The 109,890-nt window shown below is 67.3% G+C and carries 122 protein-coding genes and 4 pseudogenes (2 of these 126 cut by a window edge); 75 read left to right on the top strand and 51 right to left on the bottom strand.

Annotated features, from left to right (window positions below; translation table 11 throughout):
- Positions 1–309: the end of an MFS transporter gene (locus tag AC5Y2L_RS01445; RefSeq protein WP_499939156.1), read on the top strand. 900 nt of this gene lie to the left of the window's left edge; the window shows 309 of its 1,209 coding nt (coding positions 901–1,209); its start codon lies off the left edge, out of view; its stop codon occupies positions 307–309.
- Here AC5Y2L_RS01445 and moeA read toward each other — a convergent pair.
- Positions 302–1,507, bottom strand: a complete 1,206-nt coding sequence (gene moeA / locus AC5Y2L_RS01440; protein WP_499939110.1) for a molybdopterin molybdotransferase MoeA — start codon at positions 1,505–1,507, stop codon at positions 302–304. The two genes, AC5Y2L_RS01445 and moeA, sit on opposite strands and share 8 nt — an antisense overlap.
- A gap of 74 nt (positions 1,508–1,581) precedes the next feature.
- A complete protein-coding gene (locus AC5Y2L_RS01435; RefSeq protein ID WP_499939112.1) occupies positions 1,582–2,076 on the bottom strand; it encodes a cupin domain-containing protein in 495 nt (164 codons plus the stop codon).
- Positions 2,077–2,266: 190 nt separating this feature from the next.
- Here AC5Y2L_RS01435 and groL point away from each other — a divergent pair, with 190 nt between their 5' ends.
- Positions 2,267–3,892: a chaperonin GroEL gene (gene groL, locus AC5Y2L_RS01430; RefSeq protein WP_499939114.1), complete on the top strand. Its 1,626-nt coding sequence runs from the start codon at positions 2,267–2,269 to the stop codon at positions 3,890–3,892.
- A gap of 366 nt (positions 3,893–4,258) precedes the next feature.
- Here the strand turns inward: groL and AC5Y2L_RS01425 are convergent, their stop codons facing one another.
- The 3 genes and pseudogenes from AC5Y2L_RS01425 to AC5Y2L_RS01415 form a co-directional block, all read right to left on the bottom strand.
- On the bottom strand, positions 4,259–4,663 hold the full coding sequence (locus AC5Y2L_RS01425; protein ID WP_499939116.1) for a pyridoxamine 5'-phosphate oxidase family protein: 405 nt from the start codon (positions 4,661–4,663) through the stop codon (positions 4,259–4,261).
- Positions 4,664–4,768: 105 nt separating this feature from the next.
- Positions 4,769–5,458: pseudogene (locus tag AC5Y2L_RS01420) on the bottom strand (PPE family protein); the annotation flags it as partial.
- Positions 5,459–5,498: 40 nt separating this feature from the next.
- A complete protein-coding gene (locus tag AC5Y2L_RS01415) occupies positions 5,499–7,226 on the bottom strand; it encodes an N-acyl-D-amino-acid deacylase family protein (RefSeq protein WP_499939118.1) in 1,728 nt (575 codons plus the stop codon).
- A gap of 47 nt (positions 7,227–7,273) precedes the next feature.
- On the opposite strand from AC5Y2L_RS01415, the gene AC5Y2L_RS01410 reads away from it, so the two are divergent.
- Genes AC5Y2L_RS01410 through AC5Y2L_RS01400 form a run of 3 tightly spaced genes read left to right on the top strand, consistent with a single transcriptional unit; the run spans position 7,274 to position 9,046 of the window.
- The gene (locus tag AC5Y2L_RS01410) at positions 7,274–7,654 is read left to right on the top strand and encodes a VOC family protein (protein ID WP_499939120.1); all 381 of its coding nucleotides are present in this window, start codon (positions 7,274–7,276) and stop codon (positions 7,652–7,654) included.
- 10 nt (positions 7,655–7,664) lie between these two features.
- Positions 7,665–8,180, top strand: coding sequence for a mycothiol transferase (locus tag AC5Y2L_RS01405; protein WP_499939122.1), 516 nt, complete (start codon positions 7,665–7,667; stop codon positions 8,178–8,180).
- Positions 8,181–8,191: 11 nt separating this feature from the next.
- Positions 8,192–9,046, top strand: coding sequence for a hypothetical protein (locus AC5Y2L_RS01400; protein ID WP_499939124.1), 855 nt, complete (start codon positions 8,192–8,194; stop codon positions 9,044–9,046).
- Here the strand turns inward: AC5Y2L_RS01400 and AC5Y2L_RS01395 are convergent.
- From AC5Y2L_RS01395 to AC5Y2L_RS01360, 8 genes are all read right to left on the bottom strand, one after another.
- Complete coding sequence (locus AC5Y2L_RS01395; protein WP_499939125.1) at positions 9,038–9,739, bottom strand: anti-sigma factor; 702 nt, start codon at positions 9,737–9,739, stop codon at positions 9,038–9,040. The genes AC5Y2L_RS01400 and AC5Y2L_RS01395 overlap by 9 nt on opposite strands.
- On the bottom strand, positions 9,736–10,299 hold the full coding sequence (locus tag AC5Y2L_RS01390; RefSeq protein ID WP_499939126.1) for a sigma-70 family RNA polymerase sigma factor: 564 nt from the start codon (positions 10,297–10,299) through the stop codon (positions 9,736–9,738). Before AC5Y2L_RS01390 ends, AC5Y2L_RS01395 begins: the two co-directional genes overlap by 4 nt.
- A gap of 45 nt (positions 10,300–10,344) precedes the next feature.
- Positions 10,345–11,118 carry a DUF1295 domain-containing protein gene (locus AC5Y2L_RS01385; RefSeq protein ID WP_499939158.1) on the bottom strand — a complete coding sequence of 258 codons (774 nt, stop codon included), beginning with the start codon at positions 11,116–11,118 and terminating at the stop codon, positions 10,345–10,347.
- Between the two features lie 8 nt (positions 11,119–11,126).
- Positions 11,127–12,401 carry a class I SAM-dependent methyltransferase gene (locus AC5Y2L_RS01380; RefSeq protein WP_499939128.1) on the bottom strand — a complete coding sequence of 425 codons (1,275 nt, stop codon included), beginning with the start codon at positions 12,399–12,401 and terminating at the stop codon, positions 11,127–11,129.
- A complete protein-coding gene (locus AC5Y2L_RS01375; protein WP_499939130.1) occupies positions 12,398–13,102 on the bottom strand; it encodes a DUF1365 domain-containing protein in 705 nt (234 codons plus the stop codon). Before AC5Y2L_RS01375 ends, AC5Y2L_RS01380 begins: the two co-directional genes overlap by 4 nt.
- A complete protein-coding gene (locus tag AC5Y2L_RS01370; protein ID WP_499939131.1) occupies positions 13,096–14,391 on the bottom strand; it encodes an NAD(P)/FAD-dependent oxidoreductase in 1,296 nt (431 codons plus the stop codon). The genes AC5Y2L_RS01375 and AC5Y2L_RS01370 overlap by 7 nt, the downstream gene beginning before the upstream one ends.
- A gap of 143 nt (positions 14,392–14,534) precedes the next feature.
- Complete coding sequence (locus AC5Y2L_RS01365; RefSeq protein WP_499939132.1) at positions 14,535–14,924, bottom strand: type II toxin-antitoxin system VapC family toxin; 390 nt, start codon at positions 14,922–14,924, stop codon at positions 14,535–14,537.
- On the bottom strand, positions 14,921–15,148 hold the full coding sequence (locus AC5Y2L_RS01360; protein WP_499939134.1) for a FitA-like ribbon-helix-helix domain-containing protein: 228 nt from the start codon (positions 15,146–15,148) through the stop codon (positions 14,921–14,923). Before AC5Y2L_RS01360 ends, AC5Y2L_RS01365 begins: the two co-directional genes overlap by 4 nt.
- A gap of 162 nt (positions 15,149–15,310) precedes the next feature.
- Between AC5Y2L_RS01360 and AC5Y2L_RS01355 the strand changes: the two are divergent.
- The 3 genes and pseudogenes from AC5Y2L_RS01355 to AC5Y2L_RS01345 all read left to right on the top strand — a co-directional run.
- Positions 15,311–15,691, top strand: a pseudogene (locus AC5Y2L_RS01355) (TNT domain-containing protein); the annotation flags it as partial.
- Between the two features lie 109 nt (positions 15,692–15,800).
- Positions 15,801–16,133: an Imm63 family immunity protein gene (locus tag AC5Y2L_RS01350; protein ID WP_499939159.1), complete on the top strand. Its 333-nt coding sequence runs from the start codon at positions 15,801–15,803 to the stop codon at positions 16,131–16,133.
- A gap of 153 nt (positions 16,134–16,286) precedes the next feature.
- Positions 16,287–16,619, top strand: a complete 333-nt coding sequence (locus AC5Y2L_RS01345) for an Imm63 family immunity protein (RefSeq protein ID WP_499939161.1) — start codon at positions 16,287–16,289, stop codon at positions 16,617–16,619.
- 253 nt (positions 16,620–16,872) lie between these two features.
- Here AC5Y2L_RS01345 and AC5Y2L_RS01340 read toward each other — a convergent pair whose 3' ends face one another.
- Positions 16,873–17,232, bottom strand: coding sequence for an Rv2640c family ArsR-like transcriptional regulator (locus AC5Y2L_RS01340; protein WP_499939135.1), 360 nt, complete (start codon positions 17,230–17,232; stop codon positions 16,873–16,875).
- Positions 17,233–17,332: 100 nt separating this feature from the next.
- On the opposite strand from AC5Y2L_RS01340, the gene AC5Y2L_RS01335 reads away from it, so the two are divergent.
- Together AC5Y2L_RS01335 and arsB are read left to right on the top strand one after the other, a co-directional pair.
- Positions 17,333–17,776, top strand: a complete 444-nt coding sequence (locus tag AC5Y2L_RS01335; protein ID WP_499939137.1) for an ArsI/CadI family heavy metal resistance metalloenzyme — start codon at positions 17,333–17,335, stop codon at positions 17,774–17,776.
- Positions 17,773–19,277 (top strand): annotated as a pseudogene (arsB, locus tag AC5Y2L_RS01330) (ACR3 family arsenite efflux transporter). The gene AC5Y2L_RS01335 and the pseudogene arsB overlap by 4 nt, the downstream one beginning before the upstream one ends.
- On the opposite strand, the gene AC5Y2L_RS01325 reads toward arsB, so the two are convergent.
- The 4 genes from AC5Y2L_RS01325 to AC5Y2L_RS01310 form a co-directional block, all read right to left on the bottom strand.
- Positions 19,274–19,522, bottom strand: coding sequence for a hypothetical protein (locus AC5Y2L_RS01325; RefSeq protein WP_499943458.1), 249 nt, complete (start codon positions 19,520–19,522; stop codon positions 19,274–19,276). The pseudogene arsB and the gene AC5Y2L_RS01325 sit on opposite strands and share 4 nt — an antisense overlap.
- 65 nt (positions 19,523–19,587) lie before the next feature.
- On the bottom strand, positions 19,588–20,046 hold the full coding sequence (locus tag AC5Y2L_RS01320; RefSeq protein WP_499939139.1) for a DUF5078 domain-containing protein: 459 nt from the start codon (positions 20,044–20,046) through the stop codon (positions 19,588–19,590).
- Positions 20,047–20,109: 63 nt separating this feature from the next.
- Positions 20,110–21,036 carry a crotonase/enoyl-CoA hydratase family protein gene (locus AC5Y2L_RS01315; protein ID WP_499939141.1) on the bottom strand — a complete coding sequence of 309 codons (927 nt, stop codon included), beginning with the start codon at positions 21,034–21,036 and terminating at the stop codon, positions 20,110–20,112.
- A 52-nt stretch (positions 21,037–21,088) separates the two neighbouring features.
- A complete protein-coding gene (locus AC5Y2L_RS01310) occupies positions 21,089–23,170 on the bottom strand; it encodes a prolyl oligopeptidase family serine peptidase (protein ID WP_499939142.1) in 2,082 nt (693 codons plus the stop codon).
- A gap of 60 nt (positions 23,171–23,230) precedes the next feature.
- Here AC5Y2L_RS01310 and exaC point away from each other — a divergent pair, with 60 nt between their 5' ends.
- The 6 genes from exaC to AC5Y2L_RS01280 are packed head-to-tail and all read left to right on the top strand — an operon-like array spanning position 23,231 to position 27,766.
- Positions 23,231–24,754 carry an acetaldehyde dehydrogenase ExaC gene (gene exaC / locus AC5Y2L_RS01305; protein ID WP_499939143.1) on the top strand — a complete coding sequence of 508 codons (1,524 nt, stop codon included), beginning with the start codon at positions 23,231–23,233 and terminating at the stop codon, positions 24,752–24,754.
- The gene (locus AC5Y2L_RS01300; RefSeq protein ID WP_499943454.1) at positions 24,754–25,227 is read left to right on the top strand and encodes a DUF779 domain-containing protein; all 474 of its coding nucleotides are present in this window, start codon (positions 24,754–24,756) and stop codon (positions 25,225–25,227) included. The genes exaC and AC5Y2L_RS01300 overlap by 1 nt, the downstream gene beginning before the upstream one ends.
- 19 nt (positions 25,228–25,246) lie before the next feature.
- Positions 25,247–25,525, top strand: a complete 279-nt coding sequence (locus tag AC5Y2L_RS01295) for a putative holin (RefSeq protein WP_499939679.1) — start codon at positions 25,247–25,249, stop codon at positions 25,523–25,525.
- Complete coding sequence (locus AC5Y2L_RS01290) at positions 25,518–26,051, top strand: hypothetical protein (protein WP_499939677.1); 534 nt, start codon at positions 25,518–25,520, stop codon at positions 26,049–26,051. Before AC5Y2L_RS01295 ends, AC5Y2L_RS01290 begins: the two co-directional genes overlap by 8 nt.
- Before the next feature lie 39 nt (positions 26,052–26,090).
- On the top strand, positions 26,091–27,485 hold the full coding sequence (lpdA, locus tag AC5Y2L_RS01285; RefSeq protein WP_499939675.1) for a dihydrolipoyl dehydrogenase: 1,395 nt from the start codon (positions 26,091–26,093) through the stop codon (positions 27,483–27,485).
- Positions 27,486–27,487: 2 nt separating this feature from the next.
- Complete coding sequence (locus tag AC5Y2L_RS01280; protein ID WP_499939673.1) at positions 27,488–27,766, top strand: hypothetical protein; 279 nt, start codon at positions 27,488–27,490, stop codon at positions 27,764–27,766.
- A gap of 5 nt (positions 27,767–27,771) precedes the next feature.
- On the opposite strand, the gene AC5Y2L_RS01275 is transcribed toward AC5Y2L_RS01280, so the two are convergent.
- Positions 27,772–28,266, bottom strand: coding sequence for a carboxymuconolactone decarboxylase family protein (locus AC5Y2L_RS01275; RefSeq protein WP_499939692.1), 495 nt, complete (start codon positions 28,264–28,266; stop codon positions 27,772–27,774).
- Between the two features lie 65 nt (positions 28,267–28,331).
- Positions 28,332–29,759, bottom strand: coding sequence for an acetate metabolism transcriptional regulator RamB (gene ramB / locus AC5Y2L_RS01270; protein ID WP_499939672.1), 1,428 nt, complete (start codon positions 29,757–29,759; stop codon positions 28,332–28,334).
- A gap of 137 nt (positions 29,760–29,896) precedes the next feature.
- Between ramB and AC5Y2L_RS01265 the strand changes: the two genes are divergently transcribed.
- The 3 genes from AC5Y2L_RS01265 to AC5Y2L_RS01255 all read left to right on the top strand — a co-directional run bounded on the left by AC5Y2L_RS01265 (position 29,897) and on the right by AC5Y2L_RS01255 (position 33,198).
- Positions 29,897–30,691 carry an acyl-ACP thioesterase domain-containing protein gene (locus AC5Y2L_RS01265; protein WP_499939670.1) on the top strand — a complete coding sequence of 265 codons (795 nt, stop codon included), beginning with the start codon at positions 29,897–29,899 and terminating at the stop codon, positions 30,689–30,691.
- A 276-nt stretch (positions 30,692–30,967) separates the two neighbouring features.
- Positions 30,968–32,254 carry an isocitrate lyase gene (gene aceA / locus AC5Y2L_RS01260; RefSeq protein WP_499939668.1) on the top strand — a complete coding sequence of 429 codons (1,287 nt, stop codon included), beginning with the start codon at positions 30,968–30,970 and terminating at the stop codon, positions 32,252–32,254.
- An 89-nt stretch (positions 32,255–32,343) separates the two neighbouring features.
- Positions 32,344–33,198 carry a 3-hydroxybutyryl-CoA dehydrogenase gene (locus AC5Y2L_RS01255; protein ID WP_499939666.1) on the top strand — a complete coding sequence of 285 codons (855 nt, stop codon included), beginning with the start codon at positions 32,344–32,346 and terminating at the stop codon, positions 33,196–33,198.
- 1 nt (position 33,199) lies between these two features.
- Here the strand turns inward: AC5Y2L_RS01255 and pcaA are convergent, their stop codons facing one another.
- The 3 genes from pcaA to AC5Y2L_RS01240 all read right to left on the bottom strand — a co-directional run bounded on the left by pcaA (position 33,200) and on the right by AC5Y2L_RS01240 (position 35,887).
- On the bottom strand, positions 33,200–34,063 hold the full coding sequence (gene pcaA, locus AC5Y2L_RS01250; protein WP_499939664.1) for a cyclopropane mycolic acid synthase PcaA: 864 nt from the start codon (positions 34,061–34,063) through the stop codon (positions 33,200–33,202).
- 113 nt (positions 34,064–34,176) lie between these two features.
- On the bottom strand, positions 34,177–35,187 hold the full coding sequence (locus AC5Y2L_RS01245) for a prenyltransferase (RefSeq protein WP_499939662.1): 1,011 nt from the start codon (positions 35,185–35,187) through the stop codon (positions 34,177–34,179).
- On the bottom strand, positions 35,180–35,887 hold the full coding sequence (locus AC5Y2L_RS01240; protein ID WP_499939661.1) for a TetR/AcrR family transcriptional regulator: 708 nt from the start codon (positions 35,885–35,887) through the stop codon (positions 35,180–35,182). Before AC5Y2L_RS01240 ends, AC5Y2L_RS01245 begins: the two co-directional genes overlap by 8 nt.
- Before the next feature lie 80 nt (positions 35,888–35,967).
- Between AC5Y2L_RS01240 and AC5Y2L_RS01235 the strand changes: the two genes are divergently transcribed.
- The 6 genes from AC5Y2L_RS01235 to deoC all read left to right on the top strand — a co-directional run bounded on the left by AC5Y2L_RS01235 (position 35,968) and on the right by deoC (position 40,089).
- The gene (locus AC5Y2L_RS01235) at positions 35,968–37,314 is read left to right on the top strand and encodes a DUF445 domain-containing protein (RefSeq protein WP_499939659.1); all 1,347 of its coding nucleotides are present in this window, start codon (positions 35,968–35,970) and stop codon (positions 37,312–37,314) included.
- Positions 37,315–37,405: 91 nt separating this feature from the next.
- Positions 37,406–37,810, top strand: coding sequence for a helix-turn-helix domain-containing protein (locus tag AC5Y2L_RS01230; protein ID WP_499939657.1), 405 nt, complete (start codon positions 37,406–37,408; stop codon positions 37,808–37,810).
- Between the two features lie 218 nt (positions 37,811–38,028).
- Entirely contained in the window at positions 38,029–38,625 is a 597-nt protein-coding gene (locus tag AC5Y2L_RS01225) for a heparin-binding hemagglutinin (protein WP_499939655.1), read from the top strand.
- A gap of 100 nt (positions 38,626–38,725) precedes the next feature.
- Positions 38,726–38,995, top strand: a complete 270-nt coding sequence (locus AC5Y2L_RS01220; protein WP_499939691.1) for a DUF2516 family protein — start codon at positions 38,726–38,728, stop codon at positions 38,993–38,995.
- A 3-nt stretch (positions 38,996–38,998) separates the two neighbouring features.
- Entirely contained in the window at positions 38,999–39,409 is a 411-nt protein-coding gene (locus AC5Y2L_RS01215; protein WP_499939654.1) for a DUF2599 domain-containing protein, read from the top strand.
- Positions 39,409–40,089, top strand: coding sequence for a deoxyribose-phosphate aldolase (gene deoC / locus AC5Y2L_RS01210; protein ID WP_499939652.1), 681 nt, complete (start codon positions 39,409–39,411; stop codon positions 40,087–40,089). The genes AC5Y2L_RS01215 and deoC overlap by 1 nt, the downstream gene beginning before the upstream one ends.
- Before the next feature lie 3 nt (positions 40,090–40,092).
- Here deoC and AC5Y2L_RS01205 read toward each other — a convergent pair whose 3' ends face one another.
- Genes AC5Y2L_RS01205 through AC5Y2L_RS01195 form a run of 3 tightly spaced genes read right to left on the bottom strand, consistent with a single transcriptional unit; the run spans position 40,093 to position 42,507 of the window.
- A complete protein-coding gene (locus AC5Y2L_RS01205) occupies positions 40,093–41,133 on the bottom strand; it encodes an LmeA family phospholipid-binding protein (RefSeq protein WP_499939651.1) in 1,041 nt (346 codons plus the stop codon).
- Positions 41,130–41,957: a carbon-nitrogen hydrolase family protein gene (locus AC5Y2L_RS01200; protein WP_499939650.1), complete on the bottom strand. Its 828-nt coding sequence runs from the start codon at positions 41,955–41,957 to the stop codon at positions 41,130–41,132. Before AC5Y2L_RS01200 ends, AC5Y2L_RS01205 begins: the two co-directional genes overlap by 4 nt.
- Positions 41,958–41,982: 25 nt before the next feature.
- The gene (locus AC5Y2L_RS01195) at positions 41,983–42,507 is read right to left on the bottom strand and encodes a DUF2505 domain-containing protein (protein WP_499939648.1); all 525 of its coding nucleotides are present in this window, start codon (positions 42,505–42,507) and stop codon (positions 41,983–41,985) included.
- Positions 42,508–42,547: 40 nt separating this feature from the next.
- Here AC5Y2L_RS01195 and AC5Y2L_RS01190 point away from each other — a divergent pair, with 40 nt between their 5' ends.
- Both AC5Y2L_RS01190 and AC5Y2L_RS01185 read left to right on the top strand, forming a co-directional pair.
- A complete protein-coding gene (locus AC5Y2L_RS01190) occupies positions 42,548–43,618 on the top strand; it encodes a UDP-N-acetylmuramate dehydrogenase (RefSeq protein WP_499939647.1) in 1,071 nt (356 codons plus the stop codon).
- A 65-nt stretch (positions 43,619–43,683) separates the two neighbouring features.
- Positions 43,684–45,015 (top strand): L,D-transpeptidase, encoded by a 1,332-nt coding sequence (locus AC5Y2L_RS01185; protein ID WP_499939646.1) that lies wholly within the window; start codon positions 43,684–43,686, stop codon positions 45,013–45,015.
- Here AC5Y2L_RS01185 and AC5Y2L_RS01180 read toward each other — a convergent pair.
- On the bottom strand, positions 44,999–45,751 hold the full coding sequence (locus AC5Y2L_RS01180; protein ID WP_499939645.1) for an SDR family NAD(P)-dependent oxidoreductase: 753 nt from the start codon (positions 45,749–45,751) through the stop codon (positions 44,999–45,001). The two genes, AC5Y2L_RS01185 and AC5Y2L_RS01180, sit on opposite strands and share 17 nt — an antisense overlap.
- Positions 45,752–45,927: 176 nt before the next feature.
- Between AC5Y2L_RS01180 and AC5Y2L_RS01175 the strand changes: the two genes are divergently transcribed.
- The 6 genes from AC5Y2L_RS01175 to regX all read left to right on the top strand — a co-directional run bounded on the left by AC5Y2L_RS01175 (position 45,928) and on the right by regX (position 51,928).
- Positions 45,928–47,229 (top strand): ROK family protein, encoded by a 1,302-nt coding sequence (locus AC5Y2L_RS01175; RefSeq protein ID WP_499939643.1) that lies wholly within the window; start codon positions 45,928–45,930, stop codon positions 47,227–47,229.
- Positions 47,230–47,233: 4 nt separating this feature from the next.
- The gene (gene mshA, locus AC5Y2L_RS01170; protein ID WP_499939689.1) at positions 47,234–48,583 is read left to right on the top strand and encodes a D-inositol-3-phosphate glycosyltransferase; all 1,350 of its coding nucleotides are present in this window, start codon (positions 47,234–47,236) and stop codon (positions 48,581–48,583) included.
- Complete coding sequence (locus AC5Y2L_RS01165; protein WP_499939642.1) at positions 48,580–49,113, top strand: type III secretion system chaperone family protein; 534 nt, start codon at positions 48,580–48,582, stop codon at positions 49,111–49,113. Before mshA ends, AC5Y2L_RS01165 begins: the two co-directional genes overlap by 4 nt.
- 13 nt (positions 49,114–49,126) lie before the next feature.
- A complete protein-coding gene (locus tag AC5Y2L_RS01160) occupies positions 49,127–49,882 on the top strand; it encodes a phosphoglyceromutase (RefSeq protein ID WP_499939640.1) in 756 nt (251 codons plus the stop codon).
- Between the two features lie 145 nt (positions 49,883–50,027).
- Positions 50,028–51,248 (top strand): sensor histidine kinase, encoded by a 1,221-nt coding sequence (locus AC5Y2L_RS01155; RefSeq protein ID WP_499939639.1) that lies wholly within the window; start codon positions 50,028–50,030, stop codon positions 51,246–51,248.
- Positions 51,245–51,928 (top strand): two-component sensory transduction protein RegX, encoded by a 684-nt coding sequence (regX, locus tag AC5Y2L_RS01150; RefSeq protein ID WP_499939638.1) that lies wholly within the window; start codon positions 51,245–51,247, stop codon positions 51,926–51,928. The genes AC5Y2L_RS01155 and regX overlap by 4 nt, the downstream gene beginning before the upstream one ends.
- Before the next feature lie 28 nt (positions 51,929–51,956).
- Here regX and AC5Y2L_RS01145 read toward each other — a convergent pair whose 3' ends face one another.
- Positions 51,957–52,106 (bottom strand): hypothetical protein, encoded by a 150-nt coding sequence (locus AC5Y2L_RS01145; protein ID WP_499939636.1) that lies wholly within the window; start codon positions 52,104–52,106, stop codon positions 51,957–51,959.
- Between the two features lie 109 nt (positions 52,107–52,215).
- On the opposite strand from AC5Y2L_RS01145, the pseudogene AC5Y2L_RS01140 reads away from it, so the two are divergent.
- The 3 genes and pseudogenes from AC5Y2L_RS01140 to AC5Y2L_RS01130 form a co-directional block, all read left to right on the top strand.
- Positions 52,216–52,536, top strand: a pseudogene (locus tag AC5Y2L_RS01140) (hypothetical protein); the annotation flags it as partial.
- 8 nt (positions 52,537–52,544) lie between these two features.
- On the top strand, positions 52,545–53,261 hold the full coding sequence (locus tag AC5Y2L_RS01135) for a HEAT repeat domain-containing protein (RefSeq protein ID WP_499939635.1): 717 nt from the start codon (positions 52,545–52,547) through the stop codon (positions 53,259–53,261).
- Entirely contained in the window at positions 53,254–53,715 is a 462-nt protein-coding gene (locus AC5Y2L_RS01130; RefSeq protein WP_499939633.1) for a YbaB/EbfC family nucleoid-associated protein, read from the top strand. Before AC5Y2L_RS01135 ends, AC5Y2L_RS01130 begins: the two co-directional genes overlap by 8 nt.
- Before the next feature lie 9 nt (positions 53,716–53,724).
- On the opposite strand, the gene AC5Y2L_RS01125 is transcribed toward AC5Y2L_RS01130, so the two are convergent.
- Together AC5Y2L_RS01125 and AC5Y2L_RS01120 are read right to left on the bottom strand one after the other, a co-directional pair.
- Positions 53,725–54,021 (bottom strand): WXG100 family type VII secretion target, encoded by a 297-nt coding sequence (locus AC5Y2L_RS01125; protein WP_499939631.1) that lies wholly within the window; start codon positions 54,019–54,021, stop codon positions 53,725–53,727.
- Positions 54,021–54,320: a WXG100 family type VII secretion target gene (locus AC5Y2L_RS01120; protein ID WP_499939630.1), complete on the bottom strand. Its 300-nt coding sequence runs from the start codon at positions 54,318–54,320 to the stop codon at positions 54,021–54,023. Before AC5Y2L_RS01120 ends, AC5Y2L_RS01125 begins: the two co-directional genes overlap by 1 nt.
- Positions 54,321–54,355: 35 nt before the next feature.
- On the opposite strand from AC5Y2L_RS01120, the gene AC5Y2L_RS01115 reads away from it, so the two are divergent.
- Positions 54,356–54,832 (top strand): hypothetical protein, encoded by a 477-nt coding sequence (locus AC5Y2L_RS01115; RefSeq protein ID WP_499939628.1) that lies wholly within the window; start codon positions 54,356–54,358, stop codon positions 54,830–54,832.
- Positions 54,833–55,072: 240 nt separating this feature from the next.
- Positions 55,073–55,402 carry a DUF732 domain-containing protein gene (locus tag AC5Y2L_RS01110; RefSeq protein ID WP_499939627.1) on the top strand — a complete coding sequence of 110 codons (330 nt, stop codon included), beginning with the start codon at positions 55,073–55,075 and terminating at the stop codon, positions 55,400–55,402.
- 2 nt (positions 55,403–55,404) lie between these two features.
- Here AC5Y2L_RS01110 and AC5Y2L_RS01105 read toward each other — a convergent pair whose 3' ends face one another.
- The 3 genes from AC5Y2L_RS01105 to AC5Y2L_RS01095 are packed head-to-tail and all read right to left on the bottom strand — an operon-like array spanning position 55,405 to position 58,546.
- Positions 55,405–57,273, bottom strand: coding sequence for a GMC family oxidoreductase N-terminal domain-containing protein (locus tag AC5Y2L_RS01105; RefSeq protein ID WP_499939625.1), 1,869 nt, complete (start codon positions 57,271–57,273; stop codon positions 55,405–55,407).
- A complete protein-coding gene (locus tag AC5Y2L_RS01100) occupies positions 57,270–57,599 on the bottom strand; it encodes a hypothetical protein (protein ID WP_499939623.1) in 330 nt (109 codons plus the stop codon). The genes AC5Y2L_RS01105 and AC5Y2L_RS01100 overlap by 4 nt, the downstream gene beginning before the upstream one ends.
- Positions 57,596–58,546 (bottom strand): tocopherol cyclase family protein, encoded by a 951-nt coding sequence (locus AC5Y2L_RS01095; protein ID WP_499939621.1) that lies wholly within the window; start codon positions 58,544–58,546, stop codon positions 57,596–57,598. Before AC5Y2L_RS01095 ends, AC5Y2L_RS01100 begins: the two co-directional genes overlap by 4 nt.
- Positions 58,547–58,686: 140 nt before the next feature.
- Between AC5Y2L_RS01095 and AC5Y2L_RS01090 the strand changes: the two genes are divergently transcribed.
- The gene (locus AC5Y2L_RS01090; protein ID WP_499939619.1) at positions 58,687–59,412 is read left to right on the top strand and encodes a FadR/GntR family transcriptional regulator; all 726 of its coding nucleotides are present in this window, start codon (positions 58,687–58,689) and stop codon (positions 59,410–59,412) included.
- Positions 59,413–59,418: 6 nt separating this feature from the next.
- Here AC5Y2L_RS01090 and AC5Y2L_RS01085 read toward each other — a convergent pair whose 3' ends face one another.
- Positions 59,419–60,195 carry a DUF3109 family protein gene (locus tag AC5Y2L_RS01085; protein WP_499939617.1) on the bottom strand — a complete coding sequence of 259 codons (777 nt, stop codon included), beginning with the start codon at positions 60,193–60,195 and terminating at the stop codon, positions 59,419–59,421.
- A 163-nt stretch (positions 60,196–60,358) separates the two neighbouring features.
- Here AC5Y2L_RS01085 and AC5Y2L_RS01080 point away from each other — a divergent pair, with 163 nt between their 5' ends.
- The 9 genes from AC5Y2L_RS01080 to AC5Y2L_RS01040 all read left to right on the top strand — a co-directional run bounded on the left by AC5Y2L_RS01080 (position 60,359) and on the right by AC5Y2L_RS01040 (position 68,021).
- Positions 60,359–61,378, top strand: coding sequence for a Ppx/GppA family phosphatase (locus AC5Y2L_RS01080; protein WP_499939615.1), 1,020 nt, complete (start codon positions 60,359–60,361; stop codon positions 61,376–61,378).
- Positions 61,375–62,286 carry an Rv0497 family membrane protein gene (locus tag AC5Y2L_RS01075; RefSeq protein WP_499939613.1) on the top strand — a complete coding sequence of 304 codons (912 nt, stop codon included), beginning with the start codon at positions 61,375–61,377 and terminating at the stop codon, positions 62,284–62,286. The genes AC5Y2L_RS01080 and AC5Y2L_RS01075 overlap by 4 nt, the downstream gene beginning before the upstream one ends.
- A 16-nt stretch (positions 62,287–62,302) precedes the next feature.
- Positions 62,303–63,145: a sugar phosphate isomerase/epimerase family protein gene (locus AC5Y2L_RS01070; protein ID WP_499939612.1), complete on the top strand. Its 843-nt coding sequence runs from the start codon at positions 62,303–62,305 to the stop codon at positions 63,143–63,145.
- Between the two features lies 1 nt (position 63,146).
- Positions 63,147–63,962 (top strand): thioesterase family protein, encoded by an 816-nt coding sequence (locus AC5Y2L_RS01065; protein WP_499939610.1) that lies wholly within the window; start codon positions 63,147–63,149, stop codon positions 63,960–63,962.
- A 22-nt stretch (positions 63,963–63,984) separates the two neighbouring features.
- Positions 63,985–64,854 (top strand): pyrroline-5-carboxylate reductase, encoded by an 870-nt coding sequence (gene proC, locus AC5Y2L_RS01060; protein ID WP_499939609.1) that lies wholly within the window; start codon positions 63,985–63,987, stop codon positions 64,852–64,854.
- 138 nt (positions 64,855–64,992) lie between these two features.
- Positions 64,993–65,244: a cell division/environmental response transcriptional regulator gene (locus AC5Y2L_RS01055; RefSeq protein WP_499939607.1), complete on the top strand. Its 252-nt coding sequence runs from the start codon at positions 64,993–64,995 to the stop codon at positions 65,242–65,244.
- 407 nt (positions 65,245–65,651) lie between these two features.
- Positions 65,652–65,753: a 30S ribosomal protein bS22 gene (locus tag AC5Y2L_RS01050; protein ID WP_003402602.1), complete on the top strand. Its 102-nt coding sequence runs from the start codon at positions 65,652–65,654 to the stop codon at positions 65,751–65,753.
- A gap of 79 nt (positions 65,754–65,832) precedes the next feature.
- Positions 65,833–66,948 (top strand): SDR family oxidoreductase, encoded by a 1,116-nt coding sequence (locus AC5Y2L_RS01045; RefSeq protein WP_499939605.1) that lies wholly within the window; start codon positions 65,833–65,835, stop codon positions 66,946–66,948.
- Between the two features lie 5 nt (positions 66,949–66,953).
- Positions 66,954–68,021, top strand: coding sequence for a lysophospholipid acyltransferase family protein (locus AC5Y2L_RS01040; protein WP_499939603.1), 1,068 nt, complete (start codon positions 66,954–66,956; stop codon positions 68,019–68,021).
- Between the two features lie 69 nt (positions 68,022–68,090).
- Here the strand turns inward: AC5Y2L_RS01040 and AC5Y2L_RS01035 are convergent, their stop codons facing one another.
- From AC5Y2L_RS01035 to AC5Y2L_RS01025, 3 genes are read right to left on the bottom strand one after another with little or no spacing between them, the layout of a single operon-like run.
- Positions 68,091–68,996 carry a cyclopropane mycolic acid synthase family methyltransferase gene (locus tag AC5Y2L_RS01035; RefSeq protein WP_499939601.1) on the bottom strand — a complete coding sequence of 302 codons (906 nt, stop codon included), beginning with the start codon at positions 68,994–68,996 and terminating at the stop codon, positions 68,091–68,093.
- Entirely contained in the window at positions 68,993–69,520 is a 528-nt protein-coding gene (locus tag AC5Y2L_RS01030) for an FAS1-like dehydratase domain-containing protein (RefSeq protein ID WP_499939599.1), read from the bottom strand. Before AC5Y2L_RS01030 ends, AC5Y2L_RS01035 begins: the two co-directional genes overlap by 4 nt.
- A gap of 49 nt (positions 69,521–69,569) precedes the next feature.
- The gene (locus tag AC5Y2L_RS01025; protein ID WP_499939597.1) at positions 69,570–70,487 is read right to left on the bottom strand and encodes an HAD family hydrolase; all 918 of its coding nucleotides are present in this window, start codon (positions 70,485–70,487) and stop codon (positions 69,570–69,572) included.
- Positions 70,488–70,579: 92 nt separating this feature from the next.
- Here AC5Y2L_RS01025 and AC5Y2L_RS01020 point away from each other — a divergent pair, with 92 nt between their 5' ends.
- The 9 genes from AC5Y2L_RS01020 (at position 70,580) to AC5Y2L_RS00980 (ending at position 77,500) form a co-directional block, all read left to right on the top strand.
- A complete protein-coding gene (locus tag AC5Y2L_RS01020; RefSeq protein ID WP_499939596.1) occupies positions 70,580–70,837 on the top strand; it encodes a glutaredoxin family protein in 258 nt (85 codons plus the stop codon).
- A 100-nt stretch (positions 70,838–70,937) separates the two neighbouring features.
- Positions 70,938–72,344, top strand: a complete 1,407-nt coding sequence (locus AC5Y2L_RS01015; protein WP_499939594.1) for a glutamyl-tRNA reductase — start codon at positions 70,938–70,940, stop codon at positions 72,342–72,344.
- Positions 72,345–72,357: 13 nt separating this feature from the next.
- Positions 72,358–73,305, top strand: coding sequence for a hydroxymethylbilane synthase (hemC, locus tag AC5Y2L_RS01010; RefSeq protein WP_499939687.1), 948 nt, complete (start codon positions 72,358–72,360; stop codon positions 73,303–73,305).
- Positions 73,306–73,360: 55 nt separating this feature from the next.
- Positions 73,361–75,052 carry a bifunctional uroporphyrinogen-III C-methyltransferase/uroporphyrinogen-III synthase gene (locus AC5Y2L_RS01005; RefSeq protein ID WP_499939685.1) on the top strand — a complete coding sequence of 564 codons (1,692 nt, stop codon included), beginning with the start codon at positions 73,361–73,363 and terminating at the stop codon, positions 75,050–75,052.
- Between the two features lie 91 nt (positions 75,053–75,143).
- Positions 75,144–76,112 carry a porphobilinogen synthase gene (gene hemB / locus AC5Y2L_RS01000; RefSeq protein WP_499939592.1) on the top strand — a complete coding sequence of 323 codons (969 nt, stop codon included), beginning with the start codon at positions 75,144–75,146 and terminating at the stop codon, positions 76,110–76,112.
- Between the two features lie 43 nt (positions 76,113–76,155).
- Entirely contained in the window at positions 76,156–76,713 is a 558-nt protein-coding gene (gene mce1N, locus AC5Y2L_RS00995) for a transport-regulating membrane protein Mce1N (protein WP_499939590.1), read from the top strand.
- Positions 76,698–76,955, top strand: coding sequence for a hypothetical protein (locus AC5Y2L_RS00990; protein ID WP_499939588.1), 258 nt, complete (start codon positions 76,698–76,700; stop codon positions 76,953–76,955). Before mce1N ends, AC5Y2L_RS00990 begins: the two co-directional genes overlap by 16 nt.
- A 51-nt stretch (positions 76,956–77,006) precedes the next feature.
- Positions 77,007–77,240 (top strand): hypothetical protein, encoded by a 234-nt coding sequence (locus tag AC5Y2L_RS00985; RefSeq protein ID WP_499939586.1) that lies wholly within the window; start codon positions 77,007–77,009, stop codon positions 77,238–77,240.
- Complete coding sequence (locus AC5Y2L_RS00980; protein ID WP_499939584.1) at positions 77,237–77,500, top strand: hypothetical protein; 264 nt, start codon at positions 77,237–77,239, stop codon at positions 77,498–77,500. The genes AC5Y2L_RS00985 and AC5Y2L_RS00980 overlap by 4 nt, the downstream gene beginning before the upstream one ends.
- Positions 77,501–77,534: 34 nt before the next feature.
- On the opposite strand, the gene AC5Y2L_RS00975 is transcribed toward AC5Y2L_RS00980, so the two are convergent.
- A complete protein-coding gene (locus AC5Y2L_RS00975) occupies positions 77,535–77,966 on the bottom strand; it encodes an STAS domain-containing protein (RefSeq protein WP_499939583.1) in 432 nt (143 codons plus the stop codon).
- Between the two features lie 319 nt (positions 77,967–78,285).
- Here AC5Y2L_RS00975 and AC5Y2L_RS00970 point away from each other — a divergent pair, with 319 nt between their 5' ends.
- Both AC5Y2L_RS00970 and AC5Y2L_RS00965 read left to right on the top strand, forming a co-directional pair.
- Positions 78,286–79,560 carry an acyltransferase family protein gene (locus AC5Y2L_RS00970; RefSeq protein WP_499939581.1) on the top strand — a complete coding sequence of 425 codons (1,275 nt, stop codon included), beginning with the start codon at positions 78,286–78,288 and terminating at the stop codon, positions 79,558–79,560.
- 27 nt (positions 79,561–79,587) lie between these two features.
- Positions 79,588–80,277 carry an Rv0518 family GDSL lipase gene (locus AC5Y2L_RS00965; RefSeq protein WP_499939579.1) on the top strand — a complete coding sequence of 230 codons (690 nt, stop codon included), beginning with the start codon at positions 79,588–79,590 and terminating at the stop codon, positions 80,275–80,277.
- Positions 80,278–80,608: 331 nt separating this feature from the next.
- Here AC5Y2L_RS00965 and AC5Y2L_RS00960 read toward each other — a convergent pair whose 3' ends face one another.
- Positions 80,609–81,502: an alpha/beta hydrolase gene (locus AC5Y2L_RS00960; RefSeq protein WP_499939683.1), complete on the bottom strand. Its 894-nt coding sequence runs from the start codon at positions 81,500–81,502 to the stop codon at positions 80,609–80,611.
- Between the two features lie 207 nt (positions 81,503–81,709).
- On the opposite strand from AC5Y2L_RS00960, the gene AC5Y2L_RS00955 reads away from it, so the two are divergent.
- The 3 genes from AC5Y2L_RS00955 (at position 81,710) to AC5Y2L_RS00945 (ending at position 85,718) form a co-directional block, all read left to right on the top strand.
- Positions 81,710–82,855, top strand: a complete 1,146-nt coding sequence (locus AC5Y2L_RS00955; RefSeq protein WP_499939578.1) for an LLM class flavin-dependent oxidoreductase — start codon at positions 81,710–81,712, stop codon at positions 82,853–82,855.
- Positions 82,856–82,857: 2 nt separating this feature from the next.
- Complete coding sequence (locus AC5Y2L_RS00950) at positions 82,858–84,195, top strand: MFS transporter (protein WP_499943439.1); 1,338 nt, start codon at positions 82,858–82,860, stop codon at positions 84,193–84,195.
- A 164-nt stretch (positions 84,196–84,359) separates the two neighbouring features.
- Positions 84,360–85,718, top strand: coding sequence for an amino acid permease (locus AC5Y2L_RS00945; RefSeq protein ID WP_499943437.1), 1,359 nt, complete (start codon positions 84,360–84,362; stop codon positions 85,716–85,718).
- On the opposite strand, the gene AC5Y2L_RS00940 is transcribed toward AC5Y2L_RS00945, so the two are convergent.
- From AC5Y2L_RS00940 to AC5Y2L_RS00925, 4 genes are read right to left on the bottom strand one after another with little or no spacing between them, the layout of a single operon-like run.
- The gene (locus AC5Y2L_RS00940) at positions 85,715–86,644 is read right to left on the bottom strand and encodes a ketopantoate reductase family protein (RefSeq protein ID WP_499939572.1); all 930 of its coding nucleotides are present in this window, start codon (positions 86,642–86,644) and stop codon (positions 85,715–85,717) included. The two genes, AC5Y2L_RS00945 and AC5Y2L_RS00940, sit on opposite strands and share 4 nt — an antisense overlap.
- A gap of 10 nt (positions 86,645–86,654) precedes the next feature.
- Positions 86,655–87,812: an enolase C-terminal domain-like protein gene (locus AC5Y2L_RS00935; RefSeq protein ID WP_499939570.1), complete on the bottom strand. Its 1,158-nt coding sequence runs from the start codon at positions 87,810–87,812 to the stop codon at positions 86,655–86,657.
- Positions 87,812–88,201, bottom strand: coding sequence for a nitroreductase family deazaflavin-dependent oxidoreductase (locus AC5Y2L_RS00930; RefSeq protein ID WP_499939568.1), 390 nt, complete (start codon positions 88,199–88,201; stop codon positions 87,812–87,814). The genes AC5Y2L_RS00935 and AC5Y2L_RS00930 overlap by 1 nt, the downstream gene beginning before the upstream one ends.
- Before the next feature lie 33 nt (positions 88,202–88,234).
- Positions 88,235–89,098: a hypothetical protein gene (locus tag AC5Y2L_RS00925; protein WP_499939566.1), complete on the bottom strand. Its 864-nt coding sequence runs from the start codon at positions 89,096–89,098 to the stop codon at positions 88,235–88,237.
- Between the two features lie 58 nt (positions 89,099–89,156).
- Here AC5Y2L_RS00925 and hemL point away from each other — a divergent pair, with 58 nt between their 5' ends.
- The 7 genes from hemL (at position 89,157) to AC5Y2L_RS00890 (ending at position 96,477) form a co-directional block, all read left to right on the top strand.
- Positions 89,157–90,479, top strand: coding sequence for a glutamate-1-semialdehyde 2,1-aminomutase (gene hemL, locus AC5Y2L_RS00920; RefSeq protein WP_499939564.1), 1,323 nt, complete (start codon positions 89,157–89,159; stop codon positions 90,477–90,479).
- Entirely contained in the window at positions 90,479–91,087 is a 609-nt protein-coding gene (locus tag AC5Y2L_RS00915) for a histidine phosphatase family protein (protein ID WP_499939562.1), read from the top strand. Before hemL ends, AC5Y2L_RS00915 begins: the two co-directional genes overlap by 1 nt.
- Before the next feature lie 2 nt (positions 91,088–91,089).
- A complete protein-coding gene (locus tag AC5Y2L_RS00910) occupies positions 91,090–91,674 on the top strand; it encodes a TlpA disulfide reductase family protein (protein WP_499939681.1) in 585 nt (194 codons plus the stop codon).
- On the top strand, positions 91,671–92,450 hold the full coding sequence (locus tag AC5Y2L_RS00905; protein WP_499939560.1) for a cytochrome c biogenesis CcdA family protein: 780 nt from the start codon (positions 91,671–91,673) through the stop codon (positions 92,448–92,450). Before AC5Y2L_RS00910 ends, AC5Y2L_RS00905 begins: the two co-directional genes overlap by 4 nt.
- A gap of 86 nt (positions 92,451–92,536) precedes the next feature.
- Positions 92,537–94,120 carry a cytochrome c biogenesis protein ResB gene (locus AC5Y2L_RS00900; protein ID WP_499938621.1) on the top strand — a complete coding sequence of 528 codons (1,584 nt, stop codon included), beginning with the start codon at positions 92,537–92,539 and terminating at the stop codon, positions 94,118–94,120.
- A complete protein-coding gene (gene ccsB / locus AC5Y2L_RS00895; RefSeq protein WP_499938609.1) occupies positions 94,117–95,103 on the top strand; it encodes a c-type cytochrome biogenesis protein CcsB in 987 nt (328 codons plus the stop codon). The genes AC5Y2L_RS00900 and ccsB overlap by 4 nt, the downstream gene beginning before the upstream one ends.
- A 66-nt stretch (positions 95,104–95,169) precedes the next feature.
- Positions 95,170–96,477 carry a MinD/ParA family ATP-binding protein gene (locus tag AC5Y2L_RS00890; RefSeq protein WP_499938620.1) on the top strand — a complete coding sequence of 436 codons (1,308 nt, stop codon included), beginning with the start codon at positions 95,170–95,172 and terminating at the stop codon, positions 96,475–96,477.
- Here AC5Y2L_RS00890 and AC5Y2L_RS00885 read toward each other — a convergent pair.
- A complete protein-coding gene (locus AC5Y2L_RS00885) occupies positions 96,474–96,635 on the bottom strand; it encodes a hypothetical protein (RefSeq protein ID WP_499938608.1) in 162 nt (53 codons plus the stop codon). The two genes, AC5Y2L_RS00890 and AC5Y2L_RS00885, sit on opposite strands and share 4 nt — an antisense overlap.
- Positions 96,636–96,682: 47 nt before the next feature.
- Between AC5Y2L_RS00885 and AC5Y2L_RS00880 the strand changes: the two genes are divergently transcribed.
- Positions 96,683–97,063, top strand: a complete 381-nt coding sequence (locus tag AC5Y2L_RS00880; RefSeq protein ID WP_499938606.1) for a DUF4229 domain-containing protein — start codon at positions 96,683–96,685, stop codon at positions 97,061–97,063.
- Between the two features lies 1 nt (position 97,064).
- Here the strand turns inward: AC5Y2L_RS00880 and fabH are convergent, their stop codons facing one another.
- Together fabH and AC5Y2L_RS00870 are read right to left on the bottom strand one after the other, a co-directional pair.
- Entirely contained in the window at positions 97,065–98,081 is a 1,017-nt protein-coding gene (gene fabH, locus AC5Y2L_RS00875) for a beta-ketoacyl-ACP synthase III (RefSeq protein WP_499938604.1), read from the bottom strand.
- 151 nt (positions 98,082–98,232) lie between these two features.
- Positions 98,233–99,099, bottom strand: a complete 867-nt coding sequence (locus tag AC5Y2L_RS00870; RefSeq protein ID WP_499938602.1) for a 1,4-dihydroxy-2-naphthoate polyprenyltransferase — start codon at positions 99,097–99,099, stop codon at positions 98,233–98,235.
- A 45-nt stretch (positions 99,100–99,144) separates the two neighbouring features.
- On the opposite strand from AC5Y2L_RS00870, the gene AC5Y2L_RS00865 reads away from it, so the two are divergent.
- Together AC5Y2L_RS00865 and AC5Y2L_RS00860 are read left to right on the top strand one after the other, a co-directional pair.
- A complete protein-coding gene (locus AC5Y2L_RS00865) occupies positions 99,145–99,921 on the top strand; it encodes an S-methyl-5'-thioadenosine phosphorylase (protein WP_499938600.1) in 777 nt (258 codons plus the stop codon).
- Positions 99,918–100,955 (top strand): NAD-dependent epimerase/dehydratase family protein, encoded by a 1,038-nt coding sequence (locus tag AC5Y2L_RS00860; RefSeq protein ID WP_499938598.1) that lies wholly within the window; start codon positions 99,918–99,920, stop codon positions 100,953–100,955. The genes AC5Y2L_RS00865 and AC5Y2L_RS00860 overlap by 4 nt, the downstream gene beginning before the upstream one ends.
- Positions 100,956–101,136: 181 nt before the next feature.
- Here the strand turns inward: AC5Y2L_RS00860 and AC5Y2L_RS00855 are convergent, their stop codons facing one another.
- On the bottom strand, positions 101,137–102,762 hold the full coding sequence (locus tag AC5Y2L_RS00855; protein ID WP_499938596.1) for a DUF7937 domain-containing protein: 1,626 nt from the start codon (positions 102,760–102,762) through the stop codon (positions 101,137–101,139).
- A 292-nt stretch (positions 102,763–103,054) separates the two neighbouring features.
- Between AC5Y2L_RS00855 and AC5Y2L_RS00850 the strand changes: the two genes are divergently transcribed.
- A complete protein-coding gene (locus tag AC5Y2L_RS00850; protein WP_499938594.1) occupies positions 103,055–105,016 on the top strand; it encodes a DUF7159 family protein in 1,962 nt (653 codons plus the stop codon).
- An 18-nt stretch (positions 105,017–105,034) separates the two neighbouring features.
- On the opposite strand, the gene AC5Y2L_RS00845 is transcribed toward AC5Y2L_RS00850, so the two are convergent.
- Complete coding sequence (locus AC5Y2L_RS00845) at positions 105,035–105,703, bottom strand: DUF4190 domain-containing protein (RefSeq protein ID WP_499938592.1); 669 nt, start codon at positions 105,701–105,703, stop codon at positions 105,035–105,037.
- A gap of 211 nt (positions 105,704–105,914) precedes the next feature.
- On the opposite strand from AC5Y2L_RS00845, the gene AC5Y2L_RS00840 reads away from it, so the two are divergent.
- Together AC5Y2L_RS00840 and AC5Y2L_RS00835 are read left to right on the top strand one after the other, a co-directional pair.
- Positions 105,915–106,571, top strand: coding sequence for a glycosyltransferase family 2 protein (locus AC5Y2L_RS00840; protein WP_499938590.1), 657 nt, complete (start codon positions 105,915–105,917; stop codon positions 106,569–106,571).
- On the top strand, positions 106,568–107,230 hold the full coding sequence (locus AC5Y2L_RS00835) for a TIGR04282 family arsenosugar biosynthesis glycosyltransferase (protein ID WP_499938588.1): 663 nt from the start codon (positions 106,568–106,570) through the stop codon (positions 107,228–107,230). Before AC5Y2L_RS00840 ends, AC5Y2L_RS00835 begins: the two co-directional genes overlap by 4 nt.
- A gap of 20 nt (positions 107,231–107,250) precedes the next feature.
- Here the strand turns inward: AC5Y2L_RS00835 and AC5Y2L_RS00830 are convergent, their stop codons facing one another.
- The 3 genes from AC5Y2L_RS00830 to AC5Y2L_RS00820 form a co-directional block, all read right to left on the bottom strand.
- Positions 107,251–108,603 (bottom strand): hypothetical protein, encoded by a 1,353-nt coding sequence (locus AC5Y2L_RS00830; protein WP_499938586.1) that lies wholly within the window; start codon positions 108,601–108,603, stop codon positions 107,251–107,253.
- Positions 108,604–108,614: 11 nt separating this feature from the next.
- Positions 108,615–109,688: an o-succinylbenzoate--CoA ligase gene (gene menE, locus AC5Y2L_RS00825; RefSeq protein WP_499938584.1), complete on the bottom strand. Its 1,074-nt coding sequence runs from the start codon at positions 109,686–109,688 to the stop codon at positions 108,615–108,617.
- 68 nt (positions 109,689–109,756) lie between these two features.
- Positions 109,757–109,890: the end of a DUF3349 domain-containing protein gene (locus AC5Y2L_RS00820; protein ID WP_499938582.1), read on the bottom strand. It continues 178 nt past the right edge of the window; 134 of the gene's 312 nt are visible here — the last part of the coding sequence; its start codon lies beyond the right edge, outside the window; its stop codon occupies positions 109,757–109,759.

Here is a 109,890-nt window from a genome sequence, read left to right as displayed (position 1 = left end):
AATCCCTTGGTCAGCGTGATGGGATTCGCGGCTTTGGGAGCCGGTGTGGCGTTGCTGGTGCCGACCGCTTTCAGCGCGGCCTATTCGGCCAGCAGCGCCGGCTCAGCGATCGCGATTGTGGCCGGGACGGGCTGGGTCGGCTACCTGCTCGGCCCGCCGCTGATCGGCCACCTTGCCGGAACGGTCGGATTATCTGCGGCGCTGATCGTCATACCCGTCACGATCTCGATCGCCGGAATTGTCATTTGCTGCACCCGCGGGTTCAATGCCGCCGACGAATTCCACCGTGGCGCACCGGCCCTCAGCTGAGATCCCAGACCTGTACCTGAGTTCCGGCGGACACTTCCACCACGTCCTCGGGGATGTCCAGTAGTCCGTTCGCCGACGCCAGCCAGCGCAAATGATGCGAAGCCGGTGGGCCGTAACTGGTGACGGTGCCGGCTGCCGGGTCGAACACGGCACGGCGGAACTGCCGCTTGCCGTGCGGTGACTTCAACGACTCGGTGAGAAGTGCCAACCGATGTGGCCGCTCGGGATCCGGCAGCTCCATCGCCCTGCGGAGCGCCGGACGGATGAACACCTCGAAAGACACCTGGGCGCTGACCGGGTTCCCCGGCAGGGTGACGATCGGTGTGCCCGCCACCCGCCCGACGCCCTGCGGCATGCCGGGCTGCATCGCCACCTTGACGAACTCCACGCCCTGGTCGCCGTCCCGGCCGAACGCATCTTTGACAACCTCGTAGGCGCCGGCGCTGACCCCGCCGCTGGTGATGATCAGGTCTGCCGCGGCGGCGTACTCGGACAGGATGGCGCTGAACTGCGCGACGTCGTCTCCGGCAGTCGGGGTGCCGACCACTTCGGCGCCCGCGTCGCGGGCCGCCGCGGCCAGCATGATCGAGTTGGACTCGTAGATCTGCCCGGGCCGCAGCGGGGCGCCGGGCGACACCAGCTCCGATCCGGTGGAGATGACCAGCACGCGCTGTCGCGGGATCACCTGTAGCCGGTCCATACCCAGCGCGGCGGCCAGCCCGAGCACCGCCGGCGTCACGACCTGGCCCGCACGCAGGACCGTGGTGCCTGGGGCGACGTCTTCACCCGCGCGCCGGATGTGCGAGCCAGGCGGCCGGGTCTGCCGAATCGTCACCGACTCCACACCGCCATCGGTGTCCTCGACCGGCACGACGGCCGTCGCCCCGGCCGGTACCGGCGCTCCGGTCATGATTCGGTGCGCGGTGCCGGGCTGCAATGTCAGCTCGTCGGTGCGTCCGGCCGGTATGTCCTCGGCAACCGGAAGCACCACCGGGTTTTCCGGCGTCGCACCCGAAATGTCCTCGGCGCGCACCGCGTACCCGTCCATCGCGGAGTTGTCGAAGACCGGCAGCGCCATCGGCGCGTCTACGTCGTGGGCCAGCACCAGTCCCTGGGCCTCGAAGAGGGGAACCGCGGTCGCCGGGCGCGGGCGGATCAACTCGGCGACGACACGCTGGTGTTCGGTGACGGACCTCATGAGTCAGACCGGGAAGCTCACGCTCATGGTGGTGAATCTACCCACGCTCGTTGCGCCAGTCCCGCGTGCTCGGCTCAGAACACCCAGTAGTTGTCGTGACCGATAAAGAACTCTCGACGCTCCTCGTCGGTCATGTCGGCCAGGCCGGGCAGCCCCTCGAAATACCCTTCGCGCGGTCCGCCGGGAGCGAACAGCATCAGGATCGAGGCCGGTTCGTCGGCGTCGTTGCGGAAGCCGTGAATGCCGCCGGGCGGCACATACAGGTAGTCGCCGGCGGACGCGTCGACCCAGTCGCGGCCGTCGTACATGCGCATGGTTCCGGACAGCACGAAGAACGACTCGGACATCGTCTTGTGGAAGTGCGGACCGGGTCCGCCGCCGGCCGGGGCGATATCGACCCGGTACAACCCGAAGTCACCGTCGGTGGATCGTTGCGTGGCCAGATAGTGGTATGTGGTGCCGCCCAGCTGGTAATCGGGCGCATCGTCCGAGCGTTTGATCCAGGCGGTGACCTCCCCGGCCTCGCCGGTGTACCGGGGCGGTGGATAGGAAGGCAACACAAGCGACATACGCCCAGTCTGCCCGAGCGCACCGACCAGCGGGGTGTCCTTGCACTCGGCATAGGCGAGTGCTAAGAATGACGTTGGCACTCGCGACCGGCGAGTGCTAGGTCGGGACGGTGAGACTAGCTCTGGTCGTCCGTCGCGGGCACTGCACCCGGCCATGACGTCATTCCCAATCCGGAGGAATCACTTCGCAATGGCCAAGACAATTGCGTACGACGAAGAGGCCCGTCGGGGCCTCGAGCGGGGCCTGAACAGCCTCGCCGACGCGGTAAAGGTGACGTTGGGCCCCAAGGGTCGCAACGTCGTCCTGGAGAAGAAGTGGGGCGCTCCCACGATCACCAACGATGGGGTTTCCATCGCCAAGGAGATCGAGCTGGAGGACCCATACGAGAAGATCGGTGCCGAGCTGGTCAAGGAAGTCGCCAAGAAGACCGACGACGTCGCCGGTGACGGCACGACGACGGCCACGGTGCTGGCGCAGGCACTGGTGCGTGAGGGCCTGCGCAACGTCGCGGCCGGCGCCAACCCGCTGGGCCTCAAGCGCGGCATCGAGAAGGCCGTCGAGAAGGTCACCGAGACCCTGCTCAAGTCGGCCAAGGAGGTCGAGACCAAAGACCAGATTGCGGCCACGGCAGCGATTTCGGCGGGCGACCAGTCGATCGGGGACCTGATCGCCGAGGCCATGGACAAGGTGGGCAACGAGGGCGTCATCACCGTCGAGGAGTCCAACACCTTCGGCCTGCAGCTCGAGCTCACCGAGGGCATGCGGTTCGACAAGGGCTACATCTCGGGCTACTTCGTCACTGACGCCGAGCGTCAGGAAGCCGTCCTGGAGGAGCCTTTCATCCTGCTGGTCAGCTCCAAGGTGTCGACGGTCAAGGACCTGCTGCCGCTGCTGGAGAAGGTTATCCAGGCCGGCAAGCCGCTGCTGATCATCGCCGAGGACGTCGAGGGTGAGGCGTTGAGCACCCTGGTCGTGAACAAGATCCGCGGCACCTTCAAGTCGGTGGCCGTCAAGGCTCCGGGCTTCGGTGACCGGCGCAAGGCGATGCTGCAGGACATGGCCATCCTCACCGGTGGTCAGGTGATCAGTGAAGAGGTCGGCCTGACCCTGGAGAACGCCGACCTGTCGCTGCTGGGCAAGGCCCGCAAGGTGGTCATCACCAAGGACGAGACCACCATCGTCGAGGGCGCCGGTGACCCGGACGCCATCGCCGGGCGGGTGGCCCAGATCCGCACCGAGATCGAGAACAGCGACTCCGACTACGACCGCGAGAAGCTGCAGGAGCGCCTGGCCAAGCTGGCCGGCGGTGTTGCGGTGATCAAGGCCGGCGCCGCCACCGAGGTGGAGCTCAAGGAGCGCAAGCACCGCATCGAGGACGCGGTCCGCAACGCCAAAGCGGCCGTGGAGGAGGGCATCGTCGCCGGTGGCGGTGTGGCCCTGCTGCACGCGGCCCCGGCGCTGGACGAGCTGAACCTCTCCGGCGACGAGGCGACGGGCGCCAACATCGTCAAGGTGGCGCTCGAGGCTCCGCTGAAGCAGATCGCGTTCAACTCCGGGCTGGAGCCCGGCGTTGTCGCCGAGAAGGTCCGCAACGCACCCGCCGGCACCGGCCTGAACGCCGCCACCGGTGAGTACGAGGACCTGCTCAAGGCCGGTGTCGCCGACCCGGTGAAGGTGACCCGTTCGGCGCTGCAGAACGCGGCGTCCATCGCGGGGCTGTTCCTCACCACCGAGGCCGTCGTCGCCGACAAGCCGGAGAAGGCGGCCGCTCCCGCGGGCGACCCGACCGGCGGCATGGGCGGCATGGACTTCTAAGTCCCTCGCACTGAAAAAGCCCGGTCTGCTTTCGCAGGCCGGGCTTTTTCGTGCCGCTGGCCACTGCGCGCCGGGGCCGAGTGTGCAGCTGGCCGCACATTCGGCGTCGAGCGTGCGGCCTGCCTCACGCCCGGGGGCTGTGTGTGCCCTGGCTGCGGGGTCGCTGGTGTCGTCGATCGTGGGCTGCGGCGCCGGCTGTGCGCTTGGGGGATGCGGGTGAAGTTACGGCGTTGACTGGGAAGATATGGCTTTGCAAGTGAAGTCAGGGCGGGATTCTGGCGATTCTTTCGCCTTGGCTTCACTATCGACGCCGTGGTTTCACACGCAAAGCCGTGGCTTCACTGCCGACGCCGACACGCAAAGCCGTCAAGCCGGCTCGCTGAACACCACGCAGTCGTGCAGGCAACCCTTCGCGGCCGAGGGGGAGTCGGCCTCGCGGTGCAGCAGCGCCCGGGTGGGCACCACGGCGCATCGCACGCTGTCGGCGCCGTCCTCGGAAACCTCGGCGTGGCCGTCGACGATCAGCGAGTAGCCGCCCGGTTGGGGCGGCGGCCACAGCAGCGTCACGTCAGGGCGCTGCGCGAGGTTGGCACGAGTGCGCCCCCCAATCAGCCCGACGTCGAGAACCGCCGCGTCCACATCAAGCAGTGTCGGTTCGACCGTCACGGTGTGCACGCGGTAGTCGTCGTCGACGGTGATCAGGTAGGCGAATGGATAGTCGGGGAGGGCGGCGGCCAGCCGCTTGAAGTCCACTTTCTTCTTCGAACGCATATTTCGACGATAGGCGCGTCAGGCCGGGCTGCCGACGGAGGTGGAGACGGGGTCGGTGCTGACCGTGCTGATCGGGCTCGGGTGCCGGCCGCCCGAGGCGCCGGTGACGTTGTCGAAGCCGAGCAAGCTGCTCACCTGCTGGGTGCCGTGGTTCATCCAGCCGGTCTGCCCGAATCCCGCGTTCCAGAATCCGAAGTCGTTGGCGCCGATGCCGCCGGCCAACCCAACCGGATGGCCGCTGGCACCGATACTTCCAATGTCGAGCTCCTTGAGCACCTCATCCCACGACGGCAGCTCCGCGAGCAACGCCGAAGCGTTGGCGTGGTAGCCCGACATCGCCGCCACGTCCGTCGCCCACATCTGTTCGTACGCTGCCTCGACGTCCGCGATCGCCGGAGCGTTCTGGCCGAGCCAGTTCGTCGCCGCCAAGACCCGAACCAGACCCCGATTGGCGGCCACCACGGCCGGCTGTACCGCGGCCGTCAACGCCGCCTCGAATTCGCCTGCCACGGCGGTGGCTTGCCCGGCCGCACCTTCGGCCTGCGCCGCCGCAGTGCGCAGCCATGCCGCATATTGGGACGCGACGGCCATCATGGCCGCCGACGACGCACCTAGCCAGGCGCCGCTGGCCAGCTTGGAGGTGACGGCCCAAAAGGACGCCGCGGACTGGGACAGTTCCTCGGCCAAACGGTTCCATTCCGCGGCCGCGGCAAGCAGCGGCCCCGACCCCGGGCCCGTGAACATGAGTGCCGAATTGATCTCTGGCGGCAACCACGCATAATGCGGGTTCGTCACCAATCCAAGTTATCGGGGAAGCCCCTCGGCCGTGGCCGTTTCAGGCGGACACCGGGCTGGGTTGACGACCGCGGACCAACCTCCCAGGCCGGGCATCGGTCGGGACGCCGTTCTCCGCGATCACCTGGCCGGAGACGACGGTCGCGATGTAGCCGTCGGCGGTTTGGTCCAGTCGACGGCCACCGGCCGGAAGGTCGTAGACAATCACCGGCCGGTGCAGGCGCAGTGCGGCATGGTCAATGACGTTGAGGTCGGCCTTATAGCCGACAGCGATGCGCCCACGATCGGCTAGCCCGGCGATGCGGGCCGGTACGGAAGTGAGCTCGCGGACCGCCTCGGGCACGGTAAACCGTCCGGCCTGCCGATCGCGCGCCCAATGCGCCAGAAAGAACGTCGAATAGCTGGCGTCGCAGATCATCCCGTAGTGCGCGCCGCCGTCGCCGAGTCCCAGCACCACGTCGTCGCGGTGCAGCAGCTCGCCTACGGTGTTCAGCGAGTTGTTCTCCATGTTGCTGGTGGCCACCAGCAACATGGCCCGCCCGTCGTCGTCGAGCAGCCGGTCGTACGCCTCCTCCATCGGGTCCACGCCGCGAGCCCGGGCGCGGGCTCCGACGCTGTCCGCCGGGTCCGGCTCGTAGTTGGGGGTGTCACCCAGCGGGAAGATCCAATCCCACATCTGGGCGGCGTAGAGGATCGGGTGCCCGACGCCGGGCCGGTCGGCCAGGATGCGGGCGCGGACCTCAGGCTTGCGCATCTCGGCGACGCGCTCGGCCAGCGGTAGGTGGGCGATCTCGCGGTAGCTGGGGTAGAGCACGAACGGGTTGGCCGACAGCTGCAGGCCGATGATCAGACCGATCGGCCGCGGCAACAGTTGGGCGGTGATGTCACCACCGGCCGCGTTGGCTTTTTCCACCATGGTGATGGCGTCCGGCCAGGTCGGCTCGCCGGTGTTGGCCACCACCAGGGTGAAGGTGAGGGGCAGCCCGACGTCCTCGGCGACGTCGAACACCGTCTGCAGCACCGGCTGGTAGCCGCCGGCCGGAATGTCGGGTACAAACTGCAGCAGACCGCCGCCGCCGTCGACGACGCCGCGGGCGATCGCCTCGATCTCCTCGCGCGCGGCGTCGTAGCTGGGGATCTGCGCCCCGCTCTCGGTCTTGTGGATCATCAGTCGTGACGATGCGAAGCCCAGCGCCCCGACCTCCATCGCCTCCTTGGCCAACGCCCGCATCTTGGCAAGGTCCTCGTCGGTGGCCGGCTCCCGGTCTGCGCCACGCTGGCCCATCACGTACACCCGCAGCGGGGAGTGCGGCAGGTAGGCGGCCACGTCGATATCGCGTTTTCCGGAGTCCAGCGCATCCAGGTATTCGGGGAACGTCTCCCAGGTCCACGGCAGGCCGTCGGTCATCACCACACCGGGAATGTCTTCCACCCCCGCCATCACGTCGACCAGCACGTCGTGGTCTTCCTGCCGGCAGGGTGCGAAGCCGACCCCGCAGTTGCCCATCACCACGGTGGTGACCCCGTGCGCCGAGGACGGCGTTAGCCGGTCCGACCAGATGGCCTGCCCGTCGTAGTGGGTGTGCAGGTCGACGAAGCCCGGTGTGACGAGCAGGCCGGTCGCGTCGATCTCGCGCTCGCCCGTGGCGCCGTCGAGGGCGCCGACGGCCGCGATGACGCCGTCGCGCACGGCCACGTCGCCGACGTACGGCTCACCCCCCAGCCCGTCGACGATGTTGCCATTGCGGATCAGGAGGTCATAGCGCATCTAACTAATCTACGACCGCGTCGGCACGATATGCCAGGATCGACGACGTGATGGACCACCTGGGGATCAACTGCGCCGACTATGCGAAATCACAGGAGTTCTACGACACGGTGCTGGGCGTGCTCGGTTATTCCCGGCAGCTGGATTTCGGGGTGGCCATCGGATACGGCCGGGACGGCAAGCCCGCCTTCTGGATCGCCGACCTTGCCGCGGGCAGCGCGCACGGTCCGAATCGCGAAGTCCATATCGCGTTCGAAGCGGCCGACCAAGACGCGGTGCGTGCGTTTCACGAAGCCGCTGTCGGGCTCGGTGCCGAGTCGTTGCACGCGCCGCGGCTCTGGCCGGAATATCACCCCGGTTACTTCGGTGCGTTCGTGCGCGACCCGGACGGCAACAACGTGGAAGCCGTCTGCCACGGGCAGCCGTAATGTCGTTGGTATGTCCAACGCCGATGCCGCTGCGCAGGAATTGCTTCGGGACGCCTTCACCCGCTTGATCGAGCATGTCGACGAGCTCACCGACGGCCTGACCGATGAGCTGTCGAACTATCGGCCTACACCGGACGCCAACAGCATCGCCTGGCTGATCTGGCACAGCGCTCGCGTGCAGGACCTTCAGCTGGCCGATATCGCCGGCGTCGAGCAGGTATGGACGCGCGATGGCTGGGTGGACCGATTCGGGCTGGACCTGCCCCGCAACGACACCGGCTATGGGCACGGTCCGCAGGAGGTGGCGAAGGTGCGGGCACCGGCGGAATTGCTGTCCGGCTATTACCACGCGGTGCACGAGCTCAGCCTCGACTACATCAGGAGCGTCACCGCCGAGGAGTTGTCCCGTGTCGTGGACACCCGCTGGGATCCGCCGGTGACCGCGAGCGCGCGGTTGGTCAGCATCGTCGACGACTGCGCACAGCACCTTGGCCAGGCGGCCTATGTGCGCGGAATCGCGCAGTGAGTTTCTAAATCGTGCGATTCGCGCTGACGGTGGTGTTGTGGCTGGCTACCACGGCCGCATTGGTGGTGCTCGTACCGGCGTCGTGGCTGCAGAAGAACATCGTCGATGTCGACGGCTACGGCGCGCTGGCCCGCAAGGCGGCCGCCGACCCCGCACTGCAGTCCGCGATGGCGGCCGAGCTCACCACGCGGGCGATGCGGCTGATCACCGAGCACGGCGGCTCGGCGGACACTTCGCAGGTCCACGACGTGATCGCGAAATTCACCGCCGGCCCGGCTTTTCCGCCGCTGTTCGCCCAGGCGAACAAGGCCGTGCACAGCTGGTTGTTCAGTAATCCGCAGTCCGGGCAGGACGGCGAGTGGGTGGTGGATCTGGCCCCGATGCTCAACGAAAGCTCGGTGCAGCAAATGCTGAACAGTCACCACGTGACGGTGCCGACCAAGCTGACGGTTCCGGTGACGGTGTCCGTGCCGTCGACATCGCAGCCGTTACGGCAGGGTCAGCTGAGTTGGCTTGGGACGTGGGGTCCCTGGGCCACTATGGGCGCGGCGGCCATGTGCGCCTTGTGCGGGTTTTTGCTGTTGGTCGCTGCGCGGCGCCGGGGCAGGGCGCTGGCCGGCATCGGCGTCGCGGTGCTGCTGGTCGGCGCGGCCGGATGGGCCGGCATCGAGCTGGCCGACGGGCGCATCCTCAACGAACTCAACCGCACCACCGGCGATTTCCGCACGGTGGGTGACGTGATGGTTCGCTATGCCAAGTCCAGCCTGCATGAATGGCTCAACCTGACCCTGCTGGGCGGTGCCACCCTGGTGGTGCTCGGCGTGATCGTCGCGGCAGCGTTCAGCCTGCGTAAGCCGTCAGCCTAAGGGCAACTGGGCCAACGGCAGGCTGGTCGGCCGCGGCGATCCGGTGCCGGGTTCGACGGTGAACGCCAGCACCGTCGAGGCGCCGAGGCCGCGAACCGTTGCTTTCGTCGAGGGTGCGACGGCCGCCGTGCCCATAGTGCCCGCCGACGTCGGGGGCGCGTCGGTGCGCATCAGCCACATTTGATACACGGTGCCGGGCGTGGGCGGGGCCACGTTGTTCATCACCAGCACACCCGCGTTGCGCTCGCGAGAGAACACGAACGTGGCTGTCCCGGTGCCCAACGGACGAGACACCGTCTGCACATCCGGCGCCGACAGCACCTGCTCGGCGACCGTCTGTTGGGCCGGCGGCCGCATCAGCATGCCGAGCCCGAACGCCGACAACCCCACCACGATGGCCGCGGCCGCCGCCAAAAGTGCTGTCCGCCAACGCCGTTGCCGCCTGATCTCGAGCTGCGTCGGCTCGGTAAGGGCCAGGACGGCGTCCCGCAGCCGCGCCGGTGGCTCCACGGCGGTCCCCGCCGAGACGATCGCCATCGTCTCGCGCACCGCCCGCACTTCCGCGCGGAACTCAGCGGCGTTCGTCGACGCCGCGACCCGCCGTTCGATGTCGGCCTTCTCCTCGTCGCTCACCGCGCCCAACGCATACGGCGTGGCCAGGTCGAGCAGTTCGGATTCGTTTGGGTCGGTCATGACACGTCCAGACAATTGCGCAGACCGCGCAGGGCGTCACGCATACGGGATTTTATCGTCGAGAGGTTGGCGGCCAACCGTTGCGACACTTCGGCGTAGGTCAACCCGCCGTAGTAGGCCAGCTCGATGCACTCGCGCTGCGCGTCGGTCAGCGCCTCGAGGCAGCGGTTCACCCGGCGCCGCTCGTCGGTGGCGATCGCGGAGTCGGCGACGACGTCGGCGGCGGTCTCGACGGTGGCGGCGCCATACCTGTCCTCCCGACGCGTGCCGGCCTGCTCGGCACGCACCCGGTCGACCGCGCGCCGATGTGCCATGGTCAGCAGCCAGGCGAGGGCGGATCCCTTGGCGGAGTCGTACTCCGACGCTGTCCGCCACACCTCCAGATAGACCTCCTGGGTGGTTTCCTCGCTGTAGCCGGCATCACGCAGCACACGGATCACCAGCCCGTACACCCGGGATTTGGTGAGGTCGTAGAGCGCGGCGAAGGCGTCGCGGTCGCCGCCGGCGACCTTCCGCAGCAAGGCGTCCAGGTCGCCGCTCAGCGTGGGCGGTCCGGTCATCGATCGGTAGCTTATCGTCAGCCGTCGCCACGGGTGGCAGTCTGCTCATCGCCGATTACCTGTTCGCGGCGGCCAGGGCACGAAATACGCTGTCCGCTGCTGGTATTCGGCGAAGCCGGGCCGCCCCCGCATGTACCTCTCGGTCAGCCGGGCGCCGCTGACATGCACCAAGAAGTACGTCATCACCAGCGGCGAGCCCAGCGTGGCCAGCGACACCCAGCCGTTGATGCTGACCAGCCACAGCCCCCACCACACACAGGCGTCACCGAAGTAATTGGGGTGCCGGGTGTAGGCCCACAGCCCACGGTCCATGATGGCGCCGCGATTCGCCGGGTCGGACTTGAACGCCTTCAGCTGCCGATCGCCGACGGCCTCGAAGGTGACGCCGAGCAGCCAGATCGCCAGGCCCAGCGCGGTGACGACCAGCAACGGCTTGGGTGTCGGCCCGCCGACGGCAGAGAACTGCAGCGGCAACGAGATGAACCAACCCAGGAAGCCCTGCAGCAGGAAGACCTTTCGCACCACTTGCGCCGTGGTGGCATTGCGCAACAGGTCGGCGTAGCGGCGATCCTCGCCCTGGCCGGCGGTCTTGCGCTGGATGTGCCAACTCAGCCGCACGCCCCAGATCGCCACCAGTGCCAGCAGGAGCCACCGGCGGACGGGGTCGCCATGTCCGAGCGCCGCGGCGACGGCGGCGACCGCGACGAAGCCCACCCCCCACGCCACGTCCACCACGTTGTAGCGGCCGATCCGGCGACCGATCAGGAACGTCACCGAGTGCACCACGGCCAGAGCCAAAGCCGAAGCGCCCGAGACGATCACCAGGTTCACGGCTCGACCCCGCGGACAAACGTCCACTGGTAGACGTCCAGATACCCCGACCGAAAGCCCGCCTCGGAATACGCCAGATACAACTCCCACATGCGCCCGAACACCTCGTCGAAGCCCAACTGCGGCAACTCATTTCGATGCTGCGCAAACCGCTCCCGCCAGAGCCGCAGTGTTTCGGCGTAATGCGGACGCAGCGAGGCCATGTCGACGGTGCGCAAATTCGTGCGCCGCTCGGTGATGCCGGCGATGGCCTGGGTGGACGGTAGCAGCCCGCCCGGGAAGATGTACTTCTGGATCCAGGTGTGCGTATGACGGGTGGCCAGCATCCGCTGGTGCGCCATGGTGATCGCCTGGATCGCGACCCGTCCGCCCGGGCGCACCAGCCGTTCCAGCGCGGCGAAATACCTTGGCCACGCGTGGTATCCCACGGCTTCGATCATCTCGACTGAAAGCACGGCGTCGTAGGGGCCGTCGGCGACATCGCGGTAGTCGCACAGGTCGATCTGCACAAAGGGGGACAGGCCGACGGCGGTGACCCGCCGGCGTGCCAGCCGCCGCTGTTCCCCCGACAGCGTCACCGAGCGGACGTGGGCCCCGCGCGCCGCCGCGCGGATGCACAGTTCGCCCCAGCCGGTGCCGATCTCCAGCACCCGGCTACCCGGCCGGACGCCGGCGGCGTCCAGCAGCCGGTCGATCTTACGTCGTTGTGCCGCAGCCAAATCCGGCCAGGCGGCCGGTATCTCGCTGAACAACGCGCTCGAGTAGGTCATGGTCTCGTCGAGAAACTCGGCGAACAGCTCGTTGGACAGGTCGTAATGGCTGGCGACGTCGCGCCGCGCCCGATCGCGGCCGGCTGCTCGCCAGCGGGGCCGAAAGGCCGGACCAATCGGCCGTAGCCGTTGCAGCGGGCTGGGCACGAGATCGGTGACCGACCGGGCCAGCACCGTCAGCAGTCCGACGAGGTCATTCGACGACCACTCGCCGGCCATGTACGACTCGCCGAAGCCGATCAGGCCGTGCCGCCCGATCCGGCGCGCCACCGCGTCGGGCCGGTGCAGGACGAGGGCCGGCAAACTCGGGTCGGGCGAGCCGATCACCGTGCCGTCGGGATAGCTCAGCCGCATCGGCAGCCGGGTTGCGGCTCGGCGCAGCAGTCGTTCGGCGACCACTGCCGACGCCGTTGCCACCGGACCCGACGGCACCGTCGCGACCGCCGGCCAGCGTCCGGAATCTATTGCTGCCGAAGGCGTTCGGATCGACTCGACGCTCATCGGGGCACCACCGGCACGCGGCGCAACCATAATTTGACTCCCTGTATCCGGATTCGCGTGGCCACCACTAACGGCGCCAACGGCGAGACAAGCTGCATGGTGGCCACCTCTCGAGCGGTTGCGGGCCGGCGCGCACCGCGCATGTTGGCCACGAAGACCATCCGGTGACCACGATGTAGCGACACGGTGATGTCGACGTCGCTGTCGGGGCGCGGTGCGTGCACCACGTAGTAGCCGTCCACCGCGTTGAACGGCGAGACGTAGAACGTTTTCGCGGTCACCACGGGCAGTTCGGCGGGCGGCAGCAGGTAGGCGTGGCGCTGACCGTAGGTGTTGTGCACCTCGGCAACCACGTAGCGCAGGACGCCATCGCGGTCATGGCACCAGAAGACGCTCAACGGGTTGAAGACGTAACCGGCGACGCGGGCCTGCAACAGTGCGGTGATGCGGCCGTCGGGAGCGGTCACGCCGCGGTCGGCGAAGAACGCATCCAGTCGGTTGCGCAGCGACCCGGGCGGCGGGCCGGCGAAATGGTCGTCGGCGCGGAAGCGGGCGAACGGTCGCGCCCACCAGGCCAGCTTGGGCAGGTCGTCGACATCGACATACCAACTGTAGCTTCGGTATTCGAACGAATGCCGCACCGGCACCCGCCGGGAATGGGTGATCGTGGTCCGGTAGATGGACGGCGCGAGCGTTAACACCGGACCACCGCCTTGCGGTCGCGTACAGCCGGCCAGTCGGCGCCGAGCCGCCGCGCCGCGCGCAGTCCCGAGGCGGCGCCGTCCTCGTGGAACCCCCAGCCGTGGTAGGCGCCCGCGAACACCACGCGATCGTCATCCAGTGTCGACAATTCCCCTTGCGCGGCAACGGATTCCGGTGTGTACAACGGGTGGCTGTAAGTCATCTCGGCGATCGCCGACCGTGGGTCCACCCGGCCTTCGCCGCCTAGTGTGACCAGATACCGGCGCTCGCCCGGCAGCCGCATCAGCCGGCTGACGTCGTAGCTGACCACGACGTGGTCGGCGCCCGGGTCCACCAGGTAGTTCCACGACGCGCGGGCGCGGCGGTGGCGGGGCAACACCGACTCGTCGGTATGCAGCTGGGCGCGGTTGGCTGAATACGGGATCGAGCCCAGCACGCGGCGCTCGCGGGCGTTCGGCTTGTCGAGCAACAGCAGCGCCTGGTCGGGATGAACGGCGACGACGGCGGCGTCGAAAATCTGCGGCGGGCGGTCGCCCGCGTGCACGAGCACGCCGTCCGGTATTCGCCGCAGCGCGCGAACCGGTGTTCCGACGGCCACCTCGTCAAGCCGAGAAGCGATGGCCTGCACGTAATTTCCCGATCCACCGGTCACCGTGCGCCAGGTCGGCGAGCCGAAAACCGACAACATGCCGTGATGGTCGAGGAAGACGAACAGATACCGGGCGGGATAGCGCATCGCGTGATCGGCGGCGCACGACCACACCGCGGCTACCAGCGGCGTGATGAAGTAGTCGACGAAATACGACGAGAAGCGGTGCCGGTGCAGGAAGGTCTCTAGCGTCTCTAGATCGCTGGCATCGTGGGTCAGCATTCGACTTGCGGCGCGGTGGAAGCGGATGATCTCGGCGAGCATCAGCAGATAGCGCGGGCGCAGCGACTGCCGGCACGCGAACAACCCGCGCGCGCCAAGAGCTCCGGCGTATTCGAGTCCAATATCGTCGGCCCGCACCGACATCGACATCTCGGACTCCTGAGTGGCGATGCCGAGCTCACCGAATAACCGGCACAGCGTCGGGTAGGTCCGGTCGTTGTGCACCAGAAATGCCGAATCCACCGCCACGACGCTGCCGTCGCTTTGCTTGACGAAGTGGGTGTGCGCGTGGCCGCCAAGCCGAACGTCGGCCTCGTACAGGGTGACTCGGTTCTGCCCGGACAAGACGCAGGCCGCGGTGAGCCCGGCCACGCCGCTACCGATGACCGCTATCGACCGTCCAAATTCTCGCTGCACATCAGCTATTCGGAGCCGACGGCGGGGCGGACGGCACTAGCGCCCGCTGCGGCCGGCCCTACGGATGCGGCTAAGGACCACTCGGCGACCACCGATCGGTTGCCGGCGGCGGCGCCATACTTCTGACGAAAGCGCGGCAACGATCAGGTGACGAGTTCGATGTCGGCGCCATGGCCGTGGGATTGAGCGAGCCGCCGGTCGCAAGTGATCAGCGGCGCGGCGATGCCTTCCGCGAGGGCGACGTACATGCCGTCGGCTACCGAATGCGTGCTGCGCAGTTGGTAGGCACGCTGGACGAAAGGCTTTGTGGGCCAACGCCGGAGCGGCAGGCTCCGGAAGTCGGCGACAGCGACCAGCCCTTCGTGATCGCTGATCAGCTGGCGCGCGACCGCTCTACGGATAGCACCGAGCACTTCGACATCGAAGTGGCCTGGCGCATGCACGGTCTCGCCGCGCAATCGCTGGCCGACGACCGCCCCCGCTGCCGTCGCCAAGACGAGCTCGACAGCCGCCGAGGCATCCAACACGATCACTCGGACCGGGCCTCGCCGACCAGTTCAGCCGCGGTCACTCCGAGCTCCCGACGCGGCAATGCCGCGAGGCGATCGAGAACCTGGTCAAGGGCCGGTTCTTCCGCAAGTTCGCTCAGTCGGGCGAGCAGGAAATCACTCAGGCTCATCCGCTGCGCCGCTGCCCGGGCCTTCAGCTCATGGACCAACGCATCGGGTACATTCCGAATCTGAACCATTGTCGGCATGCTGCCAGCATATCGAACATGCTAGTTACATGCAAGCTCCTTGCCCCCTGCGGCGGCGGGTTAGCCCGCGCCATCATCCGTTGACGGCCGAGCGCACCTGACGACTAAGCCCACTGTCAATGTGCGTTTCGGTGGTGCGCTCGGATACGTCTAAAATCGCCCCCAATGGGTGGTATGGCATGGGACGACTTTGCCTCCCAGTTCGGCACCCCCAGCGCGCGCCATTACCCGCCGAATGATGGGTTTCCGCCAGGCTATGTTCCCCAACCCGCCCATCTGCCTGAAGGCACCATCATCGACCGGTTCGGTACCGAATACGGTCGCTATCTTGCGCCCGACGGCACACCATTCGCAGATCGCGCCTTACCGCCAGAATCGATTGGAGGGAATTACAACCGGTACATGGTCACCGGAGAGCCACTGCCACCAGGCTGGCGAATCGTAGAGGGACCGGTCGAACCGTTTTATGGCCAGACGCCGTCGCCTGGCACGCGACAATACATGATCACAGGTCCTGACGGTGTCCCGGTGAATGTAGAGTAACTGGTAGATATGGGTATCCTCGATAGATATGGACCGCCCCTTGGACGATGAATTGGCCGAACTCCAAATTAAAATCGATCGATTGTCCGAGAAACTAGGCGCCCGTTCGATGCATGTGGGACTACGAACAAAAGACGGCCTGAATATTTATATCGCCGAGGACGGGTCCTATCATTTCACATTCTACGAGCGAGGAAAGCTCGGCTTCGACCGGTCGGGAAGCCTCGACGACCTTCTCTACTGGTATTGCAAGGGCATTGTCAGAAATCAAGCAGCTGAACGAGTAGGAGATCGAGCAGAACGCTTCAGATATGAGTACGAGGTGTTCAGCGAGTTCGATGTTCGCTGGGCGAAGAGGCGCGTGCGTGAACTTGCCGCTATGTTCCGTAATTGGAAGCCAAAGGACATTGCCTTACTCCCCGACATTGGCGAACCGTTGTGACGTCGTTACTGGTGGACCGACGCACACGGACCGACTGTGTGGAAATGGTGAGGCTAGGAATACTTGATGAGTGTGGATCGCCCCGTCGACGATAGATCCAGGGAACTTCAATTCGAAATCGACCGGCTGTCGGAGAAGTTGGGAGTCCGTCCTATGGCTGTCGGACTGCGGACCAACGACGGCCTAAATATCTATGTCGGAGAAGATGGCTCATACCATTTTGCTTTCTACGAGCGGGGAAAACTCGGCTTCGACCGGAAGGGTAGCCTCGACGATCTTCTCTACTGGTACTGCGCAGGTATAGTCACACGCCAAGCGGCCAAATGGGTGGGCGACCGTGCGGAACGTTTCAAATACGAGTATCAGATACTAAGCCAATTCAATATTGATTGGGCCAAAAGAAATATTCGGGAGACGGCGGCAATGTTCCGTAACGGCCAGCCAGAGGACATAGCCTTACTTCCCGACATCGGCGAAGCGCTATGACGCTCGCTCATCTCGCATCAACGTAATGCAGCCAATTTCAAGGTCTGGCCGTGATCGTGATAAGCCTGACCTGGTTTCCGATACCGCACGACCAGTGCCGGCAAGGCCCAGTGGCGGCTCCCGCTCGGCCGTGCGCGCGCACATGTTGCCCAACGAGGATTCGGCAAACGACGACGTGGCGACCGCCGATACGTTCCCGGCCGCGATTCCGCATTACTGACGTCGGCATGGAGGTCGGTATCAACCGGCTTCGCTAGGAGCAGCAATTTGGGTCCAACGCGGCGCATAAGGCCTGCAACGCGTCCGGGCGGACCCGATGAAACACGTTCATACCGCGCCGATCCGAGGCTATGAGCCCCGCCTTACGCAGTTGGTTCAGGTGATGGCTGACCGTGGATTCGCTGAGTTGCAACACCGCCGCGAGCTGTCCCGAAACCTCCTCGCCCGCGGAGGAACTGAACAGATACGACACAATCTTGACCCGTACCGGATCTGCCAGGGCCTTGAGACGCAACGCAATGTGCAACGCGTCCTCATCGCTCATCGGACCAGCCGCGACCGGGGCGCAACAGACCGGCGCGGTCGTGTCGATCACGGGCAACGCTTTAGGCATCACACCATCCTGCCACAAAGCTTGACATATATCGAAAAGGTGGCATGCTGGGCGACGCCGCTAGTTCGATATATGTCTCACAACTTGGAGGTTCGTCGCCATGTCTCGCGTTCAATTGGCCCTCAACGTCAATGACCTCGATGAGGCAATCACGTTCTACTCCAAGCTTTTCGATGCGGAGCCAGCCAAACGCAAGCCCGGCTACGCCAACTTCACCGTGGCCGAACCACCGCTCAAGCTGATACTGATCGAGAATCCTGGCAAGGGCGGGTCGCTCAACCACCTCGGCGTCGAGGTCGAGTCCAGCGAGACGGTGCGTGCAGAGATCGCCCGTCTGCGTGGAGCCGGTCTGTTCACCGAGGAGGAGATGAACACCACCTGCTGTTTTGCCACCCAGGACAAGGTGTGGGTAACCGCGCCCGACGATGAGAAGTGGGAGGTCTACACCAAGCTGGCCGATGCCGAGACATTCGGCGGATCCGTCCCTGCGGTCGGAGAACCTGGCGCCGAAGCGTGCAACTGCGGCCCGAAAGCCGCCGGATGAGCGCACCGGCCACCGCCGCGCACGCCCCCGTCGTCGGCAAGCTGTCCACCCTCGACCGATTCCTACCGCTGTGGATCGGCGCCGCGATGATCGCCGGGCTGCTCCTGGGCCGCGCCGTCCCCCGTCTCGACCGGGCGCTCAGCGCGGTACAGCTCGACGGCATCAGCCTGCCTATCGCCATCGGGCTGCTGGTGATGATGTATCCGGTGCTGGCCAAGGTCCGCTACGACCGGCTGGACACGGTGACCGGCGACCGCAAGCTTCTGGGTTCGTCGCTACTGCTCAACTGGGTGATCGGCCCGGCCTTGATGTTCGCGCTCGCGTGGCTGCTGCTCCCGGACCTGCCCGAATACCGGACCGGCCTCATCATCGTCGGCCTGGCACGGTGCATCGCGATGGTCATCATCTGGAACGACCTCGCGTGCGGTGATCGCGAAGCCGCGGCGGTCCTGGTCGCACTCAACTCGGTGTTCCAGGTGATCATGTTCGCCGCGCTCGGATGGTTCTACCTGTCGGCGCTGCCGGGCTGGTTCGGGCTGGATAAAACGTCGATCAGCGTCTCGCCGTGGCAGATCGCCAGGTCGGTGCTGATCTTTCTCGGCGTGCCCTTGGTCCTCGGTTACCTGTCGCGTCGGATCGGGGAGCGCCTGAAGGGCGGCGACTGGTACGAGGGCCGGTTCCTGCCGAATGTCGGACCGTGGGCGCTGTACGGGCTGCTGTTCACCATCGTGGTCCTGTTCGCCCTACAAGGCCACCAAATCACCACCCGGCCATGGGATGTCGCCCGCATCGCACTCCCACTTGTGGCCTACTTCGCCATCATGTGGGGTGGCGGCTACCTTCTCGGCGCCGTACTGGGCTTGGGCTATGAGCGCACCACCACCCTGGCGTTCACCGCCGCGGGCAACAACTTCGAGCTGGCTATCGCGGTGGCGATTGCCACCTATGGCGCCGCTTCCGGACAAGCCCTGGCCGGTGTGGTGGGACCGCTTATCGAGGTGCCCGTACTCGTCGCCCTGGTCTACGTCTCCCTGGCCCTTCGCCCGCGCCTATCGCCGACGCCAAGGAGCGTTCAAGGATGAACCGCAAACCCAGCGTCCTGTTCGTCTGTGTGCACAATGCGGGTCGCTCCCAAATGGCCGCCGCACTGCTTACTCACCTCGCCGGCGATCGCATCGAAGTACGTTCCGCGGGAACCGAACCCGCTGACCAGGTCAATCCTGCCGCCGTCACAGCGATGGCTGAACTTGGTGTCGACATCGCCGCCGCAGCCCCAAAAATCCTTACGCCTGACACGGTTGGGTCCAGCGACATCGTGATCACCATGGGCTGCGGCGATACCTGTCCCTATTTTCCCGAAGTCACCTACCGCGATTGGAAACTCGACGATCCAGCGGGTCAGCCTCTCAACGCGGTTCGCGCCATCCGCGATGACATCGCCGACCGCGTCCGTGCGCTGATCGCTGAACTCGACGATCGGGTCAGCGTCTTCGAAACTTAAGGCGGGCCGAACCGATCGCAGATCGCGACGCACATTCCCGCCGCAGGAATGCGCACCCAGTGCAGCGGCTCATCGCCCTCGCGCGTGCACAGAATGGGGCCGGTGTCGCCCCAGAGTTTCTGACCTTCCGTCGAGCACGGCGTGAAGTCGGCGTGCGCCGGACTGCTCTCGACAAGCGCCACACATGGAGCGACGGCCATCAAGATCGCCATGCCGATGACCCTCAATGCGTTCAAGCTCGACACCTTTCTGTAGCGACCTGGCGACCGCCAAATCGAATCTCGCGACTACAGAATCCGCAGGAAAGCCGTTATGCCCAGTTCCACACGGACATGTCACCACGTGGGTAGCCGTTGCACACGTCGGTCGCCTTGGCCACCACGCCCTTGTTGTTGAAGAAGATTTTCATGTGGTTGACCCAGGCATAGGTCAGCGGGTCGCCGTTGTAGAAGTTCTCGGAATACTCCCTGCGCTCCGCCGGCGACAAGGAGAAGAACCAGTGCGCCTTGTTAATCGTCGCTTCCTGCAGGTTCGCGTGGTTGTTGAAGTCGATCATGTAGCGCTGGTAGTAGACCGGGCTGGTATCGCGCACGGCCGCCAGGTACTGCTCGGCGTCGCAGGTGGTGTTGATCATGCGGCGTGGTACCGGGAAGTCCTCGGTGGAATCGGCGACCGCGGCCTTGGGAAAGGTCGCGCCGGCGATGCCGAAGCTCACCAGAAGGGCCAGAAACCAAACGCCTGCACGCAGGCTAGAAGTCTGCCGAAACATATCGATAACCGTAACACTCTCGGGGTCTGCAGGAACAGGAATCAAAGTTAATAGCTGATCTTACTAGGTGGGGCTATCAGGGACGATGACGTGGTTGGGATCAGGTCGCAACTCCGGCGACGCCTGGCTGTAATCCCCGAAGGGCCCGTCGCGGCGCTGCACCGCGGCCCGAACCCCCTCCGTCTGGGCCATCCGGATGAAGTCGAGCGCCTCGGGGGTGTTGCGCATCAAGCCGTCGAGGATGCCCCCGAGCAGCTGAGTGGACGCCAGACCCATGTTCTCGTAAGCCTGGTTGACGATCAGCTTCTGCGCCCGCAACTGGGACAACGGGATTTGCGCCAGCTCGTCGGCTACCTCGGCGACCCGGGCCTCCAGCCGCTCGAACGGCACCGCCTCGTTGATCAGCTCCAACTCGGCCGCCTGCACACCCGTCAGCGGCCGGCCGGTCAGCGAATGCCACTTGACCTTGGCGAAGCTCAGGCGATACATCCACATCCCGGTCAGGTATGCGCCCCACATCCGGGCGTACGGCGTGCCGATCACGGCGTCCTCGCTGGCGATGACGAGATCGGCGCACAGCGCGTAGTCGCTGCCCCCGCCCACGCACCAGCCGTGCACCTGCGCGATCACTGGTTTCGTCGCCCGCCAGATGGCCATGAACTTCTGATGCGGCCCCGTCTCGCGCGCGGTGATCACGGCGAAGTCCTTGCCGGGGTCCCACTTGCCGTCGGTCATCATGGCGTCACCCCAGTGCGCAAAGCCGCCGCCGAAGTCGTAGCCGGCGCAAAATGCCCGGCCGGCGCCGCGCAGCACGATGACCTTGATGTCCTGGTCTCGCTCGGCCAACCCGATCGCGGCCTCGATCTCGTCAGGCATGGGCGGGACGATGGTGTTCAGCTGCTCCGGGCGGTTGAGCGTGATGGTGGCCACCGGACCCGCGGTCCGGTAGAGCAGCGTCTCGAATTCGGATGTCGGCTCGGAATGGGACATAAGCCGAAGCGAAGTGCCGCGGGAGTCGGCTGTCAAGCGGCTTCGACGCCCGTCACGTTGCCCGTTGGCTGCCCAGCATTCGATGCAGGAAGGTGTAGCTGAGCGCCGACTTGAACGCCAACTGCTCATTGTCGGCGGCCCCGGCGTGCCCGCCCTCGATGTTCTCGTAGTACCAGACCCGATGACCGGCCGCCTCGAGGGCCGCCGTCATCTTGCGGGCGTGGCCCGGATGCACCCGATCGTCGCGGGTGGACGTGGTGATCAGCACCGGCGGATACTTACGGTCCGCCGAAATATTATGGTACGGCGAGTATTTGGAGATGAATGCCCAGTCGTCGGGGTCGTCGGGATTGCCGTATTCGGCCATCCACGAAGCGCCGGCCAACAGCAGGTGATAGCGCCTCATGTCCAGCAGCGGCACGTCGCACACCAGCGCGCCGAACTTCTCCGGATACTTGGTCAGCATGATGCCCATCAGCAGGCCGCCGTTGCTGCCCCCTTGCGCGCCGAGCTGCTCGACAGTAGTGATGCCGCGACTGACCAAATCGGTTGCCACTGCGGCGAAGTCCTCGTCCACCTTGTGCCGGCCCGCACGGATCGCCTGGGTGTGCCAGCCGGGTCCGTACTCGCCGCCGCCGCGGATATTGGCCAGCGCGTAGGTGCCGCCTCGGGCCAGCCACAACCGGCCCAGCACGCCCGCATACCCCGGTGTGTTCGACGACTCGAATCCGCCGTAGCCACCCAGCAGGGTGGGTGCCGGCCCATCCAAGCCGCGCGGCCGCACCAAAAAATACGGAATTGACGTCCCATCCTTGGACGTCACGAAATGCTGTGACACGGTGATATTTTCGGCGTCGAAGAAGTCCGGCGCGGACTTGATCTGCTCCAACTGGCCGTCACCGCTGCCACGTAGCAACCGCGACGGCGTGTCGAATCCACTTGAGTCCAGGAAGAACTCGTCGCCGGTGTCGTCGGCCGCGACGATCACGGTGTTGGTGGCGGCGGGGATGCCGGGCAGCGGGCGGCGCTGCCAATTAACCCGTGACGATCGCAAGCGCGGCGAAGCCGGGCGCAGCGGGTCGTCACTTACAGATGCTGGCGTGGCGATCTCGACGCGGCTGGCCACGTCGGCCAGCGCCACCATCAGCAGCCGATCGCGAGTCCAGGCGTAGTGCGACAGCGCGGTGTGTTCGTCGGGCTCGAAAACCACGCTGAGTTCTACTGTGCCGGAGAGGAATTGATCATAGTCGGCGACCAGCAACGATCCCGCAGGATAGGTTGTGCCGCCGACGGTCCAGTCGCTGCGCAAAGAGATCAGCAGCCAGTGCCGGTGCACCGAAAGGTGTGCGTCGGTGGGTGTTTGGATGCGGATCAGTTCTGCGCCGCGCAGCTCGTAGACTTCCTCGTTCCAGAAGTCCAGGGCGCGGGCCAGTATCGTGCGCTCGAAGCCCGGTGTCCGGTCCACCGACGCCGAGACGCTGACGTCGGTGCGGGCGCCCTCGAAGATCGTTTCCGCGTCGGACAGCGGCGTGCCGCGGCGCCACCGCTTGATGATCCGCGGATAGCCGGATTCGGTGAGCGAGTCGTCACCGAAGTCGGTGCCCACCAGGACAATATCCGGGTCGGCCCAGGTGATCTGCGACTTGGCCTCCGCCAGCTCGAATCCCCCGTCGACGAATTCGCGTGTCCGCATGTCGAATTCACGTACCACGGCGGCGTCCGAGCCGCCCGGTGACAGGGTGACCAGTGCGCGGGTGTAGTCCGGCCTGATGACGTTGGCCCCCTGCCACACCCAGCGCTGATTGTCGGTTCGCCCAAGTTCGTCCACGTCGATCAGGACGTCCCAGTCGGGGGAGTCGGTGCGGTAGCTGGCCAGTGTGGTGCGCCGCCACAGGCCGCGCGGGTTGTCGGCGTCGCGCCAGAAGTTGTAGAGGTACTCGCCGCGGCGGGTCACATAGGGGATGCGGGTGTCGGTGTCGAGCACTTCGAGCGCCTCGGCGCGCATCCGCTCGAACCCCTCATCGCAGAACTCGGCTTTCGTCGGCTCGATGTGCGCGCGGACCCAATCCAGTGCCTCATCTCCGGTGATGTCCTCGAGCCACAGGTACGGGTCCGCAGGCGTCATGGATGCCATTGTGGTCCCGGCGGTAGTGTGAGCTGTATTACATAAGGGTCGAATGAGGGAGTCGAGACAATGACCGTCTTCGCACGTCCAGGTGCCGCCGGGGCGCTGATGTCGTATGAGTCCCGGTACCAGAACTTCATCGGGGGACAGTGGGTCCCGCCCGTGCAGGGCCGCTACTTCGAGAACCCGACGCCGGTCACCGGCGAGACGTTCTGCGAAATACCGCGCTCCGACGAGGCCGACATCGACAAGGCGCTCGACGCGGCACACGCGGCGGCGCCGGCGTGGGGCAAAACCTCGCCCACCGAACGCGCGGCGATCCTGAACAAGATCGCCGACCGCATCGATCAGCACACGGCCGCGCTGGCGGTCGCCGAGGTCTGGGACAACGGCAAACCGATCCGGGAGGCGCTGGCCGCTGATATTCCGCTGGCGGCCGATCATTTCCGGTATTTCGCCGCGGCAATCCGGGCGCAGGAAGGCGCGCTGTCCCAAATCGACGAGGACACCGTCGCCTACCACTTCCACGAGCCGCTCGGCGTGGTGGGCCAGATCATCCCGTGGAACTTCCCGATCCTGATGGGCGCCTGGAAACTGGCTCCGGCGCTGGCGGCCGGCAACGCGGTAGTGCTCAAACCGGCCGAACAGACGCCGGCGTCGATCCTCTACCTGATGTCGCTGATCGGTGACCTGCTGCCGCCCGGAGTGGTCAACATCGTCAACGGCTTCGGCGCCGAAGCCGGCAAACCGCTGGCCTCCAGCGATCGGATCGCGAAGGTCGCGTTCACCGGCGAGACCACCACTGGGCGTTTGATCATGCAGTACGCGTCGCAGAACCTGATCCCGGTCACCCTGGAGCTCGGGGGCAAGAGCCCCAACATCTTCTTCTCCGATGTGATGGCCGCCAACGACGACTTCCAGGACAAGGCGCTGGAAGGCTTCACCATGTTCGCGCTCAACCAGGGCGAGGTGTGCACGTGCCCGTCGCGCAGCCTGATCCAGTCCGACATTCACGACGAGTTCCTCGAACTGGCGGCGATCCGCACCAAGGCCGTCCGGCAGGGCGACCCGCTGGACTCCGAGACCATGCTGGGCTCGCAGGCGTCCAACGACCAGCTGGAAAAGATCTTGTCCTACATCGAGATTGGCAAGGGTGAGGGCGCCAAGGTCATCACCGGCGGTGAACGCGCCGAGCTCGGCGGCGACCTGTCCGGCGGGTTCTACGTGCAGCCGACGATCTTCACCGGCAATAACAAGATGCGCATCTTCCAGGAGGAGATTTTCGGTCCCGTGGTGGCGGTGACGTCGTTCACCGACTACGACGACGCGATGGGCATCGCCAACGACACCCTCTACGGCCTGGGCGCGGGCGTGTGGAGCCGCGACGGCAACACCGCGTACCGGGCCGGGCGCGACATCAAGGCCGGACGGGTGTGGGTCAACTGCTACCACGTGTATCCGCCGCATGCGGCGTTCGGTGGCTACAAGCAGTCCGGCTTTGGCCGCGAGGGCCACAAGATGGCCCTGGAGCACTACCAGCAGACCAAGAACATGCTGGTGTCCTACTCCGACAAGGCGCTGGGATTCTTCTGATGGTCCCGGGCGCGCTCATTACCAGCGCCGCCGCCGACCTGCTCGCCCGCCTGCAACAGCAGCACGGACCAGTGATGTTCCATCAGTCCGGCGGCTGCTGCGACGGGTCGTCGCCGATGTGCTACCCGGTCGCCGACTTCCTCGTCGGCGACCGTGACGTCCTGCTCGGTGTTCTGGACGTCGGGGAAGAGGGAGTGCCGGTGTGGATCTCCGGGCCGCAGTACCAGACCTGGAAGCACACCCAGTTGATCATCGACGTGGTACCCGGCCGCGGCGGCGGGTTCAGCCTCGAAGCGCCCGAGGGGGTGCGGTTCCTCAGTCGCGGCCGGGTGTTCAGCGACGACGAGAAAGCCCAGGTAGCGGCCGCGCCGGTGATCACCGGCGCGGCCTACGAGCGAGGGGAACGCCCACCGGCGCGGGGGCACGTGGTGGCGGACAACGCGCCGGGAGCATGCCCGGTGAGTAGGCCGTAACGCAGTAAGGTCGGACAGCGTGATTCCGCTTCCGCGACCATGGCTGCTGGCCGGCGCCATGCTGGTCGGCAGCGCGCTGGGGCAGCTGGCGGGGGCGGCGTCCGCCTTGGTGGTCCATGCACGGATCCGGCCGGACGTCGTCATCGCGCTGGTGGTCGGGGTTCCCAGCGTGATCGGGCTGCTGGTGATCCTGCTGTCCGGGCGCCGGTGGGTGACGATGGTGGGCGCGTTCATCCTCGCGCTGGCACCCGGCTGGTTCGGTGCGCTGGTGGCTATCCAGGTTGCCTCCGGTGGCTGACAATGAAGCCGACGAGACGAACCCGGGAACCGCACCGTTCGTCCCGGATTTCGACGACGACTCGGGACCGCTGCCCGTGCCGCCGGAGAAGCCCGACGAGGAGCCCGAGGAGAAGCCCAAGGAGCCCGAGCCGCCCGCGCCGGACGTCGTAGCGAAAGCCGAACCCGAGCCGCCCGTCGCACCGGTCACCGTGCCGGGGCGATACCAGTACCTGAAGTGGTGGAAGTTGGTTGCGGTGGTCCTGGCCGTCTGGTGTGCCGCGGCGGTCGTCGGGCTGGGCTTGTTCTATTGGTGGTTTCACACCGTCGACAAGACGTGGCCGGTGTTCGCCGTCCTGGTCTACGTCGTGGCGTGCTCGGTGGCCGCCGTGCTGCTGGCGATGGTTGAGGGCAGATCTCTGATCTCGGCCTTGTCGATTGCGGTGATGTCGGGGCCGTTCGCCTCTGTCGCCGCAGCGGCGCCGCTGTACGGCTATTACTACTGCGAGCGCACCGGCCACTGCCTGCTGAGTGTCATTCCGTACTGACCGCGTTGCCGAGCGGCCGCAAACGTTAGGGTAGTGCGCGTGACCCACTATGACGTCGTCGTCCTCGGAGCCGGTCCCGGCGGGTATGTAGCGGCCATCCGCGCCGCACAGCTCGGTCAGAACACCGCGATCGTCGAACCCAAGTACTGGGGCGGCGTCTGCCTCAATGTCGGCTGCATCCCGTCGAAAGCGCTGCTGCGCAACGCCGAGCTCGCCCACATCGTCACCAAGGAAGCCAAGACCTTCGGCATCAGCGGCGAGGCAACGTTCGACTACGGGATCGCCTTCGACCGCAGCCGCAAGGTGGCCGAGGGCCGCGTCGCCGGTGTGCACTTCCTGATGAAGAAGAACAAGATCACCGAGATCCACGGGTACGGCAGATTCACCGACCCCAAGACCCTGTCAGTCGAGCTGAACGACGGTGGGACGGAAACAATCACGTTCGACAGCGCCATCATCGCCACCGGCAGCAGCACCCGGCTGGTGCCGGGCACGTCGCTGTCGGAAAACGTGGTGACCTACGAGGAGCTGATCCTGTCCCGGGACCTGCCGAAGTCGATCATCATCGCCGGCGCCGGCGCGATCGGCATGGAGTTCGGCTATGTGCTGAAGAACTACGGCGTGGACGTGACGATCGTGGAGTTCCTGCCTCGGGCGCTGCCCAACGAGGACCCCGACGCCTCCAAGGAGATCGAGAAGCAGTTCAAGAAGCTCGGCGTCAAGATCCTCACCGGAACCAAGGTCGAGTCCATCACCGATAATGGCTCGCAGGTCACGGTCAGCGTCAGCAAGGACGGCAAGGCCGACGAGCTGAAAGCCGATAAGGTGTTGCAGGCCATCGGGTTTGCGCCCAACGTCGAGGGCTACGGCCTGGACAAGGCCGGCGTGGAGCTGACCGATCGCAAGGCCATCGGCATCACCGAGTACATGCAGACTTCCGTGCCGCACATCTACGCGATCGGCGACGTCACGGGCAAGCTGCAGTTGGCCCATGTCGCCGAGGCGCAGGGCGTGGTGGCGGCCGAAACCATCGCCGGCGCAGAGACTTTGGCGCTCGGCGACTACCGCATGCTGCCGCGCGCGACGTTCTGTCAGCCCAACGTGGCCAGCTTCGGGCTCACCGAGGAGGAGGCCCGCAACGAAGGGTACGACGTGGTGGTGGCCAAATTTCCGTTCACCGCCAACGCCAAAGCCCATGGCGTGGGGGATCCCAGCGGTTTCGTCAAGCTGGTGGCCGACGCCAAGTACGGCGAACTGCTCGGCGGGCACCTGGTCGGCCACGACGTCTCCGAGCTACTGCCCGAGCTGACGCTGGCGCAGAAGTGGGACCTCACGGCAAACGAGTTGGCGCGCAACGTACACACCCATCCGACGATGTCGGAGGCACTGCAGGAGTGCTTCCACGGCCTGGTCGGCCACATGATCAACTTCTGAGCATGGCCCGATCCAGCGAAAAGATCGTGGGCGCGATCGCCGGCCTGATCGCCGGCTATGTGCTGTGGCTGGTGGCCATTTCCATCGGTGAGTCCCTGACCACGGTCGGCAAGTGGAGTCTGGCGGTCTTGCTGCTGTCGCTCGCACTCGCCGCCGGCGCGGCAGTCGGGGGTCTGTTGATGCGTTGGCGCCGTAGGTATTTCGGCGCGGCGTTCGCGTTCGGCCTGCCGATACTGCCGGTGGTGCTGGCGTTGGCGGTGCTGGCCAACATCTATCTGTGAGCCCGCTAGCTTCGTGGATTGTCCAACGGGATCGCAAGAGCATGCATGGTCGCGGCCAGCCCGTCGTATTGGCTTGCCAGCAAGCAGAATTCGATAAGTTGCCGACGGTCCAGGTGGGCCGCCAGCTGCTGCCAGGTCGAGTCGGTGATGGTGCGGTCCTTGACGAACTCGTCGGTCGCCTGCAGCAGTGCCTGCTGACGGGCGGTGAGGCTGTTGCGGGCGTCTTCCGGCACGTCCGGCCAGGCGAAGATGGTGGCCTGCAGCTCCGCGTTCAGGCCCTTGGCGCGCGCCATGGTGCGATGGTGCTGCAGCTCGTATTCGCAGGAACGCAGATGCGCGACACGCAGGATCACCAATTCGGTGTCGATTGCCGGCAGCCGTCCCCGCAGCAGCCTGCCGCTATAGATCGACCACGTCCAGAACAGCAGCCGGCGCTGGCCCAGGGTGGTGAACAGATGCATCTCCGGCGCCCGCACCTTGCGTGCCGCCAGCTTGGCCATCACCCAGTTGACCGGTCCCAGCTCCCGGAATCCGCCGGGCGGGATCCGGGCGACCTGGCTGCCCGTCACGGTTGCCGCACCAGGTAGGGGGACACGGTGCTGCGATGTTCGTCGAGGTCCAGCGCACGCCCCAACGCCGGAAACGCCCGCTGCGGACACTTGTCTCGCTCACAGACGCGGCAGCCCGCGCCGATGGGTGTGGCGATTTTCGCTGGATCCCCCGACAAGTCGAGTCCTTCCGAGTAGACGAGTCGGTGTGCGTGGCGAAGTTCGCAGCCCAACCCGATCGCGAAGGTCTTACCCGGCTGACCATACCGGGCGGCGCGACGCTCGACGGTGCGGGCCACCCACAGATAGCTGCGGCCGTCGGGCATCTGCGCGATCTGCACCAGGATCTTGCCCGGGTTGGCGAACGTCTCGTAGACGTTCCACAGCGGGCAGGTGCCGCCGCTGGACGAGAAGTGAAAACCCGTGGCGGACTGCCGCTTTGACATATTGCCCGCCCGATCCACCCGGACGAACGAGAACGGCACCCCGCGCATCGACGGCCGCTGCAGCGTGGACAGCCGGTGCGCGATGGTCTCGTAGCTCACCGAGTAGAACGCCGACAGCCGCTCGACGTCATAGCGGAAGTTCTCGGCCACGTCGTGGAACTGGCGATAGGGCAGCACCGCCGCCGCAGCGAAGTAGTTGGCCAGCCCGAGCCTGGCCAGCGTGCGTGACTCGGCGCTGGTGAACTTGCCGTCCTCCACCATGTGATCGATCAGCTCGCCGAACTCGAGGTAGGCCAATTCGGCCGCCATTTTGAACACCTGTTGCCCCGACGACAGGTGATTGCTGATCTCCAGCGTCTTGGTCTTGGGGTCGTAGCGGTGCAGCACGGTGTCACCCAGGTCGATGCGCTTGGTGATCCGCACGCCGTGCACCTCGGTGAGTCGCCGGGGCAGCTCACGGGCCAGGTCGCCGTGATGCATCCGCATCTGGATGGTCAGGTCTTCGGCGGCCGTGTCCAGTTCGTGCAGGTAGTTCTGGCGCTCGTAGAAGTAGTCGCGCACCTCTTCGTGCGGCATGGTGATCGATCCGCTGCCGCTGCTGCCGTCGAAGAAGCGCTCCTCGGTCGCGGCCGCCAATTGCGCGGTGGTGATCCGGTAGCGCCGGTGCAGGTTGACGACCGCGCGAGCCAGCGTGGGATGCGCGCTGACCACCTCGGCGACTTCCGTCGGGTCGACGTTGATGTCGAGATCACGGTCCATCGTCACTTCGCGCAGCTCGGCGACCAACCGGGTGTCGTCTTGCGGAGCAAAGAAGGTCGCGTCCACCCCGAACACCTCGGTGATGCGCAGCAGCACCGCCACCGTCAACGGGCGGACATCGTGTTCGATCTGGTTGAGGTAGCTTGGCGAGATCTCCAGCATCTGGGCCAGGGCGGCTTGACTGAAACCGCGCTCGTTGCGCAGCTGGCGCACCCGCGACCCGACGAACGTTTTGGCCACCCGACCGAGCGTACGCTGCGTTGTTAAGGCGTGATTGGCAGAGTTCGCACGTGCGTGCAGTGGGGCGATTTTTGGATTTCACCGGTCCCGTTGGCATGATTCGCTCAGGAAAAGGGGAGATACGGGGAGATTTGGCCGTGAGCCTGGACAAAACAATGATGCCGGTGCCCGACGGCAGCCCCGATGTGTTCGATCGCGAGTGGCCGCTGCGGGTTGCCGACATCGACCGCACCGGCCGGCTGCGTCTGGACGCGGCGTGCCGGCACATCCAAGACATCGGCCAGGACCAGCTACGGGAGATGGGCTTCGAGGAGACCCACCCGCTGTGGATCGTCCGGCGCACCATGGTCGATTTGATCCGCCCGATCGAGTTCCAGGACATGCTGCGCTGCCGGCGCTGGTGTTCGGGCACCTCGAATCGCTGGTGTGAGATGCGCGTGCGGATAGACGGGCGCAAGGGCGGCCTAATCGAGTCCGAGGCGTTCTGGATCCACGTCAACCGTGAGACCGAGATGCCGGCCCGCATCGCCGACGACTTCCTGGCGGGCCTGCACAAGACCACCTCCGTGGACCGGTTGCGGTGGAAGGGTTACCTGAAGCCCGGCAGCCGCGACGACGCCTCGGAGATCCATGAGTTCCCGGTCCGGGTCACCGACATCGACCTGTTCGACCACATGAACAACTCGGTCTATTGGAGCGTGGTCGAGGACTACCTGGCCTCCCATCCCGAGCTGCTGGTGGGTCCGCTGCGGGTGACGATCGAGCATGAGGCGCCGGTGGCGCTGGGCGACAAGCTCGAGATCATCTCCCACGTCCACCCACCCGGATCCACCGACAAGTTCGGCTCGGGGCTCGCCGATCGCACTGTTACAACGCTCACATATGCGGTGGGCGACGAGACGAAAGCGGTCGCCGCGCTGTTCTCGCTGTAACCGGACAAGCGTCCCGGTTAATCGCCCGTTTACCTGCGGATATGTGTTACCGATGGGTAGTTTCTGAACCGGTCAAGAATGCATGCGGCTTCGCAAACTTTGCAAAATGACCAGGAGTCATAGCCGAAATTCGCAAGTGAAATGGGTAGACCAGCAGGAATGGCCTATGCCAGGGTCGTGTTAGCACACCAGTGAAGTTAAGCCTCTAGCTTCCGCCCGAGACGGCGGTGGGCTCAACGCACATCAACACCGAACTGACCGGTAAGGAGTACACGTATGTCCGACGTCGGCACCCCGAAGAGCGCTGAGCAGATCCAGCGCGACTGGGACACCAACCCGCGCTGGAAGGGCGTCACCCGCACCTACACTGCCGAGGACGTCGTCGCGCTGCAGGGCAGCGTCGTCGAGGAGCACACCCTGGCCCGGCGGGGCGCGGAGGTGCTCTGGCGCCAGTTGCACGACCTCGAGTTCGTGAACGCGCTGGGCGCCCTCACCGGCAACATGGCCGTGCAGCAGGTGCGCGCCGGCCTGAAAGCCATCTACCTGTCGGGCTGGCAGGTCGCCGGTGACGCCAACCTCTCCGGCCACACCTACCCCGACCAGAGCCTTTACCCGGCCAACTCGGTGCCACAGGTGGTCCGGCGGATCAACAACGCGCTGCTGCGCGCCGACGAGATCGCCAAGGTCGAGGGCGACACGTCGGTGGAGAACTGGCTGGCTCCGATCGTCGCCGACGGTGAGGCCGGCTTCGGTGGCGCGCTCAACGTCTACGAGCTGCAGAAGGCCATGATCGCCGCCGGCGTCGCCGGCTCCCACTGGGAGGACCAGCTGGCCTCGGAGAAGAAGTGTGGCCACCTGGGCGGCAAGGTGCTGATCCCGACCCAGCAGCACATCCGCACGCTGACGTCAGCCCGCTTAGCTGCCGACGTTGCCGATGTTCCCACCGTGGTCATCGCCCGCACCGACGCCGAGGCCGCCACGCTGATCACCTCCGACGTCGACGAGCGCGACCGCCCGTTCATCACCGGCGAGCGCACCTCCGAGGGCTTCTATCGGGTCAAGAACGGCCTCGAGCCGTGCATCGCCCGCGCCAAGGCCTACGCGCCGTACGCCGATTTGATCTGGATGGAGACCGGCACGCCCGACCTGGAACTGGCCCGCAGGTTCGCCGAGGGCGTCAAGAGCGAGTTCCCCGACCAGATGCTGGCGTACAACTGCTCGCCGTCGTTCAACTGGAAGAAGCACCTGGACGACTCGACCATCGCCAGGTTCCAAAAGGAGCTCGGCGCAATGGGTTTCAAGTTCCAGTTCATCACGCTGGCCGGCTTCCACGCGCTGAACTACTCGATGTTCGACCTGGCCTACGGCTACGCCCGCAACCAGATGAGCGCCTACGTCGAGCTGCAGGAGCGGGAGTTCGCCGCCGAGGAGCGGGGTTACACCGCGACCAAGCACCAGCGCGAGGTCGGTGCCGGTTACTTCGACCGGATCGCCACCACGGTCGACCCGAAGTCGTCGACCACCGCCCTGGCCGGCTCCACCGAAGAGGGTCAGTTCCACTGAGTTAGTGTGCCGAACAGACGCAAAAGCACCCATTTGCGCCGCAAATGTGGTGCTTTTGCGTCTGTTCGCCCATATGAGAGGAGTGGTTCGTGGCAATCGACCGAGTAGGTGTGGTCGGGGCGGGGCAGATGGGGTCCGGCATCGCCGAGGTCTCGGTGCGCGCGGGCGTCGACGTGACCGTGTTCGAGACCACCGACGCGCTGATCACCGCCGGACGCGACCGCATTGTCAAGTCGCTCGAGCGGGGCGTCAGCGCGGGCAAGGTGACCGAGCGCGAGCGCGACCGCGCGCTCGACAAGTTGACCTTCACCACCGACCTGGCCGACCTGGCCGACCGCCAGCTGGTGATCGAGGCAGTCGTCGAAGACGAGACCGTGAAGGCCGATATCTTCGCCGAACTGGACCGGGTCATCACCGACCCCGACGCGGTGCTGGCGTCGAACACGTCCAGCATCCCGATCATGAAGATCGCCGCGGCAACCAAGAACCCCCAGCGCGTGCTCGGACTGCACTTCTTCAACCCGGTCCCGGTCTTGCCGCTGGTCGAGCTGGTCAGCACGCTGGTCACCGACACGGCCGCCGCTGCCCGCACCGAAGAGTTTGCCAGCTCAGTGCTGGGCAAACAGGTGGTGCGCTGCTCGGACCGGTCCGGCTTCGTAGTGAACGCGCTACTGGTGCCCTACCTGCTTTCGGCCATCCGGATGGTCGAGGGCGGATTCGCCTCCGTCGAAGACGTCGACAAGGCCGTCGTCGCCGGGCTGTCCCATCCCATGGGTCCGCTGCGCCTTTCCGACCTGATCGGGCTCGACACCGTCAAACTGATCGCCGACAAGATGTACGACGAGTTCAAGGAGCCCCAGTACGGGCCACCGCCGCTGTTACTGCGGATGGTCGAGGCGGGTCGGCTCGGCCGGAAGTCCGGGCAGGGTTTCTACGCCTACTGAGTTACTTTTCCAAAGTGAACTGATCAACGTCGGTGTAACCCTCGCGGAACAGCTTCGCGCAACCGGTCAGGTACTTCATGTAACGGTCGTAGACCTTCTCCGACTGGATTGCGATGGCCTGCTCGCGATTGGCCCGCAGCGCTGCCGCCCACATGTCCAGCGTGCGCGCGTAGTGCAACTGCAGCGACTGGACCCGGGTCACCTTGAAACCGGCCTCGACGGCGTGCTCTTCGACCAAAGCCGGGGTCGGCAGCCAGCCGCCGGGGAAGATCTCGGCGAGGATGAACTGGGTGAAGTGAACGACTTCGTGGGTCAGCGTCAGGCCCTTGGCCCGGGCTTCTTTGAAGTTGGGCCGGACGATCGTGTGCAGCAGCATCACGCCGTCGCTGGGCAACACGCTGTGGGCCATCTTGAAGAAAGGGCTCCAGCGCTGCCGGCCGAAATGCTCGAACGCGCCGATCGACACAATGCGGTCCACGGGCTCGTCGAACTTTTCCCACCCTTCCAGCAGCACGCGCCTGCTTCGCGGGGTGTCCATCTCGTCGAACGTCCGCTGGACGTGGGCGGCCTGGTTTTCCGACAGCGTCAGCCCCACCACGTTGACGTCGTACTTCTCGATGGCCCGCCGCATGGTCGCGCCCCAGCCGCAGCCGATGTCCAGCAGCGTCATGCCCGGCTCCAGCCGCAGTTTGCCCAGAGCCAGGTCGATCTTGGCGAGCTGCGCCTCCTGCAACGTCATGTCGTCACGCTCGAAGTAGGCGCAGCTGTAGGTCTGGGTGGGGTCGAGGAACAGCCGGAAGAAGTCGTCGGACAGGTCGTAGTGGGCTTGCACGTTGCCAAAATGCGGCGTGAGCTGAACGGCCATGACGAGAAGAGCCTTTCTGTGGTTACGGAGGCTTCTCTGGGCGCAGGAATCGACGCACTGCAGAAACGCCCCCGTATGCGATCACTGCATGCTAGCTGCTGAGGGCGCTGAACTCACAATGCGCGCAGCGCCGCTCCGACCGCCAAACCCACCACCAACAGCGCGCCGGCCTGCCGCACGTGCAGCCAGGCCAGCGCGGCGTACCAGAGCGGCCAGACCGGGAAATTCGGCGGCGGCTCCTCGGGCGGCGGGCGACGAAAATACGGCCACACCTTCACCAGGCGGGGCAGCGCCAACACCACGACCAGCGCCGGCCAGGGCATGGCTCCCACCGCAACCGCCCCTGCGACCAGCACATAGAAGCCGACCATCATGCCCAGCGTGACTACCCGGGCGCGCCGGTCGCCTAGCAGCACCGGCAGGGTGCGAATGCCCAGCGGCTCGTCGTAGGGGATCTTGTCCACGTGCTTGCCCATCAACACCGTGGTGCACAACAAGCCGTACGGCAGCGAGGCCAGGACCACGTCCCAGCCCACCGAACCCACCGCCGAGTAATAAGTGCCGCACACCATCAACGGGCCCCACACGACGAACACGTCGGGTTCGCCCAGGCCGCGTTTCTTCAGCCGCAGCGGCGGCGCGGTGTAGGCAACGCTCAGCAGGAAGCCGCTGAGGGCGAACGCGACGACGGGCCAGCCGCGCGCCCAGGTCAAGATGACCAGGATGGCCAGGTCGGCGACGTTGACCGCGAGGATCGCCAGGCCCAGGGTGCGCCGGGTGACCAGCCCGGACAGCACCGGATGCGGAGCGTACAGCGCGCGGGGGTAGCTGGCGCTGTCGGTGCCGACCTGGGTGTCGTAGAGGTCGTTCATCAAATTGTTGGCGGTGTGCGCCAACGTGATTCCCACCACGGCCAGGACCAGCCAGCGCCAGTCCAGCCCGGGCTTGCCGACCGCCAGCAGCGCGGCGACCAGTCCGGAGAACAGCGTCATCGGCAGCAGCGCCGCGCGCGTGACGACGAGCCAGCGGGTCACCACGTCGACCGGGCCGTCCGGCGGCGGATTGGTGGTGCGCAAGGCGTATGCCCACGACCTCAGCCGTGAGCCGGCGCTTACCTCAGGCATTCCGCTCCCAGGGGCCGACGATCGGGTTCGGGTGCGGCTCTCCGCGGAACTTTTCCAGCGAGCCGCCCGCTTCGACGATTCCGCACAATGCGCTCCAGCTCAGCATCGTCAGGTAGTCGATGAGCTCGTCGGTGGTCATCCGCGGGTTAGACATCCACGAGTGGGTGGCCAGCTGCACGCCGCCGACGATCAGGTACGCCCACGGTTCCACGCCGCCGGTGTCCATTCCGGCCTCGAGCATGCGCCGCCGCAGCATCACCGCGATCATGCGGGCGATGATCCGCTCGGAGTCGGCGATCACCTTGCTCTTGCTGCCCGAACTGTTGGCCATCACGAAGCCGTACGGCTCCGGCTCGGCGGCCACGGTTTCCACATATACCCGGATGACCTCGCGGGTCAGGTCGTAGCCGTCCAGGTTGGAGGACAGCGCCGCGGCCATGTTGGGTATCAACGTGGTTTGCGCAAAGCGCATCATCACCGCGGTGGTGAGGTCGTTCTTATCGACGAAGTAGCGGTAGAGCACGGTCTTGGAGACGCCGATCTCGGCGGCGATCTCGTCCATGCTCAGATTGCGGCCTTGCCGGCGAATCGCCTCGATGGTGCCGTCGACCAACTCGTTGCGACGGTCCACCTTGTGTTGGTGCCAGCGCCGCTTGCGGCCGTCCGTCTTAGCGGTCACCACCGGGATTTGCTCTGCCACTTTCGCCGATTTCCCATTCACTAGACGCTCTCGATAGTACGGCGGCAAGCGGTGTCCGGCGGGTGCTGGGGGATGATGGTGTGGTGGCACACAGGGCCTCACCAAGCGGCGAGGCGCCGGCGGCGCTGACGCGTCCCGCCCGCGCGTCGTTCGCGGAGTCGTTCGCGGCGGCCGATCCGGTCGCCGACGCGGAACGGCGGCGGGCACTCCGCCGGATGAAAGCGGTGGCCCTGGGCTTCCTGATCGGCGCCACCGGCCTGTTCCTGGCCTGTCGGTGGGCGCAGGCGCACGGCCCGGTCGGCGCCTGGATCGGCTATGTCCGCGCCGCCGCGGAGGCCGGGATGGTGGGCGCCCTGGCGGACTGGTTCGCGGTTACCGCCCTGTTCAAGCATCCGCTGGGCATCCCGATCCCACACACGGCGATCATCAGGCGCAAGAAGGACCAGCTCGGCGAGGGCCTGGGCACATTCGTGCGGGAGAACTTCCTCTCGCCGGCGGTGGTGGAGACCAAGCTGCGCGACGCGCAGGTGCCGTCGCGGCTGGGCAAGTGGCTCTCCGAGATCTCGCACGCCGAGCGGGTGGCGAACGAGACGGCGACGGTGTTGCGAGTGCTGGTCGAGCTGCTGCGCGACGAGGACGTGCAGCAGGTGATCGACCGCATGATCGTGCGCCGCATCGCCGAGCCGCAGTGGGGCCCTCCGGTGGGCCGGGTGCTGGCGACGCTGCTGGCCGAAAATCGCCAGGAGGCGCTGATTCAGCTGCTGGCCGACCGGGCGTTCCAGTGGTCGCTCAATGCCGGTGAGGTCATCCAGCGGGTGGTCGAGCGCGACTCGCCGAGCTGGTCGCCACGGTTCATCGACCACATGGTCGGCGACCGAATCCACCGCGAGTTGATGGACTTCACCGACAAGGTGCGCCGCAACCCGGACCACGAGCTGCGCCGTTCCGCGACCCGATTTCTCTTCGAATTCGCCGACGACCTGCAACATGACCCGGCCACCATCGCGCGCGCCGACGCGATCAAGGAGCAGTTGATGGCGCGCGACGAGATCGCGAACGCGGCGGCAACGGCCTGGAAGACGCTCAAACGGCTGGTCCTGGAGGGCGTCGACGACCCGTCCAGCACGCTGCGCAGCCGGATTACCGACACGGTGGTTCGAATCGGCGAATCGCTGCGCGACGACGCCGATCTGCGCGACAAGGTCGACAACTGGATGGTGCGCGCCGCACAGCATCTGGTCTCGCAATACGGGGTCGAGATCACCGCGATCATCACGGACACGATCGAGCGTTGGGACGCCGAGGAAGCCAGCCGTCGCATCGAGTTGCACGTCGGCCGCGACTTGCAGTTCATCCGGATCAACGGCACCGTGGTAGGTGCGCTGGCGGGCCTGGTGATCTACGCCGTCGCGCAGGTGCTGTTCTGACGAGTGCTAACAAGCGCTTGCAATAGCAAGCATTCGTCCGTACTCTGGTGCTCCCAAGCACCGACTTCCACGTATCGAGGAGGGCACCGAAGTGGCGGAGGAGAAGCTCACCGCTAAGGTGTCGACCGCTGCTTCCGATATCGGCAGCTTCATCAGAAGCCAACGTGAGACGGCTCACGTCTCGGTGCGTCAGCTCGCAGAACGGTCCGGAGTCAGCAATCCTTACCTGAGCCAGGTCGAGCGCGGACTGCGCAAGCCGTCCGCCGACGTCCTGAACCAGATAGCAAAGGCGCTGCGGCTGTCCGCCGAGGTGCTGTATGTGCGGGCCGGGATCCTCGAGCCCGGCGAGCCGAGCCCGGTGCGCGACGCGATCATCACCGATACGGCGATAACCGAGCGTCAGAAGCAGGTTCTGCTCGACATCTATGCGTCGTTCACCTTCCAAAATGAATCCATCCGCGAGGAGTGTCCGAGCCAAACCGACACCGCCGATTGATCTGGTCGCCGGGCCGGCATCTCGGCGCAATCGGTTGAGCGCAGGGCAGCTACCACCCCAGCGACCCGACGAATCAGGAGGTTCTCCGCAAGCCGCGTGGCAGGTCAATCCGCGGGTCTTGACTACTCCTCACGCAGGAGCCAACGCTTGCCCTTACTTCCAGACCAGACCAGATACGCAAAAAGGCCGAACGAAGAAAACCCATGAAAGGAACAAACATGGCTGAAAACGCGAACATCGATGACCTGAGGGCTCCGTTGCTAGCGGCGCTCGGCGCGGCTGACTTGGCGTTGGCGACCGTCAACGACTTGGTTGCGGAATTGCGCGAGCGCGCTGGGGAGCGCCGTACCGACACCCGCACCCGGGTCGAGGAGACCCGCGACCGGCTCGCCAAGCTGCAGGAGGACCTGCCGGACCGGTTCCGCGAGCTGCGCGAGAAGTTCACCCCCGAGGAACTGCGCAACGCCGCCGAGGGCTACCTCGAGGCTGCGACCACGCGCTACAACGAGCTGGTGGAGCGCGGCGAGGCCGCGCTGGAGCGGCTGCGTAGCCAGTCGGCCTTCGAAGACGCTTCGGCACGGGCCGAGGGCTACGTGGACCAGGCGGTCGAGCTGACCCAGGAGGCGCTGGGGACGGTTGCCCAGCAGACCCGCGCGGTCGGCGAGCGTGCCGCCAAGCTGGTCGGCATCGAGCTGCCCGCCAAGAAGGCTCCGGCCAAGAAGTCGCCGGCCAAGAAGGCGGCGCCCGCCAAGAAGGCTGCGGCCAAGAAGGCTCCGGCCAAGAAGGCTCCGGCCAAGAAGGTCACCCAGAAGTAAGGGCTCAGCCCACCCTCGACTCCGAGTCGCCCACGACAAGGGCGGCTCGGAGTCGACGTTTACGACGCTTCCCGCATAGGCTGAACGCGTGAATCAGGTCGTGTATGACGTCATGGTGGTCTTGGGGATCGCCGTATTGGTGACCTCGGTGTATGCGTTTGTGCATGCGGCGATGCAGCGATCCGATGCATACACGGCCGTGGACAAGCTGACCAAGCCGGTGTGGTTACTGATCCTCGGTGCCGCAGTGGCCCTGGCCACTCTTCTGTTTGGCAACATCTTCTTCATGGTGATATCGGCCTGTGCGGCCGGTGTGTACCTGGTCGACGTGCGGCCCAAACTCCTTGAGATTCAAGGCAAGTCCCGCTAGCCAATGAAAGCCCCGCTGGCGGCGGCGATGCTGCTGATCGCCCTGTTCGGCGCCGCCCCGGCCACCGCGGATCCGGGCTCTGACCCCGGCCCGCCGTACATCGATCACACGCAATGGGCTCACTGGGGACGCCTGACCAGCCTGCGGATCTACCCGACGCCGGCGGGCCGGGCGGCCGCCCGGCAGGCCGCGCCGACGGGCGCCGCCGACGAAGCCTGGGCCGAGGTATTGGCGCTGGCGCCGGACGCCGACACCCCGGGCATGCGGGCCCAGTTCATCTGCCACTGGCAGTTCGCCGAGTTCGCGCAACCCGGCAAGACCAGCTGGAACCTGGAGCCCTGGCGCCCAGTCGTCGACGACTCCGAGATGGTCGCCTCGGGCTGCAATCCGGGGGCGCCTGAAGAGGGCTTCTAGTGCCGGGCGCGCTGACGCGGCAGCAGCTGGCCGCGCTGGTCGATCACACGTTGCTCAAACCGGAGGCCACCGCCGCCGACGTGACCGCCCTGGTCGCCGAAGCCCTCGAACTGGGCGCCTATGCGGTGTGCGTCTCACCGTCGATGGTGCCGACAGCAGTCCACGCCGCCGGGGGTGGCGTCCGGGTGGCCGCGGTGGCGGGTTTCCCGTCGGGCAAGCACCTGTCCACGGTCAAGGCGCAGGAGGCTGCCGCGGCGGTGGAAGCCGGTGCGGGCGAGATCGACATGGTCATCGACGTCGGCGCCGCCCTGGCCGGGGATTTCGCTGCGGTCCGGTCGGACATCGAAGCGGTGCGTGCCGCTACCGCGGCAGCCGTGCTCAAGGTGATCGTCGAGTCGGCGGTGCTGCTGGATCGGGCAAACCCGCAAACGCTGGCAGACGTATGTCGTGCCGCCGAGGACGCCGGCGCCGATTTCGTCAAGACCTCGACCGGGTTTCACCCCGCCGGCGGGGCGTCGGTGCCCGCCGTCGCGCTGATGGCCGAGACGGTCGGCGGGCGCCTCGGAGTGAAGGCCAGCGGCGGCATCCGGACGGCCGCCGACGCGCTCGCGTTGCTCGACGCCGGCGCCACCCGGCTGGGCCTTTCCGGCACCCGTGCGGTGCTCGACGGGCTCAGCTGACCGTCACAGGTTGGAGAAGCACGAGTCCTTGGATTTACCCGCCGGGATCGTGGCGTTCTGCGTGGAGAAGTGGGCGACCAAACTGTTCGAGGTGACCTCCACACTGTCGGCGTGAATACCCAGCGGAAGATTCTTGGTGGCGTCGGACGTGTATTTGTTCAGCTGCGACTGCGCGGACTCCTTGGGCAGTGAAAAGCCCAGCGCATTGAAACTTTGGATCTGCAGCTCGATGCCGCTACCGGAGACCACCGGCTTGACCACCATGTTGTCGAGCATGCCCTTCAATTCGACGGTGCCGTCGTTGGGGTGGGTGGTCACGGTGTTGGTGACGAATTTCGCCAGCCCCTGCAGCTTGCTCGCGATCGAGTCCTTGATGCCTTGCGACGGCCAGGTGAAGGTGGCGTTGATCGAGCCGATGGTGCCCTTGGAATCAGGACTGTTCGTGATCCGGACGTCTTGAATGCGGAGGTCGATCTTCGCGCCCTTGGCATTTTTGATCTGGTTGCCCGCGGTTTCCACCGAGATGTTGGTGAAGTGTTTGGTGATCACCTGCCACAGGACCAACGGCGTAACCCCGAACTGCGCGGTGGCTTTGTCCTGAAACTCACAGGCAAACGCCTCGGCGACCTTGTTGGTGGCTTGGTTGCGTACGTACAGCTCCGCTCCGATCACCCCGGCGGCCAGTACAGCGAGCACGATGACGAGCACCAGAACGATGGATAGCGGACCGCTGACGCGCCGTTTCTTCTTCGGGGTGGTCGGCTGGTCGGGCGGCCCAGCCACCTGAGCCGCGGGCGGCCCGGCCGGCGTCGCCGGCGGCGGCGGCGGATAGCCGGGCTGCTGCGGGTTGGCCCGGGCCGCGCCGATCTGCTCCGTCGCACCCGGCAATTGGCCGGGCACCGTACGGCCTTGGTCGGGAGCACCACCCGGTGGCTGCGCGCCGCGGAGCCGCTCGGTTGGTGCCTGCGGATTGCCAAAAGGACCCTGGTTACCGGGACGGCCCCACGCCGATGGGTCATTGGGCGGTCCTTGCGGATTCGTCACTCTGGCGATTCTGCCTTATCCACTTGAAGAAAGCGTGCCCGGTTTTGCAGTACCGCGATGTTTTCTCGGGCGGCTGCAACGGCGGCCAGATCGATGTCGGCGACCAGCAGTTGCGGGTCGGCGCCGGCCGAGGCCACGACCTCGCCGAACGGCGACGCCAGCAGGCTGCCGCCCACCCCGGTGGGGGCCTTCGAGGCAGGTTGCGAACCGGGGTCTGCCTGTCCGGCCGCGGCCACATAGCTCGTCGAATCCAGCGCCCTGGCCCGGGCCAGCAACGTCCACTGCTCGAGTTTGCCGGGACCCGAGCCCCAGGATGCGCAGACGACGATCAACTGGGCGCCGCGCCTGGCCAGCTCCGTGTAAAGCGCGGGGAAGCGGATGTCGTAGCAAATGCTCAGCCCCACCCGCACGTCGTCGACGGTGATGACGACCGGTTCGTGTCCTGGCGCGACGGTGCGCGACTCGGTAAAGCCGAACGCGTCGTACAGATGGATCTTGTGATAGTGGGCGTCGGGCCGATTCGGTCGGCCCGGACCGGCGGCGATCAGCGTGTTCTTCACCCGCCTGTCACCAGCAGGGGTGAACATTCCGGCGATCACGGTGATGCCGGCCTCGGTCGCGATCCGCCGGACGCCGTCGGCCCATGGTCCGTTGACCGGTTCGGCGATCGGTGCCAGCGGGACCCCGAACCGGCACATGGTCGCCTCGGGGAACACCACCAGCCTGGCGCCGGCGTTGGCGGATTGCTCGGCGTACTCTCGCACCAGCTCCAGATTTGCGGCCGGGTCGGTGCCGCTGAGTATTTGCGCCAACGCGATTCGCATGCTCGCCAGCCTAGAAGCCCTTGGTTCAGCGGTGAGTCGCGATCCAATTCGCTGTGAAGCGCTGCTCTGCTTGCACCACCGCGGCCAGTTGGGCGCCGATCATGCTCTCGATCTTGCCGCCGATCAGCGGAACTCCGACCTGGACACTGACCTGGAAGTCCAGCCGGGAGCCGCCGGTATCGGCGACCGGAGCCAACGTCGCGGAGCCCGACAGGCTCGCCGGGGCGCCCACGATCTCACCGGCGAGGGCCGCCCGTGCGGTGCCGTCGGTGATCGGGCCCCAGGTTTCCTCGCGTCGCACGGCGAGATCGCCCCGGTGCAACTGGGTGATCAGCGCCGGAAGCCGGTGGCTGTGGATCACCTGCAGCGTGACCACTTCGATGGTGCGGTCGGTTTCCGATTCGCCGCCGACCCGCATCGCCTCCAGCGCCGTTTCGTCCACCCCGGAATCGGTCAGCCGCGCCAACCAGTAGTGCTTGTCGGCGAAAGCCCGATAGACGTCTTCGACGCTGCCCTGGTATTCGGCGGTCATGTCGAATGAGCGCGGCATAGGAGGCCAGGCTACCGTTACGGCCCATGAAACGGAGCTTATGAAACGGGCGACGGATTCGCTGTTCGCCGGCGCGCGGATCGCCGAGCAGGTGCCGCTGGCTCCACTGACCACGTTGCGGGTCGGGCCGGTCGCGCGTCGCCTGATCACTTGTGCCAGTACGGAACAGGTGGTCGCGACGCTGCGGGAGCTGGATGCCGATGGTCGACAAGACGTGCTGGTGTTTGCCGGCGGTTCCAATCTGGTTATCGACGACGCGCTGACCGACATCACGGCGGTGCGGTTGGCCAACGACGGCATCGTCGTCGACGGCAACGTGCTGCGCGCCGAGGCGGGTGCGGTGTGGGACGACGTCGTGGTCAGGGCCATCGAGCACGGGCTCGGCGGGCTGGAATGCCTGTCCGGCATCCCCGGGTCGGCCGGGGCAACCCCGGTGCAGAACGTGGGAGCCTACGGGGCTGAAGTAGCCGACACCATCACCCGGGTCCGGCTGTTCAACCGCGGCAGCGGCGAAGTGCGGTGGGTACCTGCGGCCGAGCTGGGCTTCGGCTACCGCACCAGCGTGCTCAAGCGAGCCCAGTCAGACGTGGTGCTGGAAGTGGAGTTCGCGCTGGACGCTTCGGGCCGCAGCGCGCCGCTGCGGTACGGGGAGCTGACGGCCGCGCTGGGCGCTGATAGCGGCGAGCGCGCCGACCCGCGAGCCGTCCGGGAGGCGGTGCTGACGCTGCGGGCCCGCAAGGGCATGGTCCTGGATGCGGCCGACCAGGACACCTGGAGCGTGGGGTCGTTCTTCACCAACCCGGTGGTGGCCCCCGATGTCTACGAGCGGCTGGCCCGCACGGTTGACGGGCCGCTGCCGCACTATCCGGCACCCGACGGCGTCAAGCTGGCCGCCGGCTGGCTGGTGGAGCGCGCGGGCTTCGCCAAGGGCTATCCGGGCGAAGAAGCACCCTGCCGGTTGTCCACCAAACACGCGCTGGCCCTGACCAATCGGGGGGAGGCGACCACCGAAGACGTGTTGCGGTTGGCGCGCATCATTCGCGACGGGGTGCGAGATGTGTTCGGTATCACACTCGAGCCCGAGCCGGTCCTGGTTGGGTGCGTGTTATAGGGCCGGATTGTGACCCTGAGCACCGCGCTGTATGCCGCGGCGAAGGCCCGGCAGCCGGTTGGCCCGTGTTTCGTCCGGTATTTTTGACTGTCGTGAACCCCTCCAGCGACCCCCGAAACCCGGGGTCGATCAACCGGCGCCTGGCCTTGGCGGCCCTGGGTGTCGGCGTGTTCGCACCGAATGTCCTAGCGGCCTGCGCCGGCCCGGCGGGCAAGCAAGCGGAGAAGAAAGAGGCGGCGGCGGCCCACCTGAAGTTCCAGCCGGCGGATGCGACCAAGGATGTGGTGCCCGTCGCGCCGATCAGCGTCGAGGTCGGCGACGGCTGGTTCCAGCACGTCGCCCTGACGAATTCCGCGGGCAAGGCCGTTGCCGGTGCGTTCAATCAAGACCGCACCGTCTACACCATCACCGAGCCACTGGGCTACGGATCGACCTATACCTGGAACGGTTCGGCGGTCGGCCACGACGGCAAGGCCATTCCGGTCAAGGGCAAGTTCACCACCGTGACCCCGACCAAGAAGATCGCTGGTGCGTTCCAATTGGCCGACGGCCAGACTGTCGGTGTCGCCGCGCCGATCATCATCCAGTTCGACGCGCCGATCAGCGACAAAGCCGCCGTCGAGAAGGCGCTCACGGTCACCACCAACCCGCCCGTCGAGGGCAGCTGGGCGTGGCTGCCCGACGAGGCGAAAGGTGCGCGGGTGCACTACCGCACCCGCGAGTACTACCCGGCCGGCACCACCGTCAACGTCGACGCCAAGCTGTACGGGCTGCCGTTCGGCGACGGCGCCTACGGTGACCAGGACATCTCGTTGAATATCCAGATCGGTCGTCGGCAGGTGGTGAAGGCCGAGGTCTCGTCGCACCGCATCCAGGTCGTCACCGACGCCGGGGTCATCATGGACTTTCCGTGCAGCTACGGCGAGGCCGACAAGGCGCGCAACGTCACCCGCAACGGCATTCACGTGGTCACCGAGAAGTACGCCGACTTCTACATGTCCAACCCGGCCGCGGGCTACTCCAACGCCCACGAACGCTGGGCGGTGCGGATCTCGAACAACGGCGAGTTCATCCACGCCAACCCCATGAGTGCGGGTGCGCAGGGCAACAGCAACGTCACCAACGGCTGCATCAACCTGTCGACGTCCGACGCGGAGCAGTATTACGCCAGCGCCATCTACGGTGACCCGGTCGAGGTGACCGGAAGCTCGATCCAGCTGTCCTACGCTGACGGCGACATCTGGGACTGGGCGGTGGACTGGGACACCTGGGTGTCGATGTCGGCGCTGCCGCGGCCGTCCGGGCATCCGCCGTCAACGCAGATCCCGGTCACCGCGCCGGTCACGCCGTCGAACGCGCCCAGCTTGTCGGGCACCCCTACTACGCCGGGCCGGTAACCCGTCGCGTCGCGGACGCCTGGTCGCGCGGCCGGATGATGATCTGGTCCAGGTTGACGTGTGCAGGCCGCGAGGCGACGAACCCGATCACTTCGGCGACGTCGGCGGCCACCAGCGGCGTCATCCCGGCATAGACGGCATCCGCGCGCTGTTGGTCGCCGTCGAATCGGACCAGCGAAAACTCGGTTTCGACGGCACCCGGCGCAATCTCTGTGAGCCGCACCGGCTTTCCCAGCAACTCACCACGCAGGGTGCGGTGCAGCGCGCCCTGGCCGTGCTTGGCCGCGGTGTAGCCCGCGCCGCCGTCGTAAACCTCCATCGCGGCGATGGAGGTGACGGTGACGATCAGGCCGTCGCCGGAGTCGATCAGCTTGGGCAGCAGCGCACGGGTGACCCGCAGCGTACCCATCACGTTGGTCTCCCACATCCAGCGCCAATGCTCGAAGTCGGCTTCGGCGACGGGTTCCAGCCCGCGCGCTCCGCCGGCGTTGTTGACCAGTACGTCGACCCGGTCCAGCGCGCCGGCCAGCGCTTCGACGGCCTCGGGGTCTGTGACGTCGGCCACAATTGCGGTGCCGCCGACGTCCTGCGCCAGGGCGTTGATCCGGTCCGCCCGGCGTGCCACCGCAACCACGTGAAACCCTTGCGCCGCAAGGATTTTGGCGGTCGCCGCACCGATGCCCGAGCTGGCACCGGTTACCACTGCCACCCGTTGTTGCGTGTCCGCGGTGATCATCGGGACAACTCTAATAAACGTGCTAAATTCCTCGTTGTGCACAGCAGCGCCGTGTTCAGCAACCCGACCCCGCGTCTTTGCGCGGGCGCGTGTTGTTGCCGCGTACTTTGTCGCGCCTGATCCCTTCACAGCGCGGCCAGGTTCCCGGCCAATAGAACTCGGACTAAAGGACGCTCGTGCGCTCAACATCTTTCACCCATCATTCATCCAGCCGCCGCGCCCAGCTGCGGTCGCACCGCCAGATCGTGCCGCCGTCGCTGCACCTGTCCGACTCGGCCTCCGCATCTGTCTTCCGGGCAGTGCGATTACGCGGCCCGGTCGGACGGGACGTGATCGCCGGCGTCACAAAGCTGAGCATCGCGACGGTGAACCGTCAGGTCATCGCCCTGCTCGAGGCCGGGCTGCTGCGTGAGCGCGCTGACCTCGCCGTCTCCGGGGCCATCGGGCGCCCGCGAGTGCCGGTCGAGGTCAACCACGAGCCGTTTGTCACGCTGGGCATCCACATCGGCGCGCGAACCACCAGCATCGTGGCCACCGACCTGTTCGGCCGCACGCTGGACACCGTCGAGACGCCCACCCCGCGCAGCGCCCCCGGGCCGGCGCTGGCATCGCTGGCCGACAGTGCCGACCGCTACCTGAGGCGGTGGCACCGGCGTCAGCCGCTGTGGGTCGGCGTGGCGATCGGTGGCACCGTCGACAGCGCAACGGGCCATGTCGACCACCCCCGGCTGGGCTGGCGACAGGCGCCGGTGGGGCCGGTGCTGGCCGATGCACTGGGCCTGCCGGTATCGGTGGCATCGCACGTCGACGCCATGGCCGGCGCCGAGTTGCTGCTCGGCATGCGGCGATTCGCGCCGACCTCGGCGACCACGCTGTACGTCTACGCCCGCGAAACCGTGGGCTATGCGCTGGTGATCGACGGGCGGGTGCACTGCCCGGCCAGCGGCCCAGGCACCATCGCGGGCCTGCCGGCGCACTCGGATCTGCTCGGCGGCACCGGTCAGCTGGAGTCCACGGTCAGCGACGAGGCGGTGTTGGCCGCCGCCCGCCGGTTGCGCATCCTGCCCGGCTTACGGGCCGGCGCGAGCGTGGCGTCCGCCGCCGGCATCACCGACCTGCTGCGGGTTGCCCGGGCCGGCAACCAGCTGGCCAAAGACCTGCTGGCCGAGCGCGCCTGCATGCTCGGCGAGGCGCTCGCGTTGCTGCGCGACCTGCTCAATCCCGACGAGCTGGTGGTCGGGGGCCACGCGTTCACCGAGTATCCGGAGGGCATGGAAGAGGTCGAGGCGGCGTTTGCGGCACGCTCGGTGCTGCCGCCACGCGATATCCGCGTCACGGCTTTCGGCAACCGAGTGCAGGAGGCGGGCGCCGGGATCGTGTCCCTGGGCGGGCTTTATGCCGATCCGCTGGCGGCGATGCGCCGGTCCGGGGTGCTGGAACTGCGGCTGCGCGAGGCCGTGCCCGAGTCGTCGGCATAGTGCGCTGAGCGCTTCCTGTAAACATGAAAGGGTGCGTCACGACTCGGCAGTGAACGACCCGCGCCGAGTGGCCGTACTGGCGGTGCACACCTCCCCGCTGGCCCAGCCGGGCACCGGCGACGCCGGCGGCATGAACGTCTACGTCCTGCAGAGCGCATTGCACCTGGCCAGACGCGGCATCGAGGTGGAGATCTTCACCCGGGCCACCGCGTCGGCGGACCCGCCGGTGGTGCGGGTGGCGCCCGGTGTCCTGGTCCGCAACGTCGTGGCCGGGCCGTTCGAAGGCCTGGACAAATACGATCTGCCCACCCAGTTGTGCGCGTTCGCGGCAGGCGTTTTGCGCGCCGAAGCGGCCCATGAGCCGGGGCATTACGACATCGTCCACTCGCATTACTGGCTGTCCGGTCAGGTCGGCTGGCTGGCCCGCGACCGCTGGGCGGTGCCGTTGGTCCATACCGCGCACACCCTGGCCGCGGTGAAGAACGCGGCGCTGGCCGACGGCGACACCCCCGAGCCGCCGCTGCGCACGGTCGGCGAACAGCAGGTGGTCGACGAGGCGGACCGGCTGATCGTCAACACCGAAGACGAAGCGCGACAACTGATTTCGATTCACCACGCGGATCCGGCCCGCATCGACGTGGTCCATCCCGGCGTCGACCTGGACGTGTTCTGCCCGGGGGACCGGCGGGCGGCCCGGGCCGCGCTCGGCCTGCCGCCCGATGAACGCGTGGTCGCCTTCGTCGGGCGGATCCAGCCGTTGAAGGCGCCCGACATCGTGCTGCGTGCCGCCGCCAAGCTGCCGAGGGTGCGCATCGTGGTCGCCGGCGGACCGTCGGGCAGTGGCCTGGCGTCGCCGGACGGGCTGGTTCGGCTCGCCGACGAGCTCGACATCACGGATCGCGTGACGTTCCTGCCGCCGCAGTCGCGGACGGACCTGGCTTCGCTGTTCCAGGCCGCGGACGTGGTGGCGGTGCCCAGCTACTCGGAGTCGTTCGGTCTGGTGGCCGTCGAGGCGCAGGCGTGCGGGACCCCGGTGGCCGCGGCTGCGGTGGGCGGGCTGCCGGTTGCGGTGCGCGACGGCATCACCGGCACCTTGGTGTCTGGCCATGGCGTCGACCAGTGGGCGGCCGCCCTGGACCACCTGCTGGAGCTCAGCACCGGGCCGGGGGGCCGGGCAATCAGCCGCGCGGCGGCTGCGCACGCGGCCGGTTTCTCCTGGGAAAACACCACCGATGCACTGCTGGACAGCTACCGGCGCGCAATCGCCGACTTCCGGGCCGCGCGCCAGGTCCGCGAATTGGTACCGGTGCGGGCCAGCCGTCGCTGGGCGCCGCGACGCGGGGTGGGCGCATGACGTCCGCGCAGGCCACCCAAGAGGTGATCGTGCGTGCGCTGCGCGCCAGCCAGCTGACCTACTCGGAGCACGCAGGCGCGCATGGCGGCCTGCCCGGCCTGATCGTCGAGCTGCCGGGCGAGCGCAAGCTCAAGACCAACACCATCCTGACCGTCGGGGAGCATTCGGTGCGCATCGAGGCGTTCGTGTGCCGCAAGCCCGACGAGAACCACGAGGGTGTGTACCGGTTCCTGCTCAAACGCAATCGCCGCCTCTATGGGGTGGCCTACACGCTGGACAACGTCGGGGATATCTACCTGGTCGGCCGGATGTCGCTGGCCTCGGTCGACTCCGACGAGATCGACCGGGTGCTCGGGCAGGTCCTCGAAGCGGTCGACTCGGACTTCAACACGTTGCTGGAGTTGGGTTTTCGGTCGTCGATCCAGAAGGAGTGGGAGTGGCGGGTGTCGCGCGGGCAGTCGCTGAAGAACCTGCAGGCCTTCGCGCACCTGATCGACGACGAAGGCGACTATCCGGCGGGCAGTGCGTGAGACACTAACCGGCATGGGAGACACAGCCACGCTGGTGCTGCTCCGCCACGGCGAGAGCGACTGGAATGCCCTCAACCTGTTCACCGGTTGGGTGGACGTCGGGCTGACCGAAAAGGGCCGGGCAGAAGCCGTGCGGGCGGGCGAATTACTGGCCGAGCAGAATCTACTGCCCGACATCCTCTACACCTCGCTGCTACGCCGCGCGATAACCACCGCGCATGTCGCCCTGGACACCGCCGACCGGCTGTGGATTCCGGTGCGGCGCAGTTGGCGGCTCAACGAACGCCACTACGGCGCGCTGCAGGGGCTGGACAAGGCCGAGACCAAAGCCCGCTACGGCGAAGAGCAGTTCATGGCGTGGCGGCGCAGCTATGACACCCCGCCGCCGCCGATCGAGCGCGGCAGCGAGTTCAGCCAGGATGCCGACCCCCGGTACGCCGACATCGGCGGCGGCCCGCTGACCGAATGCCTGGCCGACGTGGTGGCCCGGTTCCTGCCGTACTACACCGACGTCATCGTGCCGGACCTGCGGTTCGGCAAGAGTGTGCTGATCGTCGCGCATGGCAACTCGTTGCGCGCCCTGGTCAAGTACCTGGACCAGATGTCCGACGAGGAAGTCGTCGGGCTGAACATCCCCACCGGGATCCCGCTGCGTTACGACCTGGATCGCGATTTGCGGCCGGTGGTGCCCGGTGGGACATATCTGGACCCGGAGGCGGCCGCAGCGGGTGCCGCGGCGGTAGCCAGCCAGGGCACTGTCCGGGCCTGACCGACCCGCCCTGGTCACGCCGGCAAGGCCATTTGCCAAACGGCACGTGAACGGCAGCCGAACACCTGTGGCGCAGTATGTGACTTGTCCGATTTTGGCCTCGCTCCGCTAGGGCCGCGTTCACCAGATTTGTAGGATTTTGGTTGTGACTGTGTTCTCGGCGCTGTTGCTGGCCGGGGTCTTGTCCGCGCTGGCACTGGCCGTAGGCGTGGCGATTGGCGCCCGCCTGGCACCGCGGCTCACCGAGCGCCGGCAACGAGCGGCCGCCGAGTGGGCGGGCATCACCGTCGCGCAGATGCTGCAGCGCATCATCGCGCTGATGCCGCTGGGCGTGGCGGTGGTCGATAGCCACCGTGACGTGGTGTACCTCAACGACCGCGCCAAGGAGCTGGGCCTGGTGCGCGACCGCCAGCTCGACAGTCAGGCGTGGCGGTCCGCACAACAGGCGCTGACCGGGGAGGACATCGAATTCGACCTGGCACCGGCGAAGCGTCTCTCCGGGGGCCGGCTTTCGGTGCACGGGTATGCGCGCCTGTTGAGCGAGGAAGACCGCCGGTTCGCCGTGGTCTTCGTCCACGATCAGTCCGACTATGCCCGCATGGAAGCGGTCCGGCGTGACTTCGTGGCCAACGTCAGCCATGAGCTCAAGACCCCGGTCGGCGCCATGGCCCTGCTCGCCGAGGCCCTGCTGGCGTCACACGACGATCCCGAAACCGTGCGCAGATTCGCCGAGAAGGTGCTGGTCGAGGCAAACCGGCTGGGGGACATGGTCGCTTCGCTGATCGAGTTGTCCCGCCTGCAGGGCGCCGAACGATTGCCCAACCTGACCGATGTCGACGTCGACACCATTGTGTCCGAGGCGATTTCGCGGCACAAAGTGGCTGCCGACAACGCCGATATCGAGGTCCGTACCGACGCGCCGAGCGGCTTGCGGGTGCTGGGCGACGAAACCCTGCTGGTTACCGCGCTGGCCAACCTGGTCTCGAATGCCATCGCGTATTCGCCGAGCGGATCGCTGGTGTCGATTAGCCGGCGGCGTCGCGGTGACAACGTCGAGATCGCCGTCACCGACCGCGGCATCGGGATCACCCTCGAAGACCAGGAGCGGGTTTTCGAGCGGTTCTTCCGTGGTGACAAGGCGCGCTCGCGGGCCACTGGCGGCAGCGGGCTGGGGCTGGCGATCGTCAAACATGTGGCTGCCAACCACAACGGCAGCATCGGCGTATGGAGCAAACCTGGAACCGGGTCGACGTTCACGTTGTCCATTCCAGCCGTCTCGGCGCAGCTCGACGACGAGCAAGTGGAGGAACCACGGGCGCGAGACGTGCGGCCAAATCGGTCACGAGAGGAAGAACTAAGTCGATGACGAGTGTGTTGATCGTGGAGGACGAGGAATCGCTGGCCGACCCGCTGGCGTTTCTGCTGCGCAAGGAGGGCTTCGAAGCCACCGTCGTGAACGACGGCCCCTCGGCGCTCGCCGAATTCGACCGCGCCGGTGCGGACATCGTGCTGCTCGATTTGATGCTGCCCGGGATGTCGGGCACCGACGTGTGCAAGCAGCTGCGCTCCCGGTCCAGCGTTCCGGTGATCATGGTGACCGCGCGCGACAGCGAGATCGACAAGGTGGTCGGCTTGGAGCTGGGCGCCGACGACTATGTGACCAAGCCGTATTCGGCGCGCGAGCTGATCGCCCGAATCCGCGCGGTGCTGCGCCGCGGCGGCGACGACGACTCCGAGTTCAGCGACGGGGTGCTGGAATCCGGCCCGGTACGGATGGACGTCGAACGCCACGTCGTCTCGGTGAACGGCGACACAATCACGTTGCCGCTCAAGGAATTCGACCTGCTCGAATACCTGATGCGCAACAGCGGCCGGGTGCTGACGCGCGGCCAGTTGATCGATCGCGTCTGGGGCTCGGACTACGTCGGCGACACCAAGACGCTCGACGTTCACGTCAAGCGGCTGCGGTCCAAGATCGAGGCCGACCCGGCCAACCCGGTGCACCTGGTGACCGTCCGCGGGCTGGGCTACAAGCTGGAAGGCTAAGCCGGGTATCTGTACGGCGGTCCCCTGCCTAGAAGGGTGGTGGTTCCTCGGGTGGGGCGGGTCCGGCGGCGGCGGCTTCGGCGTGGCGGGCGGCGCGGCACAGGCTGGGGAACAGCAACGCACTGCCCGGGGTGGCGTCACGTTGGCGCGTTCGGCGCTGACCACGGAGCGGGAACATTGAAAAACCCGCGGAACCTCGCAGGGTGTCCGGCACTGGCTCTCGACTAGCATCGGCTCGGTGAGTCTGCTGGGCCGTTCGCTGGTCATGATCTGGGCCCGACTTCTGGGATACCACAGGCCGCCAAGTAATCGAGGTCAAGAACAAAAATTCACTGAACAATTACGATGACGACCAGATTATGGACTCTGTGCGACTCGCCGCCGGCCAAGAGCCGCCTTATTCGGTGGTGCTCGTTGTCGATAACCGGACTCAATTGTCAAGTGCGGTCAATGATCTCGTCAACCAAGGCAAGGTCGAAGTGATTCGCGAGGAATTGTACGACAATATCCCAGCGGGCCAGATACCGAGACCCTTTATCCCTGAACCGAATTGGACACCGCCTGTGTCGCGCGACCCGAAGCCACTTATCGGGCTGGCTGTGCCATGAGGGATCGAGTGATCGGATCAGCGAGCCGACCGAGCAGCGACGATTGGCTGACCAGGATTCCGGCGCGTTTCAAAGACGGCAAGGAAGGCTTCGACCTACGCCTGGCCCGCGATCTCGGCGCGGTCGGAGTCAAGGCATACACGCTGTCGCCGTTAGCGAATCGACCGATGAAAGAGTCGCTGCCCGAGGCTATTCCGGTGTTTGTGGATTGGCTTCTGCACCTCGACGAGCGGATACCTGATGGAAGGACACTGCAGGAGCAACTGCACAAACGTGCAATCTGGATTGGGCTTATTGACAATCTCTACGATCCGGCAGCCAAAGGCGACCAGCAGGTCATCGACACGTTGCTGGACCAGTTCGACAAGCCCAACTTCCATGTCGAAGGACACTTTCCGGCCACCCGAACCCTTGATTACGTGGCCACCGCCAAAGACTTCGACCGGATGGTTGCCCTTTTCGAGAAGTCCAGCAACCATAACTGCGCCCGGTTGCCTCTGGTTCACTATGTGGGCCGGTTCAACACTGACCGGTCTCGAGCGCTCTTGTTGTCGTTCATTAAGAATGACGACGAGCTGCGGTGGGAAGCTATCCGTGCGCTGCCGAGGATGAAGCATCCTGAAGATATCGAGTTGATCGAGCAGTACCGCGGCACATCTGACGCTGCCGGTGACAAGATCATCGACACCGCTACCCGTAAACTCCGGCGGCTCGCCGATGGATGATGACTCGGAATCGGTGTCACAGCGCCTCATCGCGGCGCTGCAAAGCCAGGTGGATTATCTGCTGCACTCGAAATCCGAGCTGGAATCGTTGAGCGCGGAGATCTCTGATCGACAGCAAGCGGTCACTGTCCGGGCCACCGCGGAGGGCACCATCGACCGTGTCGCCCTGCATGCCGCGGCACGACAGTTTGATGCGATCCGGCTCGGGCAGGTCATCACTGAGACAGCCAATCAGGCGCTGCGCCAGGCCCGCGAGAAAGCGGAGCGCCGCTCCGCCGAACTGTACGAAGCCCAGCGCGACCTCATTGATGAGCTCGCTACGCGCTCTCCGGCCGCTGCCGAGACCCTGCGCCGTCTCACCCCATCCCCGCTACCGCCGACAGCGAGCAGACGGGGTCTCACCGACGAGGAGTTCGAGGAACGCCAGCGCAATGGTTGGCTGGAGCGCGGCTAGGCGCAGCATTCAGGACGGCAGCATTCTGTCGTTGACCCGTTGCGCCTCTAGGTAATTCGTGTAAGCAGTGTTGACCCTGTCGCGCAATCTCCGCAGATCAGCCAGATGTTCGGCGTTGTTGTTCTGCCACTGCTCGTGCACCGTAGAAAAGGCACCGGCCGTTGCCCCGTCAAACCCCGCCAGCAGACGCGACGCGGTCGCTTTAGCGTCCTCGGCGTGCTGGGTGAACGCCTCAATCTGGCTGTCGAGATGCGACACGAACGACCGCATTGCCTCCAGATCGTATTTGCGGGTTTCATGGGACATCAAGGCGCTCCGCTCGCATCGCCGGAACCGTCCGCGGCGACGAAGCGCGAGACTGCCTCAAGGAGCTTCGCCGATTGGCGGCCCAACCCTGCGACATGCGCCTGCAGCTTGGGCAACAGATCCGACCAGTGCTCGTCGTAAGTCGCGGCGGCTGGACCCGTCCAGACCTCCATTAGCGTGGCGTGCTGCTTATCCAGAGCGACAACCACATCCACCAGGTTGCCGTGGTGCGACTCCAAGTCACCGGCATGCTGACGAAGGTCGTCGGGGGTCAGACGTAAAGTATTCCTATTGGTCACGATGTTCTCGCATATTACCGACGGAGGTCGAGTCGATGTGGAGATCGGATTCCACCTCGCAAGCTCAGGCCGAGGTCGACTCGCTTTTCCAGACCAGCATAGATGTCGCGGCAGAGGTATTGCGGTCCTCGGCAAGCTTCGCACCATTCATGCTGACGATCGCTCGTGACGGACAGCGCAACCTGCGCCAACTGGGAATCGATCTACCGCAGCCCACCGAAGACAGCATCATCGATGCGCTTGAATTTCGCGGAGACCGCGATAACCTTCGTGCCCGTGCCACCGTCACCGATGTGTCTGTTCACGAGCCATTCCATGGCGACGCCATCAGGATCAGCATCGACCACATCGAGAACTTCAGCTCACACGCGCTCGTGCCCTACACAGTGACCGACGACGAACTCACCGTCGACACCGACGCCACACACGCAATTCCGGGAAAACCGCGACTCTCTGGCCACGGGCAGGTATCAGCGGTCCTTGATACCTGCCCGCAGCGTTGTTGCTGTTGATTGCGGGTTGTGCTGAGCCTGGGCCGTGGCGGACGGGAGCGTCTAGCGGACGGGCGCCGCCGCGGCCTGATGGTCAGGTTGGTCGCCGGTGAGTAGGCGATGAGCGGGGTGGGTGCTTTGGCCAGGTGGTCGACCAGCAAAACCTGCCACTTTTTTGACTCAAGACACGTGCACACCGACGATCCGGTCCGTGCTGCACGAGATGCGGCCCGGTAGTCACTCTGGGACAATCTGTGAGCCATGAGGCCACTACTCCTAACCCTGGCAGGCTGTTGCATCGCCCTCGGCACGGCCGTGCCAGCGCACGCCGATGGCACCGACGATGCATTCATCGCGTCACTGAACGCAGCCGGTATCACCTACTCCGACCCGGATGCGGCGGCAGGGGCAGGAAAATGGGTGTGCGACAAGCTCAGTGGGGGCTCGGAGATGTCGGATGTCGTCAAGACGCTCACATCGAAGAACTCGTCACTGAACCCGGACAAAGCCAGCAAGTTTGCGGCGATCGCTGCCAAGACTTACTGCCCGGACGCGCTCTCGCCGCCCAGCGAAACCCCCAGCGACACCTGACGCTAATCTCGCGCGCCGACGATCTCATCGGCAACGCCCAACGCCAGCGCCATGATCGACACCTGCGGGTTCACTGTCGGACTGCTGGGCACAATCGACGCGTCGGCCACCCAGACGCCCTGCACGCCGCGCAGCCGACCGGTCTCGTCCACCGGGCAGCGTTGAGCATCGGCGCCGGCGGCGGCGGTACCAGTCGGATGGAAAGCGGCCAGGTGCAGGCTGCGCGGGTCGCTGCGGGCCAGCACCTCCTGCAGCCCGGCCAGCGACGTCACCGTCTTGGCGCCCGGCAACCCGGTAAGCACCTCCACCGCCCCCGCAGCGAACAGCAATCGGCCCATGGCCTCTAACGCGACCATCAGCTTGGCGACATCCGCCCGGGCGATGTTGTAGCGCACCAGCGTCTCGCCCCGGGCCGACAGCACCGAGCCGACGCCCTGATCGGCCACCATCGCGCCGAACGTCGCGACATGAGGAGCCCGGTCCAGCCAGCCGAGCAGCTCGGCGCCGTAGCCGGGGAAGACCAAGGACCCCATACCCGGCGGTGTCGAGGTTGCCTCGATCAACACGCCGTCCGACTCGTGAAACTCGTGCACCGCGGCGCTTTGCAGCACGCCACGCCACGCATAGACGTCGTCCTCGAAGCGTCCGGCAAGCATCGTCGCGGGATGCAACGCAAGGTTGCGGCCGAGCCGCGGGTGTGCGCCAAGTTCGCTGCGCCGCAACAGACCTGGCGTCTCGGTGGCCCCAGAGGCGACCACGACGGTGTCCGCGAGCACGTCGAGCGCGGTGCCGTCGGGCCGGCGGGCGCGCACCCCGCGCGCGCGTCCGTTCCGGTGCAGCACCCGCTCGACGCGCGCCTCGGAGACTATTCGCGCGCCGGCGGCACAGGCCTGCGGCAGCGCGTTCAGGTGCACGCCGAACTTGGCGTTGTTGGGGCAGCCGATCGCGCACTGGCAGCAGCCGTCGCACCCCGGCGCGTTGCGCGGGATGGGGGCGGCCTGCCACCCCAACGAGTCGGCGGCGTCGAGCAGCAGTCGGCCGTTGCGCCCCATAATCTGCAGCGGTACCGGCGCGACCTGCAGCGTGCGCTCGACCTCCTGGAGCCGGGCCCCCAGCGCGTCCGGATCGGCCAGCCCAAGGCCGAATTCGTCACACCAGCGCTTCTGCACGCCGGGCGGCGGCCGGAAGCACGTCCCGGAGTTGACGACGGTCGTTCCGCCGACGGCCCGGCCGATCGGCAACACCACCGACGGACGACCGAGCGCGACGGTTGCGCCGGCGCCCCGGTAGAGCCCGGCATAGCGCTCGATCGGGTGGGTGGTGCGGAACTCCGCGACCGTCCAGCGCCGGCCCTCCTCGAGCACCACCGCGTCCAAGCCGGCCCGGGCCAGCGTGCGGGCCGCCATTGCCCCACCGGCCCCGGACCCGACGACAACCACGTCGGCGGTGATGACAGAGCCGCTGTCGGCGGACCTGGTGAGGTTCAGAACCGCGTCGGGCCGGGCCGCGTCATGCTGCGTCGCGCGGGAAAGCAGTTCCGCCGCATAGGTTTCCGCGCCGTCGGCCAGTAATACGATCGCCTTCATCGCCTCGAGTGCCGCGCCGGCGTCCGGGTTGAACGCGGCAAGGCGGTGCAGCAGCCGTTCGCGCTCGGCGGGTTGGAGCCGCGTCAGCGACCGCCCGGTGGTCAGGTAGCTCGCGGCCTGCAGCGACACCAGCCCGGCGTGCACCGCCCGTCGTGTGGTCGTCGGCATGCGGGTGAGGTAGCGGTCCAGGCGCTGGACGAGTTCGGCGGACGGCGGGCCGCCGAGTTCAGGCGGGAGTAGCGCCGCGCCGAACGACGCGGCCGCCCGAGCTGCCAGCCGGCTCAAATCCGTTGCCCCAGCTTGCGTCCGAGCTTGATGAAGAACGGATACGTCGCAAAGATGCCGCCGGCCGCCGCGTGCAAAGGCCATTCGGCTTTTTCCGTGTCGACGCTGAAAACGCCGCTGTTCCACATGAAGTCGCGGCCGTTGCGCGCGCGGAAGGGCCGCCACAGTAGCCCGAGGCCGGGCACGTTGTTGTAGAGCCCGAACGATCCAGCGAAGAAGACACCGAGGGTGGCGGCTTCGGCCACATCGCGACGATCCTCGGGCAGCACGCGCTCGATGAGGACGCCGGAGGCGAGCAGCAGCGGCGGGTCGAGCAGAAAACTCACGACGGTGTCCTCTCGTTGATGGCGGGCGCCTGCGCACCGCGCAGGCCCACTTCGGCGTGGCCGGTGCCCAGCACCGTCCACTGCCGGTCGTCGATTTCGATGTGGATGTCGGCCTGTTCGGTGTTGGTGCACACCGCGGTGCCTCCGTCGGGATCGGTGTAGCCCAGGCTGACGCACCGTTCAGCGGGCTGGTCGACGCGGATGAGCACCTTGCGTCCGCCGATCCGCCCTTCCAGCTGCCAGTGCCGCACGTCGAGCGTCGTCCGCATCCGCAGCGACGGCAAAGTGCTTGCGGGCCAATCTTTTCCGTCGATCCGGAAGCGAATGAAGGCCAGCGGCGCAAGCCTGCGCAGGCCGGGCTTGTGCGACACCGCCGTCACCGCCTCCAGCACGTCGCCGTCGCCGAGGTCGGCGTGGATCCAGCCCCAGCGTCTGGCGTTGCCGTGCCCGTAGATGTGGGCGACATTGCCGCGCCAGCCCTCGACGTGCTGCGTGGTGGCGCCGACGGTCAGCGAGCCGGTGAAGTCGGCGGTGGGTGCGAGGACCACCTGGGCGCCGGGCAACAGCTCGCGCTCCCACACCAAGCGGGGAAACGTCCACAGCGGCGCGCCGGTGTCCTTCCAGGACAGGTCCCAGCTGATCGATCCCGCGCGCCCGTCGAGCTTCTCGGCCGCCACCCGCGCGCCGGCGGCGTCAAACCACGCGGTCCCGGCGGCCGGCTGGACCGGCTCAGGGCCGAACCGCTCGGTGCACGGCGGGCCGTCGGCGGGGAACCAGGTGACCCAGCCGTGGGCGTAGGCAGCGCCGGTCAGGGGAGCGACCGTCTCGCAGTGCACCCACAGGCCGGCGTGGGTCACCGGATCGGACAGCGTGGCGTACCAGACCTCCAGCCGGCCGGGCCGGCCACGCCAGCGCGGCGCGGCGGCCGCGAGCAATTCGTCGTCCACGTCGTGCTCCCTCCGAAGATGCCCGCCGAGCGTGCTCTGACGGCGGAAACACCCCCGTTTTTTCGCCTTGGATGCACATTCGGCGGTGTGCGTTCCGCACACACGTCACGGTTGGTTCCCATACTATATTGGTTGAGCCAATGAACCAGTCAAATCCTTTGCAGCCGCCCGATCGGCAGCGCGTCGACGAACAGATCGCCGCGTCGATCGCCGACGCCATCCTGGACGGAGCTTTTCCGCCGGGTTCGACGTTGCCGCCCGAGCGTGAGCTGGCCGAACAGCTCAACGTCAACCGCACGTCGCTGCGACAGGGTTTGGCCCGGCTACAGCAGATGGGGCTGATCGAGGCCAAGCACGGCAGCGGAAACGTCGTACGCAATCCCGAAGGCCTGACGCATCCCGCGGTCGTCGAGGCGCTGGTGCGCAAACTGGGTCCGGAGTTCCTGGTCGAATTGCTCGAGATACGGGCGGCACTGGGACCGTTGATCGGCCGGTTGGCGGCCGAACGCAGCACCCCCGAGGACGCCGAGGCCCTGCGCGCCGCACTGCAGCAGGTGCACGATGCCGCCACCGCCGAAGCGCGCCAAGCCGCCGACCTGGCCTACTTTCGGGTGCTCATCCATAGCACCCGCAACCGAGCGCTGGGATTGATGTATCGGTGGGTCGAGCACGCCTTCGGCGGTCGCGAACACCAGCTCACCGGGGCCTACAACGATGCCGAGCCGGTAGTGGCCGACCTGCGGGCGATCACCGATGCGGTGCTGGCCGGCGACGCTGCGGCAGCCGCGACGACGGTCGAGGCATACCTGCGCGCCAGCGCGCTGCGCATGGTGGAGTCCTACCGACAAGCCGAGGACTCGATATAGGAGCGGCTACTGCGCGAGCCGGGTGGCGGGGTGCACCGCGACAAGGCCTAACTTGCTGCGGCGCTTACACATTGCGGCCAATTCCGCGTAGGCCTTCTCGCCGAGCAGTTCGGTGAGCTCGTCGGCCAGGCTCTCCCAGACCTGCTTCTTGCCGATGTGAGCGGCCGGATCGCCGGTGCAATACCAGTGCAGGTCAGCGCCGCCGGACCCCCAGCCGCGGCGGTCGTATTCGGCGACCGTGGTCTTCAGGATCTCGCTGCCGTCGGGCCGGGTCACCCACTCCTGGCTGCGGCGGATCGGCAGCTGCCAACACACGTCGGGTTTCATCGTCAGCGGCGCGACGCCCAGCTTGAGGGCTTTGCTGTGCAGCGCGCAGCCGGCCCCACCGCGAAACCCGGGGCGGTTCAGGAAGATGCACGCGTCCTTGTGTTTACGGGTTCGGTACTGCTGTTCGCCGTCATGCTCGTCGAGTTCGAGATAACCCTTGCGGCCCAAGCCTTTTTCGCGGTATTGCCAGTCGTCGTCGGTCAGCTTCTTTACCGCGTCGTCCAGCCGGGCGCGGTCGTCGTCGTCGGACAGGAATGCGCCGTGCGAGCAACACCCGTCGTGCGGGCGGCCCGCGACGGTGCCCCGGCACGCCGGAGTGCCGAACACGCACGTCCAGCGCGAAAGCAACCAGGTGAGGTCGGCCGCGATCAGATGCTCAGGATTGTCGGGGTCGTAGAACTCCACCCACTCACGGGCGAAATCCAGCTCGACTTCTCTGCCCGCCGAATCAGCCACGTACTCAACGTTAAACCACAATCCGCACCCGCGAAGGTGCGTGCCGGTACGGCGACACGCCGCGCAGGGCGGCATTATGCGCACGCTCGCGCCGGAGGGCCGCCGACGAGATGCCCAAGCGGGCCGCTCGGCGCTGCCCCGCAGCACCGACTAGGTTTATTTCGTGCGATTGGGCGTGCTCGACGTGGGTAGCAACACGGTGCATCTGCTGGTGGTAGATGCCCACCGGGGCGGACACCCGACGCCGATGAGTTCGACGAAGGCCACGTTGCGGCTGTCCGAGGCGACCGACAGTTCGGGCAAGATCACCAAGCGCGGTGCCGACAAGCTGGTTTCCACCATCGACGAGTTCGCCAAGATCGCGGTCAGCTCCGGCTGCTCGGAGTTGATGGCGTTTGCTACCTCGGCCGTGCGGGAAGCAGAGAACTCCGACGACGTGCTGGCCCGGGTCCGCAAGGAAGCCGGCGTCAAACTCCAGGTGCTCTCCGGAGTGGACGAATCCCGGCTGACCTTCCTCGCGGTGCGCCGATGGTACGGGTGGAGCGCGGGCCGAATCATCAACCTCGACATCGGCGGCGGTTCGCTGGAACTGAGCAGCGGGGTCGACGAGGAGCCAGAGGTCGCGATGTCGCTGCCGCTCGGCGCCGGCCGGCTCACCCGCGATTGGCTGCCCGACGATCCGCCCGGCCGGCGGCGGGTTGCGATGCTGCGTGACTGGCTGGACGCCGAGCTGGCGGAGGCCAGCGCGAAGATGCTCGAAGCCGGCCCGCCTGACCTGGCGGTCGCGACGTCGAAGACCTTCCGCTCGTTGGCACGGCTTACCGGTGCGGCGCCGTCGGCCGCCGGACCGCGGGTAAAGCGCACGCTGACCGCCAACGGCCTGCGGCAACTGATCGCGTTTATCTCTAGGATGGCGGCGGTTGACCGTGCCGAACTGGAAGGGGTGAGCGCCGAGCGGGCACCGCAAATCGTGGCGGGCGCGCTGGTGGCGGAGGCGAGCATGCGAGCGCTGTCGATTGAAACGGTGGATATCTGCCCGTGGGCGCTGCGGGAAGGCCTGATCCTGCGCAAACTCGACAGCGAAGCCGACGGAACCGGCCTCGTGGAGACCTGGGTGCGGGATGCTGGAGGTCAGGTAAGTGATCGGAACGCGGCAAGCCGATCGAGAGGCGACAAACCATGACCGGACCAGACCCCGAGACCCAGGATCCCGACGCCCGCCCCATCTCGGTGGCCGAACTGCTGGCCAGGAATGGCACCATCGGCGAGCCGGCGGTCACCCGGCGGCGGCGTCGCCGACGCGGTGACAGCGAAGCGGTATCGGTCGCCGAGCTGACCGGCGAGATTCCGATCGTCGACGACGAGGCCGACGAGGCGCCCGCCCAAGGAGCCGCATCGGCAGGTGACGCGTACTGGTCGGCGCCTGAACCGCGCTGGCCGAAGTCCCCACCCCAGGCCAAGCGCCCGTCGGGGCCGGAACGCAGCGCCTACCCGCGGCCGCTGCCCCGCGAGGACGAGGCCGAGCGGCCCGAGGACACCCGCCGCGTCCAGTCCGGTGCCGAGGGGATGAGCCCGGACCCCATCGAGCACTACGGCGACATGCCGGTGGACGTGATGGACTCCGAGGTCAGCGAAGCCGAACCGGCTACCGAGGACTCCGCGTACGTGCGGTCGTATTTGCAGGCGCCGGAGGGAACGCTGTTCGGCGGGCAGACTCTGGCCGACGAGCTGGCCCGCCGCCGCGGTGACGAGGCCGCCGCGGCCGTGGAGGAGCCAGCCGAGGAGCTCGACGAGCCCGACGAGAGCCATGGGTCGCACCCCAGGCTCGAGGCGCTGTGGCACGGAACGGTGGTGGTCCTGCAGTCGATGCTGGCCGTGGCGTTCGGCGCCGGTTTGTTCATCGCCTTCGACCAGCTGTGGCGCTGGAACAGCATCGTCACGCTGGTGCTATCGGTGCTGGTCATCCTGGGCCTGGTGGTCGGCGTGCGGGTGGTTCGCAAAACCGAGGACATCGCCAGCACCTTGATCGCCGTCGCGGTCGGGGCGCTGATCACCTGGGGACCATTGGTGCTCTCCTTGCAAACGGGCTAGGGGTCACCGGGAGATCGTGCGCCCAGCAATCAAAGTTGGCTTGTCGACGGCCTCGGTCTACCCATTGCGGGCCGAGGCCGCGTTCGAGTATGCCGCCAGGCTCGGCTACGACGGCGTCGAGCTGATGGTGTGGAGCGAATCGGTCAGCCAGGACATCGATGCCGTCGGCGAACTGTCCCGGCGCTACCACGTGCCGGTGCTGTCGGTGCACGCCCCTTGCTTGTTGATCTCGCAGCGGGTATGGGGTTCCAATCCCATCAACAAGCTGGAACGCAGCGTGCAGGCCGCCGAGCAGCTGGGCGCGCAGACCGTCGTCGTACATCCGCCGTTCCGCTGGCAGCGGCGCTACGCCGAGGGATTTCGCGACCAGGTTGCCGCCCTGGAAGCATCGAGCGATGTGATGGTGGCCGTGGAGAACATGTTTCCGTTCCGGGCGGACCGGTTTTTTCGCGTCGATCAGTCCCGGGAACGGATGCGGAAACGCGGCGGCGGGCCCGGTCCGGCGATTTCGGCGTTCGCGCCGTCCTACGACCCGCTGGACGGCAACCACGCGCACTACACGCTGGACCTGTCACATACCTCGACCGCGGGCAGCGACGCGCTGGAGATGGCCCGCCGGATGGGCTCGGGGCTGGTCCACCTGCACTTGTGCGACGGCAGTGGCCTGCCCGCCGACGAGCATCTGGTGCCCGGACGCGGTACCCAGCCCACCGCCGAGGTGTGCCAGCTGCTGGCCAGCGGGAAATTCGCCGGCCACGTGGTGCTGGAGGTGTCCACCTCGAGCGCACGATCGGCCAACGAACGCGAGGACATGCTGGCCGAGTCGTTGCAGTTCGCCCGCACCCACCTGCTGCGCTGACATGGACACTTCGTTCACCAGCGCAATGGCCTTGCGCGAAGTCCAGGCTGACGGGGACGACCCGGTGTATGAGGGCGAGCTCAACGAGCACTGGACCATCGGGCCCAAGGTGCACGGCGGCGCGATGGTGGCGCTGTGCGGCAACGCTGCCCGCACCGCCTACGGCAACAGCGGCTTGCAACCCGTCGCGGTGTCGGCGAACTTCCTGCGAGCGCCCGATCCGGGCCCGATGCGGCTGGTGACGTCGATCCGTAAGCGGGGCCGGCGGATCAGCGTGGTCGACGTCGAGCTGGCCCAGGATGAGCGGACCGCGGTGCACGCCGTGGTCACCCTGGGTGAGCCGGAGCATCGGCACGCGCCTTTGCTGACGGCGAATCCGGTGAGCGACCTGATGGCACCGGAACCGCCCGACGACGTCGCTCCCATCGGACCCGGACACCCATTGGCCGGCCTGGTGCACTTGGGTGCGGGCTGCGACATCCGGCCGCTGCTGTCGACGCTTCGGCCCGCCCCCGACGGGCGACCGCCGGTGATCCAGATGTGGGCCCGCCCCCGCCACGCCGGACCCGATGCGCTGTTTGCCCTGCTGTGCGGTGATCTGTCTGCGCCGGTCACCTTCGCCGTAGACCGCACCGGCTGGGCGCCTACGGTGCAGTTCACCGCGTTGCTGCGCGCCCTGCCGGCCGACGGGTGGCTGCGGGTGATGTGTAGCTGCACCGAGATCGGCCAGGAGTGGTTCGACGAAGACCACACCGTTGTGGACAGCGCGGGTCGCCTGGTGTTGCAGTCACGCCAACTGGCGCTCGTGCCCCGGTAGCGCGTCTGGAATGCTTTCCGGCATGGCAAGAATCGCGATCGTCGGGGGCGGCAACATCGGCGAGGCACTGCTGTCGGGCCTGCTTCGAGCGGGGCGACAGGTCAAGGACCTGGTGGTCGCCGAGCGGATGCCGGACCGCGCCAAGTACCTGGCGGACACGTATTCGGTGTTGGTGACGTCGGTGTCCGAGGCGGTGGAGAACGCGACGTTCGTCGTCGTCGCGGTGAAGCCGGCCGACGTCGAAGTGGTGATCGGGGACCTGGCTCGGGCCGCAGCCGAAAACGACGGCGTCGAGCAGGTGTTCGTCACCGTGGCCGCCGGCATTTCGATTTCCTATTTCGAGTCCAAGCTGCCGGCGGGCACACCGGTGATCCGGGCCATGCCCAACGCGGCGGCCTTGGTGGCCGCCGGGGTGACCGCGCTGGCCAAGGGCCGCTTCGTCACCGCTGAACAGCTAGAGGAGGTCTCCGCACTGTTCGATGCGGTCGGGGGCGTACTGACTGTGCCCGAGGCGCAGCTGGACGCCGTGACCGCGGTGTCCGGGTCCGGGCCCGCCTACTTCTTCCTGATGGTCGAGGCGCTGGTGGACGCCGGCGTGGCGGCGGGCCTGAGCCGTCACGTGGCCGCCGACCTGACCGCCCAGACGATGGCGGGATCGGCGGCGATGCTGCTGGAGCGGATGGAACAAGACCGGCGCAGGGCCGACGGCGAGCCGTCGGGAATACCGGCCGACACCACGGCAGCGCAGCTGCGGGCGACGGTCACGTCGCCGGGTGGGACTACCGCCGCTGCGCTGCGCGAACTGGAACGCGGTGGCTTGCGGGCCGCCGTCGACGCGGCGGTCCAGGCCGCCAAAACCCGGTCTGAGCAGCTAAGAATTACATCGGAATAATTCAGGAATTTTGAACTGATTATCCCCCACCAGTACCAGTAACCCCACTAGTCCCGCTATTCTCCTCTTTGTAAGCACGTGTTGGTCCAGCGGAGGGGAAGCCGCTGGGATGCGCGTGCCTGACACGATTGGGTTGCGATGACGTCTTCCAACGGGCCATCGGCTGGCGGGAAATCGGCGCGGGACACCGGTTCCGTCGACGGCCAGCAGGCCAGGACGCAATTTCTCACCGTGGCCGAGGTGGCGGCGCTGATGCGGGTCTCCAAGATGACGGTGTACCGGCTGGTGCACAACGGCGAACTGCCTGCGGTTCGGGTGGGGCGGTCGTTCCGGGTACACGCCAAGGCCGTGCACGACATGCTGGAGACCTCCTACTTCGACGCGGGATAGTCCCGCGGGCCGGCGCTTTCGGCTCCCGACGCCGAGCTGACCACTCGGCCAGTTACGACGCAGCCGGTTCAGGCGCACTGGTGGCGTCGAATTTGAATCTGTGGCGTCGCGTGTGAACCGGTGGCGTTCGGAGTGCGTATACGGCGGAAATTCGGCCTGATTCCCGCCCTGGCTACACTCCCAACGCCCAGGCTTCACGCGCAACGCCCGCGCCTCACACGCAAAGCCCGAGACGACGAATCCCGCCGCGGGCGCTGAGGCCGGATGGCTGGCGGACGGAGACCGCTCGCCCTGCCCTGATCGCGTCGCAAGGTGGCGGCCGGTTTGGTGTTCCGCGCGGCCGGCCGGGTAAAGTGGCGAGGTCCTTTTGTAGTCGTTGATCAGTCGCGTGTCGGATAGCGGAGTTCATGGGTTCAGTAATCAAGAAGCGGCGCAAGCGCATGTCGAAGAAGAAGCACCGCAAGCTGCTGCGTCGCACCCGGGTGCAGCGCAGAAAACTCGGCAAGTAGGCCCCTGAGTAGGCGCTGCCCCCGCGGACCGTCACCCGACCGTAATGCCCCTGTTTCGCTCGGCCGCTAGGCTGTCTGGGTGGATTCGTCGAGCGGGGACGGTGGCGGCATCAGCGACACCGTGCATTACCCCAAAGTCGTGCTGGTCACCGGCGCATGCCGGTTTCTGGGTGGCTACCTGACCGCCCGGCTCGCGCAGAATCCGTTGATCAACGGCGTGATCGCCGTGGATGCGATCGCCCCGAGCAAAGACATGCTGCGCCGGATGGGCCGCGCCGAGTTCGTTCGCGCCGACATTCGTAACCCCTTTATCGCCAAGGTGATTCGAAACGGCGAAGTCGACACCGTGGTGCATGCGGCGGCGGCGTCGTACGCGCCCCGCGCCGGCGGCAGCGCGGCTCTGAAGGAGCTCAACGTGATGGGCGCGATGCAACTGTTCGCGGCCTGCCAGAAGGCTCCTTCGGTACGCCGCGTCGTGCTGAAGTCCACCTCCGAGGTGTACGGCTCGAGCGCACACGATCCGGTGATGTTCACCGAGGACAGCACCAGCCGCCGCCCGTTCCGCGAGGGTTTTGCCAAGGACAGCCTCGATATCGAGGGTTACGCGCGCGGGCTGGGCCGGCGCCGGCCCGACATCGCGGTGACAATTCTGCGGCTGGCCAACATGATTGGCCCCGCGATGGACACCACGTTGTCGCGGTATCTGGCCGGGCCGTTGGTCCCGACGATGTTCGGCCGGGATGCACGTTTGCAGTTGCTGCACGAGCAGGACGCGCTGGGTGCGCTCGAGCGCGCGGCGATGGCGGGGAAGGCGGGCACCTTCAACATCGGGGCCGACGGCGTCATCATGCTGTCGCAGGCGATACGGCGTGCCGGCCGAATTCCGTTGCCAGTACCCGGATTTGGTGTCTGGATCCTGGATTCGCTGAGGCGGGCTAACCATTACACCGAGATCAATCGGGAGCAATTCGACTACTTGAGTTATGGCAGGGTGATGGACACCACCAGGATGCGTTCCGAACTGGGATACCAACCGAAATGGACGACGGCCGAGGCGTTCGACGATTACGTTCGTGGCCGCGGCTTGACTCCCATAATCGACCCTGATCGGGTACGCTCTCTGGAAGGTCGTGCCATCGCGTTGGCGCAGCGCTGGGGTAGCCGAAATCCAATTCCATGGGGTGGAGTTAGGTAAATATCGTGCCGGGTGAATCCAGAGCGAATGTCATTCCACTGCACAGTAATCGGGGCCGGGTAGCGGCGCGGAGACGCGCGGACCAACGAGCCGAGGCGTCCCGTCAGCACCCCTCGTTGCTTTCCGATCCACGGGGTCGCGCAACGGCCGAACAGATCGCCGCGGTGGTTCGCGAAATCGACGACCGTCGGCGCGCCGCCGGAACGCCGGGCGCCGCTGAGGCTCCCCTGAATGAACTCGCGCAGCGGGTCGCGTCGGTAGCCGGGTTCTTCCGCCAGCGGCTGACCGGTGACTACAGCGTCGACGAATTCGGGTTCGACCCGCATTTCAATGACGCCATCGTTCGGCCGCTGCTGAGGTTCTTCTTCAAGTCCTGGTTCCGGGTGGAAGTCAGCGGCGTCGAGCACCTCCCGGCCGAGGGCGCGGCACTGGTGGTGGCCAACCACGCCGGGGTATTGCCGTTCGACGGTTTGATGCTGTCGGTCGCGGTGCACGACGAGCACCCCGCGCAACGGGACCTGCGACTGTTGGCCGCCGACATGGTGTTCGACCTACCGGTGATCGGCGAGACGGCCCGCAAAGCGGGCCACACCATGGCCTGCACGACGGATGCGCACCGGTTGCTCGCCTCCGGGGAGCTCACCGCGGTGTTCCCAGAGGGCTACAAGGGGCTGGGCAAGCGCTTCGAGGACCGCTACCGGCTGCAGCGGTTCGGCCGCGGGGGGTTCGTGTCCGCCGCCCTGCGCACCAAGGCGCCGATCGTGCCCTGCTCGATCATCGGCTCCGAGGAGATCTACCCCATGGTGGCCGACGTCAAGCTGCTGGCGCGGCTGTTCGGCCTGCCGTATTTCCCGGTGACCCCGCTGTTCCCGTTGGCCGGTCCGGCCGGTTTGGTGCCGTTGCCGTCGAAGTGGCGCATCGCGTTCGGGGAGCCGATCTACACCGCCGACTACGCCGCGAGCGACGCCGACGACCCTATGGTCACCTTCGAGCTGACCGACCAGGTACGCGAGACCATCCAGCAGACGCTGTACCGGCTGCTGGCCGGGCGGCGCAACGTCTTCTTGGGCTGAGCACGTTCATCCGACACGAAAACGCCCCGACGGCTCGCGGCCACCGGGGCGTTTTGCGTAGCTGCGGCGCTACTTCTCCATCGTGAACTGGCACACGTTGGTGTAGCCGTCGCGGAACAACTCGGCGCATCCCCGCAGGTAGTGCATGTAGGTGTCGAAGACCTTCTCGCCTTGCAGCTCGATGGCCTCGTCGCGGTGTGCTTCCAGGTTGTCGGCCCACGTCGTCAGCGTCGGCACGTAGTGCTCGCCGATGAAGTGGTGCCGGGTGATGTTGAAGCCGGCCTCGGTGGCGTACTTGTCGACCATGTCGACCTGGGGCAGCTTCCCGCCCGGGAAGATCTCCTTGAGGATGAACGAGATGAAGCGGAACAGCTTCATCGACGGTTTCAGGCCCATCTTTTCGCCCTCTTCGGCCGACGGCACCACGATGGAGTGCAGCAGCATCACGCCGTCGTCGGGCAGCAGGCTGTAGTACTTCTTGAAGAAGGTGGCGTAGCGCTCGTATCCGGCGTCGCCCGCGCCGTCGGCGAAGTGCTCGAAAGCCCCCAGCGACACGATGCGGTCAATCGGCTCGTCGAAAAGCTCCCAGCCCTGCAGCCGAACCTCCTTGCGGCGGGGGCTGTCCATTTCGGCGAACTTCTGCTTGTCGTGCGCCAGCTGGTTCTCGCTCAGCGTCAACCCGATCACGTTGACGTCGTACTTCTCCACTGCGTGTCGCATGGTCGAGCCCCAGCCGCAGCCGATGTCGAGCAGCGTCATGCCGGGCTGCAGCCCGAGCTTGCCCAGGGCGAGATCACGCTTGGCGCGCTGGGCTTCCTCCAACGTCATGTCCGGACGTTCGAAGTAGGCGCAGCTGTAGGTCATCGACGGGTCTAGCCACAGCTTGAAGAATTCGTTTGAGCGGTCGTAGTGGGACTGGACTTTTTCGACCGGTGGCTTCAGCTGAATGCCACTCGTTTCACCTTGTGACGTCATTGATCGGAACCTACTTTCTCAGCTGATATGGATGCGATCGCGGCGACGGTTTCTTCAGCGCTCGCGTCTTGATGTGCGGCTTCTCCCAGCATCGTAACGACGCCGGTGACCACCGGTTTACCTTCGGCATCTGTGATCTCGCTGCGAATTTCAGCGAGGACCGTGCCGTGTGACTCGATCACCGAGTCTAGATAGGTGTCGAAGTAGAGCCTGTCGTGGGCAAGGATTGGCCGGTGGAACCGCAATTTCTGATCGCGGTGAAACACCCGGGCGATGTTGATCGGGATCTTGAACTTGGTGAAGATCTCCAGCTGCACCCGCCGTCCGGCAATCGCCGCGAATGTCAACGGCGCCACCAGCGCGGGGTAACCGGCTTCGGCGGCGGCGGCCTCGTCGTAGTGCGCCGGATGGTCGTCTTTGACCGCGGCCGCAAACTCCCGGATCTTCTCCCGCCCGACTTCGAAGTAGTCCGGCGCCCGGTAGTTGCTGCCGATGAGTCCCTGGGCTCCCTCGGGAACTGTCATGCCCCTGCCGCTCTCTGCTGTCAAATTTGATGGTCAGCGGCGCAGCTTATCAGCGTGATTGCCGTCGCGACGCCAAAGCCGCCAGCGCGCCGCCCGCCGCGCCCAGCGCCAGGGCCGACGGCACACCGATCTTGGCGGCCTTGCGGGCGGTCCGGAAGTCGCGGATCGCCCACCCCCGTTCCCGGGCCAGGTTACGCAGGCGGGTGTCGGGGTTGATCACGACCGCGGTGCCCACCAGCGAGAGCATTGGGACGTCGTTGTAGCTGTCGGAGTATGCCGTACAACGTTTGAGGTTGAGGCCCTCGCGGATCGCCAGCGACCGCACCGCGTGAGCCTTTCCGGTGCCGTGCAGAATCTCGCCGACCAGCCTGCCGGTGAAAACCCCGTCGACCGACTCGGCGACGGTACCCAGGGCGCCGGTCAGGCCAAGCCGGCGCGCGATGGTCAGCGCGAGCTCGTACGGCGTGGCGGTGATCAACCACACCTGTTGGCCGGCGTCGAGGTGCATCTGGGTGAGCTCGCGGGTGCCGGGCCAGATCTTGTCGGCAATGATCTCGTCGTAGATCTCCTCGCCGAGTGCCACCAGCTCGTCGACCGACCGGCCCGCGATGAAGGTGAGCGCCTTGCGGCGGCCGGCGGCAGCGTCGTTGCTGAATTCCTTGCCGAGTATTTGGTATTTGGCCTGCGCGTAGACGAAGCCGATGACATCGCGGTAGGTGAAGTAGTTGCGAGCGGCCAGCCCCCGGGCGAAGTGTGCCAGCGACGACCCCTGCACCAGGGTGTTGTCCACGTCGAAGAAGGCGGCGGCGGTCAGGTCGACCGGTGGCTGCGGACGATCCTCTTCCGGAGCGGTCTGCAGATCGCGCAACGCACGCTCGGCGCTCGCGTTGTCGGCCAGCGTCGACAGATCGACGTCGTGAGTGCCGTCTGGGCTGCCTGGATGAGCGCCCGGGTCAGAGGAAGCCATCGCCGAACCTCCTAAATCGCGTTCCCGCCCGGTGGCCGCAAGGTGATCGGTATCAACCCTATCTGGCCTGCGCGGCTGCCAAACTGGTGGCCGTGACGCAACGCCAGGTCGAGCTGTTGACCCGCAACGGCTGCGCCATTTGCAAGCGGGTGCATGCCCGGCTGGCCGAACTGGCTACCGAGCTGGGCTTCGGCCTGTCGGTCACCGATGTGGACGCCGCGGCGTCGGCGGGCAATCCCGGGTTGCGGGCCGAGTTCGGCGACCGTCTGCCGGTGATCCTGCTGGATGGCCGCGAGCACAGCTACTGGGAGATCGACGAGCCGCGACTGCGTGCGGATCTCGCGCGGTGAATGGACGCCGGCCGATATTTGGTAGGCCAGCTCGTAAACCATTACCGTAGACAGCAGTTTTACCGCTGCTAAGCAAGGGGGCTGGCCAGGTGATGCTGCCGTGAGCATCCTGCTCTTCGGGGTTTCGCACCGCAGTGCGCCGGTCTCGGTCCTGGAACAACTCAGCATCGACGAATCCGATCAGATCAAGATCGTTGACCGGGTGCTGCAGTCACCGCTGGTCACCGAGGCCATGGTGTTGTCGACGTGCAATCGGGTCGAGGTGTACGCCGTAGTGGAGGCGTTTCACGCTGGGCTTTCGGTGATCGGTCAGGTGCTGTCCGAACACTCCGGCATGTCGATGGGTGACCTCACCAAATACGCCTACGTCCGCTATAGCGAGGCGGCCGTCGAGCATCTGTTCGCGGTGTCCAGTGGGCTGGACTCGGCCGTGGTCGGGGAACAGCAGGTGCTCGGCCAGGTGCGCCGTGCCTATGCGGCCGCCGAGGCCAACCACACCGTCGGCCGGGTACTGCATGAGCTGGCCCAGCGGGCGCTGTCGGTGGGTAAGCGGGTGCACTCCGAGACCGGCATCGACGCCGCCGGCGCCTCGGTGGTGTCGGTCGCGCTCGGGATGGCCGAGCGCAAGCTGGGCGGGCTGGACGCCAAGACCGCCGTCGTGATCGGCGCCGGTGCCATGGGTGCGCTGTCGGCGGCGCACCTGACCCGAGCGGGAATCGGGCGCATCCAGGTGCTCAACCGGTCGCACTCCCGCGCGCAGCGGCTGGTTCGCAAGATCCGCGAATCGGGGGTGCCGGCCGAGGCGCTGACGCTCAACCGGCTGCCGGACGCGCTCGCCGACGCCGACGTGGTGGTCAGCTGTACCGGTGCGTTGAGCCCGGTGGTTTCGCTGGCCGACGTGCACCACGCGCTGGCCGCCGCGCGCCGTGACGAAGCGGCCCACCCGCTGGTGATATGCGATCTGGGCATGCCGCGCGACGTCGATCCGACCGTGGCCGGACTGCCCGGCGTCTGGGTCGTCGACGTGGACCGCGTGCAGCGCGAGCCGTCGGCCCACGCCGCGTCCGCCGACGTCGACGCCGCCCGGCACATCGTGGCCGCCGAGGTTGCCGCCTACCTGGTCGGGCAGCGGATGGCCGAGGTCACGCCCACCGTCACGGCACTGCGCCAGCGCGCCGCCGATGTGGTCGAGGCGGAGTTGCTGCGCCTGGACAACCGCCTGCCCGGGCTGGAAAGCGCCGAGCGCGAAGAGGTGGCCCGCACGGTGCGCCGCGTGGTGGACAAGCTGCTGCACGCACCCACGGTGCGGATCAAGCAGCTGGCCAGCGCACCCGGCGGCGACAGCTATGCCGAGGCGCTGCGCGAACTCTTCGAACTCGACCAGACCGCCATCGACTCCGTGGCCGCCGTCGGCACCGCCGGCGAAATACCAGTTGTAGCAAGCGGATTGGACGCTACCCGGCACCCGCGCGAGGCGCCGGGTAGCGCGCAGAAATCCGCCGAGTAGCCGATTGGCGCACGTGATCCGGATCGGCACCCGGGGCAGCCTGCTGGCCACCACCCAGGCCGCCGGCGTCAGGGACGCCTTGATCGCCAACGGCCATGACGCGGAGCTGGTGACCATCAGCACCGCCGGCGACCGGTCGTCGGCACCCATCGCGGATCTCGGCGTCGGCGTCTTCACCACCGCGCTGCGCGAGGCCATCGAAGAGGGCCGGGTGGACGCGGCGGTGCACTCGCACAAGGATTTGCCAACCGCCGCGGACCCCAGGTTCACTCTCGCCGCAATACCCCCGCGAAACGACCCGCGCGACGCTCTGGTGGCCCGCGACGGGCTGACGCTGGGGGAGTTGCCGGTGGGTTCGCTGGTCGGTACCTCGTCGCCGCGGCGGGCCGCACAGCTTAGAGCATTGGGTCTCGGTTTGGAAATCCGCCCCCTAAGAGGCAACCTAGATACCAGGTTGAACAGGGTAAGCAGTGGTGATCTTGACGCCATCGTGGTAGCCCGGGCTGGTCTGGCCCGGTTGGGCCGCCTCGGTGATGTCACCGAGACGCTGGAACCGGTGCAGATGTTGCCAGCACCGGCGCAAGGCGCGCTCGCGGTCGAGTGCCGCGCCGGCGATCATCGGCTGGCGGCTGTGCTGGCGGAGTTGGACGACGCCGACACGCGCGCGGCGGTCACTGCGGAGCGTGCCTTGCTCGCCGAACTGGAGGCCGGCTGCTCCGCACCGGTGGGCGCAATCGCTGAGGTGGTGGAGTCCATCGATGACGAGGGCCGCGTCTTCGAAGAGCTGTCGCTGCGCGGCTGCGTAGCGGCGCTGGACGGATCCGACGTGATCCGCGCGTCCGGCATCGGCAGTGCCGATCGGGCCCGGGAGCTGGGGCTTTCGGTGGCCGCGGAACTGTTCGAACTGGGCGCGCGGGAGCTGATGGGTCGAGCGCGGCAAGACCCCGCGCCAGGAAGTTAACCAGACGCTAGAAAAGACCTGAAAAGACCAGGAAGATGACGTGGGAGCGACAATGATGACGCGAGGGCGTAAGCCGAGACCGGGCCGCATCACATTCGTGGGCTCGGGTCCGGGCGACCCAGGCCTGCTGACCACGCGGGCCGCCACGGTGCTGGCAAATGCTGCCCTGGTGTTCACCGACCCCGACGTGCCGGAGCCGGTTCTGGCGTTGATCGGCACGGACTTGCCACCGGTGTCCGGGCCGGCGCCGGCCGATGCCGGGAATACCGCGGGCGATGCCGAAAAGCCTTCCGCCGCAGACAAAGTCGCGACCAGTCCGCCGCTTGCGGTGCCCGGTGCCCCGGAAATCCGCCCGGCTCTGGGCGATCCGGCCGATGTCGCCAAGACGCTGACCGCCGAGGCCCGCACGGGTGCCGACGTGGTGCGCCTGGTGGCGGGTGACCCGTTGTCGGTGGATGCGGTCATCGCCGAGGTGAACGCCGTCGCGCGCGCCCACATGCACATCGAGATCATCCCCGGGCTGGCCGCGACCAGCGCGGTCCCGACGTACGCGGGGCTCCCGCTGGGCTCGTCGCACACCGTTGCCGACGTGCGCGCGGAAGTGGACTGGGATGCGCTGGCCGCCGCGCCGGGGCCGCTGATCCTGCAGGCCACCGCGTCGCATCTGGCCGACGCCGCGCGCACCCTGATCGAGCACGAGCTGGCCGAGACGACGCCCTGCGTGGTCACCGCGCACGGCACCACCTGCCAGCAACGTTCGGTCGAGACCACCTTGCTGGGGCTGACCGATCCGGCCGTGCTGAACGGCACTGACGCCGGACTGTCTGCTACCGCCGGGGGCGACCCGCAGAGCGGGCCCCTGGTGGTGACCATCGGCAAGACGGTGGCCAGCCGGGCGAAACTGAACTGGTGGGAGAGCCGAGCCCTGTACGGCTGGACCGTGCTGGTGCCTCGCACCAAGGACCAGGCCGGCGAGATGAGCGAGCGGCTGACGTCGTACGGCGCGCTGCCCATCGAGGTGCCGACCATCGCCGTCGAGCCGCCGCGCAGTCCCGCGCAGATGGAGCGTGCGGTCAAGGGCCTGGTCGACGGCCGTTTCCAATGGGTGGTGTTCACCTCCACCAACGCGGTGCGCGCGGTGTGGGAGAAGTTCGGCGAGTTCGGTCTGGACGCCCGCGCGTTCTCCGGGGTGAAGATCGCCTGCGTCGGCGAGTCGACGGCCGACCGGGTCCGTGCGTTCGGGATCAGTCCGGAGCTGGTGCCGGCCGGCGAGCAGTCGTCGCTCGGTCTGCTGGACGAATTCCCGCCCTATGACAGCGTTTTCGACCCGGTGAACCGGGTGTTGCTGCCGCGCGCCGACATCGCCACCGAGACGCTGGCCGAGGGGCTGCGGGAGCGGGGCTGGGAGATCGAGGACGTCACCGCATACCGGACGGTGCGGGCAGCGCCGCCGCCGGCGACCACCCGCGAAATGATCAAGACCGGCGGCTTCGATGCGGTGTGCTTCACGTCGAGTTCCACGGTGCGCAACTTGGTCGGCATCGCCGGCAAGCCGCATGCGCGCACCATCATCGCCTGCATCGGTCCCAAGACCGCTGAGACCGCCGCCGAGTTCGGGCTGCGGGTCGACGTCCAGCCCGAAACCGCCGCGGTGGGTCCGCTGGTCGACGCGCTGGCCGAGCATGCGGCCCGGTTGCGCGCGGAGGGAGCGCTGCCGCCGCCACGCAAGAAGAGCCGCAGGCGATGAATTCTCTTGCGTTGACTCGGCAGCTGAGTTTGCATTCAAGGCGCAAAAGTGCGAGTAACCTCCGCCCTCGACGCAGAGTCAACGGACGAGAATGAGGCAGCGGCCGCGCCGGCTGCGCTCCACCCCGGCCATGCGTCGCCTGGTAGCCCAAACCTCCTTGGAGCCAAGGCATTTGGTGCTGCCGATGTTCGTCGCGGACATCGACGAACCGCGGCCCATCGCATCGATGCCGGGAGTGCTGCAGCATACCCGTGATTCCCTGCGCAGCGCTGCCGCCGACGCGGTCAACGCGGGCGTCGGTGGGCTGATGTTGTTCGGTGTGCCTCGCGAGGCGGACAAGGACGCGACCGGGTCGGCCGGCACCGATCCCGACGGCATCCTCAACGTCGCGCTGCGTGACCTCAGCAAGGACCTCGGTGATGCCACCGTCTTGATGGCCGACACCTGCCTGGACGAGTTCACCGATCACGGGCACTGCGGCGTGCTGGACGAGTCGGGCCGCGTCGATAACGACGCCACCGTGGCCCGCTACGTGGAATTGGCTGTGGCGCAAGCGGAGTCGGGTGCCCAGGTGGTCGGCCCGAGCGGGATGATGGACGGCCAGGTGGGTGCCATCCGGGACGGGCTGGATGCCGCCGGCCACAGCGACGTGGTGATCTTGGCGTACGCCGCGAAGTTCGCGTCGGCGTTCTACGGCCCGTTCCGCGACGCGGTGAACTCCAGCCTGTCCGGTGACCGGCGCACTTATCAGCAGGAGCCGGGCAACCTCCGCGAGGCGTTGCGCGAGATCGAGCTGGACCTCGACGAGGGGGCCGACATCGTGATGATCAAGCCGGCTATGGCGTACTTGGACGTTGTGGCCGCGGCGGCCGGCATCTCCTCGGTGCCGGTGGCCGCATATCAGGTCTCGGGGGAGTACGCGATGATTTGTGCCGCGGCCGCGAACAATTGGATCGACGAGCGCGCCGCAGCGCTGGAATCGCTGACCAGCATCCGGCGCGCCGGGGCGGACATCGTGCTCACCTACTGGGCCGCCGAGGCGGCGGGTTGGCTTTCCTGACAGGCCCGCCGGCGAGTAACAATCACGGGATGGGGTTTCTTCGATGACACCCGCAACAGATAACGACAAGCCGTTGTTCTACGAACCCGGCGCCAGCTGGTGGTGGCTGCTGGCCGGCCCCGCCTGCGCGCTGTCGCTGATTCTGGTGGAGATATCCAGCCACGCCAGGATCAGCCTGCTGATCCCCGGCATTTTTCTGGTGATGGTGTCGCTGTTCGTGGGATTGCAGGTGTTCGCGGCTCGGATCCACACCTCCGTCGAGCTGACCCAAGACGCCCTGCGGCAGGGCACCGAGACCATCCTGATCTCCGAGATCGTCAGGATCTTCCCGGAGGCCGAGAACTCCGTGGCATCCGGGAAAGACCTGGCGAAGTGGCAGACCGCGCGGGCCCTCGGTGAACTGGTCGGCGTACCGAAGGGACGGGTGGGCATCGGGCTGAAGCTGACCGAAGGCCGCACCGCTCAGGCCTGGGCGAAGCGACATCGTCAGCTGCGGGCCGCGTTGACCCCGCTGGTTCAGGAGCGGGTCGGTCCAGAGGTCGTCGACACCGCAGACACCGACGACATCGACGAGGAAAACGATTCTTGGCCACCTCGGTGACGGCCCGGGCCGTGTTGGCGCTCGGACTGGCCTGCGCGGCGGCGGCCGGTGCGGCGGTGAGTTGGGTGCATGCGCGGTACACGGTGAGCGTGGCACCGATCACCGACGGGCAGCCGGTCACCACCTCATTGGTCTATAACCCGCAGCTGCTGTTCTTGACGATGGTGTTGGCGATCGCCGCGGGGATCCTGGTCGTGCTCGGGGTGGCGGCGCTGCGGCGCGGCAGGGTCAGCAGCCGGTAGGTAGCCAAACACGCGTTTGCCCATTATGGGAAAATGGGATAACTTGAGGCCGTGACTGAACTCGCACTCGTGGAAACCGATGACCGCAGCCGTGCAGTGCTGCCCGGGCGTCCCAACCAGCGCTTCGTGATGCGCGAGAACCCTGATGGGAGCCTGCTGTTGCAGCCAGCGCGGTTGGTGAGCGAGGCCCAGTACGAGTTCGACTCTGATCCCGAGTTGCGCGACCTGCTGGCACGTGCCGCGGCGTCTCCGACGGTACGTCGGAAGCGGACGCGCAAAGCGTGAGCGTTGAGGGTGATTATTCGGAAGTCGCCGACATCCAGCTTGACGCGCTGGAGAATGGCCCCGACGTCGACTTGTACAACAGCGTCTTGGACACCATCGAATTCATCTTTCGGCTTCCCGGCCAAGCCCAGTCCCTCTCCACGGCTATCACCACTCCCGACGGCATTCGCATGCGTCTGCCAGTCATCGGCCATCCGCCCTACAAGGTCTTCTGGTCCACCGAAGGCCCCCGAATCGAGGCCATATTCCCGCACCCGTGAAGGACGTGCGACGGTCGTCGGCAAAAAGCCCTAGCTAGGCCGTCTTCCCGATGAGCGAGAGCACCATCTGACGACGCCGGCGGATGACCTCGGCCGCGTTGTGCAGCGCCTCGTGCACCGACCGCGTAATCGGGAACATCGCGCCGGCCTCAGCGCCGAGCGCCTCGATGACCGCTGGGCTGGCAACCAACATCCACTCCACCCCAGCCGCGCGCCATTCGTCATCGAGCATGCACAGCAACCCGATCCCGACCGGCGCGAAGGTGTGCAGCTCCGACAGATCAAGCACCACGCGGTCGGTCTCTAGGACGAAACGCCGAACGGAGGCTTTGACCTGATCGACGTTGATGACGTCGATTTCGCCGCTGACGGTCACCACCGTGGCCAGGTGACGACTGTAAGCCCGAACCTGGGCGCCACCGCAGTCAAAAGTGGCGTTCTCCCGTCGAGTGATCACGGCAGTCATGTGCAGCCCCATTCCTGTGGCGTCGTCGAAGCGCTGACCAAACCTGCCTATACGTTCCTCGCCAAACCTAAGGAGACCGACAGTCAGGTCTAACTCTTTGCTAAAGAAGTGGCGTTTGGGACTGTTGCGGAACCGAAACGAGCTGCTGCCGCGGTGCCGCCACGCCTCACACCGGTTGCGCTGTTAGGCTGCTTTGGCTGCCGGTTGCCAGATGGGCGCTGCCCCGATCTGCGTGGTAGGGCCGCTGTAAGCGGCGGGCCCGCCCGGTCAGCCGACCAGAAAGCCAACCGCAGAGCAGAGTCCGGACGGAAAGAACAGCGTGCGCACCGGAGACACCAAGGGCGAGATCAAGGCCCTGACAGGACTCCGCATCGTCGCCTCGGTCTGGGTGGTGCTGTTCCACTTCCGGCCGATGGTGTCCGATGTGTCGCTCGACCTGCGGGAGAACCTGGCGCCGGTGCTCAACTGCGGCGCGCAGGGCGTGGATCTGTTCTTCATCCTCAGCGGCTTCGTGTTGACCTACAACTATCTCGACCGCATGGGTCGCAGGTGGTCGTGGCGCGGGACCGTGCATTTCCTATGGCTGCGGCTGGCCCGGGTATGGCCGGTTTACCTGGTCACGTTGCACCTGGCCGCGGCCTGGTTCATCCTCACGCTGCACGTCGGACACACGCCCTCGCCCGACATCGGCAGGCTCACCGCGATCAGCTACGTGCGCCAGGTGCTGCTGGTCCAGCTGTGGTTTCAGCCGTTCTTCGATCTGTCCAGCTGGGACGGCCCGGCCTGGTCGATCAGCGCCGAATGGCTGGCCTACCTGCTGTTCGGCGGGCTGGTGCTGGTGATTTTCCGGATCCAGCATGCGACCAGGGCGCGGGGACTGATGCTGCTGGCTTTCGCGGCATCGCTGCCGCCGGTGCTGCTGCTGCTGTCCAGCGGGGTGTTCTACACGCCGTGGAGCTGGTTGCCGCGCATCGTGACGCAGTTCGCCGCCGGCGCGCTGGCCTGTGCGGCGGTGCGCCGGCTACGGCCCACCGATCGCGGCCGCCGCATCGCCGGGTACCTGTCGTTGCTGCTGGTCGTGGCGATCGTCGGGATCCTCTACTTCCTGCAAGCGCATCCGATAACCGGGGTTTACGACAGCGGCGGGGTGGTCGACCTGCTGTTCGTTCCGCTGGTGATAACGCTGGCGATCGGCGTCGGCAGCCTGCCGAGGCTGCTGTCGACCCGCTTCATGGTCTACGGCGGGGAGATCTCGTTCTGCCTGTACATGGTGCATGAGCTGGTGCACACCTCCTGGACCTGGGCGGTGGTGAACTTCCAGCTGCGGCCATGGCAGACCGACAACCCGTGGCGGTGGAACATCTTCGGCCTGCTTGCGATCGCGGTCGTGCTGTCGATCCTGCTGTACCACGTGGTCGAGGAGCCCGCCCGCCGCTGGATGCGCAGGATGGTCGACGCCCCGTCCACGCCCGCGGGTCACAACCCGGATGCGCCGACGGTGGTCGAGCCCGAAGAGCCGGAGAGTGCCGAGCTGGATCAGCTGGAGGCCGAGACGAACGAGGCGCTGGAACCGGTTCCGGCGCGCGCGGGTTGACAGGTGGCTGTGCGCGCGAATGATGTCATGAGCCGTCTCACGGCCTTCGTCATGGGTCTGACGGTGGTGGCCGCCGTGGTTATCGAGAGCACCGCGCATCCGGTGCGAACCTTTCAGGCGCTGAGCCTGGATTTCAGGTTGAACCACGTCGCAGTGGTCGGCGACTCGTATACCACCGGCACCGACGAAGGCGGACTCGGCCGTCGATCATGGACCGCCTGTGCCTGGCGGATGTTGTCGCAGCGCGGCGTTCGGATAGCGGCCGACGTGGCGGCCGAGGGCAGGGCCGGCTACGGCGTGCCGGGGGACCAGGGCAGCGTTTTCGAGGATCTGACTGCCCGGGCGGTCAAGCCCAGCGACGCGTTGGTGGTGTTCTTCGGTTCCCGCAACGACCAGGGCGTCGACCCGGGGGTGCTGGGCGAAAAGGCCCGCAGCACATTCGATTTGGCGCGCCGCTTCGCGCCGTCGGCCAGGTTTCTGGTGATCGGGCCGCCGTGGCCGACCGCCGATGTGCCCCCGGCCGTCCTGCAGATCCGCGACGTGCTCTTCGGCGCGGCCCGCGACGCGGGGGCGGCGTGGGCGGACCCGATCTTCGAACGCTGGTTCGTCGACACGCCCGGGCTGATCGGTCCCGACGGCGTGCACCCCAACGACGCCGGGCATCAGTACCTGGCGGACAAGATCGCACCGCTCATCGACGCGCAGTTGCGCAGGTAGTAACTCAAACAGTCGGCGGCACAACGGCATTCAGTCGTTGGCGTGGCGCTCGTAGTCCCAGCGCTCGAGGCGGGCCTGCAGTTCGACCAGGCCCAACCCGGCGATTGGCGCCGCCGCTGAAATACAGACCAGCAAGAGCGTCATCTCAAACCTCCAACAAACCTTTCATCTCTTAGGACGCGCGACTCCACCAAGAAGTTCACCCCCTCGAAAGGGCGCTGTCGGCCAGCGCGCCGATAACCGGTGCCGTAGTTGTGCGTATTGGGTCGTGACGTTCCGCTGTGCGGGTCGCCGGGTGGTTGCTGGCTGCTGGACCGTCATCGCTTTGGCCTTATGTCGCCATCCAGGTCAGCTCGGCGGGCAACTGTCCGCGCCAGTAATCGACGTCGTGTCCGCCCATGGAGAAACTGCCCGCGGGTGGCTTTTTCAGTTGGTTGACGAACGCGCGAGTGGCCGGATAGAAGCGGTCGAAGGTGCCGCAGTCCACCCGCAGCGGAATCGAGTTCAGTGCCGGAAGACCCGTCACGCTGTTTTGCGCCCAGTCGTCGTAGCTGTCGAACGCCCCGGGTGCGCTGCTGGCGTACGACGTGTACAGTGCCGGGCTGATCGCGCAGATCCCCGCAGTCCGCGTGGGTCCCAGCCGCGAACCCAGTAGCAGCGCCCCGTACCCGCCCATGGACCAGCCCATGAAGGCCACCCGGGAGGTGTCCATGCCCATGGTGGACAGCATCGGCAGCAGCTCTTCGAGCACCATGGTGCCGGAGTCGCTGCCGGAAGTTCTCTTGTGCCAGTAGGTGTTTCCGCCGTCGACGCCCACCACGGCGAACGGCGGCTTGCCGTCGTTCACCAGTTGGGCCAACGCGTCCTCGACGCCGACCTCGAGCATTTGGCCGGCGTCGCCGTCCTTGCCGTGCAGGGCGATCACCGGGCGCAGCTTCGATAGCTGGCCTTTGCCTCCACCGTGGCCGGGGGGCAGGACGATTATCCAGTTGGTCTGGACGCCGCCGCGCGCTTGTGAGACGAACGAGCCGGTGAGCCGGTTCGACTGCGTGCTGCTGCCGGCCGTCGCGGGCTCGAAGGGTGCGGGGGCAAGCGGATCAGGCGCCGCTTGTGGCTCGAGCGGATCCAACAATGCGCCCAAAGCCCACACGCCAACCGCTCCCGCGCTGGCACCGGCGCCCATCCGCAGCACCGCACGACGGTTCAGGGCAGGCACGAGGGTCATAATGCCGCGCCGAGTGGGGTTCACCGCTACTGCCACGCCGCAATTGGAAGAGCTTTGTGATATCGCGGTCATGGATACGTGACCTAGCCTGCGCGTCCGGAAACGGGGTCAGCGGCAAGGTTTTTCAGCGCGACGGAGCTGCCCGGGGATTCAATCTGGAAGTTTTCAACCCTCGCGCTTGGCGGCGATATCCCGCACGATGCGGGAATGAGCTTGGCATTTCACTGGTTTCTGCCCACCTACGGCGATTCGCGCAACCTGGTCGCCGGCGGGCACGGCACATCGATGCACGGCGACCGGCCGGCGACGCTGCGGTACCTTCGCCAGATCTGTTCGGCGGCCGAGGACAACGGTTTCGAGGCAGTGCTCACACCAACCGGATTGTGGTGTGAGGACGCCTGGTTGACGACGGCGACGTTGATCGAGGCCACCGAGACGCTGAAGTTCCTGGTCGCGTTCCGTCCCGGGCTGCTCAGCCCGACTCTGGCCGCGCAGATGGCCGGGACCTTCCAACGACACTCCGGCGGGCGGCTGCTGCTCAACGTCGTCACCGGCGGTGAGCCGCACGAGCAACGGGCCTACGGCGACTTCCTGGACAAGCAGGCGCGCTACGCCAGGACCGCGGAGTTCTTGCACGTGGTGCGCCAACTGTGGACGTCTCGGGAGCCGGTGACCTTCACCGGCGACCACATCCACGTGGAAGACGCCGTGCTGAACAACCCGCCCGACCCGGTGCCTCCGGTGTTCTTCGGCGGGTCGTCGAAAGCGGCCGGGCCGGTCGCGGCGAAGTACTCCGACGTCTACCTCACCTGGGGCGAGCCCGTCGCGGCCGTCGGAGAGAAACTCGACTGGATCCGCGGCCTGGCTGGCCAAGCCCGTCGGGACGTGCAGTTCGGCTTGCGCATCCACGTGATCACCCGCGACACCTCCGAGCACGCCTGGGCCGAAGCCGACCGATTGCTGGCTGCCGTGGACCCCGCGGACGTCGAGCGGGTGCAAGCCAGCCTGGCGCGCAGTGAATCGGAGGGCCAGCGCCGCATGCTGCAGTTGCACGGCGGCAGCAGCAGCCGGTTGGTGATCGGGCCCAACCTGTGGGCCGGAGTGGGACTGGTGCGTGGTGGCGCGGGTACCGCACTGGTCGGCTCGCACGCCGAGGTCGCCGAAAGACTGGCCGACTACGCGAAGTTGGGCATCAGGCACTTCATCTTGTCGGGATATCCGCACCTGGAAGAGGCCTACTGGTTCGGCGAGGGCGTGCTGCCGCTGCTGGCGCGCAAGGGGCTGTGGAGTAATCCCAGCCCGGCGTCGAAACCGGTTGCGGCAACGCCGTTTGCGGTCGCTTCGGCGCACTAGCCATGGCGACCACCCTGCCCGACGCCCGGGCCACCGTCGACTGGCACGACGAAACCGACTTGGAGCGGCGCCGCAGGCTGCGCGTCGTCGTCGCCGCCAGCCTGCTGGGCACCACCGTGGAGTGGTACGACTTCTTTCTGTATGCCACCGCGGCCGGTCTGGTGTTCAACAAAGTGTTCTTTCCCAACGCGAGTTCGTTGGTGGGCACCCTGTTGGCGTTCGCGACGTTCGCGGTCGGCTTCGTCATGCGGCCGATCGGCGGCATGGTGTTCGGCCATATCGGCGACCGGATCGGCCGCAAGCGCAGCCTCGCGCTGACGATGCTGATCATGGGCGGCGCGACGGCCTTGATCGGGGTGCTGCCGACCGCCGCGCAGATCGGGGCGTGGGCTCCGGTGTTGCTGCTGGTGCTGCGCATGCTGCAGGGTTTCGCGTTGGGCGGCGAATGGGCCGGCGCGGTGCTGCTTGCCGTCGAGCACAGCCCCGGCGACCGGCGCGGCCGTTTCGGTGCGGTACCGCAGATCGGTCTTGCCCTCGGATTGGCTTTGGGCACCGGCATTTTCGCGATATTGCAAGTCGCGCTCGGGCCGAGCCGATTCCTCGCCTACGGCTGGCGGATCGGGTTTCTGCTGAGCCTGGCGCTGGTGGTGATCGGCATCCTGGTGCGGTTACGGGTCGACGAAACCCCGGCCTTCCGGGAGCTGCGGTCGCTGGAGGCAACGTCGACTGTGCCCTTCCGGGAGATCGTCCGCGAGCCGCGTTCGAGGCGAAACACCTTGTTGGGACTGCTTTCTCGCTGGGCGGAGGGTTCGGCATTCAACACCTGGGGGGTTTTCGCCATCAGCTATGCGACCGGCGCCCTGGGTTTGAACCGGGTCTCGGTTCTGGTCGTGGTGACCATCGCAGCACTGCTGATGGCGGTTCTGCTGCCGGTTTCGGGGGCGCTGGCCGACCGTTTCGGTGCGCGACGGGTGTACCTGGTCGGCGTCGCCTGCTATGGCCTTGCGGCGTTTCCGGCATTCGCCTTGTTCGGCACCAAGAACCTGGTCTGGTTCGGGCTGGCGATGATTGTCGTCTTCGGAGTCGTGCACGCGCTGTTCTACGGCGCGCAGGGCACGCTGTACTCCGCGCTGTATCCCACCGGCACCCGCTACACCGGTTTGTCGTTCGTCTACCAATTCTCGGGGGTGTACGCCTCCGGTGTCACGCCGATGATCCTGACGGCGCTGATCGCGGCGGTTGGGGGAGCGCCGTGGCTGGCGTGCGGTTATCTGGTTGGCACGGCCGCGATCAGTGTGCTTGCCACTGCTCTGATCCGCGAGCAAGATCTGCATCTTTGAGACCTCGGTGCGCCGAGCCTGCGCAGAGGGCGGGCCTTCGGCGCCGCGGCCCTCCGTGACCGCAGGCTCGATGCCACCACCGCAGGCTCGGCGATGGCGGCTGCTCGTTCGGACTGCCATGCTTTCCCCTGGGCGGTTTGGCGCCGCCCGGGAAAGGTGACGGCATGGGTAGCACTACGCAGCTGCGCCCAGGGTTGTCGCAACGGCAGCTGAACATGATCGCAATCGGCGGTGTGATCGGCGCCGGATTGTTCGTCGGATCCGGCGTGGTGATCCGCGATACCGGGCCGGCGGCGTTTTTGACGTACGCGATCTGCGGTGTGCTGATCATCCTGGTGATGCGGATGCTGGGCGAAATGGCCTCGGCCAACCCGTCGACGGGCTCGTTCGCCGATTACGCGGCGAAGGCCCTCGGTGACTGGGCGGGGTTTTCGGTCGGCTGGCTGTATTGGTACTTCTGGGTGATCGTGGTCGGCTTCGAGGCCGTCGCCGGCGGGAAGGTGCTCAACTACTGGTTGCCCGCGCCGCTGTGGCTGTCCTCGCTGTGCCTGATGCTGCTGATGACCGCGACGAACCTGTTCTCGGTGTCGTCGTTCGGCGAATTCGAATTCTGGTTCGCCGGCATCAAAGTCGCGACCATTGTGGTATTCCTCGGCCTCGCAACGACTTTCGCCCTCGGTTTGTGGCCGCACCGGCACCTGGACTTCGCCAACCTGGTGTCGCATGGCGGTTTCTTCCCGAAAGGCGTGTGGGCCGTCTTCGCTGCCATCGTGGTGGTGATCTTCTCGATGGTCGGCGCCGAGGTAGTGACCATCGCCGCCGCCGAAAGCCGCGATCCCGAGCGTGCAGTGCGCCGGGCCACCAACTCCGTGGTCGCGCGCATCACGATCTTTTTCGTCGGCTCCGTCTTTCTGCTCGTCGTGGTTATGCCGTGGAATTCGGTGGAACTGGGTTCGTCTCCGTATGTTGCCGCCCTCAAGCACATGGGTATTCCCGGCGCCGATCAGCTCATGAACGCGGTGGTGCTCACCGCGGTGCTGTCCTGCCTGAACTCGGGTTTGTACACCGCGTCGCGCATGCTGTTCGTGCTCGCGGACCGGGGCCAGGCGCCGACCCGGCTGGTCAGGATCAGCCGGCGCGGGGTGCCGCACGTCGCCATCGTCTGCTCGTCGGTAGTGGGCTTCCTGTGCGTGCTCATGGCGTGGCTCTCGCCCGGCACGGTGTTTCTCTTTCTGCTCAACTCCTCCGGTGCCATCATCCTGTTCGTCTACTTGCTGATCGCGCTGTCGCAGATCATCCTGCGCCGCAGGACATCTGACGAAAGGCTGCGAGTACGAATGTGGTTCTTCCCGGTGCTGTCGATTCTCACTGCCGCCGGAATCGTGGCTGTACTGGTGCAAATGGCGTTCGACCACAGCGCCCGTAGTCAGCTGTGGCTCAGCCTGCTGTCCTGGGCGGTGGTGATCGCGCTGTACTTTGCCATGGCGACCAGACGCAAAATCAGTGAGCCACAGGCGAATTAGGGTGCTTTTACATCCCACTTGCGCTCGACGGCCTTCACCAACGCCGTCAGAGTCGCGTTCACCGGTGCCTCGACCCCGACCCGCGCCCCTTGGCGCGGCACCGCGCCGTTGATCACGTCGATCTCGCTGACCCGATGCGCCTCGTGGTCGAGCAGCGCCGACGGCTTCGCGTCGGGCATGCCGGCCCCGAACGCCCGTACATGCGCGACGGGATCGGCGACGGCAACAGCGATTCCCGACGCCCGCGCGACGGTCCAAGCCTCCGTCGCTGCCGCCCGGCTGACGGACCCCATCTCGGGATCGTCCATCACCTGCCCCACCGTCATCCCGGTCAGCGCACATGGCGCGCTGTAGGCGACGTTGCAGATCAGCTTCTCCCATTGCATGGCCGCGATGTCGGCGACGGCCGCAGCGTCGAATCCGGCCTGGGTCCACGCCTGTGCGATGGACTCGACGGTCGCCAACGGCAAGGACGAGTAGGCGCCGAAACGCATTGCGCGCATGGCATTGTGGTGCACATGTCCGGGTGCGACGCGCGATGCGCCGAAACCGCTGGCGATCCCAACGGCTAGCCGCTGGTCGCCGACGATGCCGGCGACGGTCTCCGCCGAGCCTAGGCCGTTCTGGATCGTCAGCACCGCGGTGTTCGGTCCGAGCATCGGAAGCGCTTGCTGCGCACCGGCTTTCACGTCGGCGGCCTTGACGGCGAGCACGATCAGGTCCATCGTCTCCGGTGGAGCGGTGGTGGCGGCGCGCAGCGGCACCGTCTGGTCGTAGCCGGGACCGGTGACCCGCAGGCCGTTCCTGGTGATCTGCTCGATGCTGGGCTGGTAGCTGTCGATGGCCAGCACGTCGTTGCCGGCCGCGGCAAGTCTGGCGGCATAGATGGAACCCATTGCACCACAGCCGATTACCGCGATCTTCATCTGCGTTCTCCTAGCCGGTCAACTCGGTGATCAGCGCGGCCAGACCGGCCTTCTGCTCCAGCCCGAAGCCGGGTTCGTCCGTCGGCGTGATGCGGCCGTCGCGCAGCGAGCAGCCGTCGGAGTATCCGCCGAAGGGCTGGAACACGCCGGGGTAGGACTCACACCCGCCCAGTCCCAGCCCGAGAGCGATGTGCAGGTTGATCAGGTGTCCGCCGTGCGGGAAGGCAAACCGACGATCGAAGCCGTGGGCCTCGAGCACCTCGAGCATTCGCGCGTACTCGGTCAACCCGTAGCTCAAGCCGGCGTCCATCTGGAAGATGTCGCGCCCGGGCCGCATGCCCCCGTATCGAACCAGGTTCGTGACGTCGGGCACCGAGAAGAGGTTTTCACCGGTCGCTACCGCGCCGTCGTAACAGCCCGTCACTGCCCGGTTGAGCTCGAAATCCAAAGGGCCGCCGGGCTCTTCGAACCAACGCAGGCCGTATGGGGTCAGGGCCTTAGCCCACTGCACGGCCGCCTGCCGGTCGAAGCGTCCGTTGGCGTCGACCGCCACCCGGCCGCCGTCACCGACCACGTCGACGACGGCCTCGATCCGGGCCAGATCCTCGTCCAGCGGGGCTCCGCCGATTTTCGTCTTCACAGCGTCATAGCCCAGGTCGAGGTAACCGCGCATCTCGTCGCGCAGGCGCTCCGTGCCCCGGTCGTCGGGGTAGTAGTAACCGCCGGCGGCATACACCGCGACACTCCGGGCCGGCTCACGCCGAAAGTGGCGGGCGATGGTCGCGTAGGCGGGTTCGTCGGCGAGCTTGGCGTTGAGGTCCCAGCACGCCAGTTCCAGGGCCGCGGCGGCCGCGGCCCGATCTCCGTGGCCGCCGGGCTTCTCGTCGGTGAGTGCGCAGGCCGCCACCGCTGCGGGATCAATCCGTCCCGAATCGTCGAGCAAGGCTTCCGGGGTTGCGGCCAGGACGCGCGGGATCAGCCGGTCGCGCAGGATCCCGCTTTGCGCGAAGCGGCCGATCGAGTCGAAGGCGACGCCGACCACTCGTCTGCCGTCCCGTTCGGCGATCAGGGCGACCAGCGACACGGTGTGGCCGGCGAAGTTGATGACAGCGTTGGCCGGGCTGCCGTGGAGCCGGACGGCCCGTTCCCGGATCGCGGTGATCCGCATCACTCGGCGGTAAACAGCACCGCCTCTTCCCACGGCAGCCTGGCGAAGATCGCGCGGCCGCGGGTCACATGCGCCGCCGCGGCGTCCCTGCTGACCACCGTCGGATTGGTGATTCCGATGGTCTTGCCGTTGCGGCGCATTTGGCCGCTGCCGGTCGCCTTGAGGTTTTTCAGCCAGTCCCGGTCGGGGCCGTAGGCCAGCGGAACTGCGACGCCGGGCTTGCCGTCCACGCTGGTGGTGAAGGCGTTGACGGGCGTGCGGTAACGCTTTCCCGAACGGCGGCCGACGTGCTCAATGATCGCGTAGCCGGGCAGCCGGCCGGCCCACAGCCGCTGAACGGGATTGGTCACGTACCGGTTGAAGCGGGCGAGTCGTTCGGGAAATCGCATGCCACCCATCCAACTCGTCGGCCCCAGCGGACTTCAACCCGCGGGCAGCAAGCGACGGGCCAGCCGCGCTGCCCGGGTGGGCGGTGGATGCCAGGGCTGCTGGTCGTCCGCAGGCCACGCGTAGCAGGGTGTCTCGCCGCACAGCAGCCGGCGCAGCCCGGGAATGTCCAGCTCGCAGGCGGACCAGTCGTAAAGGCTTTCCAGCCGCGGCTGGATGACACCGACGTCCAGCACGTGGGCCAGGCCGTGTTCGCCCTTGAGGTAGGGCGCGAGGTCGTTGCCGAGCGGATAGCGGTCGGGAAGCACGCGCGACAGCGACAGGAAAATGCCGGTCATCCCAAGCCGTGGATCGCCCAGTGGCCGGCCCACGAGGGCCAGCCGGTCCAGCGCCAGCCGGGGCGCGGCCACCAGGGCATGCGCATACAGGACCCGCATCAGCACCAGGTTGATGAAGAACCGTTCCACCCGGGACTCTTGCCATGCCAGGTGCTCATGCTCAAGATAAGCGCCGACGACGCTGGTGTTGTGGGCGCGATACCAGCGCCCGGCGGACGGATGACGGATGAACTCGAGCGACGCGGCCAACGCCGGTGAGTCCGGCTTCCCGGAATGACCGAACGACAGGGCGCGGGCTTCCCAGCCGTCGCGAAGCAACCGTTCGTTCATGGCTCGCCACCATGGACTGCCCGGCCTCGCGCCAGCCGCTGGGTTCAGCAGGCCGCGTCGCAGCTGCCATGCCATGAACGCCGACGCCGCCTGCCGATACGGCAGATGACCCCGGTCGAGGTCGGCGGGGACCCGGTAGAGCTCCCGCATCAGTGCCAGCCGACCGTGCGGATCGTCGCGGACCGCGGCGACCCGGGCCTGTGCGACCGCCGCGGCCGACTGCCGTGTCATCAAGGCACTCTTACACCCTGTAGTTGAACCGGTCGAGGATGCTGAGACACTGGTCGGCATGGGTAGCACCGACCAGGCGACCGCCAGCGTGCGCGCCTCGGCGCGGCTGTTCGACGACGCCTCCCGGGTCATCCCTGGTGGAGTGAATTCTCCGGTGCGGGCCTTCACCGCGGTGGGCGGCACCCCGCGCTTCATCACCGAGGCCCACGGCTGCTGGCTCACGGACGCCGACGGCAACCGCTACGTCGACCTGGTCTGCTCATGGGGTCCGATGATCCTGGGCCACGCCCACCCCGCCGTCGTCGACGCGGTCGCCAAGGCGGCATCGGGTGGCCTGTCGTTCGGGGCGCCGACGCCGGCCGAGACCCAGCTGGCGGCCGAGATCATCGGCCGGGTGACGCCGGTCGAGCGGATCCGACTGGTGAACTCGGGCACCGAGGCCACCATGAGCGCCGTGCGGCTGGCCCGCGGCTTCACCGGCCGGGCCAAGATCGTCAAGTTCTCCGGCTGCTACCACGGGCATGTGGACTCGCTGCTTGCCGACGCGGGCTCGGGCGTGGCGACGCTTGGCCTCCCGTCGTCGCCCGGGGTGACCGGCGCGGCCGCAGCCGACACAATTGTGTTGGCTTACAACGACATTGACGCGGTGCGGCAGACGTTCGCGCGGTTCGGCGACGAGATCGCCGCGGTGATCACCGAAGCCAGCCCGGGAAACATGGGCGTCGTCCCGCCCGCGCCGGGCTACAACGCCGCCCTGCGAGAGATCACCGCCGAGCACGGCGCGTTGCTCATCGTCGACGAGGTGATGACGGGCTTCCGGGTGAGCCGAAGTGGTTGGTACGGAATCGATCCGGTGCCCGCCGACCTGTTCACCTTCGGCAAGGTGATGAGCGGGGGGTTGCCGGCCGCCGCGTTCGGCGGACGCGCCGACGTGATGGAGCGGCTGGCGCCGCTGGGCCCGGTGTACCAAGCCGGCACCTTGTCGGGAAACCCGGTGGCGGTGGCCGCCGGGCTGGCCACGCTGCGGGCCGCCGACCAGCAGGTGTATCGCGCGCTGGATGACAACGCCGATCGTCTGGCCGGGTTGCTAGCCGACGCGTTGACCGATGCCGGTGTGCCGCACCAGATTTCGCGTGCAGGCAACATGCTCAGCGTCTTTTTCACCGAGACGCCGGTGACCGATTTCGCGTCCGCGCGGGCCAGCCAGACCTGGCGTTACCCGCCGTTCTTCCACGCCCTGTTGGACGCCGGCGTCTACCCGCCGTGCAGTGCCTTCGAGGCATGGTTCGTCTCGGCCGCTCTGGACGACACCGCGTTCGACCGGATCGCCGACGCCTTACCCGTCGCGGCCCGGGCTGCTGCCGGCGCGAAGGAATCGTGATGGCCGAGCAAACCCGAGTCCACCTGGTCCGCCACGGCGAGGTGCACAACCCCACCGGCATCCTCTACGGACGCCTGCCCGGATTCCACCTGTCCGAGCGGGGCCGCGCCCAGGCGGCCGCCGTCGCCGACTTCCTGGCCGACCGCGACGTCGTCGCCGTCATCGCCTCCCCGCTGCAGCGGGCCCAGGAAACCGCGGCACCCATCGCCGCCCGCCACGACCTGCCGGTGGACACCGACCCGGACCTGATCGAATCGACCAACTTCTTCGAGGGCCGGCGCGTCGGCCCAGGTGACGGCGCGTGGCGCGACCCCCGGTTCTGGTGGCAGCTGCGCAACCCGTTCACCCCGTCATGGGGTGAGCCCTATGCCGAGATCGCAGCCCGGATGGTGACCGCGGTGGAAAAGGCGCGCGTGCGCGGCGCCGGGCATGAGGTGGTGTGCGTCAGCCACCAGCTGCCGGTGTGGACGGTGCGGCTACATCTGACCGGCAAGCGGGTCTGGCACGACCCGCGGCGGCGCCAGTGTGGGCTGGCGTCGGTGACCACGCTGGTCTACGACGGCGACCGGTTGGCCGGCGTCGAATACTCCCAACCGGCGGGTCCGTGACCATGCGCGGGCTGGCGATCGCACTGTTGGTCACGCTGCTGGCGGGCTGTGCCGGCCGCGACGCCGTGGCGCAGGGCGGCACGTTCGAGTTCGTCTCGCCCGGCGGCAAGACCGACATCTACTACGACCCACCGGCTAGTCGCGGACGGCCGGGCCCGCTTTCCGGCCCCGACCTGGCGGATCCGGCGCGCACCATCTCGCTGGACGACGCGCAGTTCGCCGGCCGTGTCGTCGTCATCAACGTATGGGGGCAGTGGTGTGGGCCCTGCCGCGCCGAGGTCACCCAGCTGCAGCGGGTGTACGACGCCACCCGCGATTCCGGGACGTCTTTCCTGGGCATCGACGTCCGCGACAACAGCCGCCAGGCCGCGCAGGACTTCGTCAACGACCGCCATGTCACGTTCCCGTCGATCTATGACCCGCCGATGCGCACCCTGATTGCCTTCGGCGGCAAGTATCCCAGCTCCGTCATCCCCTCCACGCTGGTGCTGGACCGCCGGCATCGGGTCGCGGCGGTGTTCCTGCGCGAACTGCTGGCCCAGGATCTGCAGCCCGTGGTGCAACGGTTGGCTGCCGAGGCGCCATGACCGGGTTTGCCCACGTCGCCGCCGCCGGGCCGCTGCTGGTGGCCCTGGGCGTGTGTTTGCTGGCCGGGCTGGTGTCGTTCGCCTCGCCGTGCGTGGTGCCGCTGGTGCCGGGCTATCTGTCGTACCTGGCGGCGGTGGTCGGGGTCGCCGAGGATTCGCCGGCCGGTGCTGTCAAAGCCCCGCCGGCGGCCCGCTGGCGCGTCACCGGGTCGGCGGCGCTGTTCGTGGCCGGATTCACCACGGTGTTCGTGCTGGGCACCGTCGCGGTGCTGGGAATGACCTCGACATTGATCACCAACCAGGTGCTGCTGCAGCGGGTCGGTGGCGTACTGACCATCGTGATGGGGCTGGTGTTCGTCGGGTTCATCCCCGTGCTGCAGCGCCCCGCCCGGTTCAGCCCGCTGCAACTGACGACGGTGGCGGGGGCGCCGCTGCTGGGCGCGGTCTTCGCGCTTGGCTGGACGCCCTGCCTGGGCCCGACGCTGACCGGGGTGATCACCGTCGCCTCGGCCACCGAGGGTGCCAACGTGCCGCGCGGAATCGCGCTGGTAATCGCCTACTGCCTGGGGCTGGGCATCCCGTTCGTGTTGCTGGCATTCGGCTCGGCCGGGGCCGTCGCGGCGCTGGGCTGGCTGCGTCGCCATACCAGGGCAATCCAAATCTTTGGCGGCGTGCTGTTGATCGCCGTCGGTGCCGCGCTGGTGACCGGGGTCTGGAACGAGTTCGTCGGCTGGCTCCGCGACGCGTTCGTGTCCGACGTGAGGTTGCCGATTTGATGGCGCGAGCAGTGGCGCGAGCAGACGCAAAATCCCCCCAAAATGGGCCATTTTGGGGGATTTTGCGTCTGCTCGCCGTAAAAAAGCTGTGGCGCTCGCTGACGTCGATGGGCACCGCGCTGGTGCTGCTGTTCCTGCTGGCGCTGGGCGCGATACCCGGTGCACTGTTGCCGCAGCGCAGCCTTAACGCCGGCAAGGTCGACGACTACCTCACGGCCCACCCGGTGATCGGCCCATGGCTCGACCAGCTGCAGGCCTTCGACGTGTTCTCCAGCTTCTGGTTCACCGCCATCTACGTGTTGCTGTTCGTGTCCCTGGTCGGCTGCCTCACCCCGCGGATGATCGAGCAGGCCCGCAGCCTGCGCGCCACCCCGGTCGCCGCGCCGCGCAACTTGGCCCGGCTGCCCAAGCACGCCACCGCCCGGACCACGGGCGACCCCGCCGCACTGGCCGCCACCATCGCCGGCCGGCTGCGCGGCTGGCGCTGCACAGTCCGGCACGAGGGTCAGACCGTCGAGGTGTCCGCCGAGAAGGGCTACCTGCGCGAATTCGGCAACCTGCTGTTCCACTTCTCGCTGCTGGGCCTGCTGGTCGCGGTGGCGGTCGGCAAGTTGTTCGGCTACGAGGGCAACGTCATCGTCATCGCCGACGGCGGGCCCGGGTTCTGCTCGGCGTCGCCGGCCGCGTTCGACTCGTTCCGGGCCGGGAACACCGTCGACGGCACCTCGCTGCACCCCATCTGCATCCGGGTGAACGACTTCGCCGCCAACTACCTGTCGTCCGGGCAGGCCACCTCGTTTGCCGCCGACATCGTCTACCAATCCGGCAAGGATCTGACCGCAAATGTGTGGCGGCCCTACCGGCTGGAGGTCAACCGCCCGCTGCGGGTCGGCGGTGACCGGGTCTACCTGCAGGGCCACGGCTACGCGCCCACCTTCACGGTGACCTTCCCGGACGGGCAGACCCGCACGTCAACGGTGCAATGGCGACCCGACAACCCGCAGACATTGCTGTCGTCGGGTGTGGCTCGCATCGACCCGCCGGCCGGCAGCTACCCCAACGCCGAGCAGCGCCGCAAACACGAGATCGCGATCCAGGGCCTGCTGGCGCCCACCGAACAGCTCGACGGCACCCTGCTGTCGTCGCGGTTCCCGGCGCTCAACGACCCGGCGGTGGCCATCGACATCTACCGCGGCGACACCGGGCTGGACACCGGCCGGCCCCAGTCACTGTTCGCCCTGGACCCGCGGCTGATCGAGCAGGGCCGGCTCACCAAGGAGAAACGAGTCAACCTGCGCGTCGGGGAAGTCGTGCGGCTGGACCCTGATGGCACCACGGTCCGCTTCGACGGCGCCGTGCCTTTCGTCAACCTGCAGGTCTCCCACGACCCGGGCCAGGCCTGGGTGCTGGTTTTCGCCATCACGATGATGGCCGGACTGCTGGTGTCGCTGCTGGTCCGCCGGCGACGGGTGTGGGTGCGGCTTGTCCCTGCCGGCGACGAGGCCGCCGGTACGGTGAACGTCGAACTGGGCGGTCTGGCGCGCACCGACAACTCCGGGTGGGGCGATGAGTTCGAGCGGCTGACCGAGCGGTTGTTGGCCGGGCTGAGCCACCCCGACGACGAGCCCGCAACGGCGGCCACGAGGAGTTCTCAGGTGAACCTGCAATGAATACCCTGCATGTCAACATCGGCCTGTCCAGGTACTCCGACTGGGCGTTCACCTCGGCGGTGGTGGCGCTGGTGGTCGCGCTGCTGCTGTTGGCCTTCGAGCTGGCCTACGTCGGCAGCCGCCGCGCCGACACCCGCGCGCGAGCGCTGGCCGCCGTCCCCGCCGGCGTCGCCGCCGACAGCTCGACTCCGGGCGTGGTGGTGGACGCTGCGCAACGCCCGTTCGACGAACGCGTAGGGCGGGCCGGGCTGGCCGTCGTCTACCTCGGTATCGGGCTGCTGTTCGCCTGCATCGTGCTGCGCGGCCTGGCCACCATGCGGGTGCCGTGGGGCAACATGTACGAGTTCATCAACCTGACCTGCTTCAGCGGTCTGGTCGCCGGCGCGATCGTGCTGCGCCGCCCGCAGTACCGCCCGCTGTGGGTCTTCCTGCTGGTGCCGGTGCTGATCCTGCTCGCCGTCTCCGGACGCTGGCTCTACGCCAACGCCGCGCCTGTGATGCCCGCGCTGCAGTCGTACTGGCTGCCCATTCACGTGTCGGTGGTCAGCCTGGGTTCGGGGGTGTTCCTGGTCGCCGGCATCGCCAGCGTCTTGTTCCTGTTGCGCACATCGCGGCTGGCGGAGCCCGACGCTGACGGCGCACTGGCCCGGGTGGTGCGGCGGTTACCCGACGCGCAGACGCTGGACCGGGTTGCCTATCGGACCACGATCTTCGCGTTCCCGGTGTTCGGTTTCGGTGTCATATTCGGCGCCATCTGGGCCGAGCAAGCCTGGGGCCGGTACTGGGGCTGGGACCCCAAGGAGACCGTCTCGTTCATTGCCTGGGTGGTCTACGCGGCCTACCTACATGCCAGGTCAACGGCGGGATGGCGGGACCGCAGGGCGGCCTGGATCAACGTCGTGGGCTTCGTGGCGATGGTCTTCAACTTGTTCTTCGTTAACCTGGTGACTGTAGGCCTGCATTCCTACGCGGGCGTGGGCTGACTGATCGTCAGCATTCGGCCCGGCCAACAAGCAACCGAGGGGCCAAGCAGCGGCCCAAAGGGGGAACTGCACGTGTCCGAGCATCAAGTGGGGGCGCCCACCGGCCAAGGCGGCCGTGGCGCGGCGGATCCTCCCACCCGGGAGTTGCCGCCCTACCAGGCCGAGCCGCCCCACCATGGCGAGCCGCATTCCGGCAGCGAACCTCCCACGCGTGCCTTCGCGGGGTTCCGCACCCAGACGCGGCGCCCGGGCGTCGACCCGCGCGGCCTCGTCCCACCCACCGCACCGGCTCCGGTGGCGCCCTGGGACTCGAGTCCGGCGACCGGCATCCGGCCGATCGAACCGGGATTCGGCGGCTACTACACCGGCCCGGCTGAGGCATCCGCCGCTCACGTGGACGCCCCCTTCCGACCGGAAGCCGTGCCACACACGCCGTATCCGGAGCTGTCCACCAGCATGCTGTTGCGACCGATCAAGCCGCCGCCGACCGAGGGCTGGCGCCGGCTGCTCTACGTGCTGTCCGGGCGGCTGATCAACGTGGGCGAAAGCCCGCGCGCCGCCCGGCACAACGACCTGGTGGCGCAGATCAACCGGCCGTTGCGGGGGTGCTATCGCATCGCCGTGCTGTCGCTCAAGGGCGGCGTCGGCAAGACCACCATCGCCGCGACGCTGGGCGCCACCTTGGCTTCCATCCGCGGAGACCGGGTGGTGGCCGTCGACGCCAATCCGGATCGCGGGACGCTGAGCCAGAAGATTCCGCTGGAGACGTCGGCAACGGTGCGGCAGCTGCTGCACGACGCCGGAACCATCGAGCGGTACAGCGATGTCTCCCGCTACACCTCGCGCGGGCCGAGCGGGCTGGAAGTGCTGGCGTCCGAAAGCGATCCGTCCGTGTCGGACGCGTTCAGCGGCGAGGACTACCGCCGCACCCTGGACATCCTGGAGCGGTTCTACGGCCTGGTGATCACGGACTGCGGCACCGGGCTGCTGCACTCGGCCATGTCGGCGGTGCTGGCCAAGTCCGACGCCCTGATCGTGGTCAGCTCGGGGTCCATCGACGGCGCCCGCAGTGCGTCGGCGACGCTGGATTGGCTGGACGCGCATGGCCACGAGGACCTGGTGCGTTCGTCGGTCGCAGTGATCAATGCGGTACGGCCCAGGTCGGGCAACGTCGACATGCAGAAGGTACTCGACCACTTCTCACGACGCTGCCGCGCGGTGCGGCTGGTGCCATTCGACCCGCACCTCGAGGAGGGCGCCGAGGTGGATTTGTCGCGGCTGCGGCGGCAGACTCGCGAAGCGCTCACCGAGCTGGCTGCCGTTGTCGCCGGTGGATTCCCTAGCGAGTCACGGGCCAACGTGGGACATGCTTAACGCGGGTTGTTGTCCCCGTGGCTCAACCGCCACAAGAAGTCCGGATCGTCGTCTGGGCCGATGACACGAGTTTTGGGCCGGTTGGCCTGCGCCCGCGCCGCACGCCAGCCGAAATAGATCAGCGTCCCCAGAATTAGGACCAGGAACAGGTAGAGCACTCGACACCTCCTTGGAGCGAATATACCTGCGCCGTAGGCTCGGGGCTGTGTCGAAAGGGCAGAGCGGCAGTACCACTGGGACAGCTGAGAACGACGGTCGGGATCGGGCGCCCCGGGTGGTTCCCGACGTTCTGCTGTACGCGACGGCTCGACTGCTCCTGGTCGTGGTGGTCGGTGCCGCGATTTACGGGACGGCGCGGTTGCTGGGGGTCACGGAATTCCCGATCGCCGTGGCGGCGTTGTTCGCCCTCATCATCGCGATGCCGTTGGGCATCTGGGTGTTCAGCCCGCTGCGCCGGCGCGCCACCGCGGCGCTGGCGATTGCCGACGAGCGCCGACGCGCCGAGCGGGAAAAGCTGCGGGCCCGGCTGCGCGGTGAGGCGGTGGCCGACGATGAGGCCGACGGGGAGCCGAGCGAGGGGGCGTGAGCTACGCGTCGCAGTGCAGCGGCATCCGGACCACCTGCGCGGCGTAGCTCAGGCCCGCGCCGTAGCCGATGAGCAGGGCCAGATCGTTCGGCTTGGCCGCACCCGTGGCCATCAGTTCGGCCATGGCCAACGGGATCGACGCCGCCGAGGTGTTTCCGGCCTGCTCGATGTCGTTGGCGACAATCACGTCCGGTCGCAACTTCAGGTTCTTGACCAGCAGTTCGTTGATTCGGCTGTTGGCTTGATGAGGTACGAACACGTCGATCTGATCCGGCCCGACGCCGGCGACCTCTAGTGCTCTGCGCCCGACGTCGCCCATCTGGAACGCCGCCCAGCGGAACACCGCGGGACCTTCTAGCCGCACGAATGGGCGTGGGCCACTTGGGTTTTGGGCGAACGTGATCCAGTCGATGTCCTGGCGGATGGCGTTGGCCTGTTCGCCGTTGCTGCCCGCGACGGTCGGCCCGATGCCCTGGAACGGTGTTTCGCCGACCACCACCGCGGCCGCGCCGTCGGCGAAGATGAAGCAGTTGCCGCGGTCGTACATGTCGATCGTCGGGGACAACTTCTCCGTGCCGACCACCAGCATCTTGGCGGCACCGCCGCCCCGGATCATGTCGGCCGCCACACCCAGCGCATAGCCGAAGCCGGCGCACCCGGCGGACAGGTCGAACCCAAGAATGTCCTTGGCGCCCAACGCCGCTGCCACCATCGGCGCCGCCGGCGGGGTCTGCAGGAAATGCGTGTTGGTAGTGAGGATCACGCCGTCGATGTCGGCTGCGTCCAGCGATGCGTTCTTCAGTGCCCGCCGGCAGGCCTCAGTAGCCATGGAAGCGGCGGATTCGTCGTCGGCCGCGAAGCGGCGGGTCTTGATCCCGGTTCGGCTATAGATCCACTCGTCGGACGAGTCGATGTTCTGGCAGATCTCCTCATTGGTCACTACGCGCTCTGGCCGATACGCCCCGACGCTGAGCATCCCGATGCTCTTGGCGCCGGTGCTGCTGGCGATCTCCGTCATGCCCATCCTCAGTTCGTTGTATCTGACTGTAGACATTGGCGGCCGAGCAGACGCAAAGCCCCCCGGGCGGGCATTGATTCTGCGGTGGCGGCGACCCTTTCTCGCAAAACTGCGCCCTGAGCGCAGAGTGAACGCCGTCAGACGGGCCGCCCTACCAGGCAAGCGCCGATGCCACCGCCGTCGCCCACACCACCATCGCCAGACCGGTGTCACGCAGCACCGGAATCAACTCGGGCCCGCCGCGGCCGGCGCGCACCGGTCGGGCAGCACGCAGCGCCAGCGGCGTGGCCACCAGCCCGACCGCACACCACGGCGTCGCGAGCATCAAAACCAGCGTCAGCAGCCCGGCGCTGGCCAGCAACCCCTGATACAGCACCCGGGTGCGGGTATCGCCCAGGCGGACGGCCAGCGTCAACTTGCCGGACTGCGCGTCGGTGGGGATGTCCCGCAGGTTGTTGGCCACAAGCACCGACGACGACAACGCGCCCGTCGCCGCAGCCAACACCAGCCCCACCCAGTCCACCCGCAATGCCTGGGTGTACTGCGTGCCCAGCACGGCGACCAGGCCGAAGAACACGAACACCGCGAGTTCGCCGAAGCCGGCGTAGCCGTACGGCCTGGAACCCCCGGTATAGAGCCACGCCCCCGCGATGCAGACCGCGCCGACAGCGATCAGCCACGGCGAGGTGAGCAGCGCCAAAACCAGCCCGGCCACCGCGCCCACCGTCAGGCCCGCGATCGCCGCGGCCAGCACCGCCCGCGGCGTCGCCAGCCGCGAACCCACCAACCGCACCGGGCCGGCCCGATTGTCATCGGTGCCGCGGATGCCGTCGGAGTAATCGTTGGCGTAGTTGACCCCCACAATCAGCGCCACCGCGACAACCAGCGCGAGCAGCGCCTTCCACCACACCGCGGAGTGCAGCCAGGCCGCCGCGCCGGTGCCCGCGACCACGGGTGCCACCGCGTTGGGCAGCGTGCGCGGACGCGCACCGGATATCCACTGCGTGAAAGTGGCCACCCAGGCAACGTAAGGCATCATCCGGTATCGACCAGAATGGGCCACATGCTCGGAGTGATCGGCGGCAGCGGTTTCTACACGTTCCTCGGCTCCGACGAACGCACCGTCTATCCAGACACCCCTTACGGCAAACCCAGCGCGCCGATCACGATCGGCTTCATCGACCAGCACGAAGTCGCCTTCCTCCCGCGGCACGGTGCGAACCACGAATACTCGGCGCACACCGTCCCCTACCGCGCCAACATGTGGGCCCTGCGTGCGCTGGGCGTCCGGCAGGTGTTCGCGCCGTGCGCGGTCGGCAGCCTGAAACCCGAACTCGGACCCGGCGTCGTGGTGGTGCCCGACCAGCTGGTCGACCGGACCACCGGCCGCGCCGACACCTATTTCGACGCCGGCGCCATCCACGTCGAGTTCGCCGATCCGTACTGCCCGACGCTGCGCGCGGCGGCCACCGGGCTGCCCGGCGTGTGCGACGGCGGCACCATGGTGGTGATCCAAGGGCCGCGGTTTTCCACCCGGGCCGAGAGCCGGTGGTTCGCCGCCGCTGGCTTCAGCTTGGTCAACATGACCGGCTACCCCGAGGCGGTGCTGGCCCGGGAACTCGAAATATGCTATGCCGCAATAGCTTTGGTGACCGACTTGGACGCCGGTGTGGCAGCGGGCGAAGGCGTGAAAGCCGTCGATGTGTTCGCCGAATTCCAGAAGAACATCGAGCCGTTCAAAACGCTGGTACGGGCGGCCATCGGTCGCGTCGACGTCGAGCGCGCCTGCACGCACTGCCTGGCGCACACCGGCGTCACGTTGCCGTTCGAGCTGCCGTGAGGGTGTTGCTCACCGGCGCCGCCGGCTTCATCGGCTCACGCGTGGCCGCGGCGTTGCGCGCTGCCGGGCACGACGTGATCGCCGTCGACGCGCTGTTGCCCGCCGCCCACGGAGCACACCCGGTACCGCCGCCGGAATGCCGGCAGGTCGACGTTCGCGATGCCCACGCCTTGCGTCCGCTGTTGGCCGGGGTGGACCTGGTTTGCCACCAGGCCGCGATGGTGGGCGCGGGCGTGGACGCCGCCGACGCGCCCGCCTATGGCGCCCACAACGACTTCGCCACGACGGTGCTGCTGGCGCAGATGTTCGCGGCCGGGGTGCGGCGTCTGGTGCTGGCATCGTCGATGGTGGTCTACGGGCAGGGCAACTACGACTGCCCCGAGCACGGCCCGGTCGATCCGCTGCCGAGACGGCGCGCCGACCTGGACGCCGGAATCTTCGAGCACCGCTGTCCGGTGTGCGGGGCGGCGGTCGCCTGGCGGCTCGTCGACGAGGATGCCCCGCTGCGCCCACGCAGCCTGTACGCGGCGAGCAAGGCGGCGCAGGAGCACTACGCGCTGGCGTGGTCGGAGGCGACGGGCGGGTCGGTGCTGGCCTTGCGCTACCACAACGTCTACGGACCGGGCATGCCGCGCGACACCCCATACTCCGGGGTGGCGGCGATTTTCCGTTCGACGCTCGAAAAAGGCCAGCCGCCAAGGGTTTTCGAGGACGGGCGGCAGATGCGCGACTTCGTCCACGTCGACGACGTTGCCGCGGCCAATCTCGCGGCCGCATTGGCAACTGCCGAGCGGGACGGGTTCACCGCCGTCAACGTCTGCTCGGGACGCCCCGTCGCCATCCTCGAGGTGGCCACCGCGTTGTGCGATGCGCGCGGCGGTACGGTGCAGCCGGTGATCACCGGCCAATACCGCAGCGGCGACGTGCGCCACATCGTGGCCGATCCCCGCCGGGCGGTCCAGGTGCTGGGTTTTCGTGCGGCCGTAGCTCCACGCGACGGCCTGCGCGAATTCGCCTTTGCGCCCCTGCGCTGAACGAGCGTCGGCGTCCGCTGTGAACACAGGGATTTCGGCGTGAAGCTACGGATTTTGGTGTGAAGCTATGGCGGGGATCCGGCGATTTGTCCGCCCAGGCTTCACCGGCAACGCCGAGGATTCACAACCAAAGCCCAAGCTTCACCGGCAAAGCCCAGGATTCAGAACCAAACAGCGAGCCTCAGCTCTGCGGCGGGCGGTAGATCTTGGGCGTGGGCGGCTGCTGCTGCAGGGATATCTGCTGCGTGGCCGAGTCGTCACCCCGGAAGATGCGTGGGGCGCCGGAGCCGGCCAGTTGCGGCTCCCCACCGGCGGGCCCTCCGCCACCGGCGGGAATGCGGGTGGTCGCCGCTGCCGACGGCGGGGGAGCCGCAGCCGGAGCAGCTCCACGCGCCGCCTGGACGGGGACGCGCCGCCTACGGCGTCGCCGTCGGCGACCGCTGAGCTGTCCGCTGATCCTCACGGCGATGAGAATGCCCAGCGCCAGCCCGCACAGTGCCACGTCGAAGGTGCTGGTGATCTGATGCGCGAGGTTGTTGCCGTAGACCGGGTTGTTCCACCCGCCGCCACCCGGGGGCACCACGAACCGCGGCGCCAGCCAAATGCCCAACACCACGCGCGCGATGCCGAACGTGACCAGAAGCCCGGTCAGCGTGGTGATCAGCCTGGTCGGCACCGCAGCCTTGGCCAGTTTGATCCGAAGCCAGATCGCCAGGCCCGCGGTGGCCAGGTCGAATGCGGCCAGCGTCATGCTGTCGTAGCGCGAGTATGGGTAATTCAGAATGCGCGCGCCGGTGAAGTCGGTGATCCGCATCAGCACGGAGCCCAGGCACCACACGATGATCAGCGTCGAGCCCACGCGGGCCGCCGTCCGCCAGGGACCGGCGTCGTCCGGGCCGCCGCGGCGGTAACCGGGCAGCACCCGGGGCGCGAAAATCGCCACGCCGACGGCCCACGCCAGATATCCCTCGTATCCCACTCCGGCCGTCGAGGTGTTCTGCGCTATGCCGTGGAAGGCGTCGATGTCGCGGCCGATGGGCAAGAACCACACCAGCGGCCCGGCCAGCAGCGTCGCGGCCCCGAGCGCGACCAAGGCCAGGTGAAACGCCTTCGTGCCCTTGATAAGCCACCTGGACGCGACCAGGACCGCGACCCACTGAACCAGCCCGTACACCGTGGCGGTGACGATGACCACGATGTTCGGCTTGCCGAAGCCGGCGCCCGAGGTGTCGTGCGTGGCGTACCAGACCCGCCAAAACAGGTTGAACGCCGAGCTCAGCGTGGCGCCGATCAGCGACAGGTAGCCGACGACCCGGGCCGCCCGCAGCCATCCGTCGGGCCGCTCTTCAGCCGCGGTCGGGCCGATGATCAGCGGTTGCGCGCTCAGCACCGAGCCGGCGATCCCCAGCCAGGCGCCCGGTCCCACACCTCCCGGCGGGGGTGGCTTGCCGCCGGAACGGATCGTCTCGTACACGTCGAAGCCGATGAAAGCGGCCACCAACAGCCAGTAGGGGACGTTCAGAATGAGGCGCAACCGCCCCGGCGGGGCTGCGATCGCGACGAGGGAAAGCAGTGTCACCGCCCCGAGTGCCGCGAACACGATCGTCTTGCTGTTCGGTATTCCGGCGCCGAAGTACAGGTTCCAGGGCAGGAACGCCGCAATGATCAGCAACACCGCGGCGATCAGGTCGCGCTTCGGATTGCGCCGCCGACCCGGCTCTGCCGGCGGCCCTACCGACGGCGCGGACGCGGCCGGAACCCCCCCGCGGATGGGGCCGGTAGGCGCGTCGTAGCTGCTCTGGCTCACAAGGCCCCCCGTTGATCAAGGACGGTTGGTGTCGGCGCGGAGCACACCTGATGTGGATGCTCTCTTGAGACCATATTCTCCGTTCGGGCGACGCGGCAGGGGCTGGCGACACCGAAATCCGCAAAGGTTGCTCAACGGTGTCCGTCCCAGGCGGTGGGAAGGCTGTGGGAACCTGGTTACGCTGCGTTCATAGGCGAATCTAATCCGGATGTTGGATACTGCCGACGGTACCGCAGTGTAATGATGCTGGGACATTGCTGGTTGCGGGGTGGCCAGGCGAAGGAGAGCCGCGATGGACGTCGTTTTGGGGGTGGCGGTCGCAGACCGTGTTGCCCGCTTGGCTCTTGTCGGGTCAGGCGCCGGCGGTGGCGGGGTCATCGACCAATCGGTCGTCGACCTCGATGACCACCCGGTCGAGCGGCTCACCGAGACGATCGTCGGTACCAACCGGTTGCTGGCCGACGAGCACCACCGGCTGGTTGCCACCCGATTGTGCTGGTCGGATGCGCCTCAGTCGGACCGGCTGCGACAGGCGCTGGAGAACTCCGGCGTGCAGAACGTCGTCGTCCTGGGGGAGGAGCAGGCCGCGACGGCCTTGATGCGCGCCGCCGGGCCGCAGGCCCCCGCGATGCTGGTGGTCGGTGACGAGGCGGCGACGCTACTGGCGCCGGCGGCGACGGTTGACGATCCGGACTCGCCGCCGACCGTGCTGGCCGCAGGGCAGTTTGCCGGCGGCGATGCGACGGGCGCCTTGGACACCATGCTGGCGCGGCTCGGCGACCAGGCGGGCGGGGTGCGCGACGTCTACTTGGTGGGATCGTCTTCCGAGCGCACCTCACAGGTTGCTGACCAGCTGCGGGACGCGTCGACCATGCGGGTGTCGGTCGCCGAGGACCCCACGTTCGCGATGGCTCGTGGTGCGGCGATGTCCGCCCTGCCCGCGGCGGCGTTGGCCGGCCAGGCGTTCGGCGACGCGACGGCGATGTCGCCGATGGCGTATGCCGCGGACGCGACCGCAATGTCGCCGCAGGCGTACGGCGACGCGACCGCAATGTCGCCGCAGGCGTACGGCGACGCGACCGCGATGTCGCCGCAGGCGTATGGCGCAGACGCGACGGCGTACACCCCGGCCGCTCCCACGGTCCCGGCCGGTGGCGAGGAACAGCAGCTGGCGTATTCGATGGCCGACGACCACGAGCTGCTGCCGTACGAAGACGAGTACGGCGATGAATTCGTCGACGACGAGGAAGCCGAGCCCGGCGAGGCGAAGCTCAGCCGGGGATCGGTGTTGCTCGGCAACGCTGTGGTGGCGTTCGCGGTGATCGGCTTGGCGTCGCTGGCCGTCGCGGTGGCGGTCACCGTCCGGCCGACCGCGGCCGCCCAGCCGGTGCTGGGGCATCAGAACGCCGCGCCGGGAAAGTTCATGCCGCTGTTGCCGACGCAACAGCAGGCCCCGGTGCCACCGCCGCCGGCTGACTCGCCCAACCTGGGCTACCAGGGCGGTGTCGTCCCTGACACCAATGGCTACATCCCGCCGCAACTGGTGGCGCCCACGGGCGGTGGTGGCGGTGGCGGTGGGCCCGCCGTCCCGGCGCAGGTGCCCGCGCAGGTCGCGCCCGAAGCCGCCCCGGTGCCGGGTTTCGTGCCCGACCCCAAAATGCCGATCCCGGTGCCAATCTTCATTCCGTTCCCGGGCTGGCGACCGCCGCCGATCTTCGTGCCGCCGCCGTTCGTGCCTCCCGTGCCGCAGAATCCGCCGGTGATTAGCACTCCTTCGACGCCGGTGATTACGACTCCTCCGACACCAAGCAAGCAGCCGTTGGTGACGACGACACCGCCGACACTGACGACCCCGTCGGCCCCGTCGACACCGTCGACACCATCGGCACCGTCGACACCATCGTCGGTGCCCTCCACGCCGTCGGGCACGCCGTCCGCGCCGAGCACGTCGGCCCCGACGTCAAAGGCGCCGCAGGTGACCACCGCGCCGCCAAGCACACAACCGACGACTGCGGCCCCGACGCCTAAGCAAACGACGGTGGCGCCGGCGCCCACCACGCAGCCGACCGTCCCGCATACGCAGACGCAGCAACCGACTGTGGCGCCGACGGTGGCGCCGACGGTGGCGCCGCAGCCCAAGCCGGTGGCGCCGACGGTGGCCCCGCAGCCCAAGCCGCAGATGCCGACCATGGCGCCGCAGCCGCAGCCCAAGCCGCAGTTCCCGAAATTCCCCGGCGGCGGCGGTGGTAGCTGACGGTCTCCGGTAGGCCCGTTACCGCAGCCTGGAAAGGCACAGCACGATCGGTGGCGAATAGGCCCTCGTCTGAACCCATGGGCCACTGCAATTGGAGATGCTGTTGGTCCGCTTGGTGACTTTGTCGGTGGCCGAACTCGACCCGCAGGTGGCGGGATAGACCGTCACGTCCGTGGTGCCGTCGCTTCGCGGCGCTCCGGACACCCGCCTGATGCAATCGCCGACTGCGGCGTTCCTGATCACCTCCGCCGAGGCATCCGGAACACCGATCGTGGAGTAAGACGTCGTCGGTGTGGTGTAGTGACGGTTGGCCCGGTGGACTGCGGCGCCCATCGCGCCCATGATCACCAGAAAGAGGACGAGGCTGAGGACGGCGAAAGCCGTTCCCACATAGCCGATTACCGTCCCCGCGATCGCCAGGCCGCGGCCGCCCTCCCCGGATCGTTTGATCTGCGAGAGCGAGATATGGCCGAAGATGATGCCCAGCGGAGCGATGATCAGTGAGGCCACCAACGCCGCGATGGCCATCGTGTTGGTCGGCGGGGCCACCGGATACGGCGGGTAGGGACCCGGCACCGGCGGCGGCGCCCCGTACCCCGGATACCCGTAGTTCATCCCGCCCGGATCACCCGGCGGCGGATAGTTGGGCGACTGAAATGAGGCCGCCTGTGTCGGGTGCTGGTCCATGGGCTGCATTGCTGCTTCCTGTGCTCGAGTTGCCGCGGCTGCGTCAACTGGTGACTGCGGGGAGGGGGCTCGGTGTCGCTGACGTCCGGGATCGGTTCACGCCGGTGGGCGACAGGCCTTCCGAGGGCCACAGTCAACCACAGCTGGCAGGAAATTTCCGCGCGGAACGCGAATATCAGCGCGCGCCGACACCGGTCTAGTGTCGGTTGCCATGTCCGGGCAAGCGGTGACGGTGGTGCTGCCCTGCCTCGACGAGGAAGAGTCGCTGCCGGCTGTGCTGGCCGCCATTCCCGCCGGCTACCGGGCACTGGTCGTCGACAACAACAGCAGCGACGATACCGCCGGGGTTGCGCGGCGCCACGGTGCCGAAGTGGTGACCGAACCCCGGCCCGGGTATGGCGCGGCGGTGCATGCCGGGGTGGTCGCGGCGACGACCCCGATCGTGGCCGTGATCGATGCCGACGGCTCGATGAATGCTGCCGATTTGCCTCGGCTGGTGGCCGAACTGGCCCGGGGCGCCGATCTGGTCACCGGCCGGCGCCGGCCGGTGCCGGGGCTGCGCTGGCCGTGGGTCGCCCGGGTGGGCACCGTGGTGATGAGCTGGCGGTTACGCACCCGGCATGGCCTGCCGGTGCACGACATCGCGCCCATGCGGGTAGCCCGGCGGGCGGATCTGCTGAACCTGGGTGTCCTCGATCGGCGGTCGGGCTATCCGCTGGAACTGCTGGTTCGGGCCGCGGCCGCCGGCTGGCGCGTGGTCGAGCTGGACATCAGCTATGGCCCCAGGACCGGCGGCAAGTCAAAGGTCAGCGGCTCGCTGCGAGGCAGCCTCACCGCGATCCTGGACTTCTGGAAGGTGATTTCTTGAGCGGCCTACCGGTGACTTTGTTGGTGGTCGCCAAGGCGCCGGAGCCCGGCCGGGCCAAGACCCGGCTGGCGGCGACGGTCGGCGAGCTGGTCGCCGCCGAGATTGCCGCGGCCGCCCTGCTGGACACCCTCGATGCCGTCGCCGCCGCTCCGTTGGCTGCCCGGGTGGTCGCCCTCGCCGGTGACCTGGATGTTGCCGTCGGGGGCGCCGAGATCCGCCGGCGGCTCGAGTCGTTCAGGGTGATCGAGCAGCGCGGCGACGGCTTCGCCGACCGGCTGGCCAACGCCCACGCCGATTCGGCGGACGGGTTTCCGGTGCTGCAAATCGGCATGGACACTCCGCAGGTCACCGCCGATTTGTTGACCGGTTGCGCGCGCCGGCTGCTCGCGGCCCCGGCCGTGCTCGGGTTGGCCTGCGATGGGGGATGGTGGGTGCTCGGCGTGCAGCTGCCGGCGATGGCCGAATGTCTGCGCGGTGTGCCCATGTCTGCGCCCGAGACCGGCAAGCTCACGTTGAAGGCTTTGCGGGACAACGGTATTGCCGTTGCAAGCGTGGAAGAGTTGGCGGATTTCGATGTCGTCGACGACGTCGCAGCTGTGCGGGACGCGTGCGCGCCCGATAGTCGCTTTGCGCGGGTCACCCGCGCGGCCGGCCTCTGACAGTCGGCCTCAATTCACCCCTACCAGTTCGTGAAGATCACGCTGTTCAACAGCAGGGCACCCGCGGCGTTGACCGCCAGCCACAGCCGATGCGACCTCACCGGCAGCAATGCGGGCGCCGCCGTCAGCCAGATGGTGAACGGTAGCCAGATGCGTTCGGTCTCGGCCTTGCTCAGCATGCTCAGGTCGGCAACGGCGATGGCGGTCAGCATCGCCAGCAGCAACAGGTGAAAGCCCGATCGCCGACGAATGGCGGCTCTGTCGAACACCCGGGTGATGCCGGCGACGCTGCCCAGTCCGATCGCGCACACCACGCAGGCCAGGTTGGCCCACACCCAGTATTGGAACGGCCGATCCTTCGCGATGCCCTGCCAATAGCGTTGTTGCACAAGGTCATAACCGTCCAGCCAAGAGAACCTCGCGACAGCGAAGCCCACCGCCACGGCCACCGCGGCCAGCGTTGCCGGCCCCACTGCCCGCAACGCCGCCCGCCAGTCCGCGGCCGAAACAAGGACCGCCAACGCCGCAAGCCCCATCAACGCCAGGCCGTAACTGACAAACACGCCCCAGCCGAGCAGCAGACCCGCCCCGACGGCCGCTGACGCCGGGAACCGAACCTTGCCGTGTACCGCCAATGCCAACAGCGCGATACCCCACGCCGCGACTCCGGCGAAGTACCCGTCCGCCGAGACCGCCACCCAGATCGCCGTCGGCGCTACCGCGACAAACGGCGCGGCCCGCCGGGCGGTCTGCTCGTCGGCCAGCGCCCGCACCGCGATCACCACCGCCGCCGCCGCGCTGGAGCCGACCAGCAGACACAGCAGCCCGGCCCAGGCACCGCCGCGCAGCCCTATCCGGTCCAGCCAGACGAACGTCAGCAGCGCGCCGGGTGGGTGCCCGGAGACGTGAGTGACCCAGGAGTTCGGCTGGAAGTCGACGATCCGGCTCGCGAACGTGCGCAGCGTGGCCGGGATGTCGGTGATGCCGGGTACTTGCGATAAGTATTCGTCCCGAGTGGTCAGCCGGCCGGCGAAGCCACGCTGCCACCCGTCGATCATCGCCAGCGCGAACGCCCACCCGCAGGCGGTGGCCCAGCTGCACAGCGTCAGGATCCGCCATGAAAGTCGTTGTGCGACAGAGGTTCCCCACAGCACAACGGCCAGCGCGAGCAGGATTGCCGGCGCGGTGCCCCACCCGGCGTGGACGTCCCAATAGCCGAAGATCGGCGCGGCGCCGGCCCGCATGCCAAAGCGCTCCAGGCCGGTGTCGCGGCGCGGATCGATGCCCAGGTGCATCCGCGGCAATACCACCGCTGCCGTCACCAACAAGGCCGCGGCTGCCACCGCGATCAGTTCCCGGCGCGCCACCCTCACGGTCGACCAGCCTATTGATGGCCGGCGAACCGTCGCACCAACGCGCTCCGGTCCACTTTGCCGATGCCGCGCCGTGGTAGCGCGTCGACGACGTGCAACTCGCGCGGCGCGGCGGTGGCATCCAGGGTGTGCGTGACGTGCTCGCGCAGCGCGTCCAGCGTCGGCGGCGCATACCCCGCGCGCACCACCACCGCGGCGACCACCCGCTGGCCCAGCCGGTCGTCGGCGAGCCCGAAAACCGCGCACTCGCCGACGGCGGGGTGCGTGCACAATGCGGCCTCGACGGGCTGGGGCAGCACGGTCAGTCCGCCGGTGCTGATGGCGTCGTCAGCGCGGCCCAACACTGTCAGTACACCCGAATCATCAAGGGCGCCAAGGTCATCGGTGCGAAACCAGCCCGGCTCGGCGAACGGGTCGGGATCGACCGGATTACGGTAACCCTTGGCCAGGGTGGCGCCACCGACCATGATGCGCCCACCGCGCGCCACCCGCACCCGGACGCCGGGCAACGGGACGCCGTCGTATACGCAACCGCCCGCGGTCTCGCTCATCCCGTAGGTCTGCACCACCGCAATGCCGGCGGCGACGGCCGCGTCAAGGATGGGCCTCGGCAGCGGTCCGCCGCCGATCAGCACGGCGTCCAATCCGGCCAGCGCAGCCGTCGCCGCCGGATCGGCGAGTGCCTTGGCCAACTGCGTCGACACCAGCGACGTATATCGCCTACCCGGGCCCAATCGACTTACCGCAGAAGGCAATTCGGCGATGTCGAAGCCGCCCGACACGTCCAGCTCGACCGGTGTGGTGCCGGCGAGCGTGCTGCGCACCAGCACCTGCACCCCGGCGATGTGATGGGCCGGCACGGCCAGCAGCCAGCTGCCCGGGCCGCCGAGCCGGTCGTGGGTCGCCGAAGCGCTGGCAGTCAGGGCAGCGGTGGTCAACATCGCGCCCTTGGGCGTACCGGTGGTTCCCGACGTCGTCATCACCAGGGCCACGTCGTCGTCGATGGCTTCTCCGACGCGCAACGCGGGCGAGGGTCCCGCGCCGGGCGCCACCGGAATCAGCGCGGAATCACGGCCATCGAGCACGCGCTGCAGCGCAGGCAACAACGTCCGGACGGCCCCGCCCGGCGGGACGCTGAGTGCCCGCAGGACGGCTATGCGCGCTCTCCATTGCCGGGGGTGTCGCGGGCGTCATCGAGTGGCCAGCCCTTGGCGGCCAATCGTGTTCGGACGCGCTCGATATCCTCTTGTGACGGCAGCTCATCGGTCAATTTGTTGATCACCACAC

It is taken from the genome of Mycobacterium sp. NGS66 (genome assembly GCF_059812225.1).
This window is presented reverse-complemented; position numbering and strand designations above follow the sequence as displayed.

Excerpts from the sequence above, each read along its gene's own strand:
- moeA (WP_499939110.1), bottom strand. The coding sequence starts at position 1,507 with ATGAGGTCCGTCACCGAACACCAGCGTGTCGTCGCCGAGTTGATCCGC.
- AC5Y2L_RS01435 (WP_499939112.1), bottom strand. The coding sequence starts at position 2,076 with ATGTCGCTTGTGTTGCCTTCCTATCCACCGCCCCGGTACACCGGCGAG.
- groL (WP_499939114.1), top strand. The coding sequence starts at position 2,267 with ATGGCCAAGACAATTGCGTACGACGAAGAGGCCCGTCGGGGCCTCGAG.
- AC5Y2L_RS01425 (WP_499939116.1), bottom strand. The coding sequence starts at position 4,663 with ATGCGTTCGAAGAAGAAAGTGGACTTCAAGCGGCTGGCCGCCGCCCTC.
- AC5Y2L_RS01415 (WP_499939118.1), bottom strand. The coding sequence starts at position 7,226 with ATGCGCTATGACCTCCTGATCCGCAATGGCAACATCGTCGACGGGCTG.
- AC5Y2L_RS01405 (WP_499939122.1), top strand. The coding sequence starts at position 7,665 with ATGTCCAACGCCGATGCCGCTGCGCAGGAATTGCTTCGGGACGCCTTC.
- AC5Y2L_RS01395 (WP_499939125.1), bottom strand. The coding sequence starts at position 9,739 with ATGACCGACCCAAACGAATCCGAACTGCTCGACCTGGCCACGCCGTAT.
- AC5Y2L_RS01390 (WP_499939126.1), bottom strand. The coding sequence starts at position 10,299 with ATGACCGGACCGCCCACGCTGAGCGGCGACCTGGACGCCTTGCTGCGG.
- AC5Y2L_RS01380 (WP_499939128.1), bottom strand. The coding sequence starts at position 12,401 with ATGAGCGTCGAGTCGATCCGAACGCCTTCGGCAGCAATAGATTCCGGA.
- AC5Y2L_RS01360 (WP_499939134.1), bottom strand. The coding sequence starts at position 15,148 with ATGCCGACAATGGTTCAGATTCGGAATGTACCCGATGCGTTGGTCCAT.
- AC5Y2L_RS01350 (WP_499939159.1), top strand. The coding sequence starts at position 15,801 with ATGCATGTGGGACTACGAACAAAAGACGGCCTGAATATTTATATCGCC.
- AC5Y2L_RS01345 (WP_499939161.1), top strand. The coding sequence starts at position 16,287 with ATGGCTGTCGGACTGCGGACCAACGACGGCCTAAATATCTATGTCGGA.
- AC5Y2L_RS01340 (WP_499939135.1), bottom strand. The coding sequence starts at position 17,232 with ATGCCTAAAGCGTTGCCCGTGATCGACACGACCGCGCCGGTCTGTTGC.
- AC5Y2L_RS01335 (WP_499939137.1), top strand. The coding sequence starts at position 17,333 with ATGTCTCGCGTTCAATTGGCCCTCAACGTCAATGACCTCGATGAGGCA.
- AC5Y2L_RS01320 (WP_499939139.1), bottom strand. The coding sequence starts at position 20,046 with ATGTTTCGGCAGACTTCTAGCCTGCGTGCAGGCGTTTGGTTTCTGGCC.
- AC5Y2L_RS01315 (WP_499939141.1), bottom strand. The coding sequence starts at position 21,036 with ATGTCCCATTCCGAGCCGACATCCGAATTCGAGACGCTGCTCTACCGG.
- AC5Y2L_RS01310 (WP_499939142.1), bottom strand. The coding sequence starts at position 23,170 with ATGGCATCCATGACGCCTGCGGACCCGTACCTGTGGCTCGAGGACATC.
- exaC (WP_499939143.1), top strand. The coding sequence starts at position 23,231 with ATGACCGTCTTCGCACGTCCAGGTGCCGCCGGGGCGCTGATGTCGTAT.
- AC5Y2L_RS01300 (WP_499943454.1), top strand. The coding sequence starts at position 24,754 with ATGGTCCCGGGCGCGCTCATTACCAGCGCCGCCGCCGACCTGCTCGCC.
- AC5Y2L_RS01280 (WP_499939673.1), top strand. The coding sequence starts at position 27,488 with ATGGCCCGATCCAGCGAAAAGATCGTGGGCGCGATCGCCGGCCTGATC.
- AC5Y2L_RS01275 (WP_499939692.1), bottom strand. The coding sequence starts at position 28,266 with ATGGCCAAGCTGGCGGCACGCAAGGTGCGGGCGCCGGAGATGCATCTG.
- aceA (WP_499939668.1), top strand. The coding sequence starts at position 30,968 with ATGTCCGACGTCGGCACCCCGAAGAGCGCTGAGCAGATCCAGCGCGAC.
- pcaA (WP_499939664.1), bottom strand. The coding sequence starts at position 34,063 with ATGGCCGTTCAGCTCACGCCGCATTTTGGCAACGTGCAAGCCCACTAC.
- AC5Y2L_RS01245 (WP_499939662.1), bottom strand. The coding sequence starts at position 35,187 with ATGCCTGAGGTAAGCGCCGGCTCACGGCTGAGGTCGTGGGCATACGCC.
- AC5Y2L_RS01225 (WP_499939655.1), top strand. The coding sequence starts at position 38,029 with ATGGCTGAAAACGCGAACATCGATGACCTGAGGGCTCCGTTGCTAGCG.
- AC5Y2L_RS01215 (WP_499939654.1), top strand. The coding sequence starts at position 38,999 with ATGAAAGCCCCGCTGGCGGCGGCGATGCTGCTGATCGCCCTGTTCGGC.
- AC5Y2L_RS01200 (WP_499939650.1), bottom strand. The coding sequence starts at position 41,957 with ATGCGAATCGCGTTGGCGCAAATACTCAGCGGCACCGACCCGGCCGCA.
- AC5Y2L_RS01195 (WP_499939648.1), bottom strand. The coding sequence starts at position 42,507 with ATGCCGCGCTCATTCGACATGACCGCCGAATACCAGGGCAGCGTCGAA.
- AC5Y2L_RS01190 (WP_499939647.1), top strand. The coding sequence starts at position 42,548 with ATGAAACGGGCGACGGATTCGCTGTTCGCCGGCGCGCGGATCGCCGAG.
- AC5Y2L_RS01180 (WP_499939645.1), bottom strand. The coding sequence starts at position 45,751 with ATGATCACCGCGGACACGCAACAACGGGTGGCAGTGGTAACCGGTGCC.
- AC5Y2L_RS01165 (WP_499939642.1), top strand. The coding sequence starts at position 48,580 with ATGACGTCCGCGCAGGCCACCCAAGAGGTGATCGTGCGTGCGCTGCGC.
- AC5Y2L_RS01160 (WP_499939640.1), top strand. The coding sequence starts at position 49,127 with ATGGGAGACACAGCCACGCTGGTGCTGCTCCGCCACGGCGAGAGCGAC.
- regX (WP_499939638.1), top strand. The coding sequence starts at position 51,245 with ATGACGAGTGTGTTGATCGTGGAGGACGAGGAATCGCTGGCCGACCCG.
- AC5Y2L_RS01145 (WP_499939636.1), bottom strand. The coding sequence starts at position 52,106 with ATGTTCCCGCTCCGTGGTCAGCGCCGAACGCGCCAACGTGACGCCACC.
- AC5Y2L_RS01130 (WP_499939633.1), top strand. The coding sequence starts at position 53,254 with ATGGATGATGACTCGGAATCGGTGTCACAGCGCCTCATCGCGGCGCTG.
- AC5Y2L_RS01125 (WP_499939631.1), bottom strand. The coding sequence starts at position 54,021 with ATGTCCCATGAAACCCGCAAATACGATCTGGAGGCAATGCGGTCGTTC.
- AC5Y2L_RS01115 (WP_499939628.1), top strand. The coding sequence starts at position 54,356 with ATGTGGAGATCGGATTCCACCTCGCAAGCTCAGGCCGAGGTCGACTCG.
- AC5Y2L_RS01110 (WP_499939627.1), top strand. The coding sequence starts at position 55,073 with ATGAGGCCACTACTCCTAACCCTGGCAGGCTGTTGCATCGCCCTCGGC.
- AC5Y2L_RS01090 (WP_499939619.1), top strand. The coding sequence starts at position 58,687 with ATGAACCAGTCAAATCCTTTGCAGCCGCCCGATCGGCAGCGCGTCGAC.
- AC5Y2L_RS01075 (WP_499939613.1), top strand. The coding sequence starts at position 61,375 with ATGACCGGACCAGACCCCGAGACCCAGGATCCCGACGCCCGCCCCATC.
- AC5Y2L_RS01065 (WP_499939610.1), top strand. The coding sequence starts at position 63,147 with ATGGACACTTCGTTCACCAGCGCAATGGCCTTGCGCGAAGTCCAGGCT.
- proC (WP_499939609.1), top strand. The coding sequence starts at position 63,985 with ATGGCAAGAATCGCGATCGTCGGGGGCGGCAACATCGGCGAGGCACTG.
- AC5Y2L_RS01055 (WP_499939607.1), top strand. The coding sequence starts at position 64,993 with ATGACGTCTTCCAACGGGCCATCGGCTGGCGGGAAATCGGCGCGGGAC.
- AC5Y2L_RS01050 (WP_003402602.1), top strand. The coding sequence starts at position 65,652 with ATGGGTTCAGTAATCAAGAAGCGGCGCAAGCGCATGTCGAAGAAGAAG.
- AC5Y2L_RS01035 (WP_499939601.1), bottom strand. The coding sequence starts at position 68,996 with ATGACGTCACAAGGTGAAACGAGTGGCATTCAGCTGAAGCCACCGGTC.
- AC5Y2L_RS01030 (WP_499939599.1), bottom strand. The coding sequence starts at position 69,520 with ATGACAGTTCCCGAGGGAGCCCAGGGACTCATCGGCAGCAACTACCGG.
- AC5Y2L_RS01025 (WP_499939597.1), bottom strand. The coding sequence starts at position 70,487 with ATGGCTTCCTCTGACCCGGGCGCTCATCCAGGCAGCCCAGACGGCACT.
- AC5Y2L_RS01005 (WP_499939685.1), top strand. The coding sequence starts at position 73,361 with ATGACGCGAGGGCGTAAGCCGAGACCGGGCCGCATCACATTCGTGGGC.
- hemB (WP_499939592.1), top strand. The coding sequence starts at position 75,144 with ATGAGGCAGCGGCCGCGCCGGCTGCGCTCCACCCCGGCCATGCGTCGC.
- mce1N (WP_499939590.1), top strand. The coding sequence starts at position 76,156 with ATGACACCCGCAACAGATAACGACAAGCCGTTGTTCTACGAACCCGGC.
- AC5Y2L_RS00975 (WP_499939583.1), bottom strand. The coding sequence starts at position 77,966 with ATGACTGCCGTGATCACTCGACGGGAGAACGCCACTTTTGACTGCGGT.
- AC5Y2L_RS00965 (WP_499939579.1), top strand. The coding sequence starts at position 79,588 with ATGAGCCGTCTCACGGCCTTCGTCATGGGTCTGACGGTGGTGGCCGCC.
- AC5Y2L_RS00960 (WP_499939683.1), bottom strand. The coding sequence starts at position 81,502 with ATGACCCTCGTGCCTGCCCTGAACCGTCGTGCGGTGCTGCGGATGGGC.
- AC5Y2L_RS00955 (WP_499939578.1), top strand. The coding sequence starts at position 81,710 with ATGAGCTTGGCATTTCACTGGTTTCTGCCCACCTACGGCGATTCGCGC.
- AC5Y2L_RS00950 (WP_499943439.1), top strand. The coding sequence starts at position 82,858 with ATGGCGACCACCCTGCCCGACGCCCGGGCCACCGTCGACTGGCACGAC.
- AC5Y2L_RS00945 (WP_499943437.1), top strand. The coding sequence starts at position 84,360 with ATGGGTAGCACTACGCAGCTGCGCCCAGGGTTGTCGCAACGGCAGCTG.
- AC5Y2L_RS00940 (WP_499939572.1), bottom strand. The coding sequence starts at position 86,644 with ATGAAGATCGCGGTAATCGGCTGTGGTGCAATGGGTTCCATCTATGCC.
- AC5Y2L_RS00935 (WP_499939570.1), bottom strand. The coding sequence starts at position 87,812 with ATGCGGATCACCGCGATCCGGGAACGGGCCGTCCGGCTCCACGGCAGC.
- AC5Y2L_RS00930 (WP_499939568.1), bottom strand. The coding sequence starts at position 88,201 with ATGCGATTTCCCGAACGACTCGCCCGCTTCAACCGGTACGTGACCAAT.
- AC5Y2L_RS00925 (WP_499939566.1), bottom strand. The coding sequence starts at position 89,098 with ATGACACGGCAGTCGGCCGCGGCGGTCGCACAGGCCCGGGTCGCCGCG.
- hemL (WP_499939564.1), top strand. The coding sequence starts at position 89,157 with ATGGGTAGCACCGACCAGGCGACCGCCAGCGTGCGCGCCTCGGCGCGG.
- AC5Y2L_RS00915 (WP_499939562.1), top strand. The coding sequence starts at position 90,479 with ATGGCCGAGCAAACCCGAGTCCACCTGGTCCGCCACGGCGAGGTGCAC.
- AC5Y2L_RS00910 (WP_499939681.1), top strand. The coding sequence starts at position 91,090 with ATGCGCGGGCTGGCGATCGCACTGTTGGTCACGCTGCTGGCGGGCTGT.
- AC5Y2L_RS00905 (WP_499939560.1), top strand. The coding sequence starts at position 91,671 with ATGACCGGGTTTGCCCACGTCGCCGCCGCCGGGCCGCTGCTGGTGGCC.
- ccsB (WP_499938609.1), top strand. The coding sequence starts at position 94,117 with ATGAATACCCTGCATGTCAACATCGGCCTGTCCAGGTACTCCGACTGG.
- fabH (WP_499938604.1), bottom strand. The coding sequence starts at position 98,081 with ATGACGGAGATCGCCAGCAGCACCGGCGCCAAGAGCATCGGGATGCTC.
- AC5Y2L_RS00865 (WP_499938600.1), top strand. The coding sequence starts at position 99,145 with ATGCTCGGAGTGATCGGCGGCAGCGGTTTCTACACGTTCCTCGGCTCC.
- AC5Y2L_RS00850 (WP_499938594.1), top strand. The coding sequence starts at position 103,055 with ATGGACGTCGTTTTGGGGGTGGCGGTCGCAGACCGTGTTGCCCGCTTG.
- AC5Y2L_RS00845 (WP_499938592.1), bottom strand. The coding sequence starts at position 105,703 with ATGGACCAGCACCCGACACAGGCGGCCTCATTTCAGTCGCCCAACTAT.
- AC5Y2L_RS00840 (WP_499938590.1), top strand. The coding sequence starts at position 105,915 with ATGTCCGGGCAAGCGGTGACGGTGGTGCTGCCCTGCCTCGACGAGGAA.